The following is a 114,039-nucleotide window of genomic DNA, read 5'->3' on the forward strand; positions in this document are numbered from 1 at the left end:
TCCCCTTGCTCCACGTGGGAAAGTCGACGTCAGGGGCGGTCTGCTTCAAGAAGCTCATGCCCGGAACCTAACAAACCAAGCACTTGGTTGGTACACGTTCCGGGTCCGAGTGCAGGAATTTGCCGATTCAGTGGAACAATGGGGACCCGTGACGGCGATTCGACTGGACGGCAAACTCACCCGCGACGAGATCTTCACCGATCTGAGCGCCCGAGTGGCGCGGCTCAGGGACGCGGGCATCACGCCCGGCCTGGGCACCGTGCTGGTCGGCGACGACCCCGGCTCGCAGTCGTACGTGAAGGGCAAGCACTCCGACTGCGCCAAGGTCGGCATCGCCTCGATCCGCAAGGACCTCCCCGCCGACGCGACCACCGAGCAGCTGAACGCCGCGATCGACGACCTCAACGCCGACCCGGCCTGCACCGGCTACATCGTGCAGCTGCCGCTCCCGAAGCACCTCGACGAGAACGCGGCCCTCGAGCGCATCCTTCCCGAGAAGGACGCCGACGGCCTGCACCCGATCAACCTCGGCCGCCTGGTCCTCGGCAAGGAGTCGACGCTGCCGTGTACCCCGCGCGGAGTCATCCACCTGCTGCGCCGCTACGACGTCCCGCTCGACGGCGCTCGCGTGACGGTCGTCGGCCGCGGCGTCACGATCGGTCGGCCGATCGGCCTGCTGCTGACCCGCCGCAGCGAGAACTCCACCGTCACCCTCTGCCACACCGGCACCCGCGACCTCGCCTCCGAGGTGCAGCGTGCCGACATCGTCGTCGCGGCCGCCGGCGTCCCGCACCTGATCACCGCCGACATGGTGAAGCCCGGTGCGGCCGTCATCGACGTGGGCGTGAGCCGCACCGAGGCCGGCCTGACCGGCGACGTGCATCCTGACGTCTGGGAGGTGGCCGGCGCGGTGTCGCCGAACCCCGGCGGCGTCGGCCCCCTGACCCGAGCCTTCCTGCTCGCGAACGTCGTCGAGCGCGCCGAAGCGCAGTTGGCCGCCCGCGAGGCCTGATGATGTCCGACGATGCCGATGACCGTGTCGACGCGGTCCGCCGTGCTCGCAAGGCGCACGGCTTCATCGTCAACATTCCGTACTACGCGGTGATCGCGGTGATCGTCGTCGCGGCGGGCCTGGTGCTGATCGACCGCTGGCGGCGCGGCACCTTCGTCTTCGGGTCGGCGATGCTTCTCGGCGCGGCCATCCGGGCACTCCTGCCCGCCAACCGCGTCGGGTTGCTGCAGGTGCGCAGCAAGCCCTTCGACATCGCCGCGATGGCGTCGATGGGTGCCATGATGTTGTGGCTGTCGACGTCGATCGACGCTCTGGGCACCGCGTAATCACCGACTCCGGCCGCTCGATGTGCCACGGTGGGGTGCATGAGCGAATCCACTGCGGAGGCCCGAGAGCTCTACGGTCGATGGATCGATGAGCTGTGGAACGGGCCGACCGGTCTCGCGAAACTCAAAGCGGTGGCCGAAGAACTGGTGAGCGACGACTTCCTCGGGCACTGGCCGAGCGTCGAGGTGGAGGGAGCAGGCAAGCTCGCCGCGCTGATCGACGCGACCAAGTCGTCGTACCGGGACCTGGTGTTCGAGATCGAAGTCGGTCCGTTCGCGGAGGACGGTTTCGTCGCAGGTCGATGGGCGGGCCAGGGCACGACCGTCGACGGGCAGCCGGTCTACCTGTCTGGCAACGACATCCTGACGATTCGGGACGGCCGGTTCACCGAGTACTGGGTGGCGTCGAGCGAGATGTGACGGCGCGGCCGATACAGTGCCGGGTCAGCGCGTCGGCCGGTGCTCCCGTGCGAGGCGCATGGTCTCGGCGAGCAGGTCGTGGACCTGTTCGAACTCGGTGAGGAAGCCGTCGTGTCCGGAGTCCGAGTGGACCACGTGCAGGCCGCCGACGCAGTTCCCCAGGTCGCGGGCCAGCTCTTCCTGCTGGTAGAGCGGGTACAGGCGGTCGGAGTCGATGCCGCCCACGACGGTCGGGACGGGGCACGCGCGGAGTGCGGCGGTGACGCCGCCGCGGCCGCGGCCGACGTCGTGGTTGCTCAGGACGTCTGAGAGCACCACGTAGCTGCCGGGATCGAAGCGGCGCATCAACTTGTCGGCCTGGTGTTCCAGGTAGCTGGCGACCGCGTAGCGGCCGTCGATCAGCGGCTCCTCGTCGCCCTGCGGTCGATTTCCGAAGCGGTCGTCGAGCTCGCGATCCCACCGATAGGAGAGATGGGCGATGCGGCGGGCGATGCCCATGCCGGTGGCGGGGGACCGGCCGGTGCCGTAGTAGTCGCCGCCCTGCCAGTCGCGGTCGGCCTTGATGGCCTCGATCTGGGTGGTCTGGGTGCCGATCTGGTCGGCGCTGGCACGTGCTCCGACGGCCAACACCAGGGCGGCGCCGACGCGGTCGGGATAGGTGAGCGCCCACTCAAGAGCACGCGCACCGCCCATCGATCCGCCGGTGACGGCGGCGAAGCGGCCGATGCCGAGGGCGTCGAAGGCGCGTGCTTCGGCGTGAACCAGGTCGCGGACGGTCAGTCGCGGGAAACGAGATCCCCACGGCGTGCCGTCGGGCGCGATGGATCCGGGACCGGTGGAGCCGAAGCAGCTGCCGATCGCATTGGGTGCGATGACGCACCACTCGTCGGTGTCGACCGCGAGGCCGGGGCCGACGAGGCCGTCCCACCACCCGGCCATCGGCGATCGATCGTCGCTGGGGCCGGTCACGTGGGAGTTGCCGGTGAGCGCGTGCAATGCGAGGACCACGTTGTCGCGCGCGGCGTTCGGGGTTCCCCACTTCTGGAAGGTGACGGTGACGTCGGCGAGCCCGACACCCGAATCGAGTGTCAGGTCGCCGATCGAGACCGCGGTCTGCGCGCCGTCCGGGCCGGTGGCCCAGCGCGGATCGCTCACCGTCGTGGCCGGGTCGATGTTCACCGACACCGGACCCCTCCCATCCGTGAAGGAATCACTGTGTATTTCTTGATGCCTGCGAGGACTACTTGGCGGCCGCGGCGGCCGCGAAGCCCTTGTCCAGGTCGGCGATGATGTCGTCGATGCCCTCGATGCCGACGGCCAGGCGCACCAGGCCCGGGGTCACGCCCGCGGCGAGCTGATCCTCGGCGGACAGCTGGCTGTGGGTGGTCGACGCCGGGTGGATGACCAGCGAGCGGACGTCGCCGATGTTGGCCACGTGGCTGTGCAGCTCCAGACCGTTCACGAAGGCCTTGCCGGCCTCGACGCCGCCCTCGATCTCGAACGAGACGATGGCGCCCGCACCCTTGGGGAGCAGTTCCTTGGCGCGCTCGTAGTACGGCGACGAGGGCAGACCGGCGTAAATGGTCTTGGTGACCTGGCCGTGGCCCTCGAGGTACTCGGCGATCTTCTGGGCGTTCGCGACGTGGCGCTCCATGCGCAGGCTCAGGGTCTCGATGCCCTGGGCCAGCAGGAAGGAGTTGAACGGAGAGATGGCGGCACCGGTGTCGCGGAGCAGCTGGACGCGGGCCTTGAGTGCGTAGGCCGGGGCACCGAGGTCGGCGTAGACGACGCCGTTGTAGCTGGCGTCCGGGGTGGTGAAGCCGGGGAACAGGTCCTGGCCGTCACGCTGGACGCGCCAGTCGAACTTGCCGCCGTCGACGATGGCGCCGGCGATCGCGGTGCCGTGGCCGCCGATGTACTTGGTGGCCGAGTGGACGACGATGTCGGCGCCGTGCTCGAACGGATTCAGCAGGTACGGGGTGGCGATCGTGTTGTCGACGATCAGCGGGAGGCCCGCGTCGTGGGCGACTCCGGCGAGGCCCGCGATGTCGAGGACCTGGTTGTGCGGGTTGGAGATGGTCTCGGCGAACACGGCGCGCGTGTTCGGCTTGATGGCCGCACGCCACGATTCGAGGTCGTCGGCGTCCTCGACGAAGGTCACCTCGATGCCGAACTTCGGCAGGGTGTACTGGAACAGGTTGTACGTGCCGCCGTAGACGCGCGGGCTGGCGACGACGTGGCCGCCCGCCTCGACGATGTTCTGGATCGCGTAGGTGGTGGCGGCCATGCCGGAGGCCACCAGCAGACCGGCGACGCCGCCGCTGAGGGCGGCCAGACGCTGCTCGACGGCGTCCTCGGTCGGGTTCATGATGCGCGTGTAGATGTTGCCGGGCTCAGCCAGGGCGAACAGGTTCGCAGCGTGATCGGTGTTGTCGAAGACGAACGAGGTGGTCTGGTAGATCGGCAGCGCGCGGGCCTTGGTCGTCTCGTCGACCACCTGGCCTGCGTGCACCTGGATGGTCTCGAAGCTCCAATTTGCGGCATCAGACATGGACGTCATTCACTTTCTTCGGTCGGCGGCCCCTGCGGGCCCTCGTATGGGTCCGACCATCGGACCCGCGCTTGCTGCGACGAGTCCGTCGCAGCCAGGACATCACCCGGAGCACCCCACCGCGGTAGGAGGGTTGCCGGTCAGCGAGCCGGGGCTGAATGCTGACACTCATGACCTGTTGCTGAGAATATCTCAACACTGAGAGGCGGATGTAACAGCTGCGGGGTCGGTGCTTTTAACCCTTTTGCTCCGCAGATTCCTGTGGTAGAAGACTCGCTTCGCTTCGTTCGCGGTCGGGCGGTGGGCGGTATCACTGCTTCATTCGGGAATGTTCCTCCGAGACGGGCCGTTGCGTCTCGGGTGACCACTTCTTCCACCGCCGCCGCACCCGCCGAGACCTCGACGCGTCGCGGGGTCGGCTGGGTGATTCTCGCGCTGGCCCTCGGTGGCTTCGGCATCGGCACCACCGAGTTCGTAGCGATGGGGCTGCTGCCCAACATCGCCTCCGATCTCGAGATCACCGAGCCGGTCGCCGGCCACCTGATCTCCGCCTACGCGCTCGGCGTGGTGGTCGGCGCGCCGGTCATCGCAGTGTTGGCGGCTCGGATGTCGCGACGCACACTCCTCATGTCTCTGATGGTGGCGTTCACGATCGGCAACGGGCTCAGCATCGCCGCGCAGTCGTATCCGATTCTGATGGCCGCGCGCTTCGTCGCGGGACTGCCGCACGGCGCGTACTTCGGTGTCGCGGCGCTCGTCGCCGCCCACCTCGCCGGGCCCGGCAAGCGGGCCAGCGCCGTCGGGCAGGTGATGATGGGCCTCTCGGTCGCCAACGTCCTCGGCGTCCCCGCCGCCACGTGGCTGGGGCAGGCGCTCGGCTGGCGGTCGGCGATGGCGCTCGTCGTCGTGATCGGCGTGGCGACGGTGGCGTCGCTGTGGCGGGTGCTGCCCGACCTGAGTGACATGCCGTCGTCGTCCCCGAAGGCCGAGCTCGGCGGACTCCGTCGCAGCCAGATCTGGCTGACCCTGCTGGTCGGCGTCATCGGCTTCGGCGGTTTCTTCGCCTTCTACACCTATCTGAACACGGCGTTGACCTCGCTCGGCGGCATCTCCGAGAGCGCCGTCCCGATCGCACTGATGCTCTTCGGTGCGGGCATGGTCACTGGAAACTATGTCGGCGGCAGGATGGCGGACGCGCTCGGCGACCGCGCCATCGCCATCGGCATGGCTGCGGCCGCGGTCACCTTGCTGCTGTTCGCCGCGCTCGTCTCCACCGGATGGCCTGCCGTGATCGTCACCTTCTTCGTCGGCTGCTCCGGCTCGACGGCGATCCCCGGACTGCAGACCCGGCTGATGGATGTGGCTGACGACGCGCAGACCATCGCCGCGGCCCTCAACCACTCCGCGCTCAACGTTGCAAATGCGATCGGTGCGTGGTTGGGCGGCATGGTGATCGCCGAGGGGCTCGGCTATCGGGCGCCGTCGATCGCCGGTGCGGCCCTCGCCGCGGGCGGCGTGGTGGTGCTGATCATCGCGGTTCTCGCAGCGCGGCGATCGGGAACGGCGGAGCCTCCGCGGGAGGAGTCCGTTGCTGTCGGGACCGACCGATACAGTGAGCTTCCGTGACCACCCCTGCTTTCTCCATCAACTCGCCCTTCTCCATCACGTCCGTCAACGTCAACGGAATTCGCGCTGCCGTGAAGCACCGCTCCGAGGAGAATCTCGGCATGCTGCCGTGGCTCGAGGAGACCGAGCCCGACATCGTCCTGATGCAGGAGGTCCGCGCCACCGACGCCATCGCCCGCAAGGCGCTGGCTCCCGCGCTGGACGCCGGCTGGCATCTGTCGCACTCGGAGTCGTCGATCAAGGGCCGCGCCGGCGTCGGGATCCTGTCCCGTTGCGAGCCGACCGCGGTGCGCGTGGGCTTCGGCGACGACGAGTTCGACGTCTCCGGTCGCTACATCGAAGCCGACTTCGACGTCGAAGGACAGACGGTGACCGCGGCCAGCCTGTACCTGCCGACGGGTGCGGCGCTCACCGAGAACGAGAAAGACGTCGAGAAATACCACGAGAAGCTGCGATTCCTCGAAGCCTTCCGACCGCACCTCGATGAACTCCTCGCGAGCGACGCCCAGGCCGTCGTGGCGGGCGACTGGAACATCGCCCCCGACGAGCGGGACATCAAGAACTGGAAGGGCAACCTCAAGAACGCAGGCTTCCTCCCGCACGAGCGCGAATGGATCGCGGGTCTTCTCGAGGCGGGCTGGGTCGACGTCGCGCGAGCACATCACGGCGACGTCTCCGGCCCGTACGCCTGGTGGTCGTGGCGCGGGAAGGCCTTCGACAACGACGCCGGCTGGCGCATCGACTACCACTTGGCGACGCCGGCACTCGCCGAGCGCGCGCAGAAGACCTGGGTCGACCGCGCCGCCGCCTACAACCTGCGCTGGTCCGATCACGCTCCGGTCACCGCCCAGTTCGCCTGACGACCCAGTTGGCCTGACACGACAGTTCGCCTGACACGACAGGCGACACGACGGCCCGCGCCCCTTCGGGGACGCGGGCCGTCGTGGTGATGAACGGGTGATCAGATCATGTCGCGACCCTCGTCGCGGGCCTGCCGCCATTCACGGTAGAAGGCGCGCACGATCACGCCCAGGGTGCCGGCGGTGATCACGGGCCAGATCAGGATGTACACGGTCAGCCAGAACGTCGTCATCGGTTGTCCTCCTCACTGTGGGATGCGGTGGTGGCGACGGTCGAGTCGCCGACATCGATCGCGGTCTCACCGGTCACCGGCGTCGCCGGGTCGTCGAAGTCGCGGTCGTCGAAGTCGCCGGTCGTCCGCTTGATGCGCGCGAAGTCGAAACTCGGCCCGCGGTTCGCCATCGTCAAGGCCACGCACAGGATGGTGCTCACCGAGTACGAGATCAGGCTGCCGGACAGCACCGCGTACTCGTGGAGCATGCCGATGGTCCACGGCGCCGACGCGACGGTCGTCACGACGCCGATGACCACTGCCGGACGCAGTCCGAAGAAGCCGAACGCCATGAGTCCGAAGACCACGCCGATACCCACGGTCGAGAGGATGTCGGTGCCGATGCCGAGCGCACCGGACATGTCGAACCAGGAGAAGCGGACCGGAATGAACGCCGCCAGCGCGGCGATCACCGAGACACTGAACGCCACGTTGGTGACGCGTCCCCAGTAGAAGCTCGAGATCACCGGGAACACCAGGGCGCCCCACAGAGCGCCGACGAACACCAGCATGTCGAGGATGTTCAGGTCCGAGCCCGCGAAGTACAGCGCCGCGGAGATCGCGACGATCATCGTGATCCTGCCGATGAGCACCATCTTGGCCGGATCGGCCTTGCTCCGGCCCACTCCCTGCCCGTAGACGTCGGCCATCATGATCGACGCCAGCGCGGTCAGGTCGGCGTCGGCGGTCGACGACAGCGAGCCGATGACCATGATGAAGAACAGTGCCAGCAGCGCCGGGCTGAGATAGGTCGCGGCCATCTGCGGAATCAGGTTGTTGACATCGCCGCCGACGGGGGAGATCCCGGCGTAGAGAGCGATGACACCGAGCATGCCGATACCGATGATCGTCGACCCGTAACCGACTGTCGCGGTCACGAAGGTCTTCTTGATCAAATCCTCGCGGACCGCGAACAAACGCTGCGCGATCGTTTGATTTCCGATCGCATAGGCGAGAACCGCCGCGATATAGGGCGCGCCCTGATTGAAGAAGGCGTCGGACGAGAAGAAGTCCGCCTGTTCATCGGTCAGATTCTCGGCGCCGGTCGAGAAGAGATCGGGTCCGCCGGAAGCGAAGAAGACGACGGGAATGATGATCACGACGGCACCGAGCATGAAGACCACCTGCACGAAGTCGGTCAGCACGGACGCGCGGAAACCCGACCACAGGGTGTACAGGAGAATGCCGCCGGCGATGGCGACGACGCCATGGGTGAAGCTGAACGGCGACAGCATGTCGATCAGCGCGCCGCCGGCGATCAGGTTGGCGGTGAGGCTGATGACGCTGCCCAGAATGTTGGATCCGGCCAGCAGGAGCTGGCTGGACCTGCCGTGCCGCGCGAACATGACCTCGGCGATCGTGTGGGCACGCGGGGCCACAGTGCGGATGCGTCGACCGAACGGATAGATCAGCAGGATCATGAGGGCGCCCCAGAGCCCGTAGTGGATGGGGCCGGAGAGGCCGTAGGTGAAGCCGGAGGTCGCCGATGCGTACATCGACGCCGCCCAGATCCAGGTGGCGGTCATGGAAGCGGAGGAGATCCCGAAGCCGATCTTTCCGCCAGCGGTCATGTAGCCGTCCGCATTCTCCGTCCTCTTCCGAATTCGCAGTGCGATGAAGACACTGGTTCCGAAGAAGGCGAGAAAGAGGAGGACGACCACAGGACTCGACAATTGTTGAAGGTCCATCGAGGTGGTTCACTTTCGCTCAAAGGGAGACCGAGAACGGTCTGGAGAGTGCGTGGGTGAGACACCTAGTTGTCGGGAGGCTCCAGGGCCGCGGCGATCGAGGCGATGCCTCGTGCGGCGAGACGGAACTGCCCAGAACAACTGGCGGACGTCAACGTTGTGCTCCTCTATTCGGATATATCTGCTCATCAACGTCTACCGTTTTGGATGTGGGAAGGCCAATTGTGCGGCATTCCCGAGCATTGTTGCGAACCGGTTGAGGTGCTGAGCGGGGGCTGTTTCAGGAGGTGACGGCCTCGGCGCGACCGATCCACGTGACCACCGAGAATTCGATTGTCGCGGTCTGAAACAATCGAAGCCATGACCAGCCCTGAACCGCGCCGTCGCGTCCTGTCCGGAATCCAGCCGACCAGCGACTCCTTCCATCTCGGCAATTACCTCGGTGCCGTGAGGCAGTGGGTGCAGCTTCAGGACGAGTTCGACGCCTTCTACTTCATCCCCGACATGCATGCGATCACCGTGCCGCAGGATCCGAAGGTGCTGCGGGAACGCACTCGCCGCAGCGTCGCGCAGCTCCTGGCCGTCGGCGTCGACCCGGAGCGCTCGACGATCTACGTCCAGTCGCATGTCCCGGAGATCGCGCAGCTGACCTGGGTGCTGACCTGTCTGACCGGTTTCGGCGAGGCCAGCCGCATGACTCAGTTCAAGGACAAGTCGGCCAAGGCCGGCCAGGAAGCGGCGGGCGTCGGCCTGTTCACCTACCCGATCCTGATGGCGGCCGACATCCTGGCCTTCCAGGTGGATCAGGTCCCGGTCGGTGAGGATCAGCGGCAGCATCTGGAACTGACGCGTGACCTCGCGCAGCGTTTCAACAAGCGCTACGGCAAGGCACTGACCGTTCCGAAGCCGTACATCGTCGAGGAGTTCGCCAAGATCTACGACCTCCAGAACCCGACCGCCAAGATGAGCAAGTCGGCCGACACCGACTCCGGTCTGATCAACCTGCTCGACGAGCCGAAGCGCTCGGCGAAGAAGATCCGTTCGGCGGTCACCGACAACGACCGCGTCATCGCGTTCGATCGCGAGAACAAGCCCGGCGTCTCGAATCTGCTCACCATCCAGGCGGCGCTGACCGGTCGCGAGATGGAGGAAATCGTTCGTTCGTACGACGGCAAGGGCTACGGTGATCTGAAAGTGGAGACGGCAGACATCCTCACCGAGTTCGTCACGCCGCTGAAGGGGAAGGTGGACGAGATCCTGTCTGACACCACCTACCTCGACGGCATCCTCGCCAGCGGTGCGGCGCGGGCGCGCGAGGTGGCTGCCGCGACCGTCGCCGACGTGTACGACAAGGTGGGTTTCCTGCTGCCGCGCCCGTGACCGGGCATCGTTGATCAGGACGTCCGTCGACGAGAACATCGGAGGGGAACAGTGGATCGGATCAAAGAGCTCGTCGCCCGACTGAAGGCATTGTGGGAGCGACTCCTGGGACGGTCGGCTCTGCTCCGACACATTCTGGCGACGCTCGACTGGTATAACCAGCGGCGCGGCAACGCCTATGCGGCCGCGATCAGTTTCATCGGCTTCCTCTCGCTGGTGCCCATCCTGATGGTGTCGTTCGCGGTCGCCGCGTTCGTCCTGGTGTGGAATCCGAATCTCCTCACCGAGATCACGGATGCGGTCGTGGAGAACATTCCGGGTTCTCTCGGCGATCAGTTGAACGCCGTCATCGACTCGGCGATCGCCTCGCGTCGCACGGTCGGAATCATCGGTCTGATCTCCGCGGGCCTGGCCGGGATCGGCTGGATGGGTCTCATGCGCGACGGCCTCACCGAGATGTGGGGCGGCCGAGTCAAGAACAACGCGATCATGGCGAAGGTCTACGACCTCGGGTTGTTCGCGGGCATGGGACTGGTGTTCGCGGCCACCATCGCCCTGTCGGTGCTCACCTCCGGACCCATCGGTCCGCACGTCATGGACGTGGTGGGCATTCCTGAGAACGGGATGACGCTCCGTCTGCTGCGTCTGGCGACGACGTTGATCGGCATCGTCGCGACCTGGGGCCTGTTCATCATCGTGCTGGCGCGTCTCCCGCGCTGCCACGTTCCGATGCGGGCGATCGTTTGGCCGGCACTCGGCACCGCCCTGATCTTCCAGATCCTGAAATCCGTCGGGGGCATCTATCTGAAGTCGGTGATGGGCAGCCCGGCGGGTGCGGCCTTCGGTCCGATCATCGGCCTGCTGGTCTTCGCCTATCTCGCGTCGCGCATCGTGCTGTATGCGGCGGCTTTCAGTGCGGCCGATCCCAAGAACGAGGCCTACCTGATCGTCGATGAGATCGAGGATGCGGCGAAGGCCGACGAGAAGGAGCAGAAGACCGTGCTCCTGTCACCCGTGTACGAGTCGGAGCCGGACCGGCAGGCCAGGCGTCTGATCGCCGCCGCGGGTATCGGTGCCGCCGCGGCCGGTCTGGCCGGCTGGCTCGGCCGAGACCGGGACTAGCGCGTCGCCGCTTCTCTTGCTCGACCAGCAAGGGGGCCGCGGGCTGATCGGCTAGCGGCCGCGGCGGCGTTTCCGCCACAGCAGGGCGGCGAGTGCTGCACACACGGCGGCGACGCCCAGCAGCCCGAATGTCCACGCGGATCGGGGAGACACGTCGTCGTTGTGCCCATCGGCGCTGTGCGTCTCGCCGGTGGCAGGATCCACGTGGTCGGAGCCGAGCGTGCCGATCGAGACCGACTCCGGTGCGGCGAAGCCGTACTCGAACATCTTCGCAGCCTGCGTGGAGAACAGATTGTCCATCTCGTTGAGCCCGTACACCTGCACGATGACGACCGCACGACCGTCCCGCTCCGCCGCACCGACGAAGGTCTTGAGCGCGTCGTCGGTGTAGCCGGTCTTTCCGCCGAGCATGCCCGGCCAGCCGTCACGTAACAGCGTGTTGGAGGTGCCCATCGTCCACGAGGGATGATCGACGTCGCCGGGGACGTCCTTCCGTTTGGGGTACCCGGGGAACTGGTAGGTCTTCATCGAGATCATCTGCCGGAAGGTCTCGTTGCGCATGGCAGCGCGGAACAGCACCGCGAGGTCATAGGGCGATGCCGACATGCCGGGAGCGTCGAGGCCCGACGGGCTGGCGGCCCGGGTGTCCAGGGCTCCGAGGTCTGCGGCCTTCTGGTTCATCTTGTCGAGCGTCGCGTCGTAGCCGCCGAGCAGCCGCGCGAGGGCGTTGGCGCAGTCGTTGCCGGAGACCACGAGAAGACCGGTCAGCATGTCGCGGACGGTGTACTCCCCGCCGGGACCCATACCGCAGGAGTCGCCTTCCATCGACCAGTCGTTGGGCGTGGCCTCCACCGGATCGTCCAACTCCAACTCGTCGAGGGCGACGATGGCGAGGAGCACCTTGATGGTGGACGCGGGTCGGTAGCGGCCGTGCGGATCCTTGGCGGCGATGATCCGGCCGCTCTCCAGATCGGCGATGAGCCATCCCGCCGCATTGAGGCGGTCGGGGAGCGGGCCGGCCGCCGGGTCGCTGATGACACCGCATCCGGCTAGCTGTTCACCGCCGACCGGTGTCGCGGGCACCGGCAGGGGCGTCGGTGTGGTCTCGCCGGGCTGAACCACCTCGGACTCGTCGACCGCGGGTGCCGGAAGGCTCCGGTAGGGGCAGGAGTCGGTGTTCGGTGTCGGGAGCGGCGCGTGAGTGGGCGCCACACCCGGGTCGCCGGGGAATGCGTGCGCAGTCGGTGCCGCGAGGGTGGCGACCAGGCTGAACGCGGCCGCGACCGCGGCGATCCGCGTGAGGAAGGACTTGGTCATGACGGACGTCACCCTACCGTGTCGGTCATTCCGGTGATCTCGCACTACCGACGCGTACGGAGGGACCGCCCCGCGGATCCGCGCGTTTCAGAGAGCTGCGCGGGTCCGCGCATCACTCGTTGAAGATTCGACGGAGATCGCCGACGCGTGGCGTCAACGCCGGATCGTTCTCGAAGTCGTCCAGCGCTTCGGCGTACCGTTGCCGCTGCGTACCGACGAGACGGGTGAAGACCAGCGACCATGCGGCATGCCTGCGGATCGACGACCGCTCCGAGTCGAGCGCCGCGAAGTAGGTCTCGACGTCCTCGGTGCCAAGCCACTGGTTGACTCCCAGTTCGTCGAAGAGTGCCGCATTCAACTCGGGATGGCTGTGCAGGACGGTGGCGAGCGGTGCGAGGTCGACCGGAGCACTGCGGAGCGGTGCCTCGCGATGCGGCGGGGCGCAGAACGGTCGTGCGAACGCCCTCACGAAGTCGGACCGGTTCTCCTCGGGCAGGCCGCTGTAGCGGTCTGCGACCGCGTCGGTCCGGCCCATCCGGCACAGGATGCCTGCGGCTCGTGAGGCCTCGGCATCACTGTCTTCGTTCATGATCGTGGTGAGCGCGGAGATGAGGTCCGGTCGCATGACCCCGAGATCCTCGATCGTCCTCATCCACCGGTGGCGCCGGGCGAAAGTCGGACCGGGACCCACCTCGAGGCGATGCAGGAGAGCGTCCAGCACGGCGTCGGGGTGCGACTCGACGAGGGGATACAGCAGAGGCGGAGCGCTCTCCCAAGTGAGGACCGGCCTGACCGTATCGTCTTCGTCTTCGTCGGCGTCGGCGCCGATGGCGTCGAGGAGGGCCGCGATCTGCTCGTGGATGGGCAGGCTGCGATCCGGTCCCTCTCGGCTGCCTCGGCTGCCAGATGCGGGAACTCTTCAGCGAGCTGAGCCTTCGTCACGCATTTCGGAACCAATTCCTCCCCCACGTCCGCGGCGATGACCAGTGCGGTCGCGGGGATGAGGCCGTCGGCGAGCAGTGACCTGCGCGCGATCTCGCAGGCGTCGACCACGGTTGTGAAGAAGCGCGCTTCGGCCTCGTCCCAGTGTGCGCCGCGGTCACGTCCGGCGAACGCCGACAGTCTGGTGCTCCAGTCGTCGCCGACATCCGACGGATCCTGTTCGTACTCCCAGTCGTACGGTGACCAGCGCAGCTCCGGGTCGTCTGCGGCCTCGGAGTCGACACCGGACACGCCGATCATCGGCCACGAGATGGTGGCGCCGTCTGCGTAGAAGCCGTACACAGCGATCCCGTAGATCTCGCCGCCGTCGTCGTCCCGGAACTCGGTTGCGCCGTCGCGGATGCCGTCGACCAAGGCATGGAGCAGTCCGTCCCAATCGAATGTCGCCGATGTCATGAGAGCAAGACTATCGGCCGCATGCGACGAGGCCCCGGAACCGAAGTTCCGGGGCCTCGTCTGGGCTGCAGAGAAAAGTTCCTCTAGCGGGCGAACATCAGGGCGCGCTTGACTTCCTGGATCGCCTGGGTCACCTGGATGCCGCGGGGGCATGCGTCGGTGCAGTTGAAGGTGGTGCGGCAGCGCCACACGCCGTCGACGTCGTTCAGGATGTCGAGACGCTCGGAAGCGCCCTCGTCACGGCTGTCGAAGATGAAGCGGTGAGCGTTCACGATCGCGGCCGGGCCGAAGTAGGAGCCCTCGTTCCAGAACACCGGGCAGCTCGTGGTGCAGCAGGCACACAGGATGCACTTGGTGGTGTCGTCGAAACGAGCGCGGTCGGCCTGAGACTGCAGGAATTCCTTGGTCGGCTCGTGGTTCGCGCCGGTGATCAGGAACGGCTTGATCGCGCGGTAGGCGTCGAAGAACGGCTCCATGTCGACCACGAGATCCTTCTCCACCGGAAGACCCTTGATGGGCTCGATGGTGATGGTGATCTCCTTGGAGGAGTCCTTCGGCAGCAGGTCCTTCATCAGGAGCTTGCAGGCCAGGCGGTTGACGCCGTTGACACGCATCGCGTCCGAACCGCAGACGCCGTGGGCGCAGCTGCGACGGAAGGTCAGGGTGCCGTCCAGGTAACCCTTCGTGTACAGCAGAAGGGTCAGCAGGCGGTCCGACGGCAGCGCCGGGACGCGGAAGCTCTCGAAGCCCTGCGCGTCCGGGTTCTCCGGGTTGAAGCGGTAGATCTTCAGCGTGACCATCCGCGCTTCCGGCGGGACCGGGGGAGCGCCGCTGGCATTCTTCTCGATGGTGGCAGTCATCAGTACTTCCGCTCCTTCGGCTCGTAGCGAGTAATGACCACGGGCTTGTAGTCGAGCTCGATGTCCGAGATCAGACCCTTGCCCTTCTTGTAGGCCATGGTGTGGACCAGGAAGTTCGCATCGTCGCGCTTCGGGTAGTCCTCGCGTGCGTGGCCGCCGCGGGTCTCCTTACGGTTCAGGGCGCCGACGACGGTCACCTCGGCCAGTTCGAGCAGGAAGCCCAGCTCGATGGCTTCGAGGAGGTCCGAGTTGAAGCGCTTGCCCTTGTCGGTGACGGTGACGTGGTCGTAGCGCTCCTTGAGGGCGCGCACGTCGGCGAGCGCCTTCGACAGCGTCTCCTCAGTGCGGAACACGGCGGCGTTGTCGTTCATGGTCTGCTGCAGCTCGGTGCGGATGGCCATGACGTTCTCGTGACCGTGATCGCTCAACATCTGCGCGACCCAGCCCTGGACCATCTCGTCCGGGTTGTCCTCGAGCTCGACGAAGTCGGTCGAGTTCGCGTACTCGGCGGCCGAGATGCCCGCACGACGACCGAAGACGTTGATGTCGAGCAGCGAGTTGGTGCCGAGGCGGTTGGCGCCGTGCACCGACACGCAGGCGCACTCGCCCGCGGCGAACAGGCCGTGGACCACCTGGTCGTTGTTGGCGAGCACCTGACCCTGGATGTTGGTCGGGATGCCGCCCATGACGTAGTGGCACGTCGGGTAGACGGGGACCAGCTCGGTGACCGGGTCCACGCCCAGGTAGGTGCGAGCGAACTCCATGATGTCCGGGAGCTTGGCCATCAGGGTCTCCTCCGGGATGTGGCGCACATCCAGGTGGACGTAGTCCTTGTTCGGGCCGCAACCGCGGCCTTCCAGGACCTCCAGAACCATCGAGCGGGCGACGATGTCGCGCGGCGCGAGGTCCTTGATGGTCGGGGCGTAGCGCTCCATGAAGCGCTCGCCGCTCTCGTTGCGGAGGATGCCGCCCTCACCGCGGACGCCCTCGGTGATGAGGATGCCCAGCCCTGCGAGGCCTGTCGGGTGGAACTGGTGGAACTCCATGTCCTCCAGGGGCAGGCCCTTGCGGAAGATGATGCCCATGCCGTCACCGGTGAGGGTGTGGGCGTTCGAGGTCACCTTGTACATGCGGCCGCTGCCGCCGGTGGCGAAGATGATCGACTTCGCGTGGAAGACGTGGATCTCGCCGGTGGCCAGCTCGTAGCAGACGACGCCGTTGGCGACGGGCTCGCCGTTCTCGTCGGTCGTCATGTTGATGTCGAGCGCGTAGAACTCGTTGTAGAACTCGACGTTGTGCTTGACGCAGTTCTGGTACAGCGTCTGGAGGATCATGTGGCCGGTGCGGTCGGCGGCGTAGCAGGCGCGGCGGACCGGGGCCTTGCCGTGGTCACGGGTGTGACCGCCGAAACGACGCTGGTCGATGCGACCCTCGGGGGTGCGGTTGAACGGCAGACCCATCTTCTCCAGGTCGAGCACGGCGTCGATGGCCTCCTTGGCCATCAGCTCGGCTGCGTCCTGGTCGACGATGTAGTCGCCGCCCTTGACGGTGTCGTAGGTGTGCCACTCCCAGTTGTCCTCCTCGACGTTGGCGAGGGCGGCGCACATGCCGCCCTGTGCCGCGCCGGTGTGGGAGCGAGTCGGGTAGAGCTTGGTCAGAACTGCGGTGCGTGCTCGCGGCGCGGCTTCGAGGGCAGCGCGCATGCCGGCGCCGCCGGCACCGACGATGACCACGTCATAGCGATGTTCCTGCATTGGTTTCTAGTACTCCTTAGCTGGCGCTGCCGAAGGTGAGGATCGCGTAGGTGCCCAGCACGAGGATCAGGATCATCGACAGGGCGAGCAAGGTGTTCAGCCAGAAGCGGGTGGAGTCCTTGCGGGTGTAGTCGCCGATGACGGTGCGGAGGCCGTTGCCGCCGTGCAGCTGAGCCAGCCAGAGCATGGTTAGGTCCCAGACCTGCCAGAAGGGCGACTTCCAGCGGTCCGCGACGAACGAGGCGTCGATGCGGTGCACGCCGCTGTCCCACATCAACATGATGAACATGTGACCGAAGGTCAGGACGATGAGGGCGAGGCCCGAGAAGCGCATGAAGAGCCATGCGTTCTTCTCGAAGTTGCCGCGGTTGCGGGCGCGGGGGGCGTTCGGAGCGTCCAGGCTGGCGGGACGGTCGTACTCGGTGCCGAGGGTTTTGACTTCAGGCATTTTCTCTCAGCTTCCTTAGAACGCGTGCGTGATCAGGATCTGCAGCATGCGGACGGCAGACGCGATGAACACGATGGCGAAGACGGTCAGGATGGCCCACAGCATCTGGCGCTGGTACTTGGGGCCCTTGCCCCAGAAGTCGACCAGGATGATGCGGACGCCGTTGAGGGCGTGGTACAGCACGCAGAACACGAGGCCGATCTCCATGAGACCGATCAGCGGGGTCTTGTACGTGCTGATGATGTCGGTGTACGTGTCGGGGTTCACGCGGATGACCGCGGTGTCCAGCACATGCACGAACAGGAAGAAGAAAATGCTGACGCCGGTGATGCGGTGCAACACCCACGACCACATACCGGGGTCACCTCTGTAAAGAGACCGCTTGCGCACCGGTGCCGGTGCAACCTCAGTGGGGGTGCTCATCGCGAAACTACGCCTCCGTTGTCGTCGACTTGGGATCGGGTCGCAAGCGAACGCGAAGGTCGCTGCAAGACCTGATGCACCTGACTTTAAACCTAAGCTGAGTCCTGTCGTAATCTGCCCGAGCAATGTGACCAAACTCCATCTATTTAATTAGGTGTGCCTTACCTTTGGGAATTCTTTGTGAATGGAGACGCAATGAGTGACGCAATAGACTTCGACGCCTTGCGAACGGCTGCGCAACAGGCAATGACCAGCGCATATGCTCCGTACTCCCACTTCGCCGTCGGTGCGGCGGGGATCACTCCCGAAGGTGAGATCATCACCGGCGGCAATGTGGAGAACGTCTCATATGGTTTGGGCGTTTGCGCCGAGGTCTCGATGGTCTGTGCCGGCTTTTCTCGCGGTGTTCTCAGCGGTGCGGCGGCGCAGGGGCGACCGGGCATCGTGGCGGTCAGTGTCTGCGACGCCGACGGCGCCGTGTTGACCCCGTGCGGCCGCTGCCGGCAGGTGCTCCGAGAGTTCGGCGGCGACGGGCTCCTGGTCGACTCGGCGGAGGGCCCGCGGACGCTGGGGAGCCTGCTTCCCGACGCCTTCGGTCCCGACCGTCTGGCCGCCGTCCGTGGAGGCGACGACCGATGACTGCGCCCTTCGATCCCATCGGCCCGATCGTCGCGAAGAAGGACGGCGACGCCCTCTCCGACGAGCAGATCCGTGGCGTCGTGGCCGGTTTCACCGACGGCACCGTGGCACCGGAGCAGATGTCGTCACTCCTGATGGCGATCGTCCTGCGCGGGATGGACCGCCGCGAGATCGCGACGTGGACGGGAGCGATGATCGACTCGGGGATCCGCATGGACTTCTCCGGTCTGGTCCGCTCCGGCCACCGACTGCGGACCGCGGACAAGCACTCCACCGGAGGAGTCGGCGACAAGATCACGCTGCCGCTGACCCCGCTGGTCGCGTCGTTCGGCGTCGCCGTGCCGCAACTGTCCGGCCGCGGCCTCGGGCACACCGGCGGGACCCTGGACAAACTGGAGTCGATTCCCGGCTGGCGGGCGGACCTGACGGCCGATCAGATGCACCGGCAACTGGCCGAGGTCGGCGCGGTGGTGTGCGCCGCGACCGCGGACCTGGCGCCAGCGGATCGCAAGCTGTACGCGCTGCGCGATGTCACCGGCACGGTCGCGTCGATCCCGCTGATCGCCAGCAGCATCATGAGCAAGAAGATCGCCGAGGGCACCGAGTCGCTGGTCCTCGACGTGAAGGTGGGCTCGGGCGCGTTCATGAAGACCCTCGACGACGCCCGCGAGCTGGCGGAGACGATGGTCGCGCTCGGCACCGACGCCGGAGTCACGACCTCAGCGCTCCTCACCGACATGTCGACACCGCTGGGTCGCAGTGCGGGCAACGCGGTCGAGGTGACCGAGTCCCTCGACGTCCTGGCCGGCGGCGGACCGGACGACGTCGTCGAACTGACCCTGGCCTTGGCACGGGAGATGCTCGACGCGGCCGGACTGCCCGACGCCGACCCCGCCGAGCACCTGCGGAACGGTCGGGCCATGGACTCGTGGCGCGCGATGATCACCGCGCAGGGCGGCGATCCCGACGCTCCGATGCCGACCCCGAGACACCGTCACGACGTCCTCGCCGACGACGATGGGCGACTCGCTGAGCTGGATGCGCTCGCGGTCGGGCAGGCGGCGTGGCTGCTCGGCGCCGGCCGGAGCAGGCCCGGGGAGAGCGTGTCGGCGACCGCAGGGGTCACCTGGCATGCGGCGTTCGGCGACCCGGTTCGGCGGGGGCAACCGCTGCTGACCCTGCACACTGACGACGAGACTCGGATCCCGGCTGCCCTGGCCGCACTCGACGGCGCCGTCGGCATCGAGAGCGCCGTCGGACGGCCCGGGTCGCGTGTGCTCGCTCGGGTGGGGCCGAGCAGAGCTTGAGGACCGGGCTCAGGTGCGTTACGAGCGCTGGAACGCCTGGGGCAGTGGTCGACCGTCGGTGGCGAGGACCTTCCGCAGGCGCGTCGGGTAGTCGGTGATGATCCCGTCGACTCCCGCGGCCAGCTGGGCGCGCATGTCACCGACCTCGTTGACGGTCCACGGCACCACCCGCAGTCCCGCGGCGTGCGCGCGGGAGATGAGCGTTGCGTCGGACATGGCGAACGCGGGCGACAGGATGTCGAATCCCGCGCTCTTCGCGGCGGCGACCACGTCGCCGTCGAACTGCTCGTAGGAGACCGGTCCGAGCCACTGCGACCGCGGCTTCCACGTGGTCTCGTCGTAGAGCGCCACCAGCGGAATGCCCGGTGCCTGCGCCCGCACCAGCGGCAGGCTGCGCCAGTCGAAGCTCTGGATCTCGACGCGCTGAGTGAGGCCCGCGCGGCGGACCTCGCGCAGGATGGTGTCGACGAACTGCTGGGGCGACGCGCTTCGGGACCGCTTCTCGGCCTCGATCTTGGTCTCGATGTTGAACCGCACCGTGTTGCCGGGATAGTCGGCGGCCAACCCGAAGACCTGGGGGAGGGTGGCGATCCGGTTGCCGATCACCGGCTTCGCGTTGGGGAAGTCCTTCAGCGGAACATCGCAGGCCAGTGTCTGGATCTGCTTGTAGGTCAGATCGTGGACGTCCTTGCCGACGTACGGGAACTGCTTGTCGCCCAGCGACGCAGGCAGCGTGTCGCGGCACTTCTCCGCCTGAATCTCCGGATCGTGCCACACCAGCGGCACACCGTCGCGCGTCAGGACGACGTCGAGTTCCAGCGTGGTGACGCCGAGTTCGATCGATCGTGCGAATCCGTACAGCGACTCCTCCGTGTGCTCACCGCGTCCGCCGCGGTGCGACTGGAGATCGATGGCGGGCTTGCCTGCCTTCGGGGAGTTCGGTGCAGCGTCCACGGTTCCGATGATGCCGGGTGCGGCGACGGCGCCGACGGCCATCGCGGCGACCGCGGCCGACACGAGGAGACGGGAGAAACGGGTACTCATGCCGCGCAGCGTAAGTCTGCCGGATGGACGTGCGGTGACGTGGAGGTGGCCGCGACGGGAACGCTCGGACCGGACCGCTCAGACCGGGGCTGCGGGGTGGGTTTCGGCGGCGACCGGATGCCCCATCAACGACCGGAAGCAGTACAGCGTCAGCAGTCCGGCCAGCGGCGCGGTCACCACCGCGCCGTAGACGAACAGCAGCAGCCCGACGATCACGAGGAGCAGAGACGTCAGATAGACGGCGACCGTCGCTCGGACGTCGGCGGCGGTCAGTCGGAGTCCCGACGCCACCGCGGTACCGACGGGGGCGTGCGCGTCGGCGGCGAAGTACGCGATCCAGGCGATCGGCAGCCCGATCACGATCGTCACGGCGCCGGCGATCCACGGCAGGTGCAGTCCGTACGTGAACGCCGTCTGCACGAGCGCCGCGACGAGTCCGACGAGGAGGTGGATCGCGGCGATCGACTTCACGGCGCGGAAGTGGAAGAAGTCGCCGACCCGTGCCTGATGGCCGTCGGCGATCGTGACCAGTCCGTTCAGCCAGCAGGAGGCCGGGACGGCGGCGATCAGCAGCAGCATCATCGCCATCACCATGACGATGGCGAACTGCCCACCGGGGCTCTCGTGAGCCGCACTGATGGCGATGATGTAGGTCAGGACGATGACCGTGTAGAAGGTGATGAATGCTGCGGTCAGAATCGCGATCCACGCGATGGCGGCACCGACGACGACGCCGGCGTTCGGGGTGAATCTCGCCCACGCCCACCGCAGACCCGCACCGATCGACGGTGGGTTCGGCGGCACCGCGGTGGGAGGCCCGTACCCGGGGTCGCCCGGCTGAGGCGCGGGTCCGGAGGTCGGTGCGACACCGTGCTCCCCGGCGGGCTGCGGCGGTCGCTCAGCTGACTCGGTCATGGCGGCCATCTTGCCCGAGCCGTCGCCGATCCGCGGTGAGCGCACCGGCCGGGCGGCGTGGAATCAGTCGATCAGCAGACGGCCCCGAATCGCGTTACCTTCGGGGCATGATCAGCATCGAGCAGTGCCGACTGGCCCCCAAGGTCCTTCTCCACGACCACCTCGACGGCGGGCTGCGGCCGTTGACGATCCTCGATCTGGCCCGCGAGATCGGATACGACCGGCTGCCCGCGGACACGTCCGACGAACTCGGCGTCTGGTTCGCGACCGCCGCCGACAGCGGCTCGCTGGAACGCTACCTGGAGACCTTCGCGCACACCGTCGCGGTGATGCAGACCGCGTCCGCACTGGAACGCGTGGCGCGCGAGGCGGTGGAGGACCTGTGGGCCGACGGGGTCGCCTACGCCGAGATCCGCTTCGCTCCCGAACTGCACCTGGAGCGGGGCCTGTCGTTGGAGGAGGTCGTCGAAGCGGTGCTGCGCGGCTTCGCGGCGGGAGAGGCCGCTGCCTCCGACAACGGTCGGCCGATCGTCGTGCGCTGCCTCGTCACCGCGATGCGACACGCCGCGCGGTCGCGGGAGATCGCCGAGCTGGCCGTCGCCTACCGCGAGCGCGGCGTGGTCGGCTTCGACATCGCGGGAGCCGAGGCGGGCAACCCGCCGAGCAGGCATCTGGACGCGTTCGAGTACATGCGCGGGCAGTGCGCGCACTTCACCATCCACGCGGGCGAGGCCTTCGGGCTGCCGTCCATCCACGAGGCCGTCGCGTTCTGCGGCACCGATCGCCTGGGGCACGGCGTCCGCGTCATCGACGACATCGTGCTGCCCGACGGCGCCACCCCGGCGGATCCGGCGTTCGACGGCGCCGAGCTCGGCAAGATCGCGAACTACGTGCGCGACAAGCGGATCCCGCTCGAACTGTGTCCCAGCAGCAATGTGCAGACCGGTGCGGTCGCGTCGCTGGCCGAGCACCCGTTCAACATCCTCGCCAAGCTCCGGTTCCGCGTCACCGTCAACACCGACAACCGGTTGATGAGCGACACCACCATGAGCCGCGAGTTCATGGTTCTGCACCGCCAGTTCGGCTACGGCTGGGTGGACTTCGAACGGTTCACCGTCAACGCCATGAAGTCGGCGTTCATCCCTTTCCCCGACCGGCTCCGCCTGATCGACGACGTCATCAAGCCGGGCTTCGCAGTGCTCATGGGCTGAACGGACCGATGCCCGGCACTCGATCGACGAGTGCCGGGCATCGGGGGTTCGGAGGAACCGGTGTCAGCCGCGCTTGATCAGCCGGTCCTCGAAGTCGTGGACCAGCGCGCGCCAGACCTCGGCCTCGTTGTCGAACGGACCCGACGGCGCCAGCCGCTTGGGGTCCGGGTTGATGGCGTAATCCACGAACCAGCCGAGCGGTGTCGTCGTCGCGAGCGCCTCGTTCACGGTGTCGATGCCCGCGTAGTCGGCGGCGTCGGTGAGCAGTTCGACGGCTAGATCGAGCTGGCGACTGTCGATGCGGCGCGGGCCGTCGAGGATGTCCTCGTTCAGTCCCTGCAGCGCGTACACGTTCTCGGGGAGGACGTCGTACTCGAGGTCGTTGGTGTCGGCGGCGGCCTGGACGTCGTCGAAGGTCGACAGCTTCACCAGGTCGTGGTCGTCGTTGTCGGCGAGGAAGCGGGTGAGCGCGCGCTCGGAGCCGAATCCGTAGATGGTGCCCTTGCGACCCAGGAACAGCGGGTCGTCGCCCAGGTAGCAGCGCAGGGTCAGGAACTCGCCGCCGTCGGTGTAGATGCGGATCGGGTCGATGCCGACACCGGCCCAGAAGTCGTCCTCGTCGACCTCGTCCTCATCGTCGTCCTCGTCAGCGGCGTCGTCGTCCTCGTCGCCCTCCTCGTCGGACTCGTGCAACGGATCGACGGCGTCGAACTCCGGCTCGTCCTCGTCCTCGGCGGATGCCGCGGCGGCCAACTCGTCCTCCGCCGCCTCGGCGGCCTCAGCGTCGACCTTCGGGACGCTGATGACATCGTCGAGCGCGTCGATGACGTCGTCCCAGTGCTTGGCGATCAGACGCCCGATGCGAACCCACCGGTCCACGCCGTCGCGGCCGTGGAAGTTGGTGGTGCCGACGGTCACGGCGCCCAGGATCGGGTTGCCGTTGAAGAACTTGGTGACGGGGGTCAGCTCGCAGACCTCGCCGATGATGCGCACGATCTCGAGGGCATCCTCGAGTTCGGCGAGCACCTCGGGCTTGGGGTCCTCAGCGGCCAGTTCGGGCACGCCGATGAGGTCGTAGCTGTGCTTGTCGTCGGGGACCAGTTCGACGGCCTGGACCTGCTTGATGGTCTCCCATGCGGGGTGATCGGCGAGGTCGTTGTCGTCGTTGGTCCGCACGAATGCGGCCAGGTCAGCGACACTGTTCAACGCATAAAGGTCTTCGTCCAGACCGAGGAACGCCTCCCACTCATCGTCACCCTCGCGCCAGCGCGGCGCCCAGAGGGTGAAGAGGTTTCCTTCGGTCAGTCCGAGTTCGATGGGAACGATGTCTCCGGCCATGGTCACCCAGCCTAATCAAGATCGTCGGTGCGTGCTGCACGGGGAGGTGGTTGGACCGCTCACCGGGGACGGTAGAAGCCCTCGAAGGTCTGACCGGCGTTGGTGGTTCGCAGTGGATTCACGCCCACCGGGTCGCCGCCGGTCTCGACCATCTGCCCGTTTCCGATGTACATCGCGACGTGTCCCGACCAGACGGCGAGGTCGCCGGGCAGCAGGTCGGCCTGAGACACCCGGAAGCCCGCGGTGTCCTGATCCTGCGCCAGGCGGGGTAGTTCCAGACCCGCCTGTCGGTAGGCCCACTGGGTGAAGCCGCTGCAGTCGAAGCCGTCGGTGGTGGTCCCGCCCCACACGTACGGCGTCCCCTGGCGGCTCAGTGCGGCGCGCACCGCTTTCGCCGCCCGCTCATTCGGGGCGTACGCGATCGATCCGTCGGGCAGGCGGATCGGCACCTTCCCGGCCGCAGTCGATGCGGGGAGCGGCTCGCCGGCCGTCGGCGACGCTCCGGTGATCGCGGGCGCCTGATGCCTGCCGAGCCGGGCGGACTCGCCGGACAGCTCGGCCTGGGCGCGCTGGACGACGGCCACTCCGCGTGCCAGGTGGCTCATCGCCAGCGGCACCAGGGCCGCCAGTCCGGCGGGCGTCGCGATCGCCGGGACCGTCGCGGCGGCTGCGACGAACGACTCGACCAGGGCGTTGAGTTCGGTGTTCGCGGTCTTCACGTGCCCTGCGGCCGCCTCGATCACCGCGGCGATCTCCGTACCCGCTGTACCGACCTCGCTGTCGACCGTCGTCAGCGTCCGAATGGTGTCGGCGGCGCCGTCGCCGCCGACACCCCGCCACCCGCCGGCGATGGCCGAGGAGCTCTTGGCCGACAGCGCGGCGGAGCGGTCGAGTGCGGCGCGAGTGTCGGTGTACGCCGCGGTGGCACCGGGTGGCAGGACACCCGTCCCCAGCGTCGCGACGAGGGCCTTCAACGGGGCGATCAGCAGGGCCGCGCTCACGCCGGCACTCCCGCGAGGTCGGCGCCGCCGTCGGCATCGCAGCACTCGTACGCGGCGGCTGCCGCCGCGGTGCGGGCGGCCGTCGACGCATGCCGGGAGGCGAGGGCGTCGAGCGACGCGGTGCGCGCCGCGCCGACCCCGTTCAACGCCGCGAGGAAGCCCGCTCCGATCAGCCCGAATGTCGGGAGGAGCGCGGCGGTGTCTACTCGCTCCGCCACCGAGCGGGCGGCGACGCCGCCCGCGGCGGACGCCTGAGTGGACACGACGGTGCTCGCGGCGGCGGGATCGACGGTGACTGAAGTTCCTGTTTGTCCGTTCATACTTGATTGGACGCAGCAGACGCCGGTTCGGTTCCCTCGTCGACGACTCGGCGTGTCACGCCCCCGGCTGTCATTACGATGAGCGCATGAGCGCACCTGCCGAATCGGGACAGCACACCGCCGGACTGGACGTCACCGTCGTCGATCATCCGCTGACCCGGGCCTGGCTGGGTGTGCTGCGGGACGAGACGACGCCCAATCCTGCCTTCCGGAACGCTCTTGCGCGGCTGGCGACAATGCTGGTGTACGAGGCCTTCGCCGACGCACCCGAGGAGCCGGTGGCGGTGACGACACCGGTGGGGACCGCACCCTGCACCCGGCTGGTGTCACCGCCGCTGTTCGTCCCGGTGCTGCGCGCGGGGCTCGGGATGCTCGACGCCGCCCTCTCCGCCGTCCCGGACGCGGGGATCGGCTTCATCGGCGTGGCCCGCGACGAGCAGACCGCGCTGCCCGTCGAATACCTCGCATCGCTGCCGCAGGATTTGAGCGGACGGTCGGTGTGTGTCCTGGACCCCATGCTCGCCACCGGCGGTTCACTCCTGCACGCCCTGGACCTGATCATGGCTCGCGGGGCAACCGACGTGACCGCGGTCTGCGTCGTCGGCGCACCGGAAGGCGTTGCGGCGCTGCGCGACTGGGGGAAGCCGCTGAAGCTGGTGATCGGCGCCGTCGACGAGTGTCTCAACGAGGCGAAGTTCATCGTCCCGGGCCTCGGCGACGCAGGCGATCGGCAGTTCGGACCGCGGTGAGACCGATACCTCACTTGACATGAAGTTCACTTGATGAAGTGAAGTCGAGGCATGAACCGATACGAGACCACTGACTGTGAGCGAGGTGATCGCCGGTGAGCATGGAATCAGTGGCGTGGGACGTCATGTACAAGTCGATGCACGCCTCGGACCCCCGGGCCGCGCGCGCCGACCGGAAGGTCACCCTCCGTCGGATCGGCGGCTTCGCGAAACCGCATCGGCGGCGGATCGTGGTCTTTCTGCTCCTGTCGATCGCCACCGCCGTCCTCACCGTGGTCACGCCGCTCCTGGCCGGTCGCGTCGTCAACCTCATCAACTCCGAGAGCCCGTCCGCGGGCCGTGAGATCGTGATCCTGGCGCTGGTGATCGCACTGATCGCCGTCGCGGAGGCCGGGGCGTCGGTCGGGACCCGGTGGTTGTCGGCGAACATCGGTGAGGGCCTCATCTACGACCTCCGCCGTGCCGTGTTCGACCACGTGCAGAAGATGCCGGTCGCCTTCTTCACCCGTACTCGCACGGGCGCGCTGGTGAGCCGACTCAACAATGATGTGATCGGCGCGCAGCGGGCGTTCAGCGACACCCTCTCCGGCGTCGTCTCGAACCTGGTGACCCTGGTCCTGACGCTCGGCGTGATGACCGCGCTGAGCTGGCAGATCACCCTGTTGACGCTGATCCTGCTGCCGGTGTTCGTGATCCCCGCGCGTCGCATGGGTCGGCGGATGGCGGGGCTGGCACGCGAAGGCGCCGACCACAACGCTCGGATGTCGACCCAGATGACCGAGCGGTTCTCCGCACCCGGCGCCACGCTCGTCAAACTGTTCGGCCGACCGAAGACCGAGTCGAAGGAGTTCGCCGACCGCGCCGACGCCGTCCGCGACATCGGGGTGCGGCAGGCGATGCTCCAGAACTACTTCTTCACCGCCCTCATGCTGGTGTCCGCGCTCGCATTGGCCCTGGTCTACGGACTCGGCGGGTGGCTGGCCGTGCATCAGCACCTGTCGGCCGGTGCCGTCGTCTCGCTGGCGCTGCTGCTGACCCGCATGTACGCGCCGCTCACCGCACTGGCCAACGCCCGCGTCGAGGTGATGAGCGCGCTGGTCAGCTTCGAGCGGGTCTTCGAGGTCCTCGACCTGCCGCCGCTGATCGTCGACCGCGTCGACGCCCGCGCGGTTCCCGGCGCGGAGCACGGCGTCGGCGTGCGATTCGACGACGTGTCCTTCGCCTACCCGGCCGCCGACAAGGTGTCGTTGGCCTCGCTGGAGGAGGTGGCCCAACTCGATTCCCGCGGCGGCAGCACGGTGCTGCATCACGTCGACCTCGACGTGGCGGCGGGGTCCATGGTCGCGCTGGTCGGCAGCTCCGGTGCGGGCAAATCGACCATCGCCTCCCTCGCCACGCGTCTCTACGACGTCGACGACGGCAGCGTCTCCCTGAACGGAGTGGACGTCCGCGACCTCACCGCGGAGTCCGTGCACCGGACGGTGGGCCTGGTGACGCAGGACGGGCACCTGTTCCACGACACCGTCGGCGCCAACCTGCGTCTGGCACGGCCCGGCGCATCCGACGGCGAGCTGTGGGAGGCGCTCAGCCGGGCTCGCCTCGACGAACTGGTGCGATCACTGCCCAACGGCCTGGACACGGTGGTCGGGGAGCGCGGCTACCGCCTGTCCGGCGGTGAGCGGCAACGCCTGACGATCGCTCGCCTGCTGCTCGCGAAGCCGTCGGTGGTGATCCTCGACGAGGCCACCGCGCACCTGGATTCGACATCGGAGGCGGCGGTCTCGGAAGCCCTAGCCGAAGCGCTCGCCGGGCGGACCTCACTGGTGATCGCACACCGGTTGTCGACGGTGCGGGCCGCCGACGAGATCGTCGTGTTGGAGGCGGGTCGGGTGGTGGAACGCGGTGACCACGACACCCTGCTGGCGCTCGACGGACGCTATGCGGAGCTGTACCGGACGCAGTTCGCGACCGCGCAGCACTGAACCGGACGGGCCCGGCTCAGTTCACCCAGCTCGCGATCATCGGCTCCTGCGACAGCACCGTCCCGTTCTGACGGATGATCAGCGAGCTCGGGCTCACCACGTATTCGACACCCTTGTTGGTGGCGACGAAGGTGTCGCCGCTGCGCACCGGGTAGCCGATCTCGATGTCATTGCCGCCGGCGGCACCCTTGTAGTAGTAGCGCCCGGCCTGAGTGCCGACCTGACAGATCACCACCCGGGACCGGTTGGTGACGCCGACGAAGACCGCGTCGTCGCCCGCTGCATTGCAGCGGGGACCGTCGGTGAAGCCCTGGCGGTCGGCGCCGGGCACGGTGACCGGACTCGACCCGGAGTCGGTGGTGGTCGGTGCCGTCGGGGTGGGCTGCTCGGTGGGCTCCGGGGTGGCCGTCGTCGTCGGGTGAATCGTCTCGGTGACGGTGCTCTGGGGCGGTACCTCCGGGGAACTCGACGATGCGGTCGACGACGACTTGCCGTGCGAATACACGAGAGCGGCAGTGACCCCGCCGATCAGGAGCAACAGGCCCGCGACGATCGCGATGATCACCGGTGTCGACGACCACGGCGACTGCTGGTGCGGCGGGCCTCCCATCGACGGGTGGTCCGGACCCTGCTGGTAGGCCATCGGTCGGTTCCTCCCCTCACACGCCTGCCGGAAGCTCCGCCAGGATCTGCGTCAGCACCTCCGACAGTGCTCGTCGCGTGCTGCTGACGCTACCCGGTGACGGCGGTGCGCTCACCTGCCCGTAGTACTTCAGTTTCGGCTCGGTGCCGCTGGGTCGGGCGAATACGCGCACGGCCACGCCGTCGTCGCGGGTGCCCGTCAGTTCGACGCCGTCGGTCTGCAGGGCGTCGTCCCGGGCGAGGTAGTCGACGGCCCGCACCGGGATCCCGGCGAGCGTCGCCGGGGGAGTGCGGCGGAGGTCGGTCATGAGGCCGGTCATCAGGCGCGGGTCGGTCAGCCGCAGGCTGCGGCCGGCCGTGACGTGCACTCCGTTCTCTTCCTGCAGGTCGTCGAGCGCGGCGAGCAGCCCGCCGCGGCCGGCCCACTCCGACGCCAGGCTCGCGCAGGCGATGGCGGCGCTGATGCCGTCCTTGTCGCGCACTGCGTCCGGGTCGACGCAGTGTCCGAGCGCCTCCTCGTAGGCGTAGGAGAGGGGTTCGCCCGCGCGGACCAGCCACTTGAAGCCGGTCAGGGTGCGCAGCGAACGCGCGCCCCGGCGGCGGGCGGCGGCGTCGAACAGGGTGCCGGAGACGATGGAACTCGCCACCACCGGTGTCGGTGCACCCGCCGGACGGTGGTCGAGCACCCACGTCCCCAGGAGTGCGCCGGTCTCATCGCCGGTCAGCATCCGCCACCCTCGGTCATCGTCGCATGCACCCACCGCGCAGCGGTCGGCGTCAGGGTCGAGCGCGATCGCCAGGTCGGCGTCGACGTCGGCGGCGAGCGCCAGCAGCAGGTCGGTGGCACCCGGCTCCTCCGGATTGGGGAACGCGACGGTGGGGAAGTCGGGATCGGGCGCGAACTGCTCGGCGACCACGTGGACATCGTCGAAGCCGGCTCGGCGCAGGGCCTCGACGGCGAGGGCACCGCCCACCCCGTGCATCGGCGTCAGCGCGATCCGCAGCGGTCTTCGAGGCGCGCCGGAGAATCGGACGGCCAGCCGGGCCAGATAGGTCTCGACGACGGCACCGGCGCGGGCGTCGGGAACGACGGCGACGCGCGGGATCTGCGCGGCGTCGCCGGTGGCGGCGATCGCGGCCTCGATCTCCCGGTCCGCGGGGCCGATCAACTGGCTGCCGTGCTCGAGGTACACCTTGTAGCCGTTGTCGCGCGGCGGATTGTGCGACGCCGTCACCATCACGCCGGCAGCCGCGCCGAAGTGCCGGGTCGCGAACGCGACGAGCGGCGTGGGACCCGGTTCGGGGAGTGCGATCACGTCGAATCCCTTGGCCGTCAGGACTTCTCGGGCAGCGATCGCGAACTCCTCCGAGCCGTGACGGGCGTCGCGGCCGACGACGACCGTCCCGCCGGCGCGACCGTTCGCGAGGAGCCAGTCGGCGAGTCCGGCGGTGGCGCGGGTGACGGTCTCGACGTTCATGCCGTCCGGACCGTCCTGAACGGGGCCGCGCAGCCCGGCGGTGCCGAAGGTCAGCACGCGGTCACCGCGCCGCGAGCGCGGTGACGACGCTGCGCAGCAGCGCGCCCATGCGTTCAGCGGAGTCGCGCCCGACGGCGAGCACCTCGGCGTGGTCGAGCGGCTCGCCGGTGATGCCTGCCGCCAGGTTCGTCACCAGCGAGAGCCCGAGGACGTCGAGTCCGGCGGCCCGTGCCGCGATGGTCTCGTGAACCGTCGACATGCCGACCAAGTCGGCGCCCAGCACGCCCAGCATCCGGATCTCGGCGGGCGTCTCGTACTGCGGTCCGGGGAGTCCGGCGTACACGCCCTCGGCGAGGTCCGGGTCCACGCTGCGCGCGGCGTCGCGCAGGGTCGGGCTGTAGGCGTCGACCATGTTGACGAAGTGCGCGCCGTCGAGCGGCGAGCGGCCGGTCAGATTGATCTGGTCGGAGATCAGGACGGGCTGTCCCACCTGCAGTCCCGGCCGGATGCCGCCCGCGGCGTTGGTCAGCACCACCGTCCCGACGCCGGCCGCCGCTGCGGTGCGGACGGGGTGGACGACGCGGGCGAGGGGATGACCCTCGTAGGCGTGGATGCGGCCGAGCAGAACCAGGATGCGGGTGTCGCCGACCAGGATGGACTGCACCGTCCCCGCGTGGCCCTGGGCCGACGGGGTTCCGAAGCCGGGGATCTCCGCCATCGGCAACTGGGCCGTCGGTTCGCCGATCGCGCCGGCGGCGGGCGCCCATCCGGAACCGAGGACGACGGCCACATCGTGTCGGTCGCAATCGGTCTGGGCGGCAATGACGGAGGCGGCCGCGGCGGCTGCCGCGGCGTGATCGGCGGTCGGATCCATGGCACAACCATAGGTGGGTTCACCCGTGCCTGCTCCTCCGGAGGGACGCGGCGATAAGGTTTCTGCCATGCCGTACTTGACAGTCACCGACGACGCCGCCGAGCTCTACCTGGGTACCGAGGGCGTCGAGCTCGACGAGAAGAACCCGGAGAACCGGTTCGGCCGCGAATGGATGGCGAAGGTCGCCGATCTGACCGACGAGGCCATCGCAGCCAAGAAGCCGCTCATCATCAGCGCCACCGGCAAGTTCTTCACCAACGGGCTCGACACCGACTACATCTTCTCGGGTGCCGAGCCGCTGCCCACGTACCTCGACGCCGTGCACGCGCTGTACGCCAAGGTGGTGACGGCGGCCACCCCGACCATCGCCGCCATCAACGGCCACGCCTTCGGTGCCGGCGCGATGCTGGCCCTGTGCGCCGACTACCGGATCATGCGCGCCGACCGCGGCTTCTGGTCGCTGCCCGAGGCCGCGCTGAACATGCCCTTCCCGCGCGGCATGGCCGGTCTGCTCCGCACCCGGATCCCCGATGCGACGCTCACCGAGGCGATGCTGACCTCGCGCCGCTACGGTGCCGCGGACGCCGTCGCCGGCGGCATCATCGAGGAGGCCGTCGACGCCGACCGCCTGCTGGAGCGTGCCCGCGAGGTGGCCCGCGAGCGTGCGTCGTTCGCCGGCGACAACCTCGGCGCCGTCAAACGCGCGCTGCGACTGCCGCTGCTGGAGGACCTCAACGCGCCGACACCGGCCACCCTGCTGTGAGTTCTCCCGTGATCGACGCATGGCTGGCCGCGAACCTGGGCCGAGTGGTGGGGTGGCGCCGAGAGATCCACGCCGAACCCGAGTTGTCGATGGCGGAGTTCCAGACCACCGCTAAGGTGGTCCAGATCCTCACCGACGCAGGCCTGCGGCCCAAGGTTCTGCCGAAGGGCACCGGCGTGGTCTGCGACTTCGGCCCCACCGACAAGCCGCGGATCGGCCTGCGCGCCGACCTGGACGGCCTGCCGATCCCCGAGCAGACCGGGCTGCCGTTCACCTCCAAGGTGGAGAACGTCTCGCACTCGTGCGGACACGACGCGCACGCGGCGATCCTGCTCGGTACCGGCCTGCTGCTCGCCGATCACCTCGCGGCAGGCAATGAGCTGCCCTTCGGGGTGCGGTTGCTGTTCCAGGCCGCCGAGGAAGTGATGCCGGGCGGTGCTCTCGATGCGATCGACGCCGGCGCCACCGACGGCCTGACCCGCATCTTCGCCCTGCACTGCGATCCGCACCTGGCCGCAGGCACCGTCGGCCTGCACGTCGGTGCACTGACCTCGGCCGCCGACCGCGTCGAGGTCCACTTCCGCGGCCCCGGCGGTCACACCTCGCGGCCACACCTGACGGCGGACCTCGTCTACGCGATGGGCACCGTCATCACCGGGCTCCCCGGATTCCTGTCGCGTCGCGTCGATCCCCGGTCCGGCACGGTCATGGTCTTCGGCGCCGCGCACTCCGGTGACGCGTCGAACGCGATCCCGCAGGAGGGCCGTCTGCGCGGCACCGTCCGTACCGGCGACCGGGCGGTCTGGCAGGACCTGGAGCCGCTGGTCCGGAACATCGTCGGCGAACTCGTCGCGCCGTTGGGCGTCAACTACGACCTCACCTATGTCCGCGGCGTGCCGCCGGTCGTCAACGACGGCGACAGCGTCGCGATGCTGCGGCGCAGCGTCGATCTGATCGGGCCCGGCGCGGCGGTCGAGACGCCGCAGTCGCCCGGCGGCGAGGACTTCGCCTGGTACCTCGAATCGGTGCCCGGCGCGATGGCCCGCCTCGGCGTCTGGAGCGGTGTTGGCCCGCACTGCGATCTGCACCAGCCGAACTTCGACATCGATGAGCGGGCCCTCGGCGTGGGCGTCGCCACCCTCGCGGGCGTGATCCTGGGCGGCGAACTCCAGTAGGTCGCCGTCGGCGCCCCAGTCTCCTGCTGGGACGGGGCCCTACTGGGGACCGTCAGACGTGTCGTCGAGCGGTTCGTCCGGGCCGGGCCCCACGTTGCGGGCCTCGTGGAGGCGCAGTCGCTCCACGTAATCGGCGGGGGCGCCGGCGATCTCAGCGGCGTCGGCCATCACGCCCAGGTAGCGAGCCGACGGCAGACCGCCCTCGTAGCCGTCGATGACGTACAGCCAGGCGAGGACCGGCCCGTCCGCGGTGTCGACGCGGGCGCGGATCTTCCGGTGGACGCCGAGCTCGGTGCCCTCCCAGCTGTCGAGGGTCTTCTCGTCCTCGACGGTCACGTCGTACAGCACCACGAAGACCTTGGCGGTCGGGTCGTCGCGATCTTCGGTGACGGTCGCCAGCGATCCCTCCCAGCCGATGTCGTCACCGGCGAAGGTCAGACGCCAACCGTGGAGCCACCCGGTCGACGACATCGGGGAGTGAGGGGCCCGTTCCAGCATCTGGGCGGGGTCCATGTTCGACGCGTAGGCGGCATAGATCGGCACCCTGTCAGAGTATTGCGTCGGCCTCCGGTTAGGAACACCGGTCGGTCCGCACGCGCGTGACCCGTTGACGGGATAGGTTGTTACCGGACTTTCTTGAAGCGTGTCGAAGGAGCGTGTTGCAGTGGCGAAGATCGTGATCATCGGTGGTGGCCCCGCCGGGTATGAGGCGGCGTTGACCGCGGCCGCGTACGGGGCTGACATCACGGTCATCGACTCGGACGGCATCGGCGGCGCCTGCGTCCTGTGGGACTGCGTCCCGTCGAAGACGTTCATCGCCTCCACCGGCATCCGCACCGAGGCGCGTCGCGCCGCCGACCTGGGCGTCGACATCTCCGCCGAGCAGGCGTCCGTGTCGCTGCCCCAGGTGCACCAGCGCGTGAAGGACCTGGCCTTCGCCCAGTCCGCGGATATCCGTTCGCGACTCGTCTCCGAGGGCGTGAAGATCGTCCCCGGCACCGGCCGGCTCGGCGAGCTGCGGCCGGGCATCGGCGCCCACGAGGTGATCGCCACCCTCGCCGACGGCACCACCGAGACCTACGACGGTGACATCGTCCTCATCGCCACCGGTGCCTCGCCGCGCATCCTGCCGACCGCGGTGCCCGACGGCGAGCGGATCCTCAACTGGCGTCAGCTCTACGACCTCACCGAGCTCCCCGAGCACCTCGTGATCGTCGGATCCGGTGTCACCGGCGCCGAGTTCGCGCACGCCTACACCGAGCTCGGTGTGAAGGTGACCCTGGTGTCCAGCCGCGACCGCGTGCTGCCGCACGAGGACGAGGACGCCGCCCGCGTCCTGGAGGAGGCGTTCTCCGAGCGAGGTGTCACGCTCATCAAGTACGCGCGCGCCGACCAGGTGACGCGCGACGAGACGAGTGCCACCGTCCACCTCACAGACGGTAAGGAGGTCACCGGCACGCATGTCCTGATGACCGTCGGTTCGGTCCCGAACACCGACTCGCTCGGCCTCGACGAGGCGGGCATCGCCGTCGACCGCGGCGGCTACATCACCGTCGACCGCGTCTCGCGCACGTCGATGCCCGGCGTCTATGCCGCCGGCGACTGCACCGGCGTGCTGCCGCTGGCCTCCGTCGCGGCCATGCAGGGCCGCATCGCCATGTACCACGCACTCGGCGAGGGCGTCAGCCCCATCCGCTTGAAGACCGTCGCGTCGGCGATCTTCACGCGACCCGAGATCGCGAACGTCGGCGTCTCTCAGAAGTCGATCGACGCGGGGGAGTACCCGGCGCGCACCGTGATGCTGCCGCTGTCGACCAACCCGCGCGCCAAGATGAGCAGTCTGCGTCGCGGCTTCGTCAAGATCTTCTGCCGCCCGGCCACCGGCGTCGTCATCGGCGGCGTCGTGGTGGCACCGAACGCCTCGGAGCTGATCCTCCCGATCGCCATCGCGGTCGAGAACAAGCTGCAGGTGTCGGAGATCGCGCACACCTTCTCCGTGTACCCGTCACTGTCGGGGTCGGTCACCGAGGCGGCGCGTCAGCTGATCCGCCACGACGACTTGGATTGAGTCGCCTGCGTTCTCGCCGGATACGGTGGTCTCGATGAGCACCTGGCGGGAACTTCTCGGACGTGAGCACCGTGCACCGATGACGGTGATGGCGGGCGGCATCGCGCTGTTCGCCATCAACGTTTACCTGACGACGTCCCTGCTCCCCAGCGCCGTCGCCGACATCGGCGGTGAGGAGCTCTACGCCTGGACGATGACGGTCTTCCTCGTCGTCTCGGTGATCTCGTCGATGCTGGTGGCGCGGTGGCTAGCAAAGTTCGGCGCGCGGCGGTCGTACGTGTTCTCCTTCGCCCTCTTCACCGCGGGCACGATCGTGGCCGGCGCGTCGCCGACGATGACCGTGATGCTGGTCGGCCGTGCACTCCAGGGCTTCGGCGCCGGGCTGCTCGGCGGTCTCGGTTTCGCGGTGGTCCGGCTCGTCCTACCGCCGCATCTCTGGCAGCGGTCCATCGCTCTCATGTCGGCGATGTGGGGTGTCGGCAACTTCGTCGGTCCCGTCGTCGGCGGGTTCTTCGCCGAGATCGGTTTCTGGCGCGGGGCCTTCGGGCTGCTCGCGCTGTTCGCCCTCGGCCTGATCGGTTTGACCCTGCGGTCGCTGCCCGCGCGCAACGCCGACGTGGAGGAGCCCGGACCCGTGCCCTGGACGTCGCTGTCGTTGTTGACGGCCGCGGTCGGTGCCGTCAGCGTCGCCTCGCTGGTGCACGGGGCCGCGACCTGGATTCTGATGGCGGCAGCGGTGGTCGGCGGGGCGCTGTTCGTCGTCTGGGAGAGGCGTGCGTCGACGCGGGTGCTGCCGGAGATGACCTATCGGGGTCCGTCGCCACTGCGGTGGATCTACCTAGCGATCCTGGTGTTGGCCGCGGTGTCGACAGTCGAGACCTTCCTTCCGCTGTTCGGCCAGCGCATCGGCGGGCTGGGCCCGTTGGCCGCCGGATTCCTCGGTGCGGCGATCTCATGGGGCTGGACCGTCTCGTCGATCGCCTCCAGTGGCGTCGAGTCCGAGCGGGGTCGCAGGGCCGTGCGGCTGTTCGGCCCGCTCCTTCTCGGCACCGGTCTGATCGCCTACGGCGCGCTCCAGATGAACGACCCGTCGACCGGGGTCATCGTCGCGTGGTTCGCGGTCCTCTTCGTCGGCGGCTGCGGTATCGGCATGGCGATGGCGCACTGGTTCACCGCCGGCCTGCGCGTCACGGACGACGAGACCCAGGCGCCGCAGGTCTCGGCCGGACTGAACACCAGTCAGCTCATCGCGAACGCGTGCGGCTCGGCGCTCGCCGGACTGCTGGTCGCGATCGGCGGACCGGACATCGTCGACTCGGCCAAGATGCTCAGCTACGGATTCGCGGTGCTCGCGTTCTGCGGGATCGTCGTGGCGCTGCGAGAGTTCGCCGTCGACAAGCGCTGGCGCGCGAGCACCGCGTCCGAGTAACTCGGTCTGCGTGATTCAGGCGGCGACAAGGGCGTCGGTCTGGCCGATGGCGGCGGTCGCACCCTCGACCATTCCCATCTCAAGGACCTTCCGCAGCTCCTCCGCGCTCGCGAACGTCGAGGTGTAGATCGCGCGCGTGCCGGTCGGAGTGGATTCGAACGAGTAGCGGTTGGTCGACACCGGCATGTCCTCGGCGGGGTTGAGGTCGGCGTCGGCGAAGCCGTCGGTGAAGGTGAACGACGAGGTCGGGTCGACGGACTGCATCTGCCACCACCCGCCGAAGCGCTCGCCGTCAGGGGAGGTCATGTAGTACTTGGAGCGGCCGCCCGGCGTGAGGTCGTGCTCGACGAAGGTCGCGGGGTACTCCGGCGGACCCCAGACCCGTTCGAGCTGACGCGGGTCGGCGTAGATCTACCAGACGCGTTCGACGGGGGCGGTGAACTCGGCGGTCATGGTGAGGGTGTTGGTGTCCGTGTCGGTCTGGACGTCGGTGACAGGCATGGTGGGGTCCTTCGGCGTGGTGGGGTGAGCGGTGCTGTTCATCGAGGGGAGTCGTCAGGCGGCGCGGCGAGCAGATCGTCGATCCGCGAGATGCGACCGCGCCAGATCTGTTCGGTGTCCGCGAGCATCGCGGACACCGATCGCACAGCGTTCACGTCGCCGGACGCCATCTGTTGGCGACCGTCCCGTCGTTTGACGAGGAGGCCGGCCCTTTCGAGGACAGCGACGTGTTTCTGTACCGCGGCGAAGCTCATGTCGTACTTCTCCGCCAATGCGCTGACCGAGTGTTCGCCGGCCAGCACGCGTCGCAGGATGTCGCGCCGCGTGCGGTCGGAGAGCGCGTGGAACAGGGCGTCGGCCCGGTCCTCATCGCTTTCGATCATGACTCCAACATGCAACCGATTAGTTGTATGTCAAGGGCTGGTTGGAGTTCGGGACGTCGAAGGGGAGCGTCAGGCCAGGTCGAAGCTGTGGGTGACGGCGCGGTTCCAGCCGTCGAACAGGCGGGTGCGCTCGTCGTCGGGCATGGTCGGCTCCCACTGGCCGCCGTGTGCCCAGTTGGCGCGGATCTCGTCGACGCTCTCCCAGAAGCCGACGGCCAGTCCGGCCGCGTAGGCGGCTCCGAGCGCGGTGGTCTCGTTGACGACGGGGCGGACGACGGGGACGCCGAGGATGTCGGACTGGAACTGCATCAGCAGGTCGTTGACGACCATGCCGCCGTCGACCTTCAGTGTGTTCAGGGGGACGCCGGAGTCGGCTTCCATCGCCTCGATGACCTCGCGGGTCTGGTAGGCGCTCGCCTCCAGGACGGCCCGTGCGATGTGGGTGCGGTCGGCGAAGCGGGTGAGTCCGACGATCACGCCGCGCGCGTCGGGACGCCAGCGGGGAGCGAACAGCCCGGAGAAGGCGGGGACGAAGTAGACGCCGCCGTTGTCGTCGGCCTGCCGGGCGAGGTCCTCGACCTCGGGAGCCGACTTGATGATCCCGAGATTGTCGCGAAGCCACTGAACGAGGGAGCCGGTGACGGCGATCGAGCCCTCGAGCGCGTACCGGGCGGGTTCGTCGCCGAGGCGATAGCAGACGGTGGTGAGCAGTCCGTGCTTCGACAGGACCGGCTCGGTACCGGTGTTGAGCAGCAGGAAGTTGCCGGTTCCGTACGTGTTCTTGGCCTCGCCGGGCTCCAGGCAGGCCTGCCCGAACATGGCGGCCTGCTGGTCGCCGAGGATGCCGCCGAGCGGCACGTTCGGGAGCGAGCCGACGGTTCGCAGATCGCCGAGGACACCGGAACTGGAGTGGATGGTCGGCAGCATCGACATCGGGATGCCGAAGTCCGCGCAGATCTGTCCATCCCACTGCAGGGTGCGCAGGTCCATCAGCATGGTGCGGGAGGCGTTGGTGACGTCGGTGATGTGCAGGCCGTCGTCGATGCCGCCGGTCATGTTCCAGGCCAGCCAGGTGTCCATGGTGCCGAACAGCAGGTCGCCGGCTTCGGCGCGGTCGCGGGCGCCGTCGACGTTGTCGAGGATCCAGCGGACCTTGGGGCCGGCGAAATAGGTGGAGAGGGGGAGTCCGGTCTTCTCGCGGTAGCGGTCGACGCCCTCGTCGCCGGCCAGTTCGCGACAGAGGTCGTCGGTGCGGGTGTCCTGCCAGACGATGGCGTTGTAGACGGGTTGCCCGGTGTGGCGATCCCACACGACGGTCGTCTCGCGCTGGTTGGTGATGCCGCATGCGGCGATCGCTCCCGGCTGCAACTGTGCGCCGGCGAGGGCCGCTGCAGCGACGCGGCGGGTGTTGCGCCAGATCTCCATCGGGTCGTGCTCCACCCAGCCCGCGCGCGGGAAGATCTGCTCGTGTTCGAGCTGCTCGCTGTACACCACCGAGCCGCTGCGGTCGAAGATCATCGCCCTGGTGGACGTGGTTCCCTGATCGATGGCGGCGACGTATTCAGCATCCGGATTCACGGGTGACAGTCTCGCACGTTGTCCGGTTACCCTCGGGTAGTCTTGCGAAATATGGAGAGCGAGTTCAACCCCGATCGTCCCGCGGACCTGAGTCCGGCCTATCGCGACGAAGCCTGGCGACGGTTGAGTGAGGAACAGTTCGACATCGTCGTCATCGGCGGCGGTGTGGTCGGCGTCGGTGCCGCGCTCGACGCGGCGACGCGCGGTCTGCGCGTGGCGCTCGTCGAAGCCCGCGACATCGCTTCGGGGACGTCGAGCCGGTCGTCGAAGATGTTCCACGGCGGGCTCCGCTACCTGGAGCAGTTCGAGTTCGGCCTGGTCCGCGAAGCGCTCCATGAGCGTGAGCTCTCCCTGCGGCTGCTGGCGCCGCATCTGGTGCGACCGCTGCCCTTCCTGGCCCCGCTGACGCGCCGGGTCTGGGAGCGGCCGTACATGGCGGCGGGCCTGTTCCTGTACGACCGGATGGGCGGCGCCAAGTCGGTACCCGGTCAGCGGCACGTCAGTCGCGCCGGCGCACTCCGCGTGGCGCCGAGCCTCAAGCGCGACTCGCTCATCGGCGGCATCCGCTACTACGACACCGTGGTCGACGACGCCCGCCACAGCCTGACCCTGGCGCGCACCGCCTCCCAGTACGGTGCGGTGATCCGGACCTCGACGCAGGCGATCGGGTTCCTCACCGAGTCCGACCGCGTGATGGGCGTGAAGGTCCGCGACAGTGAGACCGGCGAGACCACCGAGGTCCGCGGCCACTGCGTCATCAACGCGGCCGGCGTGTGGACCGACGAGGTGCAGGCGCTCTCGAAGCGCCGCGGACACTTCAAGGTCCGCGCGTCGAAGGGCGTGCACATCGTGGTGCCCCGCGACCGCATCGTGTCCGAGACTGCCATCATCCTGCGGACGGCGACGTCGGTGCTGTTCGTGATCCCGTGGGAGACCCATTGGATCATCGGCACCACCGACACCGACTGGAATCTCGACCTCGCCCATCCGGCGGCGACGCGCAAGGACATCGACTACATCCTCGATCGCGTCAATCAGGAGCTCGTGACGCCGCTGACGCACGACGACATCGAGGGCGTGTACGCCGGGCTGCGCCCACTGCTCGCCGGTGAGGACGATCAGACGTCGAAGCTGTCGCGCGAGCACGCTGTCGCTGTGGTGGCACCGGGTCTGGTGTCGATCGCGGGTGGCAAGTACACGACGTACCGCGTGATGGGCGCCGACGCGGTGGAAGCCTGCAACGACTACATCCCCACGCGTGTCGCGCCGTCGATCACCGAGCGGGTTCCGCTGGTCGGCGCGGACGGCTACTTCGCGCTCATCAATCAGTGCGAAAATCTGGGGGAGCGGTTCGGGCTGCACCCGTACCGGATCCGTCGCCTGCTGAACCGCTACGGCTCACTTCTCGACGACGTCCTCTACTACGCCGACGCCGATGCGTCACTGCTCGAGCCGCTGACGGCGGCCCCGCAGTACCTGCGTGCCGAGATCGTCTACGCAGTGTGGGTGGAGGGTGCACTACACCTGGAGGACGTCCTCGCCCGCCGGACCCGCATAGCGATCGAGTACAGCCACCGCGGCGTGGACTGCGCACAGGAGGTCGCCGACCTCATGGCGCCGATCCTCGGCTGGGACGAGAAGACCACCGCCTGGGAGGTCGCGAACTACACCGCGCGCGTGACGGCGGAGAAGGCGTCGCAACGCCAGCCCGACGACGAGTCCGCGGACGCCCTGCGTGCTGCGGCACCTGAGGCCCGCCGCGAGATCCTGGAGCCGGTGCCCGTACCCGAGTAGCAGTTCAGTTCACGTCGGCTCAGGCGGCGGCGGTGGGTTCGAGTGTCATCGTTCGTCGGGCGTTGGAGCGGATCGGTTCCCGGAATCGTTTCGGATGATCCGGATCCAGCGGTGGCCGGAACCACGGGTGACGATCGTGGCCGATGAACACTTCCCACCCGGTCTGGTGAATCACCGTGTGGTGCATCCGGCACAGGAGCACGCAGTTGTCGATCGCGGTGTCGCCGCCCTCCGACCACGGAGTGCAGTGATGGGCGTCGGTCCAGGAGACCGGGCGCCCGCAGCCGGGGAACGCACACCCGCGATCACGGGCCTCAAGGGCTTTCCGCAACCCGGCGGTCACCAACCTGTGTTCGCGCCCCACATCCATCGGTGCCGAATCGGCATCCATCACGACTCGTCGCATCGCGGCCTCGCACACCACCAGCCCGACCGTCGAGGCTGAGACCGGGCCGGTGAACCCGAGCGAGGCGACTCGCGACGATTCCTGTGCGGCACCGGTTTCCGCACTGGCCTGCGCGATCGGGACGATCAGCGTCACGTGCGGGAGCACGCCACCGGAGACGGTGGGCCGATCCCGACCGGCCAGGTAATCGCGAATGATCTGCGCGTGCGCGTCGGCTCGACGCTGACTGGCCGACCGCGGATCCGGCGTCCCATCGGGTTGCGGAATCGGTTTACACAAGGGATCGAGTGCTTGACTGAGCTCTTCCCCGGACAGCGCATCGGTGTCGAGCGAAACTATCGTGCGTCCGTCCTGGCCGGTCACCAGAGTCATCTCGTTCAAGTCCGGATTCTCCGCGACCGGCACGGCATCGGGATCAGTCTCGTCGATCTCGGGTGCCCATTCGATCGCCAACTCGCGAGCCCGGTTGTCCACATCCTTCGGCGTCGCCTGCGACGACAAGCGTCGCACCAGATCGGCGAGAGACTCATCGTCGAGCGGAACCCTCTTCTGAACGAACGAGATCCCCCGTGCGACAGCGTCGGCCTGCTCGATCGGCACACCACCGACCCTCGCCCGACTCATCAACCCCGGCATCTGCCGTGCGGCCTGCCCGACACGGACCAACCGCTGCGCCAATGCCGGCACGACCCCCAACTGCTTCAACAACTCCACCGGACTCTTCAACCGCTTACGACGTCGAGTCCCGGCACGCTCGGCCACCTCCGCCACCTGCGACAGGGCGGTCGTGGACAGGTTCAGCACTCTCGCCAGGCCCACCATCATCGCCAGAATCCGATCATCATCGGACCCGACCGTGGACGGTGCCGCACACAACCGTGCAAGCTCACCACCCGACGTGGATTCCCCTGGCGGACAGAGCGCTTCGGTCAACACATCAGCGAACTGATCAACAACATCAGCGAACGCTGCATCGATTCCAGCCATCACAGTCCCCTCGCCTTCACAAAACTTTTCGCGCGATCGCAGACCCTGCCGCGGGATCACCGCGGGTGTCGGCGACCGTGCATCGAACTCACACATTTCCTGAAATCAGACGCACGAGCAGACCACCGCAACCACACTCCGGTGCGATCACGAACGCAGGGAGACGCCGTCGCCGAGGCTCGGCACTGGACTAGCACGCCTGATGCCGAAGCCCCACCGGGGGCTCCCGCTCCGGCGAGGTCCTCGAGCGGCCTTCCCCGCAGCTCGACGTCCCCGGCCGATTCAGGCGACCGGTCCGCACCCCTTGCCGGCCGACCCCCGACCGACGGCGTCCCACCTTTTGCCGTCGGACACCCACCGGCCATCCCTCCAGCTCCCACGCCCCGGAAATGGCCCGTGTCGCCTGTGCCACGACGCGCTATGAACTTCTCAAACAACTTGAGACGACCCGTAGGCTGTCTCTCTCTTTGCATCTATAATGATATAAGTCACACGTAATTAGTTCAATAGTTCGATATTGGATCGTGATACGTGCTCTTGAACTACGTATATAGGCATGAATCAGACTATTGTCAGTCTCTGACAGTGTCGGACCGAGGCGAGTGACCCGGCCAATTCGGGGCCTTGGGCACCTGACGAGCGCCAGAGAACGCGACAGGGTGGAGGCATGAGCAACGCACCGGTCGAGGTCCTCAGCGAAGAGAAATCGTGGAAACTGTTGAACGGCAGTGTGTTCGGCCGGCTGGCGATGTGCATCGACGGACAGCCTGAGATCTTCCCGCTGAATGTCTTCGCGAACGACGGGACGATCCTGTTCCACACCGCGGACGGCACCAAGTTGCGAGAACTCCTCGCCAATGACCGTGCGGTCTTCGAGACGGACGCCTTCACGAGCAAGCACGGCTGGAGCATCGTCGCCAAGGGAAGGGCACGGGTCCTGTCCGATCCCGCAGAGATCGCCGACGCCGAGCGCAGCCCGCTGCACACCTGGGTGCCGACGGTGAAGACGACCTACGTGCGGATCGACGTCGACGAGATCACCGGGCGCCGCTTCGCGTTCGGATTGGACTCGCGCGAGGAATGAGGGGAGTCACCCCTTCGCGCGTCGAACCACCCAGCAGTCGAACTTCCCATACCCCTTCACGCTGACGTTGGGGATGCGCCGCAGCACGAGGTCGTCGGCGCGCGTCTCCTCCGGTGCGTGATCACGGCACAGGACCTCGTGCACGCCGCGGTCGGCGACGACGGTGCCGGGGCGTGCAACTGACGTGAGGCGGGACGCGATGTTGACGGTGGGGCCGAAGACGTCGCCGAGCCGTCGAACCACATTGCCGTAGGCGATGCCCGCGCGAACAGCCGGGAACTCGTCGTTCTCGTCGCGGCCGCGCGCAGTCAGTACGAGGGCGATCTCTGCGGCGGACCGCGGGTCGGTGGTGACGAACAGCGCTTCGTCGCCGATGGTCTTGATGACCTGGCCGCCGTGGTCCACGACCACCTCGGTCACCGCGGCCTCGAAACTCTCGATCCACGCGATCAGTTCGCCCTGATCGAGCTTCTTGCTCTGCGAGGTGTACCCGACGATGTCGACGAAGCCGATCGCGAGCAGTTCGCCCGAAGCGGCGGACGCCTCACTCGTCATCAGACCGGCCGACGCGCTCGCCAGGTGTCGGCGCCACACATAGTCCTGGAACGCCTCGATCTTCGGGAGCGCCTGCTCGACGAGCGCAAGGTGCTCGGCGTCTGTGGCGTCGTTCTGAATGCGGATCTCGGCGAGCAGCCGTGTCTGCCACTCGGCGAGCCGCGCGAAGCTGCGAGCCAACGTCCGGACAAGGGCCGCTTGGGATTCGATGCTCACGATGCCGAGACGCATCAATTCGGCGCTCGCGCGGAGCGCTTCGACGTCCATCGGAGTGAAGGCGACGGCCTCCTCGGGCACGGTCGGGAAGCCGAGGAGTCGCCACAGCGCGGACGCGGTGCCGAGGTCGATGCCTGCCTGCTCGACGACGTCGTTGCGGGTGAGCGTCGGGGCCTCGCCGAGGAGTAGATTCTCGAGGCCTTGGGAGAGCTCTGCGGAGACCTCCCGAGGTCGGGGCGCTGCTTCCATGTCGTCGTCGCTCACGGCCACATTATGCGTGCGCACGGGGCGTGTCGTCCGCTGTTTGTGGCGAGTCCAACGAGCCTGCCCGGCATGTCGTACGACACCCCGTGATTCCCTGGTCAGAACCCGGCAGAGGCGGCAGACTGGGGGCCATGAGCGCAGACGCAGTCGAGAAGTTGAGTCCGGAGCAGTCGTGGGAGCTGTTGGAAGGCAGCGTTCTCGGGCGCCTCGCGGTGTGCGTGGACGGGAAGCCCGACATCTTCCCGCTGAACATCTACGCCGCGGACGGCAAGATCCTCTTCCGCACGGCGGAGGGCACCAAGCTCGCCGAACTCGCCTGCAACGACAACGCGGTCATCGAGACCGACTCGTTCACCAGCCGCATCGGATGGAGCGTCGTCGCGAAGGGCCGTGCGCGAACCCTCGTCGACTCCGCGGAGATCGAAGCCGCCGACCGGAGCCCGCTGCGTCCGTGGGTCTCCGGAACGAAGACCACGTACGTCGAGATCGACGTCGCCTCGATCTCCGGTCGCCGGTTCATCTTCGGCCCGGACCCGGATCGCGAGATCACGTAACCCGGCATCAGCGTAGCGGCGCCACCGTCTCGCCGAGTTCCGTGATCGCCGCCCGAGCCTCGTCGACCGTCGTGTCGGGGACCGGGAAGACGACCTCGGAGACGCCGATCGACTGCCAGTGGCGGATCTGGTCCGCGTCGGGTTCGGCCGCGAGAACGCTGACGTACGGCGAACCCTCGCGTCCGGCCGCGGTCCACAGTTCCGTCAGACGCGCCAACCCCTCGTCGATCGCCTGCTCGATCGGTGTCGTGATCCAACCGTCGGCGGCGTCGACGATCCACTGGAAGTTCTTCTCGGTGCCGCCGGCGCCCAGCAGGATCGGAGGGCGTCGACGCTGCGTGGGCTTCGGCCACGCCCAACTGGCGCCGAACGACACGAAGGGACCGTCGTGCGCGGCCTCCTCCTGCGTCCACAGCGCTTCCATCGCCGCGAGGTAGTCGCGCAGCGCCGTGCGCCGCTTACGCGGTGGCACGCCGTGGTCGGCGAGTTCTTCGAGGTTCCAGCCGAACCCGACTCCGAAGGTGACGCGGCCGCCCGACAGGTGGTCGAGGGACGCGATGGTCTTGGCGAGGGCGATCGGATCGTGTTCCAACGGGAGTGCCACCGAGGTGCCCAACCGGATCCGATCCGTCACCGACGCCGCCGACGCGAGCGAGACCCACGGGTCCAGCGTCCGGAAGTAACGGTCATCCGGGATCGTCTCGGTGCCGGTTCCCGGATGGTTCGACTGACGGACGACGGGGATGTGCGTGTGCTCGGGAACGTAGACCGCGTCGAAACCGGCGGCCTCCGCCGCCTGCGCCGTGGCGGCCGGGGTGATTCCGCGGTCGCAGGTGAACAGCGATACGCCGAACTGCATCACGCCTCCCCGTCGGCGAACGCGCCCTCGGTGATCGTCGCGGCCGGGTCGAGAGGACGGGTGATGGACCAGTACTGGGTGAAGACGCAGCGCGAGGTCTTCCATTCCCCGTCTTCGATCACGTACTCGTCGTTGTACTCACCGATGGAGACGCTCTCGGTCTGCTCGACGGTGTTCACCTGGCGGAAGCGCAGCGTCCAGCGTCCGATGGCGGTCCCGGGGCCGGTCACCGTGATGTCCGGGTGCATGCCGTGATGCATGTCGAAGACGACGTGCTTACCGTCCACCCGGTGGAATGCGATCTGCGTGAAGATCTGCGCCATCGGCTCCACATCGTCGAAGACGCCGAGGGGACCGTAGTCGATGACGGCGCCGTGCGCGATGAACGCGTCGCGGAAGCCCTGGGGATCCTTGCGATCGCACGCGCGCCAGTACCGGTGCTTGAGTGCTTTGATCTGTTCGATGTCTTCCAGGGCGGCCAAGCGCTCTTCGACGGTCACGCAGTACTCCTCGGGTCGCTGTGATGTTGTGACGCCGACCATAGGCGGACGCGCGACCCGTCGGTCCGGATGCGCCCACTGGCCGGGAATCCGCAGGTTATTCAGGCTGAGGGAACCGGCGGCTGGCAGCGCGGGCAGAAGTAGATGCTCCGCTCCGCGGGAGGATCGCCCAGCATGCTGCGTTCGATCGTCGTTCCGCAGCGTCGACAGGCGCGTCGATCGCGGCCGTAGACCCACAGTTCGCGGCCGCGTGCAGTGACGCCGGTCGTCGACCGCACCGCGCGGAGGCGGTTGTCGGCCAGGAGTCGGTGCGCCAGACTCACCATCGGCGGAAGATCGACGTCGCTGACCGGGGTGCCGGGATGCACTCGACGCAGGAAGCAGATCTCGCTGCGATAGACGTTCCCGATGCCCGCCAGCTTCCGCTGATCGAGCAGTGCGACGCCAATCGCCTCGGTCGGAGAAGCCGCGAGGTTGGCGACCGCCACGTCCGGATCCCAGTCGTCGCCGAGCAGGTCCGGTCCGAGGTGCGCGACGGCGCCTGCGGGATCGGACAGCACCTCGAGCACGCCGAGATCGAAGCCGACCGCCTCCACCTCGCCTGCCTGGAGGACCACGCGGGCCGTGTGTCCTGGCCGCCGCCATCGCGCACCGACGGCGTGGACGTCCCACACGCCCTCCATCTTGAGATGCGAATGGATCGAGACCGGCGCGCCGCCATCGCGTTCGACATCGATGAACAGGTGCTTGCCCACTGATCGCACGGCGACGACGACACCGCCGGTCAGGTCGACGGTCGCGAACACCGGCACCCGGAAGTCGGTGCGCGTCAGCGTCTTTCCGCGCAGGGCCGTGCGCAGCCGGTGAGCGGCGCGGAAGACGGTGTCACCCTCGGGCATCGGTCAGCGCCGCCGCGGATCGTAGTTCATCCGCAGCCCGCGCGGCGTGGTCGCGAACCCGGCGGCCACGAGCTGCTCGCCGAGCGGGGTGCGGCGGACGGGTTCGCCGTCGACCTGGTCGATGTGGATCCGGGGGATGCGCCCGGCGGACACCGCCTGGAACAGCGCATCGGCGGCGGCCTCCAGCGCGTCGGTGTCGTCGGTGAACGTCAGGACGGTCTTGCCGCCTCGCTCGACGAAGACGACGGCGTGCCCGGCCACCAGCACGACCACCGCACCGGGCTTGCGACCCGGGCGATGTCCCGACTCGACGGACCGGGCGGGCCAGTCCAGGGCTGCGCCGTACGGGTTCGCCGGATCGGTGGTCGCCAGCACCACCGCCTCCGACCGCTGCTCGCGCGTCGGGACGACGGTCTCGCGGAGCAGGTCGACGGTGTGGCCTGCGGCGAACTGCGCGCCGCCCAGTCCGTCGATGTAATAGCCGCGCCGCACCTGTCCGTTGTCCTCGAACACGCCGAGCGCCTTGTAGATGCGGGCGAAGCCGCCCTCGGTGGACTCCGCGGCCACCGAGCCCTTGGTGACGACGCCGTACCGGTCGAGGAGGATCTCGCAGGTCGCCGCGGCCGCGGTGGTCGGGTCGACGTCGACGCGACGCAGTACCGACCACCGACCGCCGACGTGCGGCGGTGTGGCCGCCGGGGCGCCGGCACCCGCGAGATAGTGCGTCGACAGTCGTGCCGCTCGCAGCCGCGGTGCCCGACCGCGCGTCCGATGTGCGGACGTGGCCGACGACCGCGCTGCCCGCGGCGGATCGAGCGCCGCCCGCACGACTGAGAACGAGTCGTTGGTGATGTAGCCGCCCCACACCAGATCCCACAGCAGGTCGGGGAGCTCGCCGTCGCCGATCGGTGTGCCTGCGTCGGTCAACGCCGCGGACAGTTCACGGAAGCGGACCGCGCCCAGACGACCCAGGGCGTCGAGAACCGTCCGCTGCGTCGCCTCCAGTTCGTCGCCCTGCGGTGGTCGCAGGGTCAGGGCAGCGGCGTCGGCCAGATGCAACGCCACCCAGCCGTCCGCGCCGCCGATGCCGCCGTGACCGGACCAGATCACCTCGCCCGACGCAGTGAGCTCGTCGAGCATTCCCGGCAGGTAGTCGTCGACGCGAGCCGGGAGTACGAGCGTCTCCCACGCGGACGCGGGAATCGGCTGGCCGGCCAGCTGCTCGACGACGGCGGCGACCCCCGCCACGCCCCGCGGACGCGACGTGTCGCCGATCCGGTGCCAACCGAGCAGGAACCGCGCATAGGCGTCTCCGGACACCGGCTCCACCTCGGCACGGCCGGGCGCGAGCGAACCACGCCGCAACTGCGTCAACACGTCCGAGTGACACCATTGAGACACGCGATCGCCCTCGGGCAGGGGTGTGAACTCTCCCTCGATCACCGTGTGCCGTGCGGCCAACTCGTCGAGAGTGCGCGCGACGACCGCCGGTGCCATGCCCAGTTCCTCGGCGACGTCCGCGGCGGTGAACGGACCGTGCGTACGGGCGAATCGATGCACCAGGTCGGTGATCGGATCCGGGATCGGTTCCAGGTAGGCGGCCGGAACCCCGAGCGGCAGGGGAACGCCGAGGCCGTCGCGGAGACGGGCGGCGTCGTCGACCGCCGCGAGCTTCGGCGTTCCCCGCATACTGACGTCGATGGCGCGACCGTCGGCGACCAGGCCGTCGAGCAGTGCGGTGAGATCGTCCTCTCCGCGATACCGCGCGGCGACCTCGTCGCGCGAACACGGGCCCAACCAGCGCAGCAGGTCGATCACGTCCTGGCCGTCCCGTGCCTGTCGTTCCGGAGCGGTCCGCTGCAGGCGGGCGACCACGTCGTCGATCACCGTGGGGTCCAGCAGCTCGCGCAGGTCGACCCGCCCCAGCAGCTGCGCGAGCAGCGCGGTGTCGAGGGAGAGCGCGGTGGCGCGGCGTTCGGCGAGCGGCGCGTCGTCGTCGTCGTAGATGAACGATCCGACGTACCCGAGCAGCATCGACGCGGCGAACGGCGACGGCGCCGCGGTCTCCACCTCGACGACGCGGATCTTCCGGCGCGCGATCCGCGTCAGCACGTCGATCAACGCGGGCAGGTCGTAGACGTCGGCAAGGCACTCGCGGACGGTCTCCAGAATGATCGGGAAGTCCGGGAACCGCGAGGCCACAGACAGCAACTGCGCGCTCCGCTGCCGTTGCTGCCACAGTGGTGCGCGCTTGCCCGGGTCACGTCGAGGCAGCAGCAGAGCTCGGCCGGCGCACTCGCGGAACCGAGACGCGAACAGCGACGAGTCGGCCAGCGCGCGCGTCACGTCGTCCTCGATGTGCAGCGGGTCCAGGACGAAGACGTCGGCGCCGGGCGGGTCGTCGTCGGTGTCCGGCAGTCGGACGATGATGCCGTCGTCGGTGGCGGTGGTGGCGCCGTCGAGACCCAGCCGAGCCGACAGCTGCGCGGCGATCGCACTCGCCCACGGCGCGTGCACGCGCAGCCCGTAGGGCGAGTGCAGCACCAGCCGCCAGTCGCCGAGCTCGTCGCGGAAGCGTTCCAGCACCAGCGTGCGGTCGGTCGGAAGGGTGCCGGTGGCCTCCCGCTGCTCGGCGATCAGCGCCGCGAGGTTCTGTCGGGCGTACGTGCTCAATCCCAGGTCGTCGGCCAGGCGGGAGAGCTTCTCGTCATCGCCGGCCAGCCCGACGAACTTACCGATCGCCGCACCCAGCTCCGCCGGACGGCCGACGGCGTCGCCGATCCAGAAGGGCAGCCGTCCGGGCATCCCGAACGCGGGGGACACCAGCACGCGGTCGTGCGTGATCTGCTCGATCCGCCAGCTCGAAGCCCCGAGTGCGAAGACGTCGCCGACCCGCGACTCGTACACCATCTCCTCGTCGAGCTCTCCGACGCGGCGCGGCTGCCCGTTCCGCGAGGCCTCCTCCGACCCGACGAGGAAGACGCCGAACAGCCCGCGGTCGGGGATCGTCCCGCCGGAGGTGACGGCCAGTCGCAGGGTTCCTCGGCGGGCGACCAGCGTTCCGGCGGTCCGGTCGTAGTCGACGCGCGGCCGCAGCTCGGCGAACTCGTCGGAGGGATACCGCCCGGAGATCAGATCGAGGACCGCGTCGTAGACGTCGCGGGTCAGGGTCTTGTACGGCATCGCACGCCGGACGGTGTCGAACCACTCGTCCACGTCGAGGTCGTCGACGGCGGTCGCGGCGATGGTCTGCTGGGCCAGGATGTCGAGGGGATTCGACGGCACCGACAGCGCCTCGATCCTCTCGCTCAGCATCATCTGGGTGACCACGGTGCAGTGGATCAGATCGGTGCGGTGCTTGGGGAACAGGACGCCCTGGCTCACTTCGCCGACCTGGTGACCGGCGCGGCCGATGCGCTGCAGACCGGCGGCCACCGACGGCGGTGCCTCCACCTGGATCACCAGGTCGACGGCCCCCATGTCGATGCCCAGCTCCAACGAGCTGGTCGCGACTACGCACCGCAGCCGGCCGGACTTCAGCGCGTCCTCGATCTCGGCGCGCTGCTCCTTGCTGACCGACCCGTGATGGGCGCGGGCGAGGACGGACTCCGCGCCGGCGGTGGTTCCGCTGCCCGACACGTACGACGGCATGCCGCCCGGCACTCCGGGGTTCGGGCGGTCCGATTCGACGTCGTCGCCGGCGCGCTGGGCCGCGATCTCGTTGAGTCGGGCGGTGAGCCGTTCGGCCAGGCGTCGGGAGTTCGCGAACACGATCGTCGAGCGGTTTGCCTCGATCCGATCGACGATCGCTGCCTCGACGTGCGGCCACAGCGATCCGGCGGTGGGGGAGAACGCGTCGTCGAGTCCCTCGGCGCCGGTCGCAGGCGGCGGGATGTTCGCCATGTCCTCCACCGGCACGTCGACGGTCAGGTCGAAGGTCTTCGCGGCGGGCGGCTTCACCACCGTGCACTCGGCCGCACCGGCCAGGAACTCGCCGACCAGGGCCTCCGGTCGCACGGTGGCCGACAGTCCGATGCGTTGCGCAGGCGCGTCCAACAGGGCGTCGAGACGCTCCAGCGACAGGGCCAGATGGGTGCCGCGCTTGGTGGCGGCGACGGCGTGGACCTCGTCGACGATCACCGTCGTCACGGTGGCGAGGGTCTCGCGGACCGACGACGTCAGCATCAGGTAGAGGGACTCGGGGGTGGTGATCAGGATGTCCGGCGGGTGCGTCTGCAGCCGGCGACGGTCGGCGGGCGGGGTGTCGCCGGAGCGGATCCCGACGCTGATCGACGGCGCCTCCACGCCCAGACTCGCGGCGGCGTTGGCGATTCCGACGAGCGGCGACGCCAGATTGCGCTGCACGTCCACGGCCAGCGCCTTGAGCGGCGAGACGTACAGGATGCGGACGCCCGCCTTCTCCTCCCGTGGTTCCGTGAGCCGCTCGCGGTGCAGGGAGTCGATGGCCCACAGGAACGCTGCGAGCGTCTTGCCGGAGCCGGTCGGCGCGACGACGAGCGTGTGGTCGCCGCGCGCGATGGCCGACCACGCACCGGACTGGGCCCGCGTCGGCGTGCCGAACGCCTCGCTGAACCACCGTTGCGTGGCCGGATGCATGCTCTGCAGAATCGACGCTCCCCGGGCCACCGCTCCATTCAAGCGCATACCCCCGACAGTCCACATCGGACTGCCGGGGGCACGAGTGCTGCGGGAGGAGCGAAACGCGTCAGGCGGCGGGCTTGCCGTTCCACTCGATGAGCTTCCAGCCCTTCTGCGGGGAGCCCTTCACGACGACGCGGCCGGTGTTCTGCAGCGGGTCGCTCTGCATCTTGCTCGGGTCGGGATTCGACACGGAGATGAACGTCCAGAACATGATGGTGCCGCCGTGCGAGAAGATCACCGGGCGCTTGCTGCCGCGCTTCTGCGCATCCTTCAGGGAGTCGTCGACGCGCTTCTTGAACTCGTAGCCGTTCTCGGCGCCGGGCGTGCGCGCGCTCAGGTCGCCCTTCATCCACTGCAGGGGCGCCGCGAGGTAACCGCGCAGCGCGTCCTTCTCCGGGGTGCCCTCGTAGATGCCGGCCTCGATCTCGTGGAAGCCCGGTTCGACGATGATCGGCAGGCCGCGCAGCGCGGACGTCGGCTGCGCGGTCTGCTGGGTGCGCACCATGCGGGAGGCGTAGATGCCGTCGAATTTGCGATCCGCCAGAAGCGAGGCGACCGCGGCGGCCTGCGCCTGGCCCTTGGCGGTCAGCGAGGGGCCCGGAATGCTGGTGTCGATCATGCCGGAGGTGTTGCCCGCGGATTCGCCGTGGCGGACGAAGGTGACGAACATTTCGCCGGTCGCCGGTGCCGCGACGGCGGTCGCGGTGCCGGTCAACAGCATCGCGACGACGGAGAGCAGGGCGGCGATCACCGCAGGCAGTCGGTTCTTCAGAATTCGCACGGGGGTCCTTTCGGGGAGGGAGGGAGACCGGTCGCGCTGAGTGCGGCGCACTGCGTGACCTGTTTCACAGGTAGCGTACGGGCGGGCGACCCCGCGTCGGGCGTCCCACTGAGCGGACGTCTCGGAATGCATGCGCGAGGCGTTACACTCGGCGAGCCGACGAGATTAACCCGGTGAGAACCCGGGGCGGTCGCGCCACTGTGAGCGGTTTCGAGAGGAGCCGCGAGCCAGACAGTCGCGTCGGCGTTCATGGACACCCGACCCGGACGCGAAATCCGGAGAACAGGACGCATCATCATGTCTGTCTCGATCCAGGCCGCCGAGCAGCCCCGCGCGCTGGCCCTGCCGACCGCCTCCGCTGCCGACGCGGCCCTCTGGCTCACCGCCACCGTGCTCCTCGCGGCCCTGGCCTACTACTTCCTCGGCTACGACCAAGGCGCGGTCTCGGTGTTCGGCAGTGATACCCATGTGCACGAGTTCGTGCACGACGCCCGCCACTTCCTCGGCTTCCCCTGCCACTGAGCGAAGGGGACAATCGAACATGGAACGCAGGATCACCGGCATCGGCGTGCTCGCCGGACTCGTTGCCGGCATCGTCGCCTTCGTCTACGCGCGGATCTTCATCGAACCGCAGGTCGCGCTCGCCGTCGATTACGAGGGAGTGCGCTCTCACGCCGAATCGCTGGTCACCGGCGAGCACGAACACGGCCATGAGATCTTCTCCCGCGGGGTGCAGGAGAACCTCGGCACTGGAATCGGCACCCTCGTCTTCGCCGTGGTCATGGGCGCACTGTTCGCCGTCGCCTTCATCGTCGTGTGGGCGTTTCTCGGTCGACGCAGTCCGTCGACCGATCCGCGCTTCGTCGCCGTCGGTCTCGCCGCGTGCGCCTTCGTCGCGGTGAGCGGCGTGCCCTTCTTCGTGTATCCGCCGAACCCGCCCGCGGTCGGGGAGGAAGCCACCCTCGGTGCACGGTCGGGGTCGTATCTGACCCTGACGTTGGTCTCGATCGGGCTGATGGTCGCGGCCGCGGTCCTCGCCTTCTGGTTGTCGGAGCGGATCGGCGGGTTGTGGGCCGTTGTCGCCGGCGCGATCGCCTATCTGTTCGGTGTCACCGTCACCGCGACGCTGCTGCCGGATTTCGCGGAGATCCCCGGTCCGGTGATGGACGGCGATCGCATCGTCGGTCCGGGCTTTCCCGGGCAGGTGGTCGCCGACTTCCGCATCTATGCGGTGGCTGACCAGGTGCTGCTCTGGACGGTGCTGACGGTCGTCTTCGTCGCGCTCCTGCACCGCGTGATGCGCCGCGAGGCGCGGCAGCGTGGGCCGAGCCTCGTCGAGGCGGGGATCTGACCGCACTCCGGATCGTGGTCGCCGCGCGGACCGCACCCAACAGGGCGGTGCGGTTCGGCGGCGAGTACGACCCGCTCGACGGCCGCGGGCGGCGTGACGCAGCGGCCCTCGAGGGCATGCTCGACGGCGCGCCCGCGATCGCCGGTCCGGAGCGGTCCGTCGTCCAGACCGCGGAGGCGATCGGAGTCGCCCACGCGGTGGACCCTCGTTGGCGGTCGCTCGACATCGGCGTGTGGCGAGGGATGCAACCGCAGGACGTGCCTGTCGCGGACCTGGCGGCGTGGTTCACCGATCCGACCTGGGCCGGGCACGGCGGCGAGTCGATCGCAGCGTTCGTGGCGCGGATCGCCGAGGCCGCGGCCTCGGCCGGGACAGGCATCGCGATCGTCGCCAAACCAGTCGCGCAGGCACTGCTGTGCGGCGGTGCGTCGTGCTTCTTCACGATCGACGTCCGTCCGGCGACGCTCTACGAGATCGTGCGGTGATCAGCCGGAATACGACGGCGGCGAGACTGTCGTACCCCTGTGCCACCATCGCGGCATGGACGCCAGAGACGCTCACCTGATCGTTCCCGACGGCTGCGCGGACTGGTGTCGCAGGCAGCCGTACGCCATCACCGTGCTGGAGGACGTCGTCGAGGTGGACCTCGACTGGTGGAACAGTCGGCTGGCCCGTCGCGAGATCCCCGCGCAGATCTCGGGACGCACTTCGGACGGCGCCCAGGTCTGGGCGGGGAAGGCGTTCATTCGTCGCGGCGATCTGGAGCCCGACGCGCCGGGCGTCGAGCTGAAGGAGGAGCCGGAGTTCTCCCGCCTCTACATGTGCGCGGCGTGGCTCGCCGAACACCGGCGGCGTGCGGTGCCGCGACGGTTCGTCGACGTCGGAGAACCCGGCGGAGGAGATCGGCGGTTCACCGCGATCGGACAGGCCCTCGCGGTGTGCCAGGGATCGCCCGGCCTGTTCGACATGTCCGCCTACCGCGACTGGTCGGGCTGGCCGGCGGCGCCCGGCGTCGGCCATACGCTGATGTCCCTGTACTGCTGGGCGTTGCATCGGGGCGGCGGGGAGCGCCCGCAACTGCTCGACAACGACTCAGCGGGCAGTCTCACCTGGCACGGTTGGATGGTGTCGTCGTCGGCGTCGCAGTTCTCGGTCCGGCGTTACGCCCGCTACAACGCGCTGATTCACGGGTGGGCCGAGCAGGCCGTGGTCCCTGCCGAACTCGTCGAGATGTGGCTGAATCGCGAGTGGCACATGCGCTGCACCGAGGGCTCGAAACGCCGGGACGGTTCCGCGCTGTGACCCGCGCAGGGTACCGTCGAACCTCAAGTGGAACGTGTTCTAGTTTGGAGGCTTGATGTTCGAGTGGTCTGAAGAAGATGTGATGGTCCGTGAGGCCGTGCGGGGCTTCATCGACAAGGAGGTGCGGCCGAACGTCGACGCCCTGGAATCCGGGACGCTCCCGCCGTACGACATCCTCCGCAAGATGCTGAAGACCTTCGGGATGGACGCGATGAACGCCGAGAGCCTGCAGAAGGAGATCGCCGCCGAGGAGGCGGGCGAAGAACGAGCCAAGGGCGGCTCCACCAGCCTCGCCAACTCGATGTTCCTCATCCTCAACATGGAGATGGCCGGTGTCAGTCTGGGGCTCATCGCGTCGATGGGCGTGTCGATGGGCTTGACGGTCTCGACCATCCGCAGCCGCGGCACCCTGGCGCAGAAGAAGCGCTGGCTGCCGGAACTGGTGACGATGGAGAAGGTCGGCGCGTGGGCGATCACCGAACCCGACAGCGGCTCCGACGCGCTCGGCGGCATGAAGACGACGGTCCGCCGCGACGGCGACGACTACATCCTCAAGGGCAACAAGACCTTCATCACCAACGGCCCCTACGCGGACACCATGGTCGTCTTCGCCAAGCTCGACGAGGGCGACGGCACCCCGATGCGCGACCGGAAAGTCCTCACCTTCGTCCTCGACAAGGGGATGGAGGGGCTGACCCAGGGCAAGGCGTTCAAGAAGATGGGCATGATGAGCTCGCCGACCGGGGAACTCTTCTTCGACAACGTCCGCGTCAGCAAGGACCGACTGCTCGGCGAGACCGAGGACACCGGCTCGGATAAGCGCGGCGGCGACAGCGCCAAGGCCGGCTTCACCGCCGAGCGGATCGGCATCGCCGCGCTCTCGCTCGGCATCATCAACGAGTGCCAGCGACTCTCGCTCGAGTACGCGAAGACCCGCACCCTGTGGGGACAGGAGATCGCGAAGTTCCAGTTGATCCAGCTCAAACTCGCCGAGATGGAGATCGCGCGCCTCAACGTGCAGAACATGCTCTTCGTCGCGATGGAGGCGTCGAAGGCAGGCAAGCCGCCGACGCTCGCACAGGCGTCGGCGATGAAGCTGTACTCCTCGCGGGCGGCCACCGAGGTCGCGATGGAGGCCGTCCAACTGTTCGGCGGCAACGGGTACATGGCCGAATACCGCGTGGAACAGCTTGCGCGCGACGCCAAGTCGCTGATGATCTACGCCGGCTCCAACGAGATCCAGGTGACCCACGTCGCCAAGGGGCTGCTGGCGCAGTGATCGGGTGAAGACCGTACGACGACGGCGCCCTCCGAGACGTGTTCTCGGAGGGCGCCGTCGTACGGGCGATCGTCAGGCGTCGACGGTCTCCGGCGCCTTCTCCGTGGCCTTGCGGTAGTTGAGGAAGCGGTCGTCCACCTCGCCGTTGCGCAGCTGCTTCACGTCGGCGGCGACTGCCATGGTCATGGTCCACGGCTCTGCGACGCCCTGCTTGGGCAGGCGGTCCAGGGCACGCTTGACGTAGCCGGCACCGAAGTCGAGGAGCGGTCGCGTCTCCATGCCGGGGTCGGGGATCGCCTCGACCGAGGTGAAGCCGCCCTCGTCCATGTGGGTGAGGATGCGGCACAGGTACTCGCACAGCAGCCCGATCTTCAGGGTCCACGACGAGTTGGTGTAACCGATGGCGAGCGTCCAGTTCGGGACGCCCGACAGCATGGCGCCGCGGTAGGCGATGGTGTCGCGGAGCGCGATCGGCTCGCCGTTGCGGTGCAGCTCCAGGCCGCCGAACATCTGCAGATTCAGGCCCGTCGCGGTGACGACGATGTCGGCCTCGAGGACGGTGCCGTCCTCGAGTTCGATGCCGTTCTCGACGAACGTCTTGATGCGACCGGTCGCGATGGACGCGGTGCCCTTCTTCAGTGCCCGGAACAGGTCGCCGTCCGGCACCACGCAGAGGCGCTGGTCCCAGGGGTCGTAGGGCGGGTTGAAGTGCGTGTCGATGTCGAAGTCGCGGGGGAGGAGCGCCGCATTGGTGGAGCGGATCACCTTGCGCGCCAGCTTCGGGTGACTCTGGCAGAAGCTGTAGAAGAACTTCTGCTGCCAGATGTTCTTCTGGCGGCTCAGGGCGAAGCCGCGCTTGTCGCCCAGCACGGTCTTCATGGTGTTGGCGATCGGATCCTTGCGCGGCAGCGGGATCACGTAGGTGGGGGTGCGTTGCAGCATCGTGACGTGCGCGGCATCGCCCGCCATCGACGGAACCAGGGTCACCGCGGTGGCGCCGGAACCGATGACGACGACCTTCTTGCCCCGGTAGTCGAGGTCCTCCGGCCAATGCTGCGGGTGGATGATCTGGCCGGCGAACGAGTCGGTGCCCGGGAACTCGGGGGTGAAGCCCTCGGCGTAGTTGTAGTAGCCGGTGCCGGCGAACACCCAGCGGGCCTTGACCTCCGAGCTCTCGCCGGTGTCGTAGTGCTGGACGGTCAGCGTCCACAGCTGCTCGTCGTCGGACCAGTCGGCGGATACGACGCGACGGTTGAAGGCGATCTTCGACTCCAGATCGTCGTCGGCGACCGCTTCACGGAGGTAGTCGAGGATGCGCGGAGCGTCGGCGATCGCCTGCGGATCGGTCCACGGCTTGAACTCGTATCCGAAGGTGTGCAGATCCGAGTCCGAGCGGATGCCGGGGTACTTGAACAGGTCCCAGGTGCCGCCGATGGTGTCGCGGGACTCGAGGATCGCGAACCGGCGACCGGGATGCTCGACGGTCAGGTAGTGGGCTGCGCCGATGCCGGAGATGCCTGCGCCGAGGATGGCGACGTCGAGGGGCTCGCCGCTCAGGATCGACGCGGTGGCGGTCGGTTCGGTGGTCATGGAGGTTCCGTTCATCCGAAGGTCTGTGGCTTCTTTACCAATGATCGTTGTCATTGTGGGTGAAATGCAAGTGTAAAACGAACCGAGATGGCGGATCGCGAAGTGCATAATCGACCACATGGCTGCTGATCTCTCTCCATTGCGCGTGCCGAGCGACGCCGTCGCGGCCCTGATCAGGTCCGGTGTCGAGGCCGTCCTCAACGCTCCGCCCGAGTGGCTTTCGGAGATGAACGACGCCGCCATGCACCCGGCCGGCATGGAGGGGATCGTCGTCGATTCCGACCTGCGTGCGGTCGGCCTCCGCATCAACGAGGGCAACCTCCGGCACTGGGCCGAGAGCAATCTGGCCGATCCCGGTGCTCGAGTCAGCGTGAACAACACCGACGAGACCGCGGCGTTCATCCGAGACCTGGTCCGCCGCGGCTTCGACTCTGGTGCACTCGACTCGTTCCGATCCGCACAGAACGCGGCGTGGCAGATCTGGATGCAGATCTGCTTCGCCTCGACCGACGATCCGGTGCTCCTGCGGGAACTGCTGGAGGTCACGTCGACGTCCATCGCGACGTTCATCGATGACACGGTCCGGGAGTTGACGAGGCAGATCGACGTCGCCCGCGCCGAGCTCGCGGGAGACACTCACGCGCAGCGGCGTGCGGCGGTCGCTCTGCTCCTGGAGGGAGCGCCGATTCCACCGGCGCGGGCTGAGATGCAGCTGCGCTATTCGATCGAGGGGCCGCAGACGGCGTTGATCGTCTCGGCGGAGGGCGGTCCGGCGGCCGACGATCTGGAAGAGGTCTGCGAGTCGATCATGGCCGACTCGCGCGCGGCGCGTCGCCTCACTGTCGTCGCGGGCACCGCGGAGCTGTGGGTGTGGTTGCCGGTGGAGGAGATCGTGGTGGAACCGACGCTCGACGCTCATCCGCACGTCCGCGTGGCGGTCGGTGCGCCGGGACGGGATCGGGAGGGCTTCCGGCGCAGTCACTTCGAGGCGCTCGAGGCCCGGCAGCTGGTGACCCGGCTCGGGTCCACCGCGCGGTTCGCCCGGTACGACGATCTGTCGCTGGTCTCGGCGATGACCGAGGATCTGGCCCGGCTCGACGAGTTCGTCACGCATGTGCTCGGCGACCTCGCGACGGCCGACCCGACCCTTCACGAGTCGATGCGGGTGTGGTTCGCGAACGGTTGCAACGCGAGTGCGGCGGCCGCGCAGCTCTACACGCACCGCAACACGGTGGTCCGCCACATCGCGCGGGCCGAAGAACTGCTGCCGCGACCGCTGCAGGCGAATGCCGTGGCGGTCGCGGCAGCATTGGAAGTGCTCCGCTGGCGGGATTGACCGGCCTGGGGATCAGGCGTCGGCCAGGACCTCCGGCGTCGGCTCCACGTACGGCGCCTTGGATCGGCTCAGCTCGACGGCGCGGGTGAACTCGTCGTCGATCTGTTCGTCCCGCTGGTAGGTCAGCATGCTGACCACCACGATGACGAGCATGCTCGAGAAGAAGCCGGGGACGATCTCGTACATCTCGTCGCTCAGCCACGACTGACCCCACGCGTAGGCGACGACGGCGCCGACGACGATGCCGGACAGGACGCCCGCGGTGCTGACTCGGCGCCAGTACAGGCAGAGGATGATCGCCGGGCCGAAGGCCGAACCGAAGCCGGCCCAGGCGAAGGCGACGAGGTCCAGGATACTGTTGGACGGGGAGATCGCGAGGATCGCGGCGATGACCGCGATCGCGAGGACGCCCAGGCGACCGAGGATCACGTAGGTCTTGTCGGACAGCGACGGGCGGCCGGTCTTCTCGGCGACCAGCTTGTACAGGTCCTCGATCAGCGCGGAGGAGCAGACGACGAGCTGCGAGGAGATCGTGGACATGATGGCGGCGAGGACGGCGGCCAACACGAGGCCCGCGATGAACGGGTGGAACAGCAACTGCGAGAGGACCAGGAAGATGGTCTCGCTGTCCTTCGGGGCGTCCGCGGCGTTCTTCGCGAAGTAGGCGATGCCGACCAGCGCGGTGCCAACGGCGCCGAGCGCGCACAGGAACATCCAGCCGATGCCGATCCGGCGGGCGACACCGGCCTCGGACGGGGTGCGGAGCGCCATGAACCGGACGATGATGTGCGGCTGGCCGAAGTACCCCAGGCCCCAGGCCGCGGCGGAGATGATGCTGATGACGGTGCTGCCGGTGATGAAGCTCAGATCGTCGGGATTCACCGACCGGACGCCGTCGATGGTGGCGCCGACGCCGCCGAGATCGATGATGCCGATGATCGGCACCGCCAGCAGTGCGACGACCACCAGCAGTCCCTGTGCGACGTCGGTGAGCGAGGCGCCGAGGAAGCCGCCGAAGAGCGTGTAGATCATCGTGATGACCGAGACGATCAGCATGCCGGTGGTGTAGTTGACGCCGAACGAGCTGTCGAAGAACTTGCCGGACGCCACCATGCCGCTGGAGACGTAGAAGGTGAAGAAGACGAGGATGATGACGCCGCACACGATGCGGAGGGTCCGGGAGCGGTCGTGCAGCCGCGACTCCAGGAAGCTCGGGATGGTGATCGAGTCACCGGCGATCTCGGTGTAGGCGCGCAGCCGCGGGGCGACCAGCTTCCAGTTGCTCCACGCGCCGATCAGCAGGCCGATCATGATCCACGACGCCGACAGGCCCGACACGTACATCGCGCCGGGGAGGCCCATCAGCAGCCAGCCCGACATGTCGGAGGCGCCGGCGCTGAGCGCGGCGATCCAGGGTTTCAGGCCGCGGCCGGCGAGCATGTAGCCGTCCAGGTCGTTGCGGGTGCGACGGTAGGCGTACCAGCCGATGCCGAGCATCGCGGCGAAGTACAGCCCGACAGCGACCAGTGCGATGACTTTGTCGTCTCCGGCGACGGTCATGTATTCATCTCCTCGGGGTGGTGCCGACCGGACGGTCGGGACTCGAGTGGAAGAGCAGTGCGCAACATCTGCGATTCAATGTGACACAGCTCTCCGGCTGGAGATGATTCTTCCCGATCATCAAGAACAGACGCATGTGGGGGCGCACAAGATGTGCGCCCCCACATTGGACGAATCGACGAAGTGTTCGCCGAGAGTTACTTCGCGGTCAATTCTGCGGCCAGCTCGACGAAGGCGCGATCGGCGTTTCCGAAGCGGTGCAACGTCATCGAGACCGCCTGCTCGTGGAGCCAGTAGCGCAGTTCCACGCGACCCGATGCGGTGACGGCGTCGTCGAGCAGGGCGACCTCGGGACGACCGGCCAGCAGGCCGCGCAGACCGGCCCCGGCGGGCGCCGCGAGCCGAACCCTGGCGAGGCCGCGGGCGGTCACCGAGGCGACGAACGACTCATCATCGGTCGGGGCGTCGACACGAGCACCCAGCCGCCGCGCCGCGTCGACCACCGCGGTCAGGTCGGCGTCGAGGCCGAGTTCGGGTGCCACGGTGAGCGGCGCCCCGGCGCGACGGGCGGCTGCGATCAGCCGCGCGACCCGGGCCGGCGTCGCGTCGGCGGTGACGCGCAGGGCGACGGCGACGGGACGGTAGCGGAAGATGTTCGCCTCGGAGGCCAACCCGGTCTCGTCGCGGGCGACGCCGAACTCGATGCCCCAGGCGCGGTCGTCGTCGGCGAGTGCCGAGCGCAGCCAGGCCGCGTCGGTGTCGTCGAGGAGCGTGGTGACCGTCTCCGCGAAGGAGCGCAGGGACGGCGTTTGCGGAGCGGCGACCGGTGCGGCCGCGTCGACCTGCCCGGCACGGTCGGCCCACGAGCCGAACAGCATCAGGTAGTTGGGGCCGCCGGCCTTGGAGCCCAGGCCCACCGACGACTTCTTCCATCCGCCGAAGGGCTGACGGCGGACGATGGCCCCGGTGATCCCGCGGTTCACGTACACGTTGCCCGCCTGGACGCGGTCGAGCCACGAGCGCACCTCGCGCGGCTCCAACGAGTGCAGACCCGCGGTGAGACCGAAGTCGGTGGCGTTCTGCAGCTCGATCGCCTCGTTGAGGTTCTCGGCGCGCATCAGGCCGAGGACGGGGCCGAAGCACTCGGTGAGGTGGAAGAACGTGCCGGGGGCCACGCCGTCCTTGATGCCGGGCGACCACAGGCGGCCGGTGTCGTCGAGCTTGCGCGGCTTCAGCAGCCAGCTCTCGCCGGGCTCGAGCGTGGTGAGGGCGCGCAGCAGCTTGTCGCTCGGGTCCTCGGTCAGCGGGCCGACGGTCGCCGACAGGTTCGACGGCCAGTCGACGACCATCGACGCCGCGGCGTCCACCAGCTGACGGCGGAACCGCTTCGAGTCGTACGTGCTGCCGACCAGGATGCCGAGCGACGCCGCCGAGCACTTCTGACCGGCGTGGCCGAAGGCGCTGTGTGCCAGGTCGGCGATCGCGAGGTCGCGGTCGGCGGACGGCGTCACGATCAGCGAGTTCTTTCCCGACGTCTCCGCATTGATCCGCAGTTCCTCCCGCCAGGAGGTGAACAGTGCGGCGGTCTCCGAGGCGCCGGTCAGGATGATGCGGTCGACGTCGGGGTGGCTGATCAGTGCGCGACCGGCCGGGCCCTCGTCGGGGAAGACGCCCTGGCACACGTCGCGCGGGACACCGGCCTCCCACAGGGCTTCGAGGACGGCCATCGAGCAGTGCGGTGTCGGCTTGGACGGCTTGTGGATGACGGCGGCGCCCGCGGCCAACGCCGCGAACGTGCCGCCGGCCGGGATGGCGATCGGGAAGTTCCACGGCGGGGTCACGACCACCACGCGGTCGGGGGTGAACGCGGCGGCGGTGCTGTCGAGCTCCAGCGCGCGGTGCGCGTAGTAGCGGGCGAAGTCGATGGCCTCGGAGACCTCGGGGTCGGTCTGTGCGACGGCCTTGCCCGCCTCGGCGGCGGCCAGCGAGACCAGGTGGCCGCGGCGCCGCGCGAGGATGTCGGCGGTGCGGTACAGGATCGCGGCGCGCTCGGCCGCCGGTCGTGCGCTCCACTCGGCCGCCGCGGAACGGGCGCGCGCCACCAGGGCGTCCACCTCGTCCTCGGCGACCACCGGCGGCACCGCCTGGGCGGCCAGCCACTGCGGGGTGGCGGTCGCGATCGCGGCGCGTGCCCACGCCTGGTTGGCGGGGAGTGCGGCATTGGTGTCGGGTTCGTTCGCGAACGCGGGGATCGGCAGCGACTCGTCGACGGCGAGTTCCACGGCCTGCTCGGCCGCCCGGTCCTGCGCGTGGTTGGGGCGCGGGGCGTCGTACCCGTGCGCCGACAGCTGTCGTGCCAGCTCGGCGACGGCGTCGTTGAAGCGACCGGCTTCGCGGCGATACATCTCGCTGCCGGGCGCCAGCCCGAAGATGCCGGACATGAAGTTCTCCGACGCGGCGTTCTCCTCGAGACGACGGACCAGGTAGGAGATCGCGACGTCGAACTCCTTCGGCTTCACCGTCGGCACGTAGAGCAGCAGGCGGCCGACGTCCTTGCTCAGCACCTCGGCCTGCTCGGTGGCCATGCCCTGCAGCATCTCGAACTCGACGCGGTCGGAGACGCCGCGGCTGTCGGCCAGCAGGTGCGCGAACGCGATGTCGAACAGGTTGTGGCCTGCGACGCCGACGCGCAGACCGCTCATGTTCTCGCGATGCAGCAGCCAGTGCAGGACCAGCTTGTAGTTGGCGTCGGTGGCGCTCTTCGACGGGCAGGTGACCTTCGGCCAGCCCGCGACCTCGGCGTGCACGGTCTCCATGGCCAGGTTGGCGCCCTTCACGAGGCGCACCTTGATGCCCGCGCCGCCGTCGGCCACGCGACGTGCGGCGAACTCGGCCAGGCGCTGCATGGCGCCGAGGGCGTCGGGGAGGTAGGCCTGCAGCACGATGCCCGCCTCGAAGTCCTTCAGTTCGGGGAGGCTGAGGAGTCGCGTGAAGACCTCGATGGTCAGCTCCAGATCGCGGTACTCCTCCATGTCGAGGTTGATGAACTTGGTGCCCGCCGGGGCCTGCGCGGCCTCGAGATACATCGGGGTCAGCCGGCCCAGGATGTACTCGACGGTCTCGTCGAACGCCCACATCGAGATCTGCGATGCGACGGACGAGACCTTGATCGACACGTAGTCGACGTCGTCGCGACGCAGCAGCGCCTGGGCGTCGGCCAGGTGGTTGTCGGCCTCGGCGTCGCCGAGCACGGCCTCGCCCAGCGGATTGATGTTCAGGCGGTGTCCACCCTCGCGGAGCTTGGCGACGGCCTTCGAGAACTGGCGGTCGCGGGCGTCCACGATCATGTGGCCGACCATGGCCCGCATCCGAGCGCGGGCGGTCGGGATCACGATGTTCGGGAACTTCTTCGCCAGGGCTCCGCCGGCGCCGATCTGCAGGCGGTCGAGCCTGCCGAGCGTGTCGGGGGTGTCCGCGGCGATCTCGGCGAGCGCCTCGGCGGCGGCGTCGGTGTCCTCGGTTCCGATGACCCGGTCGACGAAGCCGACGGTGAAGTCGAGGCCGCGGGGGTCGGAGAGGACGGCGGCGAGCCGTCGCGCGGAGGCGTGCGGCTGGGTCTTCGCGGCCTCGGCTTCCCGGAGCCAGCGGGTCACCAGTGTCTCCGAGGCCTTGGCCAGCTGGTCCAGTTCAGCGGTGGCGGCGGCGGGGTCGATGGCGTGCGCAGTGGTCATGCTGTCAGTACACGTCGTCCAGGCCCCTCGTGTCGTTGTCGGAATACACGAACCGAACGGCCATTCCTTGTACAGATGTCCAGTAGGGGTGGCAGACTCGGCAGGCATGGTGATCCAACCGTCCGTCTCGGTGCTCGACATGGTCGCGGCGCTCGATACCGCCGTCGCCCGGGTTCCGCTGACTCCCGATGCGGCACTGCGGATTCGGACGGTCTCGATGGTCGACGGCGACGACCTCGCCGCGCAACCCGATGCGATCACCGACGCGGTGCTCCTCGTCGGGGTCGACGGCGACACGATCATCCACTGGCTGCATGCGCTCGTCGAGCCCGCGCAGGTGGCGCACCGACCGATCGTGATCCTCACGAAGACCGATCCGCCGGGCATCGAGGCCGCTGCCGAGAAGGCGAGCGTCGCGGTGGTCGTCGTGGACGGGCGGGCCCGCTGGGATCGGGTCCTCACCACGGTCCAGGGGCTGCTCGATCGCGGCGTCGTCGATGACGCGTCCGGTGCGCTGGCGCACGCCGTGGACGTCGACCTGGTGGGGCTGGTCGGACTGATCGCCCACGGGACCGGCGGCCTGGTGTCCATCGAGGACGCGACCAGTGCCCGCGTGCTGGCGTACTCGCCGTCGAAGGGGGAGGCCGACGACCTCCGCGTGCAGACGATCCTCGGGCGGGCCGGTCCGCCCGCCTACCTGGATCTGCTCCGCCAGTGGGGCGTCTTCGACGCCATCCGGCGCGGCGGTGAGGTGGTCGACGTACCCGAACACCCCGACCACGGCATGCGGCGCCGCCTCGTCGTGGGCGTGCACTCCCGGTCGGGTCGCCACCTCGGCTCCATCTGGGTGCAGGAGGGCGTCGGGCCGCTGACCGACGACGCACCCGACGTCCTGCGCGGTGCCGCCGCGATCGCCGCACGGATCCTGACCCGCGAGATGCAGGCGCCGTCGACCGAGGGCCAACTGGTGCAGCGGTTGTTCGGCGCGCACGGCGGCATCGACGCGTCCTCGGCCGGCGCGTACCTCCGGTGGTCGGTCGACGAGCCGGTGGCCGTGGTCGCCATCGCCGCGATCGGCGGCGACGAGGCCCATCACGACGATGTGATCGCTGCGGTCGGCGGCTCGCTTCGCCTGCACGCCAGCGCGTTCGCTGCGGCAGCGCTCACCACCGTCCTCGACGGGCGCGCCTACATCCTGCTGCCTGCGACCGGTTCGGCGGCGATCATCCGGTGGACCCGCGGGCTCGTCACCCGGTTCGACGGCGATCCGATCCTCGCAGGCGCAATCCTGCGGGCGGCGGTCGTGATGCCGCTGGCCGGACTCGACGAGGTCCCCTCCGGCCGCGCCGAGGTGGATCGGGTGTTGTCCGCGACCGCGTCGGACGCCGATCCCGCACGTGTCACCACGCTCGCCGAGTCGCGGACCGCGGTGCTGCTGGGGGAGATCCTGTCCGTGCTGTCCGAACGCGACGACCTCGCCGACCCGCGACTGTCCACGCTCGTCGACTACGACGCCGCGCACGACGGCGACCTCGTGTCGTCGGTCGCCGCCTACCTCGCGGCGCACGGCAACGTTCGTGACGCCGCCCGGTCGGTCGGCATCCACGCCAACACCCTCCGCTATCGCATCGACCGCGCCCAGCAGCTCTCGGGTCTGCGCCTGGACGACGCCGACGACCGCCTGCTCACCGAGATCGGTCTCGCCGTCCGCGGGCGCGGCGAGAGTCGTGCGACTCGGTGAGGTCGGGTCAGGACGGGCGGTACGGCACTGAGTCGCTGATCCGCTCGTCGATGTGGATGCCGTGACCGAGCATCGGGAAGGCGCGCTGGGAGCACTCCGGGCGGGGACAGACCTTGCATCCCGCGCCGATCGGGACCACTGTGCGCTCGTCGGTCAGGTCGATTCCCGTCGCGTAGATGAGGTCTTCGGCATGTGCGAGGTCGCAGCCGAGTCCGATGGAGAAGTCCGACGGCGTCGACAGGTGACCGCCGGACCGATTGTCGATGGTGCGCGCCAACCAGAAGTAGCTCCGCCCGTCAGGCATCTGTGAGACCTGAGTACGGATGCGCCCGGGCGTCGCGAAGGCGTCGTGAACCACCCACAGGGGGCAGCTGCCACCCACCCGGGAGAAGTGGAAGGCTGTCGCGGACTGGCGCTTGGAGATGTTCCCTGCCTTGTCGACGCGCACGAAGATGAATGGGATTCCGCGGTCGCCCGGCCGCTGCAGCGTCGAGAGGCGATGGCAGACGGTCTCGAAGCCGACTTCGAAACGACGACTGAGCAGGTCGACATCGTAGCGGAGTTCGCGTGCGGCCGCCGCGAATTCGGTGTACGGCAGCACGAGCGCGCCGGCGAAGTAGTTGGCGAGACCGACTCGGGCGACCGGGATCGACGCCGGGTCGAGGTCCTCCGCCGCCGCGACCAAGCGGCTGATCTCGGCCGACTGCGAGAGCAACGCGACCTGGGTGGCGAGTTGGAAGGCGCGTTGTCCGGCCGACAGGCTGCGTGCCAGAACGACAGTCGCGGTTCCTTCGTCGTAGACGCGTTTGGGGCCGGCCGCCTGTTCCGAGGGAGCGATCTGGACACGGACCCCGAAACGGTCCTGGAGCAGCTGGGCCAACTGCAGATCGAGACCGCCGACCGACAGCCCCGCGTCGACGAACAGCTGTTCGGCGGCCAGATCGAGTTCGGCGATGTGATTACGACGGTCGTAGAAGTAGTCGCGGACCTGTTCGAACGGGGTGAGGTTGACCTCGATCGAATCGTCACCCGAACGGGCACGGAGAGTTTCGAGTTCGGCGGAGGCGGCGGCAAGCCGTCGGTGCATTCCCACCAGCGCGGACCCGACGCCGGGCATTCGGGAGACGAGTTCAGCGACCTCGGCGCGGCTGATCTTCTCTCCCTGCTCGAGGATCACATCGGCGAGGTCGGCGGTCAGTCGAGCGTCGCCGGATCCGGCGAAGAAGTCAGGCGGCAGGTCGAAGGTCGAGGTGATCGTCAAGAGCACCGAGACGGTGATCGGCCGCTGGTCGTTCTCGAGTTGGTTGACGTACGTGGTGCTCAGATCCAGGCGGCGTGCAAGCGCGGCCTGAGACAGCCCCAGCTCCTCGCGCAGTCGGCGGAGCCGAGGGCCCACGTAAGTCTTCGCCATACCCGAGACTGTAGCCGGTGCCATGTCCGCAACATTTGCAAACATCGGCGGGACTGTCCGCAAAAATACGCATTTGCCAGGGCTTTCGGTGGTCATTGTTGTCTGCGTACGGTGCAAATATGATCAACCACGAAGTCCGTACCCACCGCAGCGCAGAAGAATTCCCGCTCGCCGATCACCTGGCGTACAAGATCGCTCAGGTCGCCGTGGACCCGGTCGCCGTCCCCGATGACACCGCCGCCATGGTGGCCAACCGCATCATCGACAACGCTGCGGTCAGCGCCGCTTCGGTGGCACGTCGCCCCGTCACCAGTGCCCGCAGGCAGGCGCAGAGCAGGCCGCTCGACGGTGGTTCGACGGTGTTCGGCATCGAGGGCTCGTACGCCCCGGAGTGGGCCGCCTGGGCCAACGGCGTGGCCGTCCGCGAACTGGACTTCCACGACACCTTCCTCGCCGCCGAATACTCGCACCCCGGTGACAACATCCCGGCGCTCGTCGCAGTCGGACAACGGGTCGGAGCCAGCGGCGCCGATCTGATCCGCGGGCTCGCGACCGCTTACGAGATCCAGATAGACCTCGTGAAGGGCATGTGCCTGCACGAGCACAAGATCGACCACGTCGCGCACCTGGGGCCGTCGGTCGCCGCCGGACTGGGCACCATGCTGGGACTGGACACCGACACCATCTACCAGGCCGTCGGTCAAGCACTGCACCTGACGACCGCCACCCGACAGTCGCGCAAGGGACTGATCTCAAGCTGGAAGGCCTATGCACCGGCGCACGCGGGCAAGATCGCCGTCGAGGCCGTCGACCGCGCGATGCGGGGCGAGGGAGCGCCGTCGCCGATCTGGGAGGGTGAGGACGGGGTGATCGCCTGGCTCCTCGGGGGACCGGACGCGCGATACATCATTCCGCTTCCCGGTGCGGACGAGCCCAAGCGTGCGATTCTCGACAGCTACACCAAGGAGCATTCGGCCGAATACCAGAGCCAGGCGCCGATCGACCTCGCTCGCCGCATGCGCGAGCGGATCGGCGACCTGAGCCAGATCGAGTCGATCGTGCTGCACACCAGCCACCACACCCACTACGTGATCGGGACCGGCTCGGGCGACCCGCAGAAGTTCGACCCGACCGCCAGCCGCGAGACGCTCGACCACTCGGTGATGTACATCTTCGCTGTCGCACTGCAAGACGGAGTGTGGGACCACGAGCGCTCGTACGCCCCGGAGCGCGCTGCTCGTCCGGACACCGTGGAGCTCTGGAAGAAGATCTCCACCGTCGAGGACCCCGAGTGGACACGTCGATACCACTCGACCGACCCCAGTGAGAAGGCCTTCGGCGCCCGTGCCGTCGTCACGCTCGCGAGCGGCGAGGTCATCGAAGATGAGCTCGCAGTCGCCGACGCGCACCCGCTGGGCGCCCGGCCGTTCGCCCGCGAACAGTACCTCGCCAAGTTCGCCCGGATGGCCGACGGCGTCGTCGACCCGGCCGAGCAGGAGCGGTTCACCGCCGCCGTGACCGGTCTCGCCGAGATCCCGGCGGGCGGTCTGGACGCGCTCAACGTCAGCGTGCTCGCCGACGTCCTCGCCTCCGCGCCCGAGACCGGAAAGGGCATCCTCTGACATGTCGGTCTTCTCCTCGGGCGTCAGCGACGCCGAGAAACGAACCAGACTGCGCGAGGCACTGAACTCCGGCGACCTGCAACGATGGCCGGGCGCGTTCTCGCCGCTGGTGGCCAAGATGGTCGCCGACGCGGGATTCGAAGGCGTCTACGTCTCGGGCGCGGCGCTGTCGGCCGACCTGGGTCTGCCGGACATCGGTCTGACCACCCTCAGCGAGGTCGCGGCGCGCGGCGGGGCCATCGCCCGCGCCACCGATCTGCCGACGCTGATCGACGCCGACACCGGCTTCGGTGAGCCGATGAGCGCTGCCCGAACCGTGGCGACGCTCGAGGACGCGGGCCTGGCGGGATGCCATCTGGAAGACCAGGTGAACCCCAAGCGGTGCGGCCATCTCGACGGCAAGGAAGTGGTGCCGGTGCCGGACATGCTGCGTCGACTCGGCGCCGCGGTCGGCGCGCGACGCGACGAGAACTTCGTCATCTGCGCGCGCACCGACGCTCGGGGTGTCGAAGGGCTCGACGCCGCGATCGACCGGGCGAAGGCCTACGTCGACGCGGGCGCGGATCTGATCTTCACCGAGGCGCTGGCGACCGCGGAGGAGTTCGAACGCTTCCGGCGAGAGGTCGACGCGCCACTGCTGGCGAACATGACCGAGTTCGGCAAGTCCGAACTGCTGACCGCCAGCCGGCTTCGCGACCTCGGCTACAACGCGGTGATCTACCCGGTCACCACGTTGCGGATCGCGATGGGCGCCGTCGAGGCGGGCCTGCGTGAGATCGCCGAGAAGGGGACCCAGGAGGGGCTTCTCGACGGTATGCAGCACCGGGCCCGCCTGTACGAGTTCCTTCGTTACGCCGACTACAACGACTTCGACACCGAACTGTTCACCTACACCCGACCGGGGGCATAGCTCATGACCGGAAACACCGCCGCACCGAACACCGCCGCAACGAATACCCCTGCACCGAAAACTGCTGCATCGTCGACCACCGGACCGAAGGCCGGCACCGACGCGATCTACAAGGGCCTGGCCGGCGTCGTGGTCGACACCACCGCGATCTCCAAGGTGGTGCCCGAGACCAACACGCTGACCTACCGGGGATACCCCGTGCCCGAACTCGCCGAGAAGTGCTCGATGGAGCAGGTGGCGTATCTGCTCTGGCACGGAGAACTGCCCAACGATCTGCAGTTGGAGCAGTTCTCGCAACGGGAGCGAGCCGCGCGACGGCTGGACCGGTCGGCGCAGAGCGTCCTGGCCCGCACGCCGGAGACCTGCCACCCAATGGACGTCGTCAGGACGATGATCAGCTACCTCGGCACCGAGGACCCGGACGAGGACCTCTCCACGACCGAGCTTCTGCTGGCGAAGTCGCAGCGCATGTTCGCGGTCCTGCCGACAATCGTCGCGGCAGACCTGCGCCGTCGCCGCGGGCTCGAACCGATCGCTCCGCACCACGGTCTCGGCTACGCGGAGAACTTCTTGTACATGTGCTTCGGCGAAGTGCCCGACGAAGTGATCGTTCGAGCCTTTGCGAAGTCGATGGTGCTGTACGCCGAGCACAGCTTCAACGCGTCGACCTTCGCCGCCCGCGTCGTGACGTCGACGGGATCGGACATCTACAGTGCCGTCACCGCTGCGATCGGTGCGTTGAAGGGACCGCTGCATGGCGGCGCCAACGAGGCCGTCATGCACGACATGATCGAGATCGATCGTCCAGAGCGGGCGCGTGGCTGGCTCGAGGAGAAGCTCACCGCCAAGGAGAAGGTGATGGGCTTCGGTCATCGCGTCTACAAGCGCGGCGACTCGCGCGTGCCGACCATGTATCAGGCGCTGCGGGAGGTGTCCGAACACCTCGGTGAGACCAAATGGCTGAAGATCTACGCCGAGCTCGAAGACGAGATGGCGTCCCGCACCGGAATTCGCCCGAATCTCGACTTCCCGACCGGTCCGGCCTACTACCTGATGGGCTTCGACATCCCGATGTTCACCCCGCTGTTCGTCATGAGCCGGGTCACGGGGTGGACGGCGCACATCATCGAGCAGACCGAGTCCAACGCCCTGATCCGTCCGCTGTCCGCCTATTCGGGCCCGCAGCAGCGGTCGGTGCCGGCATGAGCGGCGTAGCGAAGATCCTCGTCGCCAACCGGGGGGAGATCGCGGTCCGCGCCTTCCGCGCGGCCCGTGACCTCGGAATCGGCACCGTGGCCGTGTACCCGCACGAGGACCGCGGCAGCATTCACCGCTTCAAAGCCGACGAGTCGTACCAGATCGGCACGCCCGGACATCCGGTCAAGGCGTACCTGTCGGTCGAGGAGATGATCGGCGCCGCTCTCCGGTCGGGCGCCGACGCGGTCTATCCGGGATACGGCTTCCTGTCCGAGAACGCGGGGCTGGCTCGGGCGTGCGCCGAGAACGGTGTGACGTTCATCGGTCCGGCCGCCTCGGTCCTCGACCTGACCGGCGACAAGAAGCGCTCGGTGCAGGCGGCTCGTGAAGCGGGCCTGCCGGTTCTCGCGGGCTCGGCGCCGTCGTCGGATCCCGACGAGCTCGTCGAGGCCGCCGCAAACATGACCTTTCCGGTCTTCGTCAAGGCGATCGCGGGCGGCGGCGGCCGCGGAATGCGTCGCGTGGAACGCATCGGGGATCTCGCCGACGCGGTGACCTCCGCGAGCCGCGAAGCCCAGACGGCCTTCGGCGATCCGACCGTGTTCCTGGAGCAGGCCGTTGTGGAGCCGCGACACATCGAGGTGCAGATCTTGGCGGACACCCACGGCGACGTGGTCCATCTGTACGAGCGGGACTGCAGTCTGCAGCGGCGTCATCAGAAGGTCGTCGAGATCGCGCCGGCCGTCGGTCTGGATTCCGCTGTGCGCGAGCGGATCTGCCGCGACGCCGTCGCTTTCGCACAGCAGATCGGCTACGCCTGTGCGGGTACCGTCGAGTTCCTGCTCGATCAGCGCGGGCAGCACTTCTTCATCGAGATGAATCCGCGCATCCAGGTCGAGCACACGGTGACCGAAGAGGTCGTCGATGTGGACCTGGTGTCGGCGCAGCTGCAGATCGCCGGTGGCGCATCGCTCGCCGATCTCGGCCTGAGCCAGGAGACGATCACCGTGCACGGCGCCGCGATGCAGTGCCGCATCACCACCGAGGATCCGGCCGACGGGTTCCGGCCTCAGACCGGCCGAGTGCGCGACTACCGGGCGCCGGGCGGAGCGGGCGTCCGGCTCGACGGCGCCGCGGCGCTGGGCAGCGAGGTGACCGGTCACTTCGACTCGATGCTGGTGAAGCTGACCTGTCGCGGGCGGGACTTCCCGACCGCGGCGGCCCGGGCACGCCGCGCGCTGGGGGAGTTCTCGATCCGCGGTGTCACGACGAACATCGGCTTCCTGCGTGCGGTCCTGGAGAACGAGGAATTCCTGGCAGGCGGGACGACGACGTCGTTCATCCAAACGCATCCCGAGCTGCTCGACGGGCACATCCAGGGAGACGATGTCGGCAAGCTGCTGCACTACCTGGCCGACGTGACGGTGAATCGGCCGCACGGCGACGCACCGACGTCGGTCAGGCCGACCTCGAAGCTGCCCGCAGTTCCTACGAGTCGACTGGCCCGGCCGCCCGCCGGCTCGCGTCAGCAACTGCTGGAGCTGGGACCGGAGGGGTTCGCTCGGGCACTGCGGAACCAGAAGGCGGTGGCGATCACCGACACCACGTTCCGTGACGCCCATCAGTCGCTGCTCGCGACCCGACTGCGCACCAGTGCGCTCGACGCGGTGTCTCGTCACGTCGCGGCACTCACTCCGCAACTGTGGTCCGTCGAATGCTGGGGAGGTGCGACCTACGACGTCGCACTCCGGTTCCTGCGTGAGGACCCGTGGCAGCGGCTGGAGAAGCTCCGCGAGGGCATGCCGAACATCTGTCTGCAGATGCTGCTGCGTGGCGCCAACACCGTCGGGTACACGCCCTATCCGGACGACGTCTGTCGCGGATTCGTCGCCGAGGCCGCCGCGACGGGTGTGGACGTCTTCCGCATCTTCGACGCCCTCAACAGCGTCGACGCGATGCGGCCGGCGATCGACGCGGTCCGGGAGACGGGAACCGCGGTCGCCCAGGTGGCGATGAGCTACAGCGGAGACCTCTCGGATCCGCGGGAGGATCTGTACACGCTCGACTACTACCTGAGCCTCGCGCAGCGGATCGTCGATGCGGGCGCGCATGTGCTGGCGATCAAGGACATGGCCGGACTGCTGCGTCCACGGGCCGCGACGGCCCTGGTCGGGGCGTTGCGCCGAGAGTTCGATCTGCCGATCCACGTGCACACCCACGACACCGCGGGCGGACAGGTGGCGACCTACCTGGCGGCGATCGCCGCGGGCGCCGACGCCGTCGACGCCGCGAGCGCGCCGCTGTCGGGCACGACGAGCCAGCCGTCACTGTCGGCGGTGGTGGCGGCATTGGAGAACGGCGAACAGGACACCGGGCTGGACTTGGGTGCCGTGTGTTCGCTGGAACCGTACTGGGAGGCCGTGCGCCGGGTGTACGCCCCCTTCGAATCGGGAGTCGGCGCTGCGACCGGCCGTGTCTACGAGCACGAGATCCCCGGCGGACAGCTGTCGAACCTGCGCCAGCAGGCGATCTCGCTCGGCGTCGGGCATCGGTTCGAGGAGGTCGAGCAGGCCTACGCGGACGCGGACCGGCTGCTCGGGCGGCCGATCAAGGTGACCCCGTCATCGAAGGTCGTCGGCGATCTGGCACTGTCTCTGGTCGCTCAGCAGATCAGCGCCGAGGACTTCGCCGCCGATCCGTCGGCGCACGATGTGCCCGACTCGGTCATCGGGTTCCTGTCCGGCGACCTCGGAGTTCCGGCGGCGGGCTGGCCGGAGCCGCTACGCACCAAGGTCCTCGGGGGACGATCGCGCACCGCGCCGAGCGCTGATCTCGCGGCGGAGGACCAGGCGGTGCTGCGCCGCCCGGGACCACAGCGGCGTCGGGCGCTCGACCGGCTGCTGTTCCCCGGGCCTGCGGAGGATTTCACCGACCACCGCGCGCGCTTCGGCGACACCTCTCGACTGTCGGCGACGGAGTTCTTCTACGGCCTGCGGCCGGGTGAGGAACACCGCGTCCGGCTGGGACCAGGCAGCGAGATGCTGGTCGGCATCGAAGCCGTCGGCGAACCCGACGACCTGGGACGGCGGACAGTGCTGTTCACTGTGAACGGAACCTTGCGTCCGGTGCTGGTGGAGGACCGGTCCGTCGAGCCGTCGACCGTCGTCGCCGAACGCGCCGACCGCGGCGACCCGCGCCAGATCGGCGCGCCCTTCGCGGGCGTGGTCACGGTGACGGTCTCCGAGGGGGACTCCGTCCCCGCCGGCGCGACCATCGGCACCATCGAGGCGATGAAGATGGAGGCCTCGATCACTGCGCCGATCGGCGGCGTCGTCAAGCGGGTGGCCGTCGGAGGCGTGACGGAGGTGGCGCCGGGGGATCTGCTCGTCGAGATCGGCTGACCGACGGGGTAGAGATAGAGCATGGACATCACGCGGCAGGAGGCACAGGAGCGGATCGACGCGTGGACGCGTCGGGTGATCGACAACGACGACGGTCGTCTCCGCGCATCAGCGGTGGCCATCACCGTCGTCCGTCGGGGCGTGGACCGCGGCATCTACATCGCCCGTCGGCCGAAGTCGCTGCGGAACCACTCGTACCAGTTCGCGCTGCCCGGTGGTCGCCTCGATCCCGGCGAGGACGCGACGCAGGCGGCGCTGCGCGAACTGCACGAGGAGATCGGTATCGAGCTCGGGGATGAGGCCGTCCTCGGCGTGCTGGACGATTACGAGACTCGGTCGGGCTACCTGATGACGCCGATCGTCTGCTGGGTGGACGACGACCCTCCGGTCGCGCCGAGCCCGGCCGAGGTGGACGAGTTGTTCTTCATCACCTTCGATGAACTGCGTCGCCCGCCGGTCTTCAGTCGGATCCCGGAGTCGCCGCGAACGCTGGTGGCCCTCAACATCGCCGGCGGACGCGTCCACGCGCCGACGGCCGCGGTGATCTACCAGTTCGCCGAGGTGGTCCTCGCCGGCCGGGACACCCGCGTCCACGACCTGGAGCAGCCGGTCTTCGCCTGGAAGTGAGCCCTCCTCACACCGCCAGCGGGTGGTCGGTGCCGCCGTGCATCGGCGCACGACGCGACGGGTCCGGGACGTGCTCGCTGGTGAGGACGAATGCGTCGGCGCTGGCGAACTCCCAGTCCTGACGCCACGAGTCGGGGGCGTCGTCGAGCAGGCGGCCGGGCGTGAGCCACTCGTAGATCTCCGCGTACGACTGCGAGGTGTTGGCGGTGACCGTGCGCATCAGCATCGACGGGTGCAGGTCGTCGAAGCTCTCCAGGCCCATGGACGCCACGAACTGCTTGGCGTTGTCGACCACGTGGCGCTGAAAGTTGTAGACCCGCTCGGTCTTGTCGGGGACGTCGAGCGCGCGGGCGCGTCGCGGATCCTGCGTCGCGACGCCGACCGGGCACTTGTTGGTGTGGCACTGCTGCGCTTGGATGCAGCCGACCGCCATCATCATCGCCCGCGCGGCGAGGGTGAAGTCGGCACCCTGGGCGACCCGCTTGACGATGTCGATGCCGTTGGTGATCTTGCCCGAGGCGCCGATCCGGATCTGGTCGCGCAGCCCGGTCCCGACGAGTGCGTTGTGGACGGTCATCAGGCCCTGCGTGAGCGGCATACCGACGTGGTCCTCGAACTCGATCGGCGCGGCGCCGGTGCCGCCCTCAGAACCGTCGACGATGATGAAGTCCGGTGCGATCCCGGTCTTCCGGACGGCCTTGCAGATCCCGAGGAACTCGCTGCGGGATCCGACGCAGAGTTTGAAGCCGACGGGTTTGCCGCCGGAGAGCTCCCGCAGCTGTGCGATGAACTCGCACAGCCCGACCGGGGTGTGGAAGGCGCTGTGCGAGGGCGGTGAGACGACGGTCTTCCCGACCGGGACGCCGCGCATCCGGGCGATCTCCGCGGTCACCTTGGCCCCCGGCATCACACCGCCCAGGCCGGGTTTCGCACCCTGCGAGAGTTTGATCGAGATGCACTTGACCTGCCGATGGGCCGCCTTCTCCCGGAACTGGTCGGGATCGAACCGGCCGTCGGCGGTGCGGCAGCCGAAGTAGCCGGTGCCGATCTCCCAGATCAGGTCGCCGCCCGGCCGCAGGTGGTAGGGAGACAGGCCTCCTTCACCGGTGTCGTGCGCGAAACCGCCCTTGGCGGCGCCGCCGTTCAGTGCGAGGATCGCGTTCGCCGACAGCGAGCCGAAACTCATGGCCGACACGTTGTACATCGCCATGTCGTAGGGCTGCGTGCAGTCCGGTCCGCCGATGCGGGTGCGCGGGGTGCCCTCGGGAGCGGGCTGCGCCACGATCGAATGCTGCACGTACTCGTAGCCGACGGCGTTCACGTCGCGCTGCGTGCCGAACGGGTCGACGTCCTTGATGTCCTTGGCCCGCTCGTACAGGGTGGTGCGGGTCTCGCGGTCGTACGGGGTGCCGTCGGTGTCGCGTTCGATGAAGTACTGCTGGATCTCCGGGCGGATCGATTCCAGCAGGAACCGGAAGTGCCCGAGGATCGGATAGTTCCGGAGAATGCTGTGTCGCGCCTGGATCAGGTCGTAGACGCCGACCGCGGAGACCAGTGCGATCGGCACCGTGAGGAACAGCCACCACGGGGAGACGAGGAAGACCAGCAGCAGCGACAGCGCGGCCACCGCTCCGACACCGAGAACCGACAACCATCGCACCACTGCACTCTCCTCACCGTCGACGGGGGACTTCGTGACTCCCACAGTAGGTCGGCAACCGGTGTGAAGCAGGGGTTCCCGCTCGCACGACGGCGAGCGGGAACCACGGGAATCGCCGGGTCAGCCGACGTGCGCGACGGCCTCCTGGCGGACCAGCAGCGCAGCGGTCACCATCCGCTTGAGGGCCACCGTCACCTCCTCGGTGCGCCGCGTCTTCAGACCGCAGTCGGGGTTCACCCACAAGCGGTTCGCCGACACCGCGCCGAGCGCCTCGCGCAGGGACGCGGTGATCTCGTCGGTGCCGGGCACGCGCGGGGAGTGGATGTCGTACACGCCGGGACCCACCTGATTCGCGAACCCGGCCTCGTCGAGGTCGTGCAGGACCTCCATGTGCGAGCGCGCCGCCTCGATCGACGTGACGTCGGCGTCCAACGCGGCGATCGCCCCGATCACCTCGCCGAACTCCGAGTAGCACAGGTGAGTGTGGATCTGGGTGGCCTCGGCGACGCCGCCGGTCGCGATGCGGAACGACGTGACCGCCCAGTCGAGGTAGGCCTCGCGGTCGGCGGCCCGCAGCGGCAGGAGCTCGCGGAGAGCGGGTTCGTCGACCTGGATGATCGGCACGCCCGCACGCTCCAGATCGACGGTCTCGTCGCGGATGGCCAGAGCCACCTGCTGCGCGGTCTGCGCCTGCGGCTGGTCGTCGCGGACGAACGACCACGCGAGGATCGTGACCGGCCCGGTCAGCATGCCCTTGACCGGGCGGTTGGTCAGCGACTGCGCGTAGGTGATCCATCCGACCGTCATCGGCGTGGGGCGCGCGACGTCGCCGAACAGGATCGGCGGCCGCACACAGCGCGACCCGTACGACTGCACCCAGCCGTTGGCCGTCGCGAAGAAACCGTCGAGCTGTTCGGCGAAGTACTGCACCATGTCGTTGCGTTCCGGCTCGCCGTGGACGAGGACGTCGAGGCCCACCTTCTCCTGCAGCGCGATCACATCGGCGATCTCCCGCTGCATCCGATCGCGGTACTCGGTGGTGCCGATGGAACCGGCGCGCAGTGCGGAGCGCGCCTTACGGATCTCCACGGTCTGCGGGTACGAGCCGATGGTGGTCGTCGGCAACAACGGCAGATTCAGGGCGGCGTCCTGCTTCGCTCGGCGGATCGACGCCGTGGTGCGCGTCCAGTCGGCGGGCTCCAACGCGTCCAATCGTTCGCGGACCGCCGCGACGTTCAGTCGGGGGTCGGTGGCGCGGGTCGCGAGTGCGGCTCGCGAGGCCTCGAACTGCGGCGCCTGATCCGCTGCACCGTGCACCAGGGCGCGCGACAGGGCCGCGACCTCGGCGAACTTCTCGTCGGCGAACGCCAGCCAGCCGGCCAGCGTGGAGTCGAGCTGTGACTCGCCGCGCAGGGTGTACGGCACATGCAGTGTGGAGCACGACGTCGACACGGCCAGCGTGCCGACGTGCTCGCGCAGTGACTGCAGTGTCGCGAGCGCCCGGTCGAGGTCGGTGCGCCACACGTTGCGGCCGTCCACCACCCCGGCGACGACCAGCTTCTCGCCCAGCCCGGCGGCGAGCACCGAGTCGACACCGCCCGCGACCAGGTCCACACCGACCGCGTCGACCTCGGTGCGGGCGAGTGCGGCGAGACGGTCGCCCGCGTCGCCGAAGTAGGTCTGCACCAGCAGGCGGGGCCGCGAGGGCACCGCGCCGAGCCGACCGTAGACGCGCTCGGCGAGCTCGGTGAGCCCCTCGGCCTGATCAGTCACCAGCGTCGGCTCGTCGATCTGCACCCACTCCGCGCCGGCGTCGGCCAGCTGTGCGAGCAGATCCTCGTAGAGGGGGAGCAGGTCGTCGATGCGCGTCAACGGGGCATCCGCGCCGTGGACGGCCTTCGACAGGGCGAGGAAGGTGATCGGTCCGATCACCACGGCGCGTGCCGGGACCCCGATCGACCGTGCTCGAGTCACGTCGGCGAGCACCGTGCTCGCGTCGAGAGCGAACGAGGTCGTGGGTCCGATCTCGGGGACCAGGTAGTGGTAGTTGGTGTCGAACCACTTGGTCATCTCCAGCGGTGCCACCAGGTCGTTGCCGCGGGCGGCCGCGAAGTACCGGTCCAGCGGGTCGCTGATCGTCGCGACCCGCTCCGGCAGGGCGCCGAGCATCGCGGCAGTGTCGAGCATCTGATCGTAATACGAGAACGTGGTGACCGGAACCGAGTCGAAACCGGCCTGTACCAGCTGGTTCCAACTGTCCCGCTTGATACCGTCGGCCACCGTCTCCAGGGCGGCGGCGTCGATGCGTCCGGCCCAGTACGCCTCGACGGCGCGCTTGAGTTCACGGTTGGCGCCGATCCGGGCGACGCCGGGGACGGTCGCGTGGAAGGCTGCGGTGGTGGTGGTGTGGGTCTCGTCGTCAGACATGACTGTTCTTCTCTCCTGCATGAGTGTTCGTCGCGGCCGTCACCCGGTTCCACGAGGTGGGCGACCATCGGATGCGGCGCATCCGATGCAGCAGGCAGGTCTTCGGGCTCGTCGGCGTGCGAGCCAGGAATGGAGCCCGCTTCTACTGGCCGTCGCTTCCCGGCGGCCGCCGTGCGGCGGGCTCGTCCAGTGCGTGTGACGGCGGTCGTTCCGACATACCGCTGCGGGTCAGCTCCGGAGTCTCACCGGATTCCCTCTTCGCGGGCAGCCACCGTCGTTCAGCGGTGTCTGCGCGTCGACGCCCGGAGACGAGAAGCAGGGGCTCCATAGTGATCTCGGCCGGGCGAACCAGTTGCAGTTCCGATGGTAGGGGAACGAGTAGAATCGGGCATCATGGCGATCGGCAATGATTTTAATTCTGTGAAATCAGCGGCGCCCATCGCAGGAATCGTTCTCGTCGCCCGAGGTGACGAACGTGTTCCCGCAGGTGAGAACGATATTCCGGCGGCCGCACTGTTGATGTCCCGCGTGTCAAGTCTCGGGGCGGGCGGATGCGAAGAGGTGTACGTCGCGCTCGGCTCGAGAGTGGTGCGGGCCCCGCAGACGTCGTCGACGACGCTGTACCTGCCCGAGTGGTTCGACAGCCTCGACTCCTGCACCAGCGCTGCACTGGACTTCGTCGACGAGCACCCGAGGCTGTCGGGAGCGGTGCTGCAGACCCTCGACAGTCCGGACGCGGGAGAGGTCGCTGTCGCACGCGTCATCGAGGCGGCGGGCGACGATCCAGCGGTCATCTGCCGCGCGGCGTTCGGCGGCCGCCCGGGACAGCCGGTGTACCTTGGCGCCGACCGCATTCGTCATGCGATCGAGCGGATGGGGGCCGGGCTCACTGCGATCCACTATCTGATCGAGAACCGCGACGACGTCCGCATCGTCGACTGCACCGACCTCGGGAACCCGGTGGAGTCCAACCTCTGATCGCCCTCGTGCGGCGGCGCAGATCACAGTTCCCCGCTCGATAGAATCGAGTGTTTTCAGCGGGCACATCGGTCACCGCCGGTCGCGCCGCTGTCATCCAGCCGGTCCCGACGCTCACCGTTGCGCGGGAGACCGGCGCAGACCAGGGGAGATCCTCGTGACCGGCATGAATCGGGAACTGAAACGCGGCCTCAGTGCCCGGCACATCCGCTTCATCGCTCTCGGGTCGGCCATCGGCACCGGACTGTTCTACGGGTCGGCCGAAGCCATCCAGAAGGCGGGACCCTCGGTCCTCATCGCCTACCTGATCGGCGGCGCGATCATCTACCTGGTGCTCCGTGCCCTCGGTGAACTGTCGGTGCGACGACCCGTCGCAGGCTCGTTCGGCGACTTCGCCACCGAGAACATCGGCCCCCTCGCAGGCTTCCTGACCGGGTGGACGTTCATCTTCGAGATGATCGTCGTCTGCCTCGCGGACGTGACCGCATTCGGCGTCTACATGGGATTCTGGTTCCCGGATGTGCCGCGATGGGTGTGGGTGCTGGCGGTCGTCTTCTTCATCGGCGCGGTGAACCTGTTCAGCGTCAAGGTCTTCGGCGAGATGGAGTTCTGGTTCACGCTGGTCAAGGTCACGGCCATCATCGCCATGATCGCCGGTGGCACCGCCATCCTGATCTGGGGTTTCGGCGCCCACGACGCCGACAGCGGGATCACGAACCTGTGGGCGACCGACGGCGGCTTCATGCCGAACGGCATCGGGGGCCTCCTCGCCAGCTTCGCCGTCGTGATGTTCGCCTTCGGCGGCAGCGAGATCATCGGCATCACCGCGGGCGAGGCCGAGGACCCGAGCACCACCATCCCGCAGGCAGTCAACACCGTCCCCGTCCGAATCCTGCTGTTCTACGTGTGCTCGCTGTTCGTGATCATGGCGATCATCCCCTGGAACCAGATCAGCGGGGACAGCAGTCCCTTCGTGCAGATCTTCGAGAGCCTCGGCGTGGGACCCGCCGCCACGGTGCTGAACATCGTCGTCATCACCGCGGCGCTCTCGGCGATCAACAGCGATGTCTTCGGCGCCGGCCGCATGATGTACGGACTGGCACTGCAGGGTCAGGCTCCGGCGGTCCTGCGCCGGGTGTCGCGCAACGGGGTCCCGTGGTTCACCGTCGCGATCATGGTGGTCGCGCTGCTGATCGCGGTGGTCCTGAACGCGGTCATCCCCGAATCGGTGTTCCTGATCATCGCGTCGATCGCGACCTTCGCCACCATCTTCGTGTGGGGGATGATCCTGCTGTCGCAGTACCGGTCGCGCCGCGCGATGAGTGCGCAGGAACAGCGTGAGCTGACCTTCGGCGTGCCGTTCTGGCCCTACGGCCAGCAGCTCGCGATGGCCTTCCTCGCCTTCGTCGCACTGCTGGTGGCGTGGGACCCCGACACCCGCGTCGCCTTCGCCGTGGGTGCGGGCTGGCTGCTCCTGCTGGTCGTCGCCTACTACTGGTTCGTGGTGCGCGGCACCTCAGCGGCCCGGCAGCGCTGACCGCAGGGGAGCGGGCTCCACGCCCAGCAGGGCCGCCGCGCAGCGCGTCGCCGGGTCGACGGCCGCAGACAGCGCCTCGTCGAAGCCCTCGCGTGCGAGACCCGTCGTGTCACCGTCGGCGTCGACCCCGATCAGCGCCGCCAGCTCTCCGGTCGTCGGCACGCACACGGCCCACGTCAGCGCAGACTCGTCGGCCCACCCGGCATCGGTGGTCGCGACGTACTCGGCGGGCCGGTCGACGCCCAGCAGCGTCAACGCGGGCACGTCCGACAGTCGGTCGTCGTCGCGCAGGGCACGCAGGTACCAGGCGCCGGCATTGACTTCGACAGCTTCCACAGGCAGAACTCCTTCAGATACGACTGTGCCGTACTCCGCGACCCCGATCGGGGCACGGAATACGGCACAGGTTCAGATTCGCGGCGAGGCCGCCGGGATCACTTGATCTCGAGCAGGACGGTGCCCTGCGTGACGGCTGCGCCCGCCTCGGCGGTCAGGCCGGTGACGGTGCCCGCCTTGTGCGCGGTGACCGGGTTCTCCATCTTCATGGCCTCCAGGACCACGACCAGATCGCCCTCTTCGACGGTGTCGCCCTCGGCCACGGAGACCTTGACGACGGTACCCTGCATCGGCGCGGTCACCGAGTCGCCGGACGCTGCGGCGCCGCCGCCCTTCTTGCGGGTGCGGGCCTTCGGCTTGCGGTGGACGGCGCCGTTGGCGCTGCCGCCGCCACCGAGTGCGAGGTCGCCGGGGAGCGAGACCTCGACGCGACGGCCGCCGACCTCGACGACGACCTTCTGGCGCGGCGCCTCGTCGTCCTCGATCGGCTCGCCACCGGTATACGGCTCGATGACGTTCTCCCACTCGTTCTCGATCCACTTGGTGTAGACGTCGAACTTCTCGCCGTCGCCGATGAAGGCGGGGTTGGAGACGATGTGGCGGTCGAACGGGATGACGGTCGCGAGGCCGTCGACGTGGAACTCGGCCAGGGCGCGGCGGGCGCGCTCCAGGGCCTGGGTGCGGGTCTCGCCGGTGACGATCAGCTTGGCCAGCATGGAGTCGAACTGGCCGCCGATCACGTCGCCCTCGCGGACGCCGGAGTCGACGCGGACGCCGGGGCCGGTGGGCTCGCGGTAGACCTTGATCGGGCCGGGGGCGGGCAGGAAGCCGCGACCGGCGTCCTCACCGTTGATGCGGAATTCGAACGCGTGACCGCGAGGGGTCGGGTCCTCCTTGACCTTCAGTTCCTTGCCCTCGGCGATGCGGAACTGCTCGCGGACCAGGTCGATGCCCGCGGTCTCCTCGGTGACCGGGTGCTCCACCTGCAGGCGGGTGTTGACCTCGAGGAACGAGATGGTGTCGCCCTGGACCATGTACTCGACCGTGCCTGCACCGTAGTAGCCGGCCTCCAGGCAGATGGCCTTGGCGGAGCTGTGGATGCGGGCGCGCTGCTCATCGGTCAGGAACGGCGCGGGCGCCTCCTCGATGAGCTTCTGGAAGCGGCGCTGCAGCGAGCAGTCGCGGGTTCCGGCGACGATGATGTTGCCGTGCTGGTCGGCGACGACCTGAGCTTCGACGTGACGCGCCTTGTCGAGGTACTGCTCGACGAAGCACTCGCCGCGACCGAAGGCGGCGATGGCCTCGCGGGTGGCGGACTCGAACAGCTCCGGGATCTCCTCGATGGTGTGCGCGACCTTCATACCGCGACCGCCGCCGCCGAACGCCGCCTTGATGGCGACCGGGACGCCGTACTGCTCGGCGAAGGCGACGACCTCGGCCGCGTCCTTCACCGGGTCCTTGGTGCCCGCGGCCATCGGCGCGTTGGCGCGCTCGGCGATGTGGCGGGCGGTGACCTTGTCGCCCAGGTTCCGGATCGACTCCGGCGCGGGGCCGATCCAGGTGATGCCTGCGTCGATGACGGCCTGCGCGAAGTCGGCGTTCTCCGAGAGGAAGCCGTATCCGGGATGGATCGCGTCGGCGCCCGACTTGGCTGCGGCGTCGAGGATCTTGTCGAACACCAGGTACGACTCGGCCGAGGTCTGTCCGCCGAGCGCGAAGGCCTCGTCGGCCAGCTGCACGAACATGGCGTCGGCGTCCGGCTCGGCGTACACGGCCACGCTGCCGATGCCCGCGTCCTTGGCGGCGCGGATGACGCGAACGGCGATCTCGCCGCGGTTGGCGATGAGGACCTTCTTGATGGTCGTCTGGCTGATCTCAGCGGAACTGGTCACTGGCACTCCTGTGGCGCCGCCGGGCGGGCGGGCCGTTGTCGGGGACGGTGTTCACCATCCAGGGTCGACGGGCTGCGTCTCGTACGGGGTTCGCACGTGGCGTTTCGCACGTGGCTCGCATTCGGCGGGCAACGTGATTTCCGCGACTCAGATTAACGCACCGAGCGATTGTTCGGTGCCTGGGATGTCACGAAGCCTGCAATTGATCTACCTCTCCGCCGGGGTACTGGCGAGTAGTCGGGCAAAAAGGTCGAGGAATCGAGGTACCCGATCGACGCCCACGGCGGGGTACCGCGCGTGCATTCGCAGACCACCCGGTGTGCGGTTCACCCACACGTAAACCTCGTCGTCCGCATAAGAATGGCTGCGCAGCACCCGTGCGCCGCCCGCGTCCGCGACGTCGGCCCGCGGGGTGCCTCGGGTGTCCATGTACGACACGACCATGTGCGGACTGCCGCCGACCCCTATGAGATCGGCCACACGGAGGAATGGAAGTGCTCCGCCGTACTTCGATTCGGTCACCGCAGCGGTGCTCCGGCGGGCCGCTTCGACGAGGTCGGGGGTGTCGTGGATGTCGATCGCCATGGGGGCGAGACCGACGAACCAGCCGAGCGAATGCGCCCACGCGGCGTCGGTCCGGGTGTGCCGGGGCATCACGACGACGAACTCGTCGGCATCGGTGGTCGCCCGGAACGCCACCGACAGCGCGCCCAGCAGTCCACCGATCGTCGACGCGCCCGACCGCTCGCAGAAGTCCTCGAATCGGCGCGCGCCCGCGTCGTCGAGCAACAGGCAGGTCCGCGAGGGCTGGAAGGGCTGGGGCGGCGCCGCCTCGACCGCTCCACCGCCGGGACGGTGGTCGATCACGGGCGGCTCGTGGTCGTCGGGGGAGGTGCCCGCGGGCGGCGGATCGTCGAGCAGCGGGTTGGGTGGGAACGTGCCGCCGTAGGGGGCGATGAACCGCGCCCAGGTCTGTGCCGCGGGGTGCTCGGGGCCCTCCAGGTCGGCGGCACGGCGTTGCGCGTCGCTGAAGTCGAGGTAGCTGCCCGCCGGCTCCAACGCGGGCGGCCTGCGGTCGCGGGAGGCTCGGTAGAGCTCGGTCAGCTCGTACTGCGCGGTGACGAGGGAGTACCCGTCGACCAACGAGTGGTCGGCGGCGAACAGCAGCGTGAAGCTGTGCGGGCGCGCGACGGTCGCGAATCGGTATGCGGGCCAGTGCAGCGGGGCGGTGGCGCGGTCGAACGATCCGGCGACCTGCTCCAGCAGCAGCGGGGTCTCGGTGTACCAGCCGATGCGCGACATCTTCAGGTGCACCGTCTCGCGTTCGGTGGAGTAGCGCTCGGTGCGGTACCTCCCGTCGTGGTCGGCCTTGAGCACCACGTGGGTGCGCAGCACCTCGTGCCGGTTCACGTAGGCGATCATGGCCGCGCGGATCGAGGGGATCGACAACGGTTCGGCGAACTCGATCGACACGCCGAGCCACGACTCCCGGCCGCCCTCGCGGTGGGTGCGGGCCCGGTACTCGAACGCCGAACGGAGATGCTGCTCGTGGTTGTGCGAGGTCTCACGACTGTCCCGACGCCAGCTACCGAGCCCGCCGGGCACGGCCGGAATCCATTCGACGAGCCCGCCGGGCTCTATCGGCGCGTCGAGTATCTGGAGGAAATCCATTGCACCGAAAGCGGATTCAGGCGGCCGTTTGTTCGGTGACCTGGCGCTTGATGCGGGTGAGGATGCCCGCCATACCGTTCAAGCGCAGCGGGCTGATCACCGAGGCCAGGCCGAGGTCGTGAAAGAAGTCGCTCGGCACGCCGAGGATCTCCTCGGCGGTCGCGCCGTCGAGTCCCTCGTGGAGGATCGACGCGAAACCGCGGGTGGTCGGCGCCTCCGGCGGTGCGCTGAAGTACAGGCGCACCGCGGAGGCGTCCGACGCGTCCACCGACAGGAAGATCGGCGACTGGCATTCGGGGACCGGTTCCATGGCCTCCACCTCGAGGGACTCCGGCAGTGCCGGAAGGTCGCCGGCGAACTCCAGCAGGAGTGTCACCTTGTCGGAGTCGGCCAGCTCGGCGAAATCGGAGACGATGTCGGCGAGCGCATCGGGCAGGGTCATCGGGAACCTTCTGGAGAATGTGTCAGTTGACGGTGCCGGGCTCTTCGCCCACCGCGATCGGGACGCGGACGCGGTTGCCCCACTCGGTCCACGAGCCGTCGTAGTTGCGGACGTTCTCGAAGCCCAGCAGGTGGGTCAGCACGAACCAGGTGTGGCTCGAGCGCTCACCGATGCGGCAGTAGGCGATGGTCGGGGTCTCGGGGTCGAGGCCCGCGTACACCTCCTGCAGCTCCTCGAGCTTGCGGAAGCGGTGATCGGGAGCCGCGGCCTTGGCCCACGGGATCGACACGGCGGTCGGGATGTGCCCGCCGCGCAGGGTTCCCTCCTGCGGGTAGTCGGGCATGTGGGTGCGCTCACCGGTGTACTCCTGCGGGGAGCGGACATCGATCAGCGGGGTGGTGCCGAGCTCGGAGATGACGGCGTCGGCGTAGGCGCGGATCTTGGAGTCGTCGCGCTCGACGACGGGGTAGTCCGACGCCGGGTACACGGGCACGTCGAACGACGTCTCGCGCTGCTCGTCCATCCACGCGTCGCGGCCGCCGTCGAGCAGACGGACGTCCTCGTGACCGAAGAGGGTGAAGACCCAGAGGGCGTAGGCGGCCCACCAGTTGCTCTTGTCGCCGTAGATGACGACGGTGTCGTCGCGGTTGACGCCCTTCTCACGCATCAGGGCGGCGAACTGCTCGCCGTTGATGTAGTCGCGGGTCACCGGATCGTTGAGGTGCAGGTGCCAGTCGACCTTCTGCGCCGTGGGGATGTGCCCGATGTCGTACAGCAGAACGTCTTCATCCGACTCGATGATCTTGAGCCCCGGGGCGCCGAGGTGCGCCGACAGCCATTCGGTCGTCACCAGCCGTTCGGGGTGTGCGAAGTTGGCGAATGCCGGGTTCGGATCAAATTCCACAGTCACTGAGGGTCTCCCGCCTCTGCTGATTTCTCCACGCGCGTATCTGGCGTCACATCCAGCATACGGACGCGTCCGCGTCGACTCTCCGGTGGATGGGGGAGACGAACCCCGGTGTGCCGGACGGTCGCTCGAATGACGTCCGGGGTACCGGTGCGACGGTTCGGTGTTAGCGTTCCGTTCATGCAGAGTCGGGGAAGGGCGACCGCGCGTCATGCGGTGTCGCTGCTGTCGATGGTCGTCGTCGGTGTGTTGGTGCTGGTCGGGTGCGGCGTCGACGGCACGCCGCAGCGAGCAATGCCGAAGAAGCCGTTGCACTGTTCGGTCACCGAGTGCCCGGAACTGCCGGTGTTCTCGTCTAAGCGGCTCGCGGCCTCCGGCGTCGACAGCGGCAACGCGGCGACCGCCGTGCCGAAGTTTCTGACCGAGGTCTTCGACGACCTCGATCGGGTCTGGCAGGACTGGTTCGCTCAGCTGAACATCGAAGAGGCCGCCTCCGGCCGGGTGCTGATCTCCTCCGGCGACTCGTTCGTCAGCGACTGCCTCCGGAAGGAGCTGCCGAACGGCATCCCCAGCGACTTCCCGAACGCGTTCTTCTGCCCCCGCGACAACCAGCAGGACGGCAGCGGAGTGAGTCGTCAGGGCTCGATCATCCTGCCCGTCGACACGTTCGCCGACATCTGGAACGGCAAGCTGATGGGATCGCAGGGCTTCCTGCTCGGCGACTTCAGCGCCGCGACCATCGTCGCCCACGAGTACGGCCACAACGTCGTCTACCGCCTCGCGATGGCCTACGGCCTCGATGAGGGGCCCGCCGGCGACAACAGCGAACTCATCGCCGACTGCTTCGCAGGCAACTGGGCCGCCACCGTCTTCGAGCGCAAGGACCTCTCGTTCAAGGAGATGCTCCAGGCGGCGGCACTGATGGTCAGCATCGGCGACGCCCGCTCCGGGCAGGGGCACGGCACGTCGATCCAGCGTGCCATGGCCCTGTGGAAGGGCTTCAGCGACAACCTGAAGCGTCAGGGGCAGCCGGGCGACTGCCTGAAGACCTACTGGCCGCAGGTGCTGCAGGGGTAGCGGCTACGCGGTCCACAACTCGGTCACCTCGACGCCCACGTCGGCGAGGAGACGGCGGACCAGCGGGAGGCTGATGCCGAGGACCGACGACGGGTCGCCGTCGATCCCGTCGATCAGCCAGCCGCCCAGGCCGTCGAGGGTGAACGCCCCGGCCACCTCGAGCGGCTCGCCGGTGGCGGCGTAGGCCTCGATCACGTGGTCCGGTGCGTCGGAGAAGGAGATGGCGGTGGACTCGCTGCCGCCGGCCGACCCGACGACGACGCCGTCCCGGATACGGCGCACGCAGTGGCCGGTGATCAAGTGGCCGGTGTCCCCGCGCATCCGCCTCCAGCGGGCCACCGCGACCTCCGCGGTGTGCGGTTTCCCGGCCAACTCGCCGTCGAAGAGCAGCATCGAGTCGCACGTCAGGATCACGGAGTCGGCGGCCGCGGCACCAGCCGCTGCGACGACGGTCTCCACGACCGCGTCGGCCTTGGCCTCGGCGAGCCGCGTGACGATCTGCGCGTGCGGTGCGCCGGCGAGTTCGTCGAGGAGTGCGTCCTCGTCCACATCCGACACGACGACCGTCGGCCTCAGACCGGCCCCCGTCAGCACGCGGAAGCGTGCCGGGGAGGCCGACCCGAGGACGACGGTCGTCGTCTGTGGATCGTGTGCGGAACCGATGGTCACCAACCGCCGCGGTTGGTGAAGCTGCCCGGCTGACCCCAGGTCTGCCGGAACAGGTCGACCGGGCGGCCCCACTCGTTGCGGGTGCCGGGCCCGGAGTCGCCGGAGCCGCCGCCGACCGCGGCGAAGACGCCGACCAGCGCGGCGATCTCCTCGTCGGTGGGGTTGCCGTTCACCACGGACAGGAAGGGACGGACGGGTGTGTCGTCGCCGGTGGCGTCGACAGAGGTGACGTCTGCAGTCATGCGTGTCGCCTTTCTCGTATCGCGGGCGAGATCACAGCGGGATGTTGCCGTGCTTCTTCGGCGGCACCTGCACCAGCTTGCGCTCCAGCAGCTTCAGCGCGTTCGCGATCTGGCCGCGGGTGTGGCTCGGCGGGATCACCGCGTCCACGTAACCGCGCTCGGCGGCCACGTACGGGTTCACCAGGGTGTCCTCGTACTCCTGCTGCAGTTCCAGGCGCAGTGCGTCGACGTCCGAGCCGTTCGCCTCCGCCTCCTTGATCTGCTTGCGGTAGACGAAGCCGACGGCGCCGGAGGCGCCCATGACCGCGATCTGGGCGGTCGGCCAGGCGAGGTTGACGTCAGCGCCCATGTGCTTGGAGCCCATGACGTCGTATGCGCCGCCGTACGCCTTTCGGGTGATGACGGTGATCTTGCCGACCGTCGCCTCGCCGTAGGCGTAGAGCAGCTTGGCGCCGCGACGGATGATGCCGTTGTACTCCTGTTCGGTGCCCGGCAGGAAGCCGGGGACGTCGACCAGGGTGACGATCGGGACGTTGAAGGCGTCGCAGGTGCGGACGAAGCGAGCGGCCTTCTCGGAGGCGTCGATGTCCAGGCAGCCGGCGAACTGGGTCGGCTGGTTGGCGACGATGCCGACGCTGCGGCCGTCGACGCGACCGAAGCCGACGATCACGTTCATCGCGCGCTCGGCCTGGACCTCCAGGAACTCCTCGTCGTCGAGGATGTTCCGGATGACCTCGTGCATGTCGTACGGCTGGTTCGGCGAGTCCGGGATGATCGTGTCGAGGGCGAGATCGTCCTCGGTGAGATTCTCCTCGATGGAGCCGACGCGCTCCGGAACCGGCAGACGCGGCGCCTCGGCGCGGCAGTTGCTCGGCAGGTAGGACAGGAGCTCCTTGACGTAGTCGAGGGCGTCCTCCTCGTCCTGTCCGACGTAGTGCGCGACGCCCGACTTGGACATGTGCGTGTTGGCGCCGCCCAGATCCTCCTGGGTGACGTCCTCGCCGGTGACGGTCTTGATGACGTCGGGACCGGTGACGAACATCTGGCTGGTCTGATCGACCATGACCACGAAGTCGGTCAGCGCGGGGGAGTACACGTGGCCGCCGGCGTTCGGGCCCATGATCAGGGAGATCTGGGGGATGACGCCCGACGCGCGGACGTTGCGGCCGAAGATCTCGCCGTAGAGGGCCAGGGAGACGACGCCCTCCTGGATGCGGGCGCCCGCGCCCTCGTTGATGCCGATCAGGGGGCGCCCGGTCTTGAGCGCCATGTCCATCACCTTGACGATCTTCTCGCCGTAGACCTCGCCGAGGCTGCCGCCGAAGACCGCGGCGTTCTGGCTGAAGACGCACACCTCGCGACCGTCGACCGTGCCGTAGCCGGTGACGACGCCGTCGCCCATCGGGCGGCGTTCGGCCAGACCGAAGTTGGTGGAACGGTGGCGGGCCAGCGCGTCGAGCTCGACGAACGAACCCTCGTCGAGCAGGTGGGTGATGCGCTCGCGGGCGGTCAGCTTGCCCTTGGCGTGCACCTTCTCGGCTGCGCCCTTGCCCATCGGGAACTCGGCCTCTTCGAGCCGGTTACGCAGATCGGCGAGCTTGCCCGCCGTCGTGTGGATGTCGGGTGCGGCGCCGTCGTCGCGTGAAGCAGTGGTCATGGACAACGATGCTAACTTCCCGAGCGGGCGCTCGGTCAAGCCCCGCCATAATGTGAGAATATCCTCACATTCTGATTCACACTCGCGCGGGGGAGTGAGGGCGTTCACCGAAACCGCCGTACAGTGCTGGTTCATGGGAATCGACGTGCCGGACCAGCACACACTCGCCACGGCCTTGACCGGCACCCGCTGGACGCGGATCGAGGTGGTCGCCGAGACCGGGTCCACCAACGCGGACCTGCTCGGGCGAATCGATGCCGGTGAGACCGTCGACGGCACGGTGTTGATCTCGGCGAAGCAGACCTCCGGTCGTGGCAGGCACGCCCGCGTGTGGGAGACCCCGGCCGGTCAGCTCGCGGTCTCCGCAGCCGTCCGCGTCCGGCCCGACGCCATCGTCCACCTCGGCTGGCTGTCGTTGCTGACCGGCCTTGCGGTGCACGACGCCGTCAGCGAGGTGGCCGGGACGGCACTCGAACTGAAGTGGCCCAACGACGTCCTCGCTCCCGGGCGCGGAAAACTGGCGGGCATCCTGTCGGAGTTCCGGTTGATCGCGGCCCCCGACGGCGGACCCGCCGGCGGCGTCGCCGTGATCGGGACCGGCCTCAACATCGATCTGCCCGCGGGCACCGCGCCGAACACCGCAGCCTCGATCGGCGACCTCGTCGACGGGGCGCTGGACCAGACGACCGTCGCCGCGGCGTACCTGCGGGGGCTGTCGGAGCGGCTGGACGCGTGGCCGGACCGGATCGCCGAACTCGCCGAGACCTATCGGGAGGTCAGCGCCACGCTCGGTTCCCGGGTGCGACTGCTGCTGCCGGGCGACGTCGAGGTGATCGGCGACGCCGTCGACATCGACGACGAGGGACGCATCGTCGTGGACGGCCCGGAAGGTCGGATCACGGCGTCGGCCGGCGACGTGACGCATCTGCGCCCGGCGACCTGACTTCTCGCGCTACCGGCGGCGGTTGGCGCTGGCGCGTCCCATCGTCGGGATCAGGGTCAGGATGGGCATGCCGATGATGAAGTCCATGATCGCGCTGCCGATGCCCGACGAGATCTCGGCGGACAGGAACAGCGGGAGGATCACCGCGGCGGCCACCAGGAGTCCCACGATCCAGCGATAGAACTGGTCGGGCGCCGGTGTGCCGATCTGCAGCAGATACCAGAGGGCGCCCGCGACCAGCGCCAGGACGAAGCCGGTGAGGGCGAACCACAGCGGATCCTGGGCGATCGGATTCCAGATGCCGAGCTTGCCGCTGTCGTTGACCTTCTGGGTGATCGCGCGAATGATCCAGGCCGCGAGCCAAGCCGCCAGACCGGTGACGACACCGGTCATCAGGACGCCGCCGCAGAAGGTCAGCGGGTCCACGTCGGGGCCGCGGCGGGGCGGCTTACGACGCTCCGGCTGCTGCGGCTGGTAGCCCTGGTCGTCGTACTGCTGCGGACGGTCGTACCCCTGCGTGTAGCCCTGTTCGTAACCGGCGGTCCGCGGATCCTGGTACGACGAGTAGTCGTCCTGCCTGCTGTAGGCGCGGGTCTGCGGCGGCTGCTGGTCGCGGTAGGGGTCGCGCGGATCGTTGTACGTCATGGTCCTTTGCCTGTGGTCGGGTTCGGTGGAGGCCGTCGACGGTGCGTCGGGTGGCGTCCGAACCGCCAGTGTAGCGCCGAATAAAGCCCCTCTTAAGGGACCGGCACTAAGGTGAACAGTCATGGGCTACCCGAGCGAGAACCTGGCACCGGGCGAGGTCGTCGTCATCCACCGCCATCCGCACTGGAAATCTTTGGTGCTGCCGGTGCTGATCTTCTGGCTCGCCACCGCCGTCGCAGGCATCGCGGTCGGCTACGCGCGCAGTTCTGACATGGCCGACGGCGGCAAGTTCTGGATCACCGTCGTGGTCGGTGTGGCGTGGCTGGCCGTCGCGGGCTGGTTCCTGGTGCGACCGCTGCTCTCGTGGAAGACGACGCACTTCGTGGTCACCGACCGTCGCGTCATCTACCGCAACGGGATCATCACGCGGTCGGGCATCGACATCCCGATCCGCCGGATCAACACCGTCGAGTTCCGGCACGGGCTCATCGACCGGATCCTCCGCACCGGCACGCTGGTGATCGAGTCCGCGTCCGACGACCCGCTGTCGTTCAAGAACATTCCGCAGGTGGAGGCCGTGCACGCGCAGCTGTACCAGGAGCTGCTCGACGACGAGGAGCCCTACGACGACCGGCGCAGCGGCCAGTACCGCGACCCGCGACGCGACGCCGATGACGACGACGACCGGCGTGCGCCCCGCAGCGGTGGCCGCTGATGCCGGGCACGCGGCCGGTCCTGCTGGCTGAGGACGACGCGGCGATCGCCGAACCCCTCGCACGGGCGTTGACGCGTGAGGGCAACCGATGTGACATCGCGGCCACCGGGCCCGAAGCGCTCGAGAAGGTCCTCGACGGCGACTACGGGCTGCTGATCCTCGATCTCGGGCTGCCCGGCATGGACGGCCTCGAGGTCTGCCGCCGTGTCCGCGCCGAACTGCCGACGATGCCGGTCCTGATGCTGACCGCCCGCACCGACGAGGTGGATTTCGTCGTCGGCCTCGACGCCGGCGCCGACGACTACGTCGGCAAACCCTTCCGCCTGGCCGAGCTGCTGGCCCGCGTCCGCGCGTTGATGCGCCGCAGCGTCGTCGTCGCCGAGGAGCCGGAGAGCCTGGAGACCCTCGACTCCGGCGACATCCAGCTGGACCCGAAGGCGCGCCGCGTGGTCGTCGACGGTGAGGACCTGACCCTCGCCAACCGCGAGTTCGAACTCCTCCGATTCCTGATGGAGCGACCCGGCGAGGTCACGTCGCGCGACGAGATCCTCGAGACGGTGTGGGGTTCCACCGACCTGCGGTCGTCGAAGACGCTCGACATGCACATCTCGTGGGTGCGGCGGAAGATCGGTGACGACCATCCGAAGAAGCGCAAGCACATCGTCACCGTCCGCGGTGTCGGCTTCCGCTTCGACCCGTAGCGGCGGCACCCGCGGTGCGACGCCGAATACTGAAGATGATGATCGCGTCCCTCGTTGCGATGGGCGTGATGTTCGGTGCACCCATGACCGTCATCACCTGGGACTGGTTCGCCACGTCCACCCACCAGGACCTCTCACAGCGACTCACCCGGATGAGCGAGCACGTCTTGGCGGAGGAGGCCGCGGGCCGAGCGGTGGAGCCGCGCGACCTCGATCTGGAGCAGTTCCGGCTGCTGGTGCCTGAGAACGGTCGGCTCACGCTCACCTACCGGGCGCCCGATCCGACGGCCGCGCGCGGCTACCGGCTCGGCACTCGGCAGACCGGTCACGCGTTCACCGGGGAGGCGGTCTCGGAGTCCATCAACATCGGGCCCAACGCCGACCTGACCCTCGCGATCCCGCAGCGGGACGTGCGGCCCACCCAGTTCCTGGCGGTTCTGACGCTGATGCTCGCGATCCTGGTCGCCGTCCTCGGCGGAGGCGTGGTCGCAGTCCTCACGGCCCGGCGGCTGTCGGAGCCGCTGTCGGACGTCGCACGCCGCGCCGCGAACATGGCGCGCGGCGACTTCTCGTCGGACTGGCCCACCTACGGGATCGACGAACTCGATCGCGTGTCGTCGGCGCTCGCGGACGCCAACCAGGAGATCGCGTGGCGGCTGGAGCGCGAGAGCGAGATCGTCGGCGACGTCTCGCATCAGCTGCGCAGCCGTCTGACGGCGATCCATCTCCGGCTCGACGAGCTGACCCTGCACGACGATCCCGACGTCGTCGGCGAAGCCGAGGCCGGCGTCGAGCAGGTGGAGCGGCTGGCGACCGAGCTCGACGAGATGATCGCGGCGTCGCGGGCCGACTCGAAGGCGCGGGTGGCGATCGACGTGGTCGCGGTCATCGAGACCCTGGTCCGCGACTTCGCCCCGACGTTCGCCTCCGAGGGGCGGACCATCCGCGTCGCGGTCGACGACTCCGCGCCGCACGTCTACGGACGTCCGGGGCGGCTGCGCGAGGCGCTCAGCGTGCTGGTCGACAACGCGTGCGTGCACGGCGCGGGGGAGTGCGTGATCAGCGTCGGCAGCGTGTCGAGTTCGGAGATGGTCCGCATCACGGTCGCCGACGGCGGTCCCGGCGTGGCCGACGACCTGGTGCCCGACATCTTCCGGCGCGGTGTGTCGGGCGGCGGAAGCAGTGGATACGGCCTGTCGTTGGCGCGGGCGCTGGTGGAGGCGGACGGCGGCAGGCTGGATCTGATCCAGCGGCGCCCCGCGGTGTTCGGCGTGGTGACCCCGATGCATGCCGCCGCCGCAGAAGTGAAGGACGGCTCAGCGGACGCCGAGATCAGGCGTGTCCGAGTTCCTCATCGCTGAGTTCGTCGGACGTCGGGTGGATGTCGGTGGAGCCGCCCTCGCCGCCGCGCGGTTGCTCGTCGGGGAACGCGAAGCGGCGCAGCGCCCAGAAACGGAAGCCCATGCCGATCAGGTTGCCGATGATCATGCCGAGCATGAAGTCGACGATCGCGAGCTCCAGACCGTGGATGTTCTCGCGTATGTTGAAGACGTTGTTGCCCAGCCACAGCGGTGCGGACGCCAACAGCACGCCGATGCCGCTGATGATGAAGAACAGGGTGGCCTCGTGGGCGCGCTCCCGGCCGCCGCGGTTCTTGAACGCCCATTCGCGGTTCAGCACGTAGCTCAGAACGACGGCCACGCCACCGGAGATGATGCGCGCGATCGTCGGTTTCTGCTCGAGGATCGTGAAGGCGAGGAGGAAGTAGACGAGGGTGTCGACCACGAACGTGGTGCCGCCGACGATCGCGAACTTGATGAATTCGCTGTGCTTCACCACGAGTCGTCGTAGGGGTTGCGGGAGGCTGTTCACAACCCCGTCAATGGTCGGCACAAGGTTCGAGTGTACGGAATCGGCGCCGATACGCAGACATCGACCGACGCCGGTGCTCGTCGGACGGCACAGACGTGACACCATTGCAGGGTGACTTCCAGCCCTGATCGACGTTCCACCGGCATGCCAACTGTGACCATGATCGGCGGTGGTCAGCTGGCGCGCATGACGCACCAGTCGGCCATCGCGCTCGGCGAGTGCCTGCGGGTGCTGGCCGGCAGCGCGGACGAACCCGCTGCTCAGGTGAGTGCGAACGTGGTGATCGGCGCGCACGACGATCTCGAGGCGCTGCGCACCGCGGCCGAGGGCGCGGTGGCGCTGACCTTCGACCACGAGGGCGTCCCGCTGGCGCACCTGCAGGCACTGGAGGCCGAGGGCGTACAGGTACGACCGCCCTCCGCGGCCCTGCACTTCGCGCAGGACAAGATGGCGATGCGCCGGCGGTTGTCGGAGCTCGGCCTGCCGGTCCCGGACTTCGTCGACCTGTCCGGCGACGTGCCCGCGGCCCGTGAGGCGTTGATCGCGTTCGGTGACGCCCACGACTGGCAGGTGGTGCTCAAGGCGGTCTCCGGCGGCTACGACGGTCGCGGCGTCTGGATCACCTCAGGCCGCGACGACGCTCTCGCCGCATTCGACGCCAATGCCGGGGGCGACACGATTCTGATGGCGGAGGAGAAGGTCGCGATGGCACGGGAGCTGTCGGCGATGGTCGCGCGTTCGCCGTTCGGGCAGGGTGCGGCGTGGCCCGTGGTCGAGACCGTTCAGCGCAAGGGCCAGTGCGCCGTCGTGCTGGCGCCCGCGCCGGGCCTGAGCGAGGAGTCCGCGCAGCGCGCCCAGCAGATGTCGCTGCAGCTGGCCGACGAACTGGGCGTCATCGGCAACATGGCGATGGAGCTGTTCGAGACCGTCGACGGCGAGCTGATCGTCAACGAGCTCGCGATGCGCCCGCACAACAGCGGTCACTGGACCATGGACGGCGCTGTCACCTCGCAGTTCGAACAGCACCTCCGCGCCGTCCTCGACTACCCGCTCGGTGACACCTCGGCGCGGTCCGAGGTGGTCGTGATGGCCAACATCCTGGGTGCCGAGGACGCTCCCGCGATGTCCATGGACGAGCGGCTGCACCATCTGTTCGCGCGGATGCCCGACGCCAAGGTCCACCTGTACGGCAAGTCGGAGCGACCGGACCGGAAGATCGGTCACGTCAACATCGTCGGCCTCCCCGGCGCCACCGTCGACGACGTCCGCGAGCGTGCCGAGCGCGCCGCGACCTGGATGAGCACCGCCGTCTGGACCGACGGTTGGGATCCGCACACCGCGTCCTGAACCGACCGCCGTACGCCCCCCGAACTCCACCACCGAAAGAGGACCGATGACCACCCCCAGCACCCCGCCCGCACCCCGCGTCGGCCTCATCATGGGCAGCGACTCCGACTGGCCCACCATGAAGGCCGCCGCCGAGGCACTCGCCGAGTTCGGCATCCCGTTCGAGGTGGGCGTCGTGTCCGCGCACCGCACCCCGCAGCGGATGCTCGACTACGCGAAGGCCGCAGCCGGTCGCGGCGTCCAGGTGATCATCGCCGGCGCCGGCGGCGCCGCGCACCTGCCGGGCATGGTGGCGTCGGCGACGCCGCTGCCGGTCATCGGTGTCCCCGTCCCGCTGAAGTACCTCGACGGCATGGACTCGCTCCTGTCGATCGTCCAGATGCCCGCGGGCGTCCCGGTCGCGACAGTCTCGATCGGCGGTGCCAAGAACGCAGGCCTGCTGGCCGCGCGCATCCTCGGCGCCTCCGATCCCGCCATCCAGGCGGCCATGGCGAAATTCCAGGCAGGCCTGGAGGAGATGGTGCTGGAGAAGGACGAGAAACTGCGCCGGAGCCTGTTCGAGGACTGATCGCTCGCGCGATCAGCGGGCGACGTCGCCCGGCTACGGGCGCAGACCGGCCACCACCTCGGCGGCCGGAACGGCCTGCGCCGCACGGAAGCCGCTGCCCGCCCACAGGTTGATGACGTCGGGATCGCTGGATCCGGCCTTGCGGATGGGCCCGGTCAGCTTGTTGACCTGCGGGTACACCGGTGGGGCCGTCGCGGTGTGCTCGTCGATGAAGGCGTTCACCAGCCCGCGGGCCAGGCGCCCGGAGTAGGCGCGCGTCGTCACGGTCTCGGTGAACCGCGGGTCGACGAGCGCGTCGCGATGGGCCTGCTTGGTTCCGGCTTCGGGGCAGCGCAGGAGCAGGGTTCCGATCTGCGCGGCGACGGCGCCCGCAGCCAGCAGGGCCCGCACATCGTCCGCGGAGGCGACGCCGCCCGCGGCGACGACGGGCAGTCCGGTCGCCTCGATCACGCCGGTCGTCAACGGCAGCGTCTCGATCTCCGGATCCTCGTCGAGGATGCCGTAGGTGGCGCGGTGGCCGCCCGCGGACACGCCCTGCGCGCACAGGGCGTCGGCGCCGGCATCGCGGGCGATCTCGGCTTCCCGCACGCAGGTCACCGTGCCTGCGACCAACACGCCCGCCTCGTGCAGGCGCGCGACGGTCTCGGCGCTGGGGAAGCCGAACGTGAACGACGCGACCGGCACCCGCTCGTCGATCAGCACCTGAACCTTCCCGTCGAACGAGTCGTCGGTGTACGGCACCTCGGTCGGGAGCGCGGCACCGAGCCGGTCGGCGAGCGGCTGCAGCCGCTCCCGGTAGGCGTCGAACGCGGCGGCGTCGAAGGGGATCTCCTCGGGGACGAAAAGGTTGATGCCGAACGGCTTGTCGGTCAGTGAGCGGATGACGGCGATCGTCTCGCGGAGCTGCTCGGGGGAGAGATAGGCGGCGCCGTAGAAGCCGAGGCCGCCGGCGTTGGAGACGGCCGCGGTGAGTTCCGGGGTGGACGTGCCGCCCGCCATGGGGGCGCCCGCGATCGGGGCGTCGAGCAGGTCGAAACTGAACATGATCACTCTCCCTTCGGGACCCGGACGATCTCCAGGTCGACGGTGCTGCGCAGGACGAAGCCCATCGCCTCGTAGAGGCGGCGCGCCGGGTTGTCTGCGGTGGTGTGCAGGAACGGGGTGTCGCCGCCGTCGACGGTCACCTGAGCGACGGCCGCGACGAGTCGGCGCGCCAGGCCGCGGCCGCGGGCGTCGGGATGGGTGCAGACGGCGCTGATCTCGACCCATCCGGGCAGGTGCAGGCGTTGGCCGGCCATTGCGATCAGGCGGCCGTCGTCGTCGCGGACGCCCAGGTACGTGCCCATCTCGATGGTGCGCGGCTGGAACGGTCCGGGTTTGGTCAACTCCACCAGCGCCGTCATCTCGGCGACGTCGTCCGGCCCGAGCACGATCGCCTGCGAATCGGCCTGCGGCACCACGTCTTCGCCCGAGTACTGCACGAGGTCGAAGGTCTCGATGTGCTCCCACCCCGGCGGCGTCGGCGACTGGCAGTGGCGCAGGCCGACGGTGTGCCCGGGGCCCGCGAGGGCGGCCATGTCGGCCCAGTCGCGGTCGGACATCTCGCGGGGGTGCCCGTAGAAGACGGACACCTCCGGATCGAAGGCAGCGATCGCACCGCGGGTCCGTGCGAAGCGGGCCTGCCGCCCGCGCAGGGCTGAGGTGAACGGGTCGTCGAGCACGATCGGATCGACGACGGTCATGCGACCCGCAGCTTCCGGCGGAAGAAGTCGATGATCTCGTCGAGGGTGTCGCGCGTCGGCTGGCCGGGTTCGTCGATCAGGTGCTCGGTGACCACCGAATGCGGTGGGATCAGCGCGTCGGGGTTGGCGGCCTCGTCGGGCAGGTCGACGCCGAGGAAGGCGTCGCCGAGCTGCTCGCGCAGGAAGTCGAATCGACTGCCGGGCACCATCACGTCGCCCTCGAAGCGGGCGCCCATCACCTGGAGTCCCTTGGCGCAGCGTGCCTTCACGGTCTCGAGGTCGTCGGGGGAGATGTCGATGTTGCGGCGACGGCCGGGGGTGATCCCCAACGGCAGTGAGGGCTGCGACAGCACCGGTGCGAGGAGCGTGTCGTCGACCGCCATCGCGAGCGCGAAACCGCCGGACACGCACATGCCGATGGCGCCCACACCGGGGCCGCCGCACTCGGCGTGCGCGTGGCGGGCGAGTGCTCGGAGCCAGACGACGACGGGCGAGGACTTCCCGGTCGCGAAGACGGTGAACTCGCGGCTCACGCAGACCTTCCCGAGCGAGCGGACCATCAGTCCGCCGACCCGCGGCAGATCGGTGACACCGCGCGGCATCGGGTCGGCGCCGTCGACGCCGAAGAACGACGGGACGAAGACGGTGCAGCCCGCGTCGCTGACGCGGCGGGCGAAGTCCGCGACCTTCGGTGTGAGGCCGGGGATCTCGGGGATCACGACCACCGCCGGTCCGGTGCCGCGCCGATAGAAGTGGTGGGTGACGCCCGCATCGGTGAACTCGTCGCGCTGGAAGTCGTCGAGCACCCCGTCGGCGACGGTCATGCCGTCTCCACGATCCGGCCGTACAGCACGGATTCGGCCAGCATCGCCGGGATCCGCGCGGGCTTCACGACGTCGGGGGAGTCGGCCGGAAGGACGCGGGCGCCGGCGATCTGCAGCGGCGTGCCGCCGCGCACCAGGGTGAACTCGCCCGCGGCGAGAACGTTCTTGACCCAGTCGGCGTCGGCACCGTAGTTGAGCGCGATGCTGATGCGACCGCCGTCGACGTAGGCCAGGACCGGCGTCTCGTACGGCCGATTGGACTTGCGGCCGACGTGCTTCACGACGGCCCACGGGGCGATGCGCCCGGCCCACAGCCCCTGGATCGGGTTGGTGACGTACTTGTTGGCGTGAGCGACGATGCGCGGAACCTTCATGCGTCCAGCTTGCCGCATCGACGGGCATCGGGCGAGGCCGACCGGCAGGGTATGCGGGCACGGCGGTCGGAACTGCGCGATACTGTCGCCATGGCAACGACCGATCAGGTGCACACCGAGCCCGCGGAGTTCCGCATGCACGTGGTCATCGAGTCGATCAGGTTGTTCTCGGAGAAGGGCTACGAGTCGACTCCGGTCGACGAGATCGCCGCCGCCGCAGGCGTTTCGCGGCGAACCCTGTTCCGGCAGTTCCGGTCCAAGGAGGACCTGATCTTCGCCGACCACGAGACCCTCCTCGAACTCGTCGCCGAGCGCCTCGCCGACCCGCAACGTTCGGGCACCGATCCGTGGTGGGCGGTCTGCGAGGCGGCGGAACTGGTCTTCGCGCACTACGCGACCATCCGCGACCTCGCGGTGCAGCGCTACCGCGTGGTCTCGCAGGTGCCCGCCCTCCGCGACCGCGAACTCGTCACCACGTACCGCTATCAACGGTTGTTCGAGGACTTCCTGCGTCGGGCCCGCCCCGACGTCCCCCGGGTGCGGATCATCGCCTTCGCCGCGGCGGTCACCGGAGCCCACAACTATCTGCTGCGCTCGATGGTGCGCGGCGACGATCATGCGACCGCCGCGATCCTGCACCGCGAACTGCGTGCGATCCGCGGGACGGTGGACGGCTTCGTCGACGGCGAACGCGACGCTCCGCCGCAGGTCGCGGTTGTGACCTTCCCCAGTGGCAGCACGCCGGACGAGATCGCCGACGCGGTCCGCAGGGGATTGACGAGGCACTCAGTGCCGTGATGAACTGTTAGTTAAGAAATAGACGGCACTCAGTGACATGCTGAGCGTCACGAGAGCTGCGTGTCAGCGAAGGAGACATGATGGGCAAGTTCGGAAACCCCGATTTCGACCTCTTCCAGCTTCCGGAGGAGCACCAGGCACTGCGTGAGGCCATCCGTGCCCTCGCCGAGAAGGAGATCGCGCCGCACGCCAAGGACGTCGACGAGAACGCGCGCTTCCCCGAGGAGGCGCGCGCAGCCCTCGTCGCCAACGGCTTCAACGCCGTCCACGTCCCCGAGCAGTTCGACGGTCAGGGCGCCGACTCGGTCGCCGCCTGCATCGTGATCGAAGAAGTCGCGCGCGTCGACGTCTCCGCCTCGCTGATCCCCGCCGTCAACAAGCTCGGTACCATGGGCCTGATCCTGTCCGGCTCGGACGAGCTCAAGGCCAAGGTCCTCCCGTCCATCGCGTCGGGCGAGGCGATGGCCTCCTACGCGCTCTCCGAGCGTGAGGCCGGTTCGGACGCCGCGTCGATGAAGACCCGCGCCCGCAAGGACGGCGACAGCTGGGTCCTCAACGGTTCCAAGTGCTGGATCACCAACGGCGGCAAGTCCACCTGGTACACCGTCATGGCCGTCACCGACCCGGAGAAGGGTGCCAACGGCATCTCCGCGTTCATGGTCCACAAGGACGACCCGGGCTTCACCGTCGGCCCGCTGGAGCACAAGCTCGGCATCAAGGGCAGCCCCACCGCGGAGCTGTACTTCGAGAACTGCACCATCCCCGAGGACCGCATCATCGGCGACGAGGGCACCGGCTTCAAGACCGCCCTCGCCACCCTCGACCACACCCGTCCGACCATCGGCGCGCAGGCCGTCGGCGTTGCCCAGGGTGCGCTCGACGCGGCCATCGAGTACGTCAAGGACCGCAAGCAGTTCGGCAAGAGCATCAGCAAGTTCCAGGGCGTCGAGTTCATGATCGCCGACATGGCGATGAAGGTGGAGGCCGCGCGCCTCATGGTCTACACCGCCGCCGCTCGCGCCGAGCGCGGCGAGGGCAACCTCGGCTTCATCAGCTCCGCGTCCAAGTGCCTGGCCTCCGACGTCGCCATGGAGGTGACCACCGACGCCGTCCAGCTGTTCGGCGGTGCCGGCTACACCACCGACTTCCCGGTGGAGCGCATGATGCGCGACGCCAAGATCACCCAGATCTACGAGGGCACCAACCAGATCCAGCGCGTCGTCATGAGCCGCGCACTGCTGCGCTGATCCCGGTCACGCACCACCAGTAGTCCACTCGCACCACTTCTGTCTCCCGCACTCGGTCGCGACCGAGTGCCGGAAACAGAAGTGGTGCGTTTGGTTTCGGCGGCCGATTCACCTCCAGGTGACGGTCGCCTTCTCCGTCGCCGCGGTCTTGTCCAGGCGCGCGTCATCGGCGGGGCCGTCGACGTAGACGAGGGAGGCGCCTGCGACGAGGGGAGCGGCGAAGTTCGCCACCACCTCGGCGGCGGTGCGCCACGGGAGGACGCTGATGATCCGGTCGCCCGCCGTCACGTCGCCTGCGACTGCGGTCACGACGTCCTGCACGGAGACGTCATCGACCGCGAGATCGCCCGCCCCGGAGGGGACGAAGCGGTCGCCGTGGGCGCGGATCGATTCGCCGAAGTCGCTCAGCCCGATCGGCAGGTCGCGCACGCCCATCGCGAACGGGTCGAGCGGTACGACGACCACCTCGTCCTCGTCGTGCGCGTCGATGCGGTCGCGACTGGTGAAGACCACGCGGGCGTCGCCGTCGGCGTCGCCGATCAACACCTGGGCGCCCGCCCACCACGAGCCGAGCAGGATCGCTGCGGTCTGCCAGTGCTCGGGCAGATCGACGCGGACCTGGTCGCCCGCGATGAGACCGACTCCGTCACGCAGGAAGTTGCCGATCTTGGCGGCCCAGTTGCCGAGTGTCGCACCGGACAGCTCGGTGCGTTCACCCGTCGATTCGTTGTAGTACGTGAGCATCGGGCGTGCGTGATCGGGTGCCGCAGCCAGAATGGCTCCGGTGAGCGTGGTGGTGTTCATGTGTCCTATGTACCAGTCGGCCCCGTGATCAGTTGACGCAGACGGGCCCGTCGGTGTCGGCCTTGATGACCGGAGCGGCGGGCTTCGACTTGGGAGCCGAGGAGGAGGTGCTCTCGCCGCCCTGCTCGGTGGTGTTCGAGATGGCGCCGAGCCCGTAGTTGTAGGTGTTGGTCAAGACCAGGCGGAGGGTGTTGTCAGGCAGCGAGGAGTCCTCACGGATCTCGATGGGCCCCGCCTTGAGGTCCTTGAGCAGCTGCTTGGCACCGTCGCTGTCCTTCGACTTCGCGAAGATCAGCGAGTCGAACTCGTTCATCGGCTTGCTGGACGTGGCGCCTTCCTGGTAGCCCAGGCCGTTCAGGAGTCGCATCACGTTGCCTGCCAGGCCGTCGACGGTACCGGCGTTCACGACGTCGACCTTGTACTCCGAACGAGGATTGTCGTCGGCGGCCTTCTCGCCGGTGCCGAGCTGCTGGGCGACGAACTGGTGCACGGCCTTCGTGTCGACGGCGAGGACGCTCTGCGTGCCGTCGTCGCTCCACGCCTGATCGTTCTCGATCGGGATGGTGGTGAACTTGACGTTGCCGCCGGTCAGGTCTTTGAGCTTCTCGGCGAAAGAGATGATGTCCCAGCCGTCGTCCAGCACCACCGAGCGGGACACCGCATCCTGCAGCTCCTGCAGCTTGGAGGTGTTGGTGAGCGTCTGCGTCGACAGGATCTTCTGCGCCAGCGATGCCATGTAGACCTGCTGACGGGTGATGCGGTCCAGGTCGCCGCGGGGGAGGTCGTGGCGCTGGCGGACGAAGCTCAGCGCCTGCGGACCCATCAGGGTCTGGCGGCCGGCGCGGAAGCGGGCACCGGAGAACGGCTCGCGCACCGCGTTCTTCAAGCACACCTCGACGCCGTCGACCGCATCGGTGAGCAGGGCGAAGCCGAGCAGGCCGACCTCGGCGTAGTGGTCGACGGTGATGCCGGTGAGGTTCGCGACGCTCTCGATGAGTGCCTGCCGTCCGGCCTTGGTGCCGTCCTTCTCCGCCTGCTCCTCGCTGGTGCCTGCCTCGACCTCGCGTTTGCGGACGCCTTCGCGGGTCGTGCCGTAGGCGGCGTTGATCTTGCTCATGCCGAGCCCGGGCACGTCGACGTACGTGTCACGCGGGATGGAGATCGCGGTCGCCTTGGAGCCGTCGTTGGGGATCCGCACGAGGACGATGGTGTCGGTGCTGGTGGTGATGTCGCCGCCGACCCGGAGCCATTTCAACTCCTCCTCGGAGAGTGGGTTGCCGTTGGCGTCGACGCGGGAGTCGGTGCCGACCAACAGGATGTCGACGGCGCCGTCGTCGCCGCCGCCCAACCCCAGGTCGGAGAGCAGGGTGACCGAGTCGTTGAGAGAGCGGACCTTGACCCAGCCGAGCCCGGTGACGACCAGGACCATCACGGCGAGCAGGGCGATCAGCGTCCGACCGATGTTCTTGGGGGCCACCCCGGCGATCGGGCGGGTGGCCCACAGCTTCAGCGCGGCACGGAAGCTGCCGGGCGGGGTCGCCGAGGTCCGGGCGGCGGGGCGGGGCGGGCGACGTCGGGTGGCTCCGGTGTGGATCTCCTCCGAGGCACGACGTGTCCGAGCGCCGCCCGCGGTGCGGGTCGGGGAGGGGCGCCGACGTGGTGCCTCGCCGGTGCGACGTGCGGACGCAGCGGAACCCCGACTCGACCCTCTCGGTCGGCCCGCGTTCTCCGGTTCGTGCGAACCCTCGCCTCGTGACTCCACCTGTCGCGCTGTCCCTTCGATCGTCTCCACCGTGACCCTCGCAAGAGTACTGATTCAGCGGGCGCAAACCGGGGAGGCACAGCGGGGCCGGGTGCCGGTGATCTGCGGCACTGGTGCGGCCGGTCGAACCGCGAGCATGGCGTCGATGCGCCAGGATGGGTACTTGTGAACGGTCAACGATTCTTCGTCGTCGGGGCGGGCGGACAACTCGGCGGGCATCTGCTCGACACCGCGGGAGACCGCTCGATCGTGGCGCTGACCTCGCGAGACATCGATGTGACCGACGGGGGATCGGTGGCCCGAGCCCTCGCCGGGCTGTCCGCCGGTGATGTCGTCGTCAATGCGTCGGCGTACACCGCGGTCGACGCGGCCGAGACCGATCGGGACGTCGCGTACGCGGTGAACGAGAACGGCCCCCGGCACCTGGCCGCGGCGACCCGCGCGGCCGGAGCCCGGCTGATCCACGTCTCCACCGACTATGTGTTCGCCGAGCCGATGCTCGACGAGAACGGTGCGCCGCGGCCGTTCGAACCGACCGACCCGACCGGTTCGCCCGCCACGGTGTACGGCGCGAGCAAACTGGCCGGCGAGCGGGCGGCACGGACTGCCGACCCGACCACCGTGGTGGTCCGGACGGCGTGGGTGTTCACGGGGCGGCGCGGCAGCAGCGACTTCGTCGCCACCATGATCCGGCTCGAAGACGAACGGGACACCCTCCGCGTCGTCGACGACCAGACGGGGTCACCGACCTACGCGCGCGACCTCGCGGCCGGCCTCTGGGAGCTGGCCGACGTCCTCGACACCGATCCTCTGCGCACCGGCGCGGTGCTGCATGCCACCAATGCGCAGACGGCCACGTGGCACGGGCTCGCGCGGGCCGTCTTCGCCGAACTCGATGCGGACCCAGCGCGTGTTCTGCCGTGCACCACCGACGAGTTCCCGCGGCCCGCGCCGCGGCCGTCGTACTCGGTCCTCTCTGCCCGGAGCTGGGCCGATGTGGGCCTCACGCCGCTGCGGACCTGGCGTGACGCACTGCACGCCGCGCTGACCGCGAGGTCGGATGATCGCCCCGACCTCCGTTAGTCTGAGCCGGTGACTGACACTTTCGCAGTCGTGACCGTGACCTATTCGTCGGGCGACTACCTCCACAACTTCCTCCGCACCCTGCCCGCGGCGTCCACGCAGACGCCGCAGGTGATCATCGCCGACAACGGGTCCACCGACGGCGCGCCGGAGCAGGCGGAGGCCGACCACGAGAACGTCACGCTGGTCCACACCGGGGGCAACATCGGCTACGGCGGAGCGGTGAACCGCGGCGTCGCCGAGATCGACGCCGACGTCGAGTTCATCCTCGTCGCGAACCCCGACGTCGAATGGTCACCGGGCGCGATCGACGAACTCCTCGCCGCCGCGAAGCGCTGGCCGCGCGCCGCGAGCCTCGGACCGCTGATCACCGAGCCCGACGGCACCGTCTACCCGTCGGCGCGCCGCGTCCCCGACCTGATCTCCGGCACCGGACACGCGGTGCTCGGCGCGGTGTGGAAGTCCAATCCGTGGACCGTCGCCTACCGCAACGACGACGCCGACCTCACCGAACGCCCCGTCGGCTGGCTCTCGGGCTCCTGCCTGCTGCTGCGTCGCAGCGCCTTCGACAACATCGGCGGCTTCGACTCGCGCTACTTCATGTTCATGGAGGACGTCGACCTCGGCGACCGCCTCGGCCGGTCGGGCTGGCTCAACGTCTTCGTGCCGACCGCCTCGGTGATGCACGCCAAGAGTCATTCGGTCAGCAAACATCCGGAGAAGATGATCCCGGCGCATCACGCGAGCGCCTACCGTTTCAATGCCGACCGGAACCCCGGCCCGCTGCGGGCGCCGCTGCGCCTGGCGCTGCGCGCCGGGCTCGCCGTCCGGTCGAAGATCGCCGTCGCCGCGGCACAGCGCGAACAGCGCGCCGCGGACGACCGCGCATGAGCGCAGCCCACGACACCGTGGACAAGGAAGGAAACGCTGTGAGTTCACCAGTTCAGGCACTGGTCCTCGTCGGAGGCAAGGGCACCCGCCTGCGGCCGCTGACGCTGTCCGCGCCCAAACCGATGCTCCCCACGGCAGGAACGCCGTTCCTGACGCACCTGCTCTCGCGCATCCGCGAAGCGGGCATCACCGACGTCGTTCTCGGCACGTCGTACCAGGCGCACGTCTTCGCCGATCACTACGGTGACGGCTCGGCGCTCGGTCTCAACCTCTCGTACATCACCGAGGACGTGCCGCTGGGCACCGGCGGCGGCATCCGCAACGTGTACGACGCGCTGACCGCCGACACCATCCTGGTGTTCAACGGCGATGTGCTGGGCGGCACCGACATCCGCGACGTCCTCGAGACCCACCAGAGCTCGGGCGCCGAGGTGACGCTCCACCTGGTCCGCGTCGGCGACCCCCGAGCGTTCGGCTGCGTGCCGACCGACGCGAACGGTCGCGTCACCGCCTTCCTGGAGAAGACTCAGGACCCGCCGACCAACCAGATCAACGCGGGCACCTACGTGTTCCAGCGGTCGGTGATCGGGGAGATCCCGGCGGGCCGCCCGGTGTCGGTGGAGCGCGAGGTGTTCCCGTCGATCCTGGCCCAGGGCAGACACATCCAGGCGCACGTCGACGACGCCTACTGGCGCGACATGGGCACTCCGGAGGACTTCGTCCGCGGCTCCGCGGACCTGGTGCGCGGCATCGCGCCGTCGGCCGCCCTCGCCAAGCCGTGCGGCGAATCGCTGGTGCTCGACGGTGCCGACGTGGCGCGCGACGCCGTCCTCATCGGCGGCACCGTGGTCGGCCGCGGTGCTCGCATCGGCTCCGGAGCGCGTCTCGACGGCGCGGTGGTCTTCGACGGTGCGTCCGTGGAGGCCGGGGCCGTCGTCGAACGTAGCATCGTCGGCTTCGACGCGGTCGTCGGCAGCCACGCCCTGGTCCGCGACACAGTCATCGGCGACCGCGCCGTGGTCGGCGCCCGCTGCGAACTGCTGCGCGGTGCGCGTGTGTGGCCGGGCGTCGAGATCCCCGACAACGGCATCCGCTTCTCGACGGACGTCTGAGCGAGACCGAACGATCTCGGCCCCCGAAACCGTCTCGCAGACGGGTTCGGGGGCCGAGATTCTTGCTTCGGTCAGGCCTTCGCCGCAGCCAGCAGTCCGGTGCCCACCGGGATCACCGCGGGCAGGAGACGGTCGTCCTCGGCGATGATCGACGCGGCCTCCCGCGCGGCCAGCGTGCGCGGATCGGCGGCGTCACGGTCGGCGATGGTGCCGTCGGCCGACGCGTTGTTGACGACGACGAGGCCGCCGGGCCGCAGGATGCGGATGGCCTCGGTGACGAAGAGCGGGTAGCTCAGCGGCGCGCCGTCGATGAACACCAGGTCGTAGGTGGAGTCGGCGAGGCGGGTCAGCACATCGGTGGGCGCCCCGTTGATCAACCGCGTACGACCGGGCGCGATGTGCGCGTCGGCGAAGGTCTCGCGGGCCGCACGGTGATGCTCGGACTCCGGGTCGATGGTCGTGAGGACGCCGTTCTCGGGCATGCCCGCCAGTAGCCACAGTCCGCTGACGCCCACCCCGGTACCGATCTCCACGACGTGCTTGGACCCCGCGACCCGCGCGAGGAGCGACAGCAGCGCGCCGGTGGCCGGCGAGACCGCCGAGGCGCCCAGCTCCTCGGCGCGGAGTCGGGCCTCGGTGAGCGCCTCGTCCTCGACGATCGCTGATTCGGCGTACTCACTCAGGGAAGCGGCGGCGGCCGCGGTGTCACTCATGTCATCGAGGGTGCCACACGGCGTTGACCTGCGGTTGTGGGCACGCCGCCCGACGGTGGACTTCATCCTCAGTAAACGTTCAGGTCAGTGACAGGGACACCACATTCCGATGGGAGAGGGTAGACGTCAACAGCCTGGAAATATCGATCGTTCCGGGAGCGTTGACCAGGGGGAGAGCTCCGGGCCGCGCCGGACACGAAGAGAGGAACTGGCACCCGCACGATGACCGTCCCGAAGATGAGCAAGGCACTCCACGACGATTCGGTCGGAGGCTTCCGAGGCACCGCAGGATTCGACGCCACCGGCGATCGCAACCTCATGCCCTCGTGGGACGAACTCGTCGCCGAGCACGCCGACCGCGTGTACCGGCTGGCCTACCGGCTGTCGGGCAATCAGCACGACGCCGAGGACCTCACGCAGGAGACCTTCATCCGCGTCTTCCGTTCGCTCACCCATTACAAGCCGGGCACCTTCGAGGGATGGCTCCACCGGATCACCACGAACCTGTTCCTGGACATGGTTCGCCGCCGGAGCAAGATCCGCATGGAGGCGCTCGAGACCGAGTACGACCGCACCCCGGCCGACACGCCGGACCCGCAGCAGGCGTTCGCCGACGCGAACCTCGACCCGGACCTGCAGGCGGCCCTCGACTCGTTGGCACCGGAGTTCCGCGCCGCGGTGGTCCTGTGCGACATCGAAGGTCTCTCGTACGAGGAGGTCGGCGCCACGCTCGGCGTCAAGATGGGCACCGTCCGCAGCCGTATCCACCGCGGCCGCCAGGGCATCCGCCAGTTCCTCGCCGCTCGCGGCTACACCGACAGTCGTTCCGTCGCGGCCGCCGAGTGACCACGAGAACCCGCCGCTGCATCTTCCGCTACCCTGGTCAATCGGACGGCACGATCGACGGGTGCGTGCGATGAAAGGGGTGACACCGATGAGCCATAGCGCTGCCGGCCGCTTCCGCGGAAGTCGGCGATCCTCCGTTTCCTCGCCGCTGACACCGAACCCCGGATACGGTCGAACTGTGGGTTTCGCCTCGACCGAGCACCTGAACCCGGAAGCCGTCGTCGCATACGTCGACAACGAGTTGTCCCGGCAGGCCGCAGCACGCGCAGATGCGCACCTTGCGCTGTGTCATGACTGTTCTCGCGAGGTCGCCGCGCAGGCGCGGGCCCGCTCGATGCTGCAGACGTGCCGCAACGAGTTCGGCGTCCCCGACTCGCTGCGCGCCCAGCTGAGCCAGATCCCGACGCAGGAGATCGACCTGCGCGGCACCACCCGTCGACCCAACCGCTGGGGCCGCTGACCCGTGACCGACACGCCTTCCTCGTCCGATCATCGGCCGACCGATCCGATGCTGCCCGCGACCCCACCGCAGACCGCGGCACCTGCGGACGACGTCGCAGCGACCTTCGGCAGGCCCGACGGAGTGGAAGGCTCTTTCGCTCCCGGGGGAGCACCCGTCGATCGCCCGCAGCCGCACATCGCGCCGCCGGACCCGGTCCTGGCGGAGGCCTTCAGCCGCCCGGCGGGCGAGTCCGACACCCTGCAGCGCGATCCGTACGCCGTTCCCGAACCCGAAGACGTCCCGGAACCGGATCCGTGGCGGAGCGCTGACAGCACGGCGAGCCTGGCGTCGCCCGCCGTCGCCGCCGCGCCCGTCAACGGGCCGACGACCTTCGGACCCAAACTCGGCATCCGCGAGGTGCTGTTCGGCGGTCGCGTGCACTGGTGGGCGCTCGCCACCCTCGGCGTCCTGACTCTCCTCGTCGGCATGTTCGGCGGTCTCGTGGGGCGGTGGACGGCGGAGGTCGTGACCCCGCTGCACTCGAACTCGGTCAAGCTCGACGGGTCGGCCCCCGACACCGACGAATCGCGCGGTGCGGTCGCGCGGGTGGTGAAGGCCGCCCAGAAGTCGGTCGTCACGGTGGAGGTCCGCACGGCGGTCGACGGCGGGTCCGGCTCCGGCTTCATCGTCGACAAGGCCGGCTACATCGTCACGAACAACCACGTGATCTCGAAGGCCGCCAACGACTCCAAGGCCAAGCTCGAAGTGGTCTTCTTCGACCGGCAGCGCGTTCCCGCCCGCATCGTCGGCCGCGACATCCGCACCGACCTCGCCGTCCTCAAGGTCGACGACGTCGCCGACCTGACCGTCGCGAAGCTCGGCGACTCCGACAAGGTGCAGATCGGCGAGGAGGTGATCGCCTTCGGATCGCCGCTCGGCTTCGACAAGACGGTCACCAGCGGCATCGTCAGCGCGGTCGGCCGCGCCGTTCCGCTGCGCCCCGATGCCGACTCCGACACCGACGCCGTCATCAACGCCATCCAGACCGACGCCGCGATCAACCCCGGAAACTCGGGCGGTCCGCTGCTCAACGACGACGCGCAGGTCATCGGCGTCAACACCGCGGGTGCGATGACCGGTGGCGGGTCCATCGGCCTCGGCTTCGCGATCCCGATCAGTGAGGCCATCCCGATCGCCAACACTTTGATCAAGACCGGCAAGGTCAATCACCCGACGATCGGGATCAGCGCCAGCACGGTCCGCAACGATCGGATCTTCGGCGCTCAGGTGCGCGACGTCGCCGACGGCAGTGCCGCGGCGCGTGCGGGACTGCGCGAGGGCGACGTGATCACGAAGTTCGACGGCAAGCACATCGAGGGCGCCGACGAGTTGACCGTCGCCGTCCGGACGTCGAAAATCGATGAGGCGGTGAAGTTCACCTACTGGCGCGACGGCCGGTATTTCGATGGTGAGATCACCCCGGTCAGCGACTAGCCGACCGCGTCAGCTCGGGTGTGAAGAAGGCGAAGAACCATGTTCAGCAGTGTCGGATGGGGTGAGATCCTCATCCTCTTGGCGGCCGCCCTCATCATTCTGGGACCGGAACGCCTCCCGGGCGCCGTCTCGTGGGTGATGGGCACCATCCGCAAGGTTCGCGACTACGCCACCGACGCCACGTCCAACCTTGAGAACGAGATCGGCGCCGACTTCGACGACATCCGCAAGCCGCTGAGCCAACTCAACGAACTCCGGCAGATGACGCCGAAGGCCATCGTCACCAAACATCTTTTCGACGGCGACTCGTCCTCGATCGACGACATGGGGAAGTCGGTCCGCGAGACCCTGGACATCAGCCGGACCCATCGCAGTGTCTCGGCACCGACGAACGACACTCCCAAGCCGACGTCCGCTCCCGCCGCCGCACCGCAGGCACCGCGTCACGATGTGACGGACTGGGACGCTACGTAGTGGAGCCGAGTTCACCTGGTCTCGACGGACGCCAGACGCCTATGGCCTCTGACGTCCGCTCGACCTGTCGCTCCGCTCCATCAGTGCTTCGTCGGATCCAGACTGAGGCTCATGCCCGCCAGGCCGCGGCGACGGACCGCGAGCTTGTCGGCGATGGCGCGCAGGGCCGAGCCGGAGGCCGACTCGGGATCGGACAGCACGACCGGCGTGCCGGCGTCTCCACCCTCGCGGAGCGCCTGTTCCAGCGGCACCTGGCCGAGGAGTTCAACGGTCGAACCGACCGCGCGGGTCAGTCGCTCGGCCACCTTGGCGCCGCCGCCGGAGCCGAAGGGTTCGATGCGCGAACCGTCGGGCAGTTCCATCCACGACATGTTCTCGACCACGCCGAGGATGCGCTGGCGGGTCTGCAGGGCGATGGCGCCCGCGCGTTCGGCGACCTCGGCGGCCGCCTGCTGCGGCGTGGTGACGACCAGGATCTCGGCGCCGGGGATCAGCTGCGCGACGGAGATCGCGACGTCGCCGGTGCCGGGCGGGAGGTCGAGGAGGAGGACGTCCAGATCGCCCCAGAAGACGTCGGCCAGGAACTGCTGCAGTGCGCGGTGCAGCATGGGGCCGCGCCAGGTGACGGGGGTGTTGCCGTCGGTGAACTGGCCGATCGAGATGAAGCGGACGCCGTGGCTCTGCGGCGGCATGATCATCGACTCGACTTGCGTCGGCTTCTGATCGCTGCCGAGCATGCGGGGCACGCTGTGGCCGTAGATGTCGGCGTCGAGCACGCCGACGGTGAGGCCGCGGTCGGCGAGAGCGGCTGCCAGGTTGACGGTCACGCTCGACTTGCCGACGCCGCCCTTGCCGGAGGCGATGGCGTACACGCGAGTCAGGTTCCCGGGCTTGGAGAACGGGATCTCCGGCTCCGGCCGGTCGCCGCGCAGCTTCTTGCGCAGTTCGGTGCGCTGCTCGTCGCTCATGACGTCGAGCTCCACCCGGACCGTGCCGACTCCGGGGACGTCCGCGACGGCGCTCTCGACGTTCTGCGAGATCTTCGTCTTCAACGGACAACCGGCCGTGGTCAGAAAGATCCCGACATCGACGGTGCCGTCGTCGCCGACGGCGACGGATTTCACCATTCCGAGTTCGGTGATCGGACGGCCGATCTCCGGATCCATCACCTTGCTCAGTGCGGACCGGACGGTGGATTCAGTGGGGGTGGCTGGGCTGGTCACGCCTCCACCATAGCCCCGCTGAGACGGCTGCGGCTGTTCGCCTCAGCGGTGGGGGACGGGCTTCGACGCTGACGGCTTTGCCGGAGCCTTCGGCTTCGGCTTCTGCTGGGGCGCAGGGGCGGGAACGAGGCCCGGCGGGAGGCAGATCGGACCGAGGCAGTTCGGCTTCGGCTTGGGCTTGCTCGTGCTGGGAGAGGTCGACGATTCCGGCGTCGACGGCTTGGTCGACTCGCCGGGCTTCTTCTTGTCGTCCTTCTTGGGCTTCTTGTTCTTGTCCTTGTCGGACGGTGCCGCGGACATCTCCGGGATGGGCGTCGTCGGCATCACGCCGGCGGCGTAGGCCGCGGCCCACGCGAGGACGTTGTTCGCGTACGGCACCGACCGGTTGTAACGCAGGACGTTGTTGACGCGGTTCGGTGCGGCCATGATGTCGGTGACCCCGGCGCACAGG

General features: G+C 68.6%; 104 protein-coding genes, 1 pseudogene and 3 riboswitches (2 of these 108 only partly in view). Of the genes and pseudogenes, 49 read left to right on the forward strand and 56 right to left on the reverse strand.

What is annotated here, in order from left to right; all coding sequences use genetic code 11:
- Positions 1-58 carry the 5' end (the start) of a DUF3556 domain-containing protein gene (locus ACH46_RS06405; RefSeq protein ID WP_062392186.1) on the reverse strand. The gene continues 1,667 nt to the left of window position 1, outside the view, so only the first 58 of its 1,725 coding nucleotides appear in the window; it begins with the start codon at positions 56-58; its stop codon lies off the left edge, out of view.
- 90 nt (positions 59-148) lie between these two features.
- Here ACH46_RS06405 and ACH46_RS06410 point away from each other — a divergent pair, with 90 nt between their 5' ends.
- Genes ACH46_RS06410 through ACH46_RS06420 form a run of 3 tightly spaced genes read left to right on the forward strand, consistent with a single transcriptional unit; the run spans position 149 to position 1,758 of the window.
- Positions 149-1,012 carry a bifunctional methylenetetrahydrofolate dehydrogenase/methenyltetrahydrofolate cyclohydrolase gene (locus ACH46_RS06410; protein WP_062392187.1) on the forward strand — a complete coding sequence of 288 codons (864 nt, stop codon included), beginning with the start codon at positions 149-151 and terminating at the stop codon, positions 1,010-1,012.
- Positions 1,013-1,014: 2 nt separating this feature from the next.
- Positions 1,015-1,338 carry a DUF3017 domain-containing protein gene (locus tag ACH46_RS06415; RefSeq protein ID WP_062395058.1) on the forward strand — a complete coding sequence of 108 codons (324 nt, stop codon included), beginning with the start codon at positions 1,015-1,017 and terminating at the stop codon, positions 1,336-1,338.
- Between the two features lie 39 nt (positions 1,339-1,377).
- On the forward strand, positions 1,378-1,758 hold the full coding sequence (locus ACH46_RS06420) for a nuclear transport factor 2 family protein (protein ID WP_062392188.1): 381 nt from the start codon (positions 1,378-1,380) through the stop codon (positions 1,756-1,758).
- 24 nt (positions 1,759-1,782) lie between these two features.
- On the opposite strand, the gene metX is transcribed toward ACH46_RS06420, so the two are convergent.
- Together metX and ACH46_RS06430 are read right to left on the reverse strand one after the other, a co-directional pair.
- Positions 1,783-2,943 (reverse strand): homoserine O-acetyltransferase MetX, encoded by a 1,161-nt coding sequence (gene metX, locus ACH46_RS06425; RefSeq protein ID WP_062392189.1) that lies wholly within the window; start codon positions 2,941-2,943, stop codon positions 1,783-1,785.
- A gap of 55 nt (positions 2,944-2,998) precedes the next feature.
- Positions 2,999-4,309 (reverse strand): bifunctional o-acetylhomoserine/o-acetylserine sulfhydrylase, encoded by a 1,311-nt coding sequence (locus ACH46_RS06430; RefSeq protein ID WP_062395059.1) that lies wholly within the window; start codon positions 4,307-4,309, stop codon positions 2,999-3,001.
- Between the two features lie 62 nt (positions 4,310-4,371).
- A riboswitch (SAM riboswitch) is annotated at positions 4,372-4,485 on the reverse strand.
- A gap of 184 nt (positions 4,486-4,669) precedes the next feature.
- Between ACH46_RS06430 and ACH46_RS06435 the strand changes: the two genes are divergently transcribed.
- Both ACH46_RS06435 and ACH46_RS06440 read left to right on the forward strand, forming a co-directional pair.
- Entirely contained in the window at positions 4,670-5,935 is a 1,266-nt protein-coding gene (locus tag ACH46_RS06435; protein WP_062392190.1) for an MFS transporter, read from the forward strand.
- A complete protein-coding gene (locus ACH46_RS06440; protein ID WP_226995785.1) occupies positions 5,932-6,795 on the forward strand; it encodes an exodeoxyribonuclease III in 864 nt (287 codons plus the stop codon). Before ACH46_RS06435 ends, ACH46_RS06440 begins: the two co-directional genes overlap by 4 nt.
- Positions 6,796-6,896: 101 nt before the next feature.
- Here ACH46_RS06440 and ACH46_RS21575 read toward each other — a convergent pair whose 3' ends face one another.
- Together ACH46_RS21575 and ACH46_RS06445 are read right to left on the reverse strand one after the other, a co-directional pair.
- A complete protein-coding gene (locus tag ACH46_RS21575) occupies positions 6,897-7,028 on the reverse strand; it encodes a putative transporter small subunit (RefSeq protein ID WP_226995786.1) in 132 nt (43 codons plus the stop codon).
- Positions 7,025-8,755 carry a sodium:solute symporter family protein gene (locus ACH46_RS06445; protein ID WP_082399451.1) on the reverse strand — a complete coding sequence of 577 codons (1,731 nt, stop codon included), beginning with the start codon at positions 8,753-8,755 and terminating at the stop codon, positions 7,025-7,027. Before ACH46_RS06445 ends, ACH46_RS21575 begins: the two co-directional genes overlap by 4 nt.
- A 360-nt stretch (positions 8,756-9,115) precedes the next feature.
- Between ACH46_RS06445 and trpS the strand changes: the two genes are divergently transcribed.
- Positions 9,116-10,135: a tryptophan--tRNA ligase gene (trpS, locus tag ACH46_RS06450; RefSeq protein WP_062392191.1), complete on the forward strand. Its 1,020-nt coding sequence runs from the start codon at positions 9,116-9,118 to the stop codon at positions 10,133-10,135.
- Positions 10,136-10,186: 51 nt separating this feature from the next.
- Positions 10,187-11,257 (forward strand): YhjD/YihY/BrkB family envelope integrity protein, encoded by a 1,071-nt coding sequence (locus ACH46_RS06455; protein WP_062392192.1) that lies wholly within the window; start codon positions 10,187-10,189, stop codon positions 11,255-11,257.
- A gap of 51 nt (positions 11,258-11,308) precedes the next feature.
- On the opposite strand, the gene ACH46_RS06460 is transcribed toward ACH46_RS06455, so the two are convergent.
- The 7 genes from ACH46_RS06460 to sdhC form a co-directional block, all read right to left on the reverse strand.
- The gene (locus tag ACH46_RS06460) at positions 11,309-12,574 is read right to left on the reverse strand and encodes a D-alanyl-D-alanine carboxypeptidase family protein (RefSeq protein WP_062395063.1); all 1,266 of its coding nucleotides are present in this window, start codon (positions 12,572-12,574) and stop codon (positions 11,309-11,311) included.
- A gap of 112 nt (positions 12,575-12,686) precedes the next feature.
- The gene (locus ACH46_RS06465; protein WP_157851018.1) at positions 12,687-13,199 is read right to left on the reverse strand and encodes a hypothetical protein; all 513 of its coding nucleotides are present in this window, start codon (positions 13,197-13,199) and stop codon (positions 12,687-12,689) included.
- Between the two features lie 23 nt (positions 13,200-13,222).
- Entirely contained in the window at positions 13,223-13,972 is a 750-nt protein-coding gene (locus ACH46_RS06470) for a DUF4303 domain-containing protein (protein WP_062392194.1), read from the reverse strand.
- 83 nt (positions 13,973-14,055) lie between these two features.
- A complete protein-coding gene (locus ACH46_RS06475) occupies positions 14,056-14,832 on the reverse strand; it encodes a succinate dehydrogenase iron-sulfur subunit (RefSeq protein ID WP_062392195.1) in 777 nt (258 codons plus the stop codon).
- Positions 14,832-16,586 (reverse strand): succinate dehydrogenase flavoprotein subunit, encoded by a 1,755-nt coding sequence (gene sdhA, locus ACH46_RS06480; RefSeq protein ID WP_062392196.1) that lies wholly within the window; start codon positions 16,584-16,586, stop codon positions 14,832-14,834. Before sdhA ends, ACH46_RS06475 begins: the two co-directional genes overlap by 1 nt.
- A gap of 16 nt (positions 16,587-16,602) precedes the next feature.
- Entirely contained in the window at positions 16,603-17,034 is a 432-nt protein-coding gene (locus ACH46_RS06485; RefSeq protein WP_062392197.1) for a succinate dehydrogenase hydrophobic membrane anchor subunit, read from the reverse strand.
- A gap of 15 nt (positions 17,035-17,049) precedes the next feature.
- Entirely contained in the window at positions 17,050-17,457 is a 408-nt protein-coding gene (gene sdhC, locus ACH46_RS06490) for a succinate dehydrogenase, cytochrome b556 subunit (protein ID WP_082399455.1), read from the reverse strand.
- A gap of 195 nt (positions 17,458-17,652) precedes the next feature.
- Between sdhC and ACH46_RS06495 the strand changes: the two genes are divergently transcribed.
- Positions 17,653-18,096, forward strand: a complete 444-nt coding sequence (locus ACH46_RS06495; RefSeq protein ID WP_062392199.1) for a cytidine deaminase — start codon at positions 17,653-17,655, stop codon at positions 18,094-18,096.
- Positions 18,093-19,403: a thymidine phosphorylase gene (locus tag ACH46_RS06500; RefSeq protein WP_062392200.1), complete on the forward strand. Its 1,311-nt coding sequence runs from the start codon at positions 18,093-18,095 to the stop codon at positions 19,401-19,403. The genes ACH46_RS06495 and ACH46_RS06500 overlap by 4 nt, the downstream gene beginning before the upstream one ends.
- A gap of 18 nt (positions 19,404-19,421) precedes the next feature.
- On the opposite strand, the gene ACH46_RS06505 is transcribed toward ACH46_RS06500, so the two are convergent.
- Complete coding sequence (locus ACH46_RS06505; RefSeq protein WP_062392201.1) at positions 19,422-20,447, reverse strand: glycerophosphodiester phosphodiesterase; 1,026 nt, start codon at positions 20,445-20,447, stop codon at positions 19,422-19,424.
- A 78-nt stretch (positions 20,448-20,525) separates the two neighbouring features.
- The gene (locus tag ACH46_RS06510) at positions 20,526-21,362 is read right to left on the reverse strand and encodes a hypothetical protein (RefSeq protein WP_157851019.1); all 837 of its coding nucleotides are present in this window, start codon (positions 21,360-21,362) and stop codon (positions 20,526-20,528) included.
- A gap of 107 nt (positions 21,363-21,469) precedes the next feature.
- Here ACH46_RS06510 and ACH46_RS06515 point away from each other — a divergent pair, with 107 nt between their 5' ends.
- Entirely contained in the window at positions 21,470-22,573 is a 1,104-nt protein-coding gene (locus ACH46_RS06515; protein WP_062392203.1) for an adenosine deaminase, read from the forward strand.
- A 63-nt stretch (positions 22,574-22,636) separates the two neighbouring features.
- Here the strand turns inward: ACH46_RS06515 and ACH46_RS06520 are convergent, their stop codons facing one another.
- From ACH46_RS06520 to ACH46_RS06530, 3 genes are read right to left on the reverse strand one after another with little or no spacing between them, the layout of a single operon-like run.
- Entirely contained in the window at positions 22,637-23,911 is a 1,275-nt protein-coding gene (locus tag ACH46_RS06520) for a hypothetical protein (protein ID WP_062392204.1), read from the reverse strand.
- 59 nt (positions 23,912-23,970) lie between these two features.
- On the reverse strand, positions 23,971-24,912 hold the full coding sequence (locus tag ACH46_RS06525; protein WP_062392205.1) for a C40 family peptidase: 942 nt from the start codon (positions 24,910-24,912) through the stop codon (positions 23,971-23,973).
- Positions 24,909-25,232, reverse strand: coding sequence for a type VII secretion target (locus ACH46_RS06530; RefSeq protein WP_062392206.1), 324 nt, complete (start codon positions 25,230-25,232; stop codon positions 24,909-24,911). The genes ACH46_RS06525 and ACH46_RS06530 overlap by 4 nt, the downstream gene beginning before the upstream one ends.
- 125 nt (positions 25,233-25,357) lie before the next feature.
- Between ACH46_RS06530 and upp the strand changes: the two genes are divergently transcribed.
- Together upp and ACH46_RS06540 are read left to right on the forward strand one after the other, a co-directional pair.
- Positions 25,358-25,981 carry a uracil phosphoribosyltransferase gene (upp, locus tag ACH46_RS06535; RefSeq protein ID WP_193392970.1) on the forward strand — a complete coding sequence of 208 codons (624 nt, stop codon included), beginning with the start codon at positions 25,358-25,360 and terminating at the stop codon, positions 25,979-25,981.
- 101 nt (positions 25,982-26,082) lie between these two features.
- Positions 26,083-27,963 (forward strand): ABC transporter ATP-binding protein, encoded by a 1,881-nt coding sequence (locus ACH46_RS06540; protein WP_193392971.1) that lies wholly within the window; start codon positions 26,083-26,085, stop codon positions 27,961-27,963.
- Between the two features lie 16 nt (positions 27,964-27,979).
- On the opposite strand, the gene ACH46_RS06545 is transcribed toward ACH46_RS06540, so the two are convergent.
- Genes ACH46_RS06545 through ACH46_RS06555 form a run of 3 tightly spaced genes read right to left on the reverse strand, consistent with a single transcriptional unit; the run spans position 27,980 to position 30,957 of the window.
- Positions 27,980-28,606, reverse strand: coding sequence for a hypothetical protein (locus ACH46_RS06545; RefSeq protein ID WP_062392209.1), 627 nt, complete (start codon positions 28,604-28,606; stop codon positions 27,980-27,982).
- 16 nt (positions 28,607-28,622) lie between these two features.
- Positions 28,623-30,140: a phospho-sugar mutase gene (locus tag ACH46_RS06550; RefSeq protein ID WP_062392210.1), complete on the reverse strand. Its 1,518-nt coding sequence runs from the start codon at positions 30,138-30,140 to the stop codon at positions 28,623-28,625.
- A gap of 4 nt (positions 30,141-30,144) precedes the next feature.
- Positions 30,145-30,957 carry a purine-nucleoside phosphorylase gene (locus ACH46_RS06555; RefSeq protein WP_062392211.1) on the reverse strand — a complete coding sequence of 271 codons (813 nt, stop codon included), beginning with the start codon at positions 30,955-30,957 and terminating at the stop codon, positions 30,145-30,147.
- Positions 30,958-31,024: 67 nt separating this feature from the next.
- Between ACH46_RS06555 and ACH46_RS06560 the strand changes: the two genes are divergently transcribed.
- Positions 31,025-31,720, forward strand: coding sequence for an enoyl-CoA hydratase/isomerase family protein (locus tag ACH46_RS06560; protein ID WP_062392212.1), 696 nt, complete (start codon positions 31,025-31,027; stop codon positions 31,718-31,720).
- An 8-nt stretch (positions 31,721-31,728) separates the two neighbouring features.
- Positions 31,729-32,895, forward strand: a complete 1,167-nt coding sequence (locus tag ACH46_RS06565) for an amidohydrolase (RefSeq protein ID WP_226995787.1) — start codon at positions 31,729-31,731, stop codon at positions 32,893-32,895.
- Between the two features lie 39 nt (positions 32,896-32,934).
- Here the strand turns inward: ACH46_RS06565 and ACH46_RS06570 are convergent, their stop codons facing one another.
- Complete coding sequence (locus ACH46_RS06570) at positions 32,935-33,438, reverse strand: gamma-glutamylcyclotransferase family protein (protein WP_062392214.1); 504 nt, start codon at positions 33,436-33,438, stop codon at positions 32,935-32,937.
- Positions 33,439-33,559: 121 nt separating this feature from the next.
- Here ACH46_RS06570 and ACH46_RS06575 point away from each other — a divergent pair, with 121 nt between their 5' ends.
- Both ACH46_RS06575 and ACH46_RS06580 read left to right on the forward strand, forming a co-directional pair.
- Entirely contained in the window at positions 33,560-34,963 is a 1,404-nt protein-coding gene (locus ACH46_RS06575) for an NAD(P)H-quinone dehydrogenase (RefSeq protein ID WP_062392215.1), read from the forward strand.
- A 34-nt stretch (positions 34,964-34,997) separates the two neighbouring features.
- On the forward strand, positions 34,998-36,392 hold the full coding sequence (locus ACH46_RS06580) for an MFS transporter (protein ID WP_062395064.1): 1,395 nt from the start codon (positions 34,998-35,000) through the stop codon (positions 36,390-36,392).
- Positions 36,393-36,407: 15 nt separating this feature from the next.
- Here the strand turns inward: ACH46_RS06580 and ACH46_RS06585 are convergent.
- From ACH46_RS06585 to glpK, 3 genes and pseudogenes are all read right to left on the reverse strand, one after another.
- Positions 36,408-36,893: pseudogene (locus tag ACH46_RS06585) on the reverse strand (SRPBCC family protein).
- Positions 36,894-36,931: 38 nt separating this feature from the next.
- Complete coding sequence (locus ACH46_RS06590; RefSeq protein ID WP_062392216.1) at positions 36,932-37,276, reverse strand: ArsR/SmtB family transcription factor; 345 nt, start codon at positions 37,274-37,276, stop codon at positions 36,932-36,934.
- A gap of 69 nt (positions 37,277-37,345) precedes the next feature.
- Positions 37,346-38,794: a glycerol kinase GlpK gene (glpK, locus tag ACH46_RS06595; protein WP_062392217.1), complete on the reverse strand. Its 1,449-nt coding sequence runs from the start codon at positions 38,792-38,794 to the stop codon at positions 37,346-37,348.
- 111 nt (positions 38,795-38,905) lie between these two features.
- On the opposite strand from glpK, the gene ACH46_RS06600 reads away from it, so the two are divergent.
- Complete coding sequence (locus ACH46_RS06600; protein ID WP_062392218.1) at positions 38,906-40,648, forward strand: glycerol-3-phosphate dehydrogenase/oxidase; 1,743 nt, start codon at positions 38,906-38,908, stop codon at positions 40,646-40,648.
- 19 nt (positions 40,649-40,667) lie between these two features.
- Here the strand turns inward: ACH46_RS06600 and ACH46_RS06605 are convergent, their stop codons facing one another.
- The gene (locus tag ACH46_RS06605; RefSeq protein ID WP_062392219.1) at positions 40,668-42,041 is read right to left on the reverse strand and encodes an HNH endonuclease signature motif containing protein; all 1,374 of its coding nucleotides are present in this window, start codon (positions 42,039-42,041) and stop codon (positions 40,668-40,670) included.
- 667 nt (positions 42,042-42,708) lie between these two features.
- Between ACH46_RS06605 and ACH46_RS06610 the strand changes: the two genes are divergently transcribed.
- Positions 42,709-43,125: a pyridoxamine 5'-phosphate oxidase family protein gene (locus ACH46_RS06610; RefSeq protein ID WP_062392220.1), complete on the forward strand. Its 417-nt coding sequence runs from the start codon at positions 42,709-42,711 to the stop codon at positions 43,123-43,125.
- A 6-nt stretch (positions 43,126-43,131) separates the two neighbouring features.
- Here ACH46_RS06610 and ACH46_RS06615 read toward each other — a convergent pair whose 3' ends face one another.
- Positions 43,132-44,160 carry an adenylate/guanylate cyclase domain-containing protein gene (locus tag ACH46_RS06615; protein ID WP_226995788.1) on the reverse strand — a complete coding sequence of 343 codons (1,029 nt, stop codon included), beginning with the start codon at positions 44,158-44,160 and terminating at the stop codon, positions 43,132-43,134.
- A gap of 131 nt (positions 44,161-44,291) precedes the next feature.
- Between ACH46_RS06615 and ACH46_RS06620 the strand changes: the two genes are divergently transcribed.
- On the forward strand, positions 44,292-44,714 hold the full coding sequence (locus ACH46_RS06620; protein WP_062392221.1) for a pyridoxamine 5'-phosphate oxidase family protein: 423 nt from the start codon (positions 44,292-44,294) through the stop codon (positions 44,712-44,714).
- Between the two features lie 7 nt (positions 44,715-44,721).
- Here ACH46_RS06620 and ACH46_RS06625 read toward each other — a convergent pair whose 3' ends face one another.
- The 5 genes from ACH46_RS06625 to ACH46_RS06645 form a co-directional block, all read right to left on the reverse strand.
- On the reverse strand, positions 44,722-45,573 hold the full coding sequence (locus tag ACH46_RS06625; RefSeq protein WP_062395068.1) for an LLM class F420-dependent oxidoreductase: 852 nt from the start codon (positions 45,571-45,573) through the stop codon (positions 44,722-44,724).
- Positions 45,573-46,115 (reverse strand): nuclear transport factor 2 family protein, encoded by a 543-nt coding sequence (locus tag ACH46_RS06630; RefSeq protein WP_417935279.1) that lies wholly within the window; start codon positions 46,113-46,115, stop codon positions 45,573-45,575. The genes ACH46_RS06625 and ACH46_RS06630 overlap by 1 nt, the downstream gene beginning before the upstream one ends.
- Before the next feature lie 59 nt (positions 46,116-46,174).
- Positions 46,175-46,972, reverse strand: a complete 798-nt coding sequence (locus ACH46_RS06635; RefSeq protein WP_062392222.1) for a DNA-formamidopyrimidine glycosylase family protein — start codon at positions 46,970-46,972, stop codon at positions 46,175-46,177.
- 3 nt (positions 46,973-46,975) lie between these two features.
- Positions 46,976-51,637 (reverse strand): ATP-dependent helicase, encoded by a 4,662-nt coding sequence (locus ACH46_RS06640; RefSeq protein ID WP_470303240.1) that lies wholly within the window; start codon positions 51,635-51,637, stop codon positions 46,976-46,978.
- Positions 51,638-51,698: 61 nt separating this feature from the next.
- Positions 51,699-52,415: a histidine phosphatase family protein gene (locus ACH46_RS06645; protein WP_062392224.1), complete on the reverse strand. Its 717-nt coding sequence runs from the start codon at positions 52,413-52,415 to the stop codon at positions 51,699-51,701.
- Between the two features lie 167 nt (positions 52,416-52,582).
- Positions 52,583-52,649: riboswitch (cobalamin riboswitch) on the forward strand.
- A 63-nt stretch (positions 52,650-52,712) separates the two neighbouring features.
- On the opposite strand from ACH46_RS06645, the gene ACH46_RS06650 reads away from it, so the two are divergent.
- From ACH46_RS06650 to ACH46_RS06670, 5 genes are read left to right on the forward strand one after another with little or no spacing between them, the layout of a single operon-like run.
- Positions 52,713-52,937, forward strand: coding sequence for a CbtB domain-containing protein (locus ACH46_RS06650; RefSeq protein WP_062392225.1), 225 nt, complete (start codon positions 52,713-52,715; stop codon positions 52,935-52,937).
- A 19-nt stretch (positions 52,938-52,956) separates the two neighbouring features.
- Positions 52,957-53,766, forward strand: a complete 810-nt coding sequence (locus tag ACH46_RS06655) for a CbtA family protein (RefSeq protein ID WP_062392226.1) — start codon at positions 52,957-52,959, stop codon at positions 53,764-53,766.
- Positions 53,767-53,780: 14 nt separating this feature from the next.
- The gene (locus ACH46_RS06660; protein WP_062392227.1) at positions 53,781-54,251 is read left to right on the forward strand and encodes a histidine phosphatase family protein; all 471 of its coding nucleotides are present in this window, start codon (positions 53,781-53,783) and stop codon (positions 54,249-54,251) included.
- Positions 54,252-54,306: 55 nt separating this feature from the next.
- A complete protein-coding gene (locus ACH46_RS06665) occupies positions 54,307-55,068 on the forward strand; it encodes an 8-oxoguanine DNA glycosylase OGG fold protein (RefSeq protein WP_062392228.1) in 762 nt (253 codons plus the stop codon).
- A gap of 55 nt (positions 55,069-55,123) precedes the next feature.
- Positions 55,124-56,347 carry an acyl-CoA dehydrogenase family protein gene (locus ACH46_RS06670; protein WP_062392229.1) on the forward strand — a complete coding sequence of 408 codons (1,224 nt, stop codon included), beginning with the start codon at positions 55,124-55,126 and terminating at the stop codon, positions 56,345-56,347.
- Positions 56,348-56,419: 72 nt separating this feature from the next.
- Here the strand turns inward: ACH46_RS06670 and ACH46_RS06675 are convergent, their stop codons facing one another.
- On the reverse strand, positions 56,420-57,937 hold the full coding sequence (locus ACH46_RS06675) for a flavin-containing monooxygenase (protein WP_062395071.1): 1,518 nt from the start codon (positions 57,935-57,937) through the stop codon (positions 56,420-56,422).
- 118 nt (positions 57,938-58,055) lie between these two features.
- Between ACH46_RS06675 and ACH46_RS06680 the strand changes: the two genes are divergently transcribed.
- Entirely contained in the window at positions 58,056-59,273 is a 1,218-nt protein-coding gene (locus ACH46_RS06680) for a PucR family transcriptional regulator (protein ID WP_062392230.1), read from the forward strand.
- A gap of 12 nt (positions 59,274-59,285) precedes the next feature.
- Here the strand turns inward: ACH46_RS06680 and putP are convergent, their stop codons facing one another.
- Positions 59,286-60,833: a sodium/proline symporter PutP gene (gene putP / locus ACH46_RS06685; RefSeq protein ID WP_062392231.1), complete on the reverse strand. Its 1,548-nt coding sequence runs from the start codon at positions 60,831-60,833 to the stop codon at positions 59,286-59,288.
- Positions 60,834-61,030: 197 nt separating this feature from the next.
- Positions 61,031-64,564, reverse strand: coding sequence for a proline dehydrogenase family protein (locus ACH46_RS06690; RefSeq protein WP_062392232.1), 3,534 nt, complete (start codon positions 64,562-64,564; stop codon positions 61,031-61,033).
- Positions 64,565-64,670: 106 nt separating this feature from the next.
- Between ACH46_RS06690 and ACH46_RS06695 the strand changes: the two genes are divergently transcribed.
- On the forward strand, positions 64,671-66,305 hold the full coding sequence (locus tag ACH46_RS06695; RefSeq protein WP_193392947.1) for a PucR family transcriptional regulator: 1,635 nt from the start codon (positions 64,671-64,673) through the stop codon (positions 66,303-66,305).
- A 7-nt stretch (positions 66,306-66,312) separates the two neighbouring features.
- On the opposite strand, the gene ACH46_RS06700 is transcribed toward ACH46_RS06695, so the two are convergent.
- Positions 66,313-67,716, reverse strand: a complete 1,404-nt coding sequence (locus tag ACH46_RS06700; RefSeq protein ID WP_062392233.1) for a short-chain fatty acyl-CoA regulator family protein — start codon at positions 67,714-67,716, stop codon at positions 66,313-66,315.
- A 119-nt stretch (positions 67,717-67,835) separates the two neighbouring features.
- Between ACH46_RS06700 and prpD the strand changes: the two genes are divergently transcribed.
- From prpD to ACH46_RS06725, 5 genes are read left to right on the forward strand one after another with little or no spacing between them, the layout of a single operon-like run.
- Positions 67,836-69,338: a 2-methylcitrate dehydratase PrpD gene (gene prpD, locus ACH46_RS06705; protein ID WP_062392234.1), complete on the forward strand. Its 1,503-nt coding sequence runs from the start codon at positions 67,836-67,838 to the stop codon at positions 69,336-69,338.
- Between the two features lies 1 nt (position 69,339).
- On the forward strand, positions 69,340-70,248 hold the full coding sequence (gene prpB, locus ACH46_RS06710; RefSeq protein ID WP_062392235.1) for a methylisocitrate lyase: 909 nt from the start codon (positions 69,340-69,342) through the stop codon (positions 70,246-70,248).
- A gap of 3 nt (positions 70,249-70,251) precedes the next feature.
- Entirely contained in the window at positions 70,252-71,454 is a 1,203-nt protein-coding gene (locus ACH46_RS06715; RefSeq protein WP_062392236.1) for a bifunctional 2-methylcitrate synthase/citrate synthase, read from the forward strand.
- Entirely contained in the window at positions 71,451-74,846 is a 3,396-nt protein-coding gene (locus tag ACH46_RS06720; RefSeq protein ID WP_062392237.1) for a pyruvate carboxylase, read from the forward strand. Before ACH46_RS06715 ends, ACH46_RS06720 begins: the two co-directional genes overlap by 4 nt.
- A gap of 21 nt (positions 74,847-74,867) precedes the next feature.
- Positions 74,868-75,473 (forward strand): NUDIX hydrolase, encoded by a 606-nt coding sequence (locus tag ACH46_RS06725; protein ID WP_062392238.1) that lies wholly within the window; start codon positions 74,868-74,870, stop codon positions 75,471-75,473.
- Positions 75,474-75,480: 7 nt separating this feature from the next.
- Here ACH46_RS06725 and ACH46_RS06730 read toward each other — a convergent pair whose 3' ends face one another.
- A complete protein-coding gene (locus ACH46_RS06730) occupies positions 75,481-77,136 on the reverse strand; it encodes an FMN-binding glutamate synthase family protein (protein WP_062395074.1) in 1,656 nt (551 codons plus the stop codon).
- Positions 77,137-77,253: 117 nt separating this feature from the next.
- A complete protein-coding gene (gene metE / locus ACH46_RS06735; RefSeq protein WP_062392239.1) occupies positions 77,254-79,560 on the reverse strand; it encodes a 5-methyltetrahydropteroyltriglutamate--homocysteine S-methyltransferase in 2,307 nt (768 codons plus the stop codon).
- Between the two features lie 76 nt (positions 79,561-79,636).
- A riboswitch (cobalamin riboswitch) is annotated at positions 79,637-79,842 on the reverse strand.
- Between the two features lie 111 nt (positions 79,843-79,953).
- On the opposite strand from metE, the gene ACH46_RS06740 reads away from it, so the two are divergent.
- Positions 79,954-80,538, forward strand: a complete 585-nt coding sequence (locus ACH46_RS06740; protein ID WP_062392240.1) for a glycosyltransferase family protein — start codon at positions 79,954-79,956, stop codon at positions 80,536-80,538.
- Between the two features lie 166 nt (positions 80,539-80,704).
- Positions 80,705-82,075 carry an amino acid permease gene (locus tag ACH46_RS06745; protein WP_062392241.1) on the forward strand — a complete coding sequence of 457 codons (1,371 nt, stop codon included), beginning with the start codon at positions 80,705-80,707 and terminating at the stop codon, positions 82,073-82,075.
- Here ACH46_RS06745 and ACH46_RS06750 read toward each other — a convergent pair.
- The 5 genes from ACH46_RS06750 to ACH46_RS06770 all read right to left on the reverse strand — a co-directional run bounded on the left by ACH46_RS06750 (position 82,055) and on the right by ACH46_RS06770 (position 87,326).
- Positions 82,055-82,411 carry a hypothetical protein gene (locus ACH46_RS06750; RefSeq protein WP_062392242.1) on the reverse strand — a complete coding sequence of 119 codons (357 nt, stop codon included), beginning with the start codon at positions 82,409-82,411 and terminating at the stop codon, positions 82,055-82,057. The two genes, ACH46_RS06745 and ACH46_RS06750, sit on opposite strands and share 21 nt — an antisense overlap.
- 98 nt (positions 82,412-82,509) lie before the next feature.
- Positions 82,510-84,309 (reverse strand): acetyl/propionyl/methylcrotonyl-CoA carboxylase subunit alpha, encoded by a 1,800-nt coding sequence (locus tag ACH46_RS06755; RefSeq protein WP_417935280.1) that lies wholly within the window; start codon positions 84,307-84,309, stop codon positions 82,510-82,512.
- A 201-nt stretch (positions 84,310-84,510) separates the two neighbouring features.
- The gene (locus ACH46_RS06760; RefSeq protein WP_062392244.1) at positions 84,511-85,974 is read right to left on the reverse strand and encodes a condensation domain-containing protein; all 1,464 of its coding nucleotides are present in this window, start codon (positions 85,972-85,974) and stop codon (positions 84,511-84,513) included.
- Positions 85,975-85,990: 16 nt separating this feature from the next.
- Positions 85,991-86,416, reverse strand: coding sequence for a SufE family protein (locus ACH46_RS06765; protein ID WP_062392245.1), 426 nt, complete (start codon positions 86,414-86,416; stop codon positions 85,991-85,993).
- Positions 86,417-86,438: 22 nt separating this feature from the next.
- Positions 86,439-87,326, reverse strand: a complete 888-nt coding sequence (locus tag ACH46_RS06770; RefSeq protein WP_062392246.1) for a sulfurtransferase — start codon at positions 87,324-87,326, stop codon at positions 86,439-86,441.
- A gap of 177 nt (positions 87,327-87,503) precedes the next feature.
- Between ACH46_RS06770 and ACH46_RS06775 the strand changes: the two genes are divergently transcribed.
- Complete coding sequence (locus ACH46_RS06775; protein WP_193392948.1) at positions 87,504-88,400, forward strand: neutral zinc metallopeptidase; 897 nt, start codon at positions 87,504-87,506, stop codon at positions 88,398-88,400.
- A gap of 3 nt (positions 88,401-88,403) precedes the next feature.
- Here ACH46_RS06775 and ACH46_RS06780 read toward each other — a convergent pair whose 3' ends face one another.
- From ACH46_RS06780 to ACH46_RS06790, 3 genes are read right to left on the reverse strand one after another with little or no spacing between them, the layout of a single operon-like run.
- Positions 88,404-89,063, reverse strand: coding sequence for a Maf family protein (locus ACH46_RS06780; protein WP_062395078.1), 660 nt, complete (start codon positions 89,061-89,063; stop codon positions 88,404-88,406).
- 2 nt (positions 89,064-89,065) lie between these two features.
- Positions 89,066-89,311 (reverse strand): acyl-CoA carboxylase subunit epsilon, encoded by a 246-nt coding sequence (locus tag ACH46_RS06785; RefSeq protein WP_062392247.1) that lies wholly within the window; start codon positions 89,309-89,311, stop codon positions 89,066-89,068.
- Positions 89,312-89,342: 31 nt separating this feature from the next.
- A complete protein-coding gene (locus ACH46_RS06790) occupies positions 89,343-90,968 on the reverse strand; it encodes an acyl-CoA carboxylase subunit beta (RefSeq protein WP_062392248.1) in 1,626 nt (541 codons plus the stop codon).
- A gap of 133 nt (positions 90,969-91,101) precedes the next feature.
- Between ACH46_RS06790 and ACH46_RS06795 the strand changes: the two genes are divergently transcribed.
- The gene (locus tag ACH46_RS06795) at positions 91,102-91,911 is read left to right on the forward strand and encodes a biotin--[acetyl-CoA-carboxylase] ligase (protein WP_062392249.1); all 810 of its coding nucleotides are present in this window, start codon (positions 91,102-91,104) and stop codon (positions 91,909-91,911) included.
- Positions 91,912-91,920: 9 nt separating this feature from the next.
- Here ACH46_RS06795 and ACH46_RS06800 read toward each other — a convergent pair whose 3' ends face one another.
- Positions 91,921-92,556, reverse strand: a complete 636-nt coding sequence (locus ACH46_RS06800) for a cation:proton antiporter (RefSeq protein ID WP_062392250.1) — start codon at positions 92,554-92,556, stop codon at positions 91,921-91,923.
- A gap of 121 nt (positions 92,557-92,677) precedes the next feature.
- On the opposite strand from ACH46_RS06800, the gene ACH46_RS06805 reads away from it, so the two are divergent.
- Genes ACH46_RS06805 through ACH46_RS06815 form a run of 3 tightly spaced genes read left to right on the forward strand, consistent with a single transcriptional unit; the run spans position 92,678 to position 95,333 of the window.
- Entirely contained in the window at positions 92,678-93,271 is a 594-nt protein-coding gene (locus tag ACH46_RS06805; RefSeq protein WP_062392251.1) for a PH domain-containing protein, read from the forward strand.
- The gene (locus ACH46_RS06810; RefSeq protein ID WP_062392252.1) at positions 93,271-93,972 is read left to right on the forward strand and encodes a response regulator transcription factor; all 702 of its coding nucleotides are present in this window, start codon (positions 93,271-93,273) and stop codon (positions 93,970-93,972) included. Before ACH46_RS06805 ends, ACH46_RS06810 begins: the two co-directional genes overlap by 1 nt.
- A 14-nt stretch (positions 93,973-93,986) precedes the next feature.
- Positions 93,987-95,333: a sensor histidine kinase gene (locus ACH46_RS06815; RefSeq protein ID WP_062392253.1), complete on the forward strand. Its 1,347-nt coding sequence runs from the start codon at positions 93,987-93,989 to the stop codon at positions 95,331-95,333.
- On the opposite strand, the gene ACH46_RS06820 is transcribed toward ACH46_RS06815, so the two are convergent.
- Complete coding sequence (locus ACH46_RS06820; protein ID WP_062392254.1) at positions 95,305-95,865, reverse strand: GtrA family protein; 561 nt, start codon at positions 95,863-95,865, stop codon at positions 95,305-95,307. The two genes, ACH46_RS06815 and ACH46_RS06820, sit on opposite strands and share 29 nt — an antisense overlap.
- Positions 95,866-95,988: 123 nt before the next feature.
- On the opposite strand from ACH46_RS06820, the gene ACH46_RS06825 reads away from it, so the two are divergent.
- Together ACH46_RS06825 and purE are read left to right on the forward strand one after the other, a co-directional pair.
- Entirely contained in the window at positions 95,989-97,191 is a 1,203-nt protein-coding gene (locus tag ACH46_RS06825; RefSeq protein WP_236995114.1) for a 5-(carboxyamino)imidazole ribonucleotide synthase, read from the forward strand.
- A 46-nt stretch (positions 97,192-97,237) separates the two neighbouring features.
- Positions 97,238-97,759 (forward strand): 5-(carboxyamino)imidazole ribonucleotide mutase, encoded by a 522-nt coding sequence (gene purE, locus ACH46_RS06830; RefSeq protein ID WP_062392255.1) that lies wholly within the window; start codon positions 97,238-97,240, stop codon positions 97,757-97,759.
- Positions 97,760-97,792: 33 nt separating this feature from the next.
- Here the strand turns inward: purE and ACH46_RS06835 are convergent, their stop codons facing one another.
- Genes ACH46_RS06835 through ACH46_RS06850 form a run of 4 tightly spaced genes read right to left on the reverse strand, consistent with a single transcriptional unit; the run spans position 97,793 to position 100,699 of the window.
- Entirely contained in the window at positions 97,793-98,803 is a 1,011-nt protein-coding gene (locus tag ACH46_RS06835; protein ID WP_062395081.1) for an NAD(P)H-dependent flavin oxidoreductase, read from the reverse strand.
- A 2-nt stretch (positions 98,804-98,805) separates the two neighbouring features.
- Complete coding sequence (locus ACH46_RS06840; RefSeq protein ID WP_062392256.1) at positions 98,806-99,501, reverse strand: GNAT family N-acetyltransferase; 696 nt, start codon at positions 99,499-99,501, stop codon at positions 98,806-98,808.
- Complete coding sequence (locus ACH46_RS06845; protein WP_062392257.1) at positions 99,498-100,325, reverse strand: dienelactone hydrolase family protein; 828 nt, start codon at positions 100,323-100,325, stop codon at positions 99,498-99,500. The genes ACH46_RS06840 and ACH46_RS06845 overlap by 4 nt, the downstream gene beginning before the upstream one ends.
- Positions 100,322-100,699: a nitroreductase family deazaflavin-dependent oxidoreductase gene (locus tag ACH46_RS06850; RefSeq protein ID WP_062392258.1), complete on the reverse strand. Its 378-nt coding sequence runs from the start codon at positions 100,697-100,699 to the stop codon at positions 100,322-100,324. The genes ACH46_RS06845 and ACH46_RS06850 overlap by 4 nt, the downstream gene beginning before the upstream one ends.
- A gap of 90 nt (positions 100,700-100,789) precedes the next feature.
- Here ACH46_RS06850 and ACH46_RS06855 point away from each other — a divergent pair, with 90 nt between their 5' ends.
- The gene (locus tag ACH46_RS06855) at positions 100,790-101,497 is read left to right on the forward strand and encodes a TetR/AcrR family transcriptional regulator (protein ID WP_062395083.1); all 708 of its coding nucleotides are present in this window, start codon (positions 100,790-100,792) and stop codon (positions 101,495-101,497) included.
- Positions 101,498-101,577: 80 nt separating this feature from the next.
- A complete protein-coding gene (locus ACH46_RS06860; protein WP_062395084.1) occupies positions 101,578-102,744 on the forward strand; it encodes an acyl-CoA dehydrogenase in 1,167 nt (388 codons plus the stop codon).
- A 108-nt stretch (positions 102,745-102,852) separates the two neighbouring features.
- Here ACH46_RS06860 and ACH46_RS06865 read toward each other — a convergent pair whose 3' ends face one another.
- Positions 102,853-103,548, reverse strand: coding sequence for a TIGR03089 family protein (locus ACH46_RS06865; protein ID WP_062392259.1), 696 nt, complete (start codon positions 103,546-103,548; stop codon positions 102,853-102,855).
- Positions 103,549-103,576: 28 nt separating this feature from the next.
- Positions 103,577-105,310, reverse strand: a complete 1,734-nt coding sequence (locus ACH46_RS06870) for an LCP family protein (protein WP_193392949.1) — start codon at positions 105,308-105,310, stop codon at positions 103,577-103,579.
- Between the two features lie 165 nt (positions 105,311-105,475).
- Here ACH46_RS06870 and rfbD point away from each other — a divergent pair, with 165 nt between their 5' ends.
- The 3 genes from rfbD to manB are packed head-to-tail and all read left to right on the forward strand — an operon-like array spanning position 105,476 to position 108,396.
- On the forward strand, positions 105,476-106,393 hold the full coding sequence (gene rfbD, locus ACH46_RS06875; RefSeq protein ID WP_062392260.1) for a dTDP-4-dehydrorhamnose reductase: 918 nt from the start codon (positions 105,476-105,478) through the stop codon (positions 106,391-106,393).
- 9 nt (positions 106,394-106,402) lie between these two features.
- On the forward strand, positions 106,403-107,284 hold the full coding sequence (locus ACH46_RS06880) for a glycosyltransferase family 2 protein (RefSeq protein WP_062392261.1): 882 nt from the start codon (positions 106,403-106,405) through the stop codon (positions 107,282-107,284).
- Complete coding sequence (manB, locus tag ACH46_RS06885; protein ID WP_062392262.1) at positions 107,281-108,396, forward strand: mannose-1-phosphate guanylyltransferase; 1,116 nt, start codon at positions 107,281-107,283, stop codon at positions 108,394-108,396. The genes ACH46_RS06880 and manB overlap by 4 nt, the downstream gene beginning before the upstream one ends.
- Before the next feature lie 71 nt (positions 108,397-108,467).
- On the opposite strand, the gene ACH46_RS06890 is transcribed toward manB, so the two are convergent.
- A complete protein-coding gene (locus tag ACH46_RS06890; RefSeq protein ID WP_062392263.1) occupies positions 108,468-109,109 on the reverse strand; it encodes an O-methyltransferase in 642 nt (213 codons plus the stop codon).
- Between the two features lie 222 nt (positions 109,110-109,331).
- Between ACH46_RS06890 and sigE the strand changes: the two genes are divergently transcribed.
- From sigE to tatB, 4 genes are all read left to right on the forward strand, one after another.
- Positions 109,332-109,955, forward strand: coding sequence for an RNA polymerase sigma factor SigE (gene sigE / locus ACH46_RS06895; RefSeq protein ID WP_193392950.1), 624 nt, complete (start codon positions 109,332-109,334; stop codon positions 109,953-109,955).
- Between the two features lie 178 nt (positions 109,956-110,133).
- On the forward strand, positions 110,134-110,415 hold the full coding sequence (locus ACH46_RS06900; RefSeq protein ID WP_226995789.1) for a zf-HC2 domain-containing protein: 282 nt from the start codon (positions 110,134-110,136) through the stop codon (positions 110,413-110,415).
- Positions 110,416-110,463: 48 nt separating this feature from the next.
- On the forward strand, positions 110,464-111,891 hold the full coding sequence (locus ACH46_RS06905; RefSeq protein ID WP_062395089.1) for a S1C family serine protease: 1,428 nt from the start codon (positions 110,464-110,466) through the stop codon (positions 111,889-111,891).
- A 39-nt stretch (positions 111,892-111,930) separates the two neighbouring features.
- Positions 111,931-112,365, forward strand: coding sequence for a Sec-independent protein translocase protein TatB (gene tatB, locus ACH46_RS06910; RefSeq protein WP_062392265.1), 435 nt, complete (start codon positions 111,931-111,933; stop codon positions 112,363-112,365).
- Positions 112,366-112,445: 80 nt separating this feature from the next.
- Here the strand turns inward: tatB and ACH46_RS06915 are convergent, their stop codons facing one another.
- A complete protein-coding gene (locus ACH46_RS06915; RefSeq protein ID WP_062392266.1) occupies positions 112,446-113,588 on the reverse strand; it encodes an Mrp/NBP35 family ATP-binding protein in 1,143 nt (380 codons plus the stop codon).
- Positions 113,589-113,630: 42 nt separating this feature from the next.
- Positions 113,631-114,039, reverse strand: partial view of a lytic transglycosylase domain-containing protein gene (locus tag ACH46_RS06920; protein ID WP_062395091.1) — the 3' portion only. Its footprint extends 701 nt past the window's final position; only the last 409 of its 1,110 coding nucleotides appear in the window; the start codon falls outside the window, past its right edge; the stop codon is at positions 113,631-113,633.

It is taken from the genome of Gordonia phthalatica (genome assembly GCF_001305675.1).
GTDB classification, from domain to species: Bacteria; Actinomycetota; Actinomycetes; order Mycobacteriales; family Mycobacteriaceae; genus Gordonia; species Gordonia phthalatica.

Coding starts and splice junctions, on each gene's coding strand:
- ACH46_RS06415 (WP_062395058.1), top strand. CDS start 1,015: ATGTCCGACGATGCCGATGACCGTGTCGACGCGGTCCGCCGTGCTCGC.
- ACH46_RS06420 (WP_062392188.1), top strand. CDS start 1,378: ATGAGCGAATCCACTGCGGAGGCCCGAGAGCTCTACGGTCGATGGATC.
- ACH46_RS06430 (WP_062395059.1), bottom strand. CDS start 4,309: ATGTCTGATGCCGCAAATTGGAGCTTCGAGACCATCCAGGTGCACGCA.
- ACH46_RS21575 (WP_226995786.1), bottom strand. CDS start 7,028: ATGACGACGTTCTGGCTGACCGTGTACATCCTGATCTGGCCCGTGATC.
- ACH46_RS06445 (WP_082399451.1), bottom strand. CDS start 8,755: ATGGACCTTCAACAATTGTCGAGTCCTGTGGTCGTCCTCCTCTTTCTC.
- trpS (WP_062392191.1), top strand. CDS start 9,116: ATGACCAGCCCTGAACCGCGCCGTCGCGTCCTGTCCGGAATCCAGCCG.
- ACH46_RS06460 (WP_062395063.1), bottom strand. CDS start 12,574: ATGACCAAGTCCTTCCTCACGCGGATCGCCGCGGTCGCGGCCGCGTTC.
- ACH46_RS06465 (WP_157851018.1), bottom strand. CDS start 13,199: ATGCGACCGGACCTCATCTCCGCGCTCACCACGATCATGAACGAAGAC.
- ACH46_RS06470 (WP_062392194.1), bottom strand. CDS start 13,972: ATGACATCGGCGACATTCGATTGGGACGGACTGCTCCATGCCTTGGTC.
- ACH46_RS06475 (WP_062392195.1), bottom strand. CDS start 14,832: ATGACTGCCACCATCGAGAAGAATGCCAGCGGCGCTCCCCCGGTCCCG.
- sdhA (WP_062392196.1), bottom strand. CDS start 16,586: ATGCAGGAACATCGCTATGACGTGGTCATCGTCGGTGCCGGCGGCGCC.
- ACH46_RS06485 (WP_062392197.1), bottom strand. CDS start 17,034: ATGCCTGAAGTCAAAACCCTCGGCACCGAGTACGACCGTCCCGCCAGC.
- sdhC (WP_082399455.1), bottom strand. CDS start 17,457: ATGAGCACCCCCACTGAGGTTGCACCGGCACCGGTGCGCAAGCGGTCT.
- ACH46_RS06495 (WP_062392199.1), top strand. CDS start 17,653: ATGAGTGACGCAATAGACTTCGACGCCTTGCGAACGGCTGCGCAACAG.
- ACH46_RS06500 (WP_062392200.1), top strand. CDS start 18,093: ATGACTGCGCCCTTCGATCCCATCGGCCCGATCGTCGCGAAGAAGGAC.
- ACH46_RS06505 (WP_062392201.1), bottom strand. CDS start 20,447: ATGAGTACCCGTTTCTCCCGTCTCCTCGTGTCGGCCGCGGTCGCCGCG.
- ACH46_RS06510 (WP_157851019.1), bottom strand. CDS start 21,362: ATGACCGAGTCAGCTGAGCGACCGCCGCAGCCCGCCGGGGAGCACGGT.
- ACH46_RS06515 (WP_062392203.1), top strand. CDS start 21,470: ATGATCAGCATCGAGCAGTGCCGACTGGCCCCCAAGGTCCTTCTCCAC.
- ACH46_RS06520 (WP_062392204.1), bottom strand. CDS start 23,911: ATGGCCGGAGACATCGTTCCCATCGAACTCGGACTGACCGAAGGAAAC.
- ACH46_RS06530 (WP_062392206.1), bottom strand. CDS start 25,232: ATGAACGGACAAACAGGAACTTCAGTCACCGTCGATCCCGCCGCCGCG.
- ACH46_RS06540 (WP_193392971.1), top strand. CDS start 26,083: ATGGAATCAGTGGCGTGGGACGTCATGTACAAGTCGATGCACGCCTCG.
- ACH46_RS06545 (WP_062392209.1), bottom strand. CDS start 28,606: ATGGCCTACCAGCAGGGTCCGGACCACCCGTCGATGGGAGGCCCGCCG.
- ACH46_RS06555 (WP_062392211.1), bottom strand. CDS start 30,957: ATGGATCCGACCGCCGATCACGCCGCGGCAGCCGCCGCGGCCGCCTCC.
- ACH46_RS06560 (WP_062392212.1), top strand. CDS start 31,025: ATGCCGTACTTGACAGTCACCGACGACGCCGCCGAGCTCTACCTGGGT.
- ACH46_RS06580 (WP_062395064.1), top strand. CDS start 34,998: ATGAGCACCTGGCGGGAACTTCTCGGACGTGAGCACCGTGCACCGATG.
- ACH46_RS06590 (WP_062392216.1), bottom strand. CDS start 37,276: ATGATCGAAAGCGATGAGGACCGGGCCGACGCCCTGTTCCACGCGCTC.
- glpK (WP_062392217.1), bottom strand. CDS start 38,794: ATGATCTTCGACCGCAGCGGCTCGGTGGTGTACAGCGAGCAGCTCGAA.
- ACH46_RS06600 (WP_062392218.1), top strand. CDS start 38,906: ATGGAGAGCGAGTTCAACCCCGATCGTCCCGCGGACCTGAGTCCGGCC.
- ACH46_RS06605 (WP_062392219.1), bottom strand. CDS start 42,041: ATGGCTGGAATCGATGCAGCGTTCGCTGATGTTGTTGATCAGTTCGCT.
- ACH46_RS06610 (WP_062392220.1), top strand. CDS start 42,709: ATGAGCAACGCACCGGTCGAGGTCCTCAGCGAAGAGAAATCGTGGAAA.
- ACH46_RS06620 (WP_062392221.1), top strand. CDS start 44,292: ATGAGCGCAGACGCAGTCGAGAAGTTGAGTCCGGAGCAGTCGTGGGAG.
- ACH46_RS06625 (WP_062395068.1), bottom strand. CDS start 45,573: ATGCAGTTCGGCGTATCGCTGTTCACCTGCGACCGCGGAATCACCCCG.
- ACH46_RS06630 (WP_417935279.1), bottom strand. CDS start 46,115: ATGGTCGGCGTCACAACATCACAGCGACCCGAGGAGTACTGCGTGACC.
- ACH46_RS06635 (WP_062392222.1), bottom strand. CDS start 46,972: ATGCCCGAGGGTGACACCGTCTTCCGCGCCGCTCACCGGCTGCGCACG.
- ACH46_RS06640 (WP_470303240.1), bottom strand. CDS start 51,637: ATGCGCTTGAATGGAGCGGTGGCCCGGGGAGCGTCGATTCTGCAGAGC.
- ACH46_RS06650 (WP_062392225.1), top strand. CDS start 52,713: ATGTCTGTCTCGATCCAGGCCGCCGAGCAGCCCCGCGCGCTGGCCCTG.
- ACH46_RS06655 (WP_062392226.1), top strand. CDS start 52,957: ATGGAACGCAGGATCACCGGCATCGGCGTGCTCGCCGGACTCGTTGCC.
- ACH46_RS06665 (WP_062392228.1), top strand. CDS start 54,307: ATGGACGCCAGAGACGCTCACCTGATCGTTCCCGACGGCTGCGCGGAC.
- ACH46_RS06670 (WP_062392229.1), top strand. CDS start 55,124: ATGTTCGAGTGGTCTGAAGAAGATGTGATGGTCCGTGAGGCCGTGCGG.
- ACH46_RS06675 (WP_062395071.1), bottom strand. CDS start 57,937: ATGACCACCGAACCGACCGCCACCGCGTCGATCCTGAGCGGCGAGCCC.
- ACH46_RS06680 (WP_062392230.1), top strand. CDS start 58,056: ATGGCTGCTGATCTCTCTCCATTGCGCGTGCCGAGCGACGCCGTCGCG.
- putP (WP_062392231.1), bottom strand. CDS start 60,833: ATGACCGTCGCCGGAGACGACAAAGTCATCGCACTGGTCGCTGTCGGG.
- ACH46_RS06690 (WP_062392232.1), bottom strand. CDS start 64,564: ATGACCACTGCGCACGCCATCGACCCCGCCGCCGCCACCGCTGAACTG.
- ACH46_RS06695 (WP_193392947.1), top strand. CDS start 64,671: ATGGTGATCCAACCGTCCGTCTCGGTGCTCGACATGGTCGCGGCGCTC.
- ACH46_RS06700 (WP_062392233.1), bottom strand. CDS start 67,716: ATGGCGAAGACTTACGTGGGCCCTCGGCTCCGCCGACTGCGCGAGGAG.
- prpD (WP_062392234.1), top strand. CDS start 67,836: ATGATCAACCACGAAGTCCGTACCCACCGCAGCGCAGAAGAATTCCCG.
- prpB (WP_062392235.1), top strand. CDS start 69,340: ATGTCGGTCTTCTCCTCGGGCGTCAGCGACGCCGAGAAACGAACCAGA.
- ACH46_RS06715 (WP_062392236.1), top strand. CDS start 70,252: ATGACCGGAAACACCGCCGCACCGAACACCGCCGCAACGAATACCCCT.
- ACH46_RS06720 (WP_062392237.1), top strand. CDS start 71,451: ATGAGCGGCGTAGCGAAGATCCTCGTCGCCAACCGGGGGGAGATCGCG.
- ACH46_RS06725 (WP_062392238.1), top strand. CDS start 74,868: ATGGACATCACGCGGCAGGAGGCACAGGAGCGGATCGACGCGTGGACG.
- metE (WP_062392239.1), bottom strand. CDS start 79,560: ATGTCTGACGACGAGACCCACACCACCACCACCGCAGCCTTCCACGCG.
- ACH46_RS06740 (WP_062392240.1), top strand. CDS start 79,954: ATGGCGATCGGCAATGATTTTAATTCTGTGAAATCAGCGGCGCCCATC.
- ACH46_RS06745 (WP_062392241.1), top strand. CDS start 80,705: ATGAATCGGGAACTGAAACGCGGCCTCAGTGCCCGGCACATCCGCTTC.
- ACH46_RS06760 (WP_062392244.1), bottom strand. CDS start 85,974: ATGGATTTCCTCCAGATACTCGACGCGCCGATAGAGCCCGGCGGGCTC.
- ACH46_RS06765 (WP_062392245.1), bottom strand. CDS start 86,416: ATGACCCTGCCCGATGCGCTCGCCGACATCGTCTCCGATTTCGCCGAG.
- ACH46_RS06775 (WP_193392948.1), top strand. CDS start 87,504: ATGCAGAGTCGGGGAAGGGCGACCGCGCGTCATGCGGTGTCGCTGCTG.
- ACH46_RS06785 (WP_062392247.1), bottom strand. CDS start 89,311: ATGACTGCAGACGTCACCTCTGTCGACGCCACCGGCGACGACACACCC.
- ACH46_RS06790 (WP_062392248.1), bottom strand. CDS start 90,968: ATGACCACTGCTTCACGCGACGACGGCGCCGCACCCGACATCCACACG.
- ACH46_RS06795 (WP_062392249.1), top strand. CDS start 91,102: ATGGGAATCGACGTGCCGGACCAGCACACACTCGCCACGGCCTTGACC.
- ACH46_RS06800 (WP_062392250.1), bottom strand. CDS start 92,556: ATGACGTACAACGATCCGCGCGACCCCTACCGCGACCAGCAGCCGCCG.
- ACH46_RS06805 (WP_062392251.1), top strand. CDS start 92,678: ATGGGCTACCCGAGCGAGAACCTGGCACCGGGCGAGGTCGTCGTCATC.
- ACH46_RS06810 (WP_062392252.1), top strand. CDS start 93,271: ATGCCGGGCACGCGGCCGGTCCTGCTGGCTGAGGACGACGCGGCGATC.
- ACH46_RS06825 (WP_236995114.1), top strand. CDS start 95,989: ATGCCAACTGTGACCATGATCGGCGGTGGTCAGCTGGCGCGCATGACG.
- purE (WP_062392255.1), top strand. CDS start 97,238: ATGACCACCCCCAGCACCCCGCCCGCACCCCGCGTCGGCCTCATCATG.
- ACH46_RS06835 (WP_062395081.1), bottom strand. CDS start 98,803: ATGTTCAGTTTCGACCTGCTCGACGCCCCGATCGCGGGCGCCCCCATG.
- ACH46_RS06840 (WP_062392256.1), bottom strand. CDS start 99,501: ATGACCGTCGTCGATCCGATCGTGCTCGACGACCCGTTCACCTCAGCC.
- ACH46_RS06845 (WP_062392257.1), bottom strand. CDS start 100,325: ATGACCGTCGCCGACGGGGTGCTCGACGACTTCCAGCGCGACGAGTTC.
- ACH46_RS06850 (WP_062392258.1), bottom strand. CDS start 100,699: ATGAAGGTTCCGCGCATCGTCGCTCACGCCAACAAGTACGTCACCAAC.
- ACH46_RS06855 (WP_062395083.1), top strand. CDS start 100,790: ATGGCAACGACCGATCAGGTGCACACCGAGCCCGCGGAGTTCCGCATG.
- ACH46_RS06860 (WP_062395084.1), top strand. CDS start 101,578: ATGGGCAAGTTCGGAAACCCCGATTTCGACCTCTTCCAGCTTCCGGAG.
- ACH46_RS06865 (WP_062392259.1), bottom strand. CDS start 103,548: ATGAACACCACCACGCTCACCGGAGCCATTCTGGCTGCGGCACCCGAT.
- manB (WP_062392262.1), top strand. CDS start 107,281: ATGAGCGCAGCCCACGACACCGTGGACAAGGAAGGAAACGCTGTGAGT.
- ACH46_RS06890 (WP_062392263.1), bottom strand. CDS start 109,109: ATGAGTGACACCGCGGCCGCCGCCGCTTCCCTGAGTGAGTACGCCGAA.
- sigE (WP_193392950.1), top strand. CDS start 109,332: ATGACCGTCCCGAAGATGAGCAAGGCACTCCACGACGATTCGGTCGGA.
- ACH46_RS06905 (WP_062395089.1), top strand. CDS start 110,464: ATGCTGCCCGCGACCCCACCGCAGACCGCGGCACCTGCGGACGACGTC.
- tatB (WP_062392265.1), top strand. CDS start 111,931: ATGTTCAGCAGTGTCGGATGGGGTGAGATCCTCATCCTCTTGGCGGCC.